Annotated in this window: 90 protein-coding genes, 1 tRNA gene and 3 pseudogenes (2 of these 94 running past the window's edge); 47 read left to right on the top strand and 47 right to left on the bottom strand. The window is 74.0% G+C overall.

All coding sequences use genetic code 11. The features are described from left to right. Together ACFYU9_RS00900 and ACFYU9_RS00895 are read right to left on the bottom strand one after the other, a co-directional pair. On the bottom strand, nt 1–572 hold the start of the coding sequence (locus ACFYU9_RS00900; RefSeq protein WP_389341088.1) for an aminotransferase class V-fold PLP-dependent enzyme. It extends 592 nt beyond the left edge of the window; the window shows 572 of its 1,164 coding nt (coding positions 1–572); it begins with the start codon at nt 570–572; its stop codon lies off the left edge, out of view. Nucleotides 573–599: 27 nt separating this feature from the next. After that, nucleotides 600–2,012: a helix-turn-helix domain-containing protein gene (locus ACFYU9_RS00895; protein ID WP_389341085.1), complete on the bottom strand. Its 1,413-nt coding sequence runs from the start codon at nt 2,010–2,012 to the stop codon at nt 600–602. 118 nt (nt 2,013–2,130) lie between these two features. Here ACFYU9_RS00895 and ACFYU9_RS00890 point away from each other — a divergent pair, with 118 nt between their 5' ends. The 7 genes from ACFYU9_RS00890 to ACFYU9_RS00860 all read left to right on the top strand — a co-directional run bounded on the left by ACFYU9_RS00890 (nt 2,131) and on the right by ACFYU9_RS00860 (nt 10,419). After that, nucleotides 2,131–3,033 (top strand): alpha/beta hydrolase, encoded by a 903-nt coding sequence (locus tag ACFYU9_RS00890; protein WP_389209563.1) that lies wholly within the window; start codon nt 2,131–2,133, stop codon nt 3,031–3,033. Nucleotides 3,034–3,119: 86 nt separating this feature from the next. Further along, the gene (locus tag ACFYU9_RS00885) at nt 3,120–4,325 is read left to right on the top strand and encodes a serine hydrolase domain-containing protein (protein WP_389341082.1); all 1,206 of its coding nucleotides are present in this window, start codon (nt 3,120–3,122) and stop codon (nt 4,323–4,325) included. A 158-nt stretch (nt 4,326–4,483) separates the two neighbouring features. Beyond that, on the top strand, nt 4,484–5,365 hold the full coding sequence (locus ACFYU9_RS00880; protein WP_389209559.1) for an alkaline phosphatase family protein: 882 nt from the start codon (nt 4,484–4,486) through the stop codon (nt 5,363–5,365). Nucleotide 5,366: 1 nt separating this feature from the next. Further along, entirely contained in the window at nt 5,367–6,704 is a 1,338-nt protein-coding gene (locus tag ACFYU9_RS00875) for an MFS transporter (RefSeq protein WP_389341079.1), read from the top strand. Continuing rightward, nucleotides 6,701–7,726: a TolB-like translocation protein gene (locus ACFYU9_RS00870; RefSeq protein WP_389341076.1), complete on the top strand. Its 1,026-nt coding sequence runs from the start codon at nt 6,701–6,703 to the stop codon at nt 7,724–7,726. Before ACFYU9_RS00875 ends, ACFYU9_RS00870 begins: the two co-directional genes overlap by 4 nt. Before the next feature lie 141 nt (nt 7,727–7,867). Then, nucleotides 7,868–8,278 (top strand): hypothetical protein, encoded by a 411-nt coding sequence (locus ACFYU9_RS00865; RefSeq protein WP_389341073.1) that lies wholly within the window; start codon nt 7,868–7,870, stop codon nt 8,276–8,278. Next, a complete protein-coding gene (locus tag ACFYU9_RS00860; RefSeq protein ID WP_389341070.1) occupies nt 8,275–10,419 on the top strand; it encodes a tetratricopeptide repeat protein in 2,145 nt (714 codons plus the stop codon). The genes ACFYU9_RS00865 and ACFYU9_RS00860 overlap by 4 nt, the downstream gene beginning before the upstream one ends. A 6-nt stretch (nt 10,420–10,425) precedes the next feature. Here ACFYU9_RS00860 and ACFYU9_RS00855 read toward each other — a convergent pair whose 3' ends face one another. Continuing rightward, a complete protein-coding gene (locus ACFYU9_RS00855) occupies nt 10,426–11,076 on the bottom strand; it encodes a TOPRIM nucleotidyl transferase/hydrolase domain-containing protein (protein ID WP_389341067.1) in 651 nt (216 codons plus the stop codon). Nucleotides 11,077–11,204: 128 nt separating this feature from the next. Between ACFYU9_RS00855 and ACFYU9_RS00850 the strand changes: the two genes are divergently transcribed. After that, nucleotides 11,205–11,591: a VOC family protein gene (locus ACFYU9_RS00850; RefSeq protein WP_389209547.1), complete on the top strand. Its 387-nt coding sequence runs from the start codon at nt 11,205–11,207 to the stop codon at nt 11,589–11,591. Nucleotides 11,592–11,734: 143 nt separating this feature from the next. On the opposite strand, the gene ACFYU9_RS00845 is transcribed toward ACFYU9_RS00850, so the two are convergent. Both ACFYU9_RS00845 and ctaD read right to left on the bottom strand, forming a co-directional pair. Then, nucleotides 11,735–12,259, bottom strand: coding sequence for a hypothetical protein (locus ACFYU9_RS00845; protein WP_389341064.1), 525 nt, complete (start codon nt 12,257–12,259; stop codon nt 11,735–11,737). Next, nucleotides 12,256–13,854 carry a cytochrome c oxidase subunit I gene (gene ctaD / locus ACFYU9_RS00840; RefSeq protein WP_389342926.1) on the bottom strand — a complete coding sequence of 533 codons (1,599 nt, stop codon included), beginning with the start codon at nt 13,852–13,854 and terminating at the stop codon, nt 12,256–12,258. The genes ACFYU9_RS00845 and ctaD overlap by 4 nt, the downstream gene beginning before the upstream one ends. 471 nt (nt 13,855–14,325) lie before the next feature. Between ctaD and ACFYU9_RS00835 the strand changes: the two genes are divergently transcribed. After that, nucleotides 14,326–15,939, top strand: a complete 1,614-nt coding sequence (locus tag ACFYU9_RS00835; protein ID WP_389342923.1) for a GAF domain-containing protein — start codon at nt 14,326–14,328, stop codon at nt 15,937–15,939. A gap of 50 nt (nt 15,940–15,989) precedes the next feature. Here ACFYU9_RS00835 and ACFYU9_RS00830 read toward each other — a convergent pair whose 3' ends face one another. Then, nucleotides 15,990–16,712: a response regulator gene (locus ACFYU9_RS00830; RefSeq protein WP_389209544.1), complete on the bottom strand. Its 723-nt coding sequence runs from the start codon at nt 16,710–16,712 to the stop codon at nt 15,990–15,992. A 253-nt stretch (nt 16,713–16,965) separates the two neighbouring features. After that, nucleotides 16,966–17,526, bottom strand: coding sequence for a hypothetical protein (locus ACFYU9_RS00825; protein WP_389341061.1), 561 nt, complete (start codon nt 17,524–17,526; stop codon nt 16,966–16,968). Between the two features lie 223 nt (nt 17,527–17,749). On the opposite strand from ACFYU9_RS00825, the gene ACFYU9_RS00820 reads away from it, so the two are divergent. The 15 genes and pseudogenes from ACFYU9_RS00820 to ACFYU9_RS00750 form a co-directional block, all read left to right on the top strand. Beyond that, the gene (locus ACFYU9_RS00820) at nt 17,750–18,184 is read left to right on the top strand and encodes a pyridoxamine 5'-phosphate oxidase family protein (protein WP_389209542.1); all 435 of its coding nucleotides are present in this window, start codon (nt 17,750–17,752) and stop codon (nt 18,182–18,184) included. A gap of 164 nt (nt 18,185–18,348) precedes the next feature. Continuing rightward, entirely contained in the window at nt 18,349–18,690 is a 342-nt protein-coding gene (locus ACFYU9_RS00815) for an ArsR/SmtB family transcription factor (protein WP_389209541.1), read from the top strand. Nucleotides 18,691–18,758: 68 nt separating this feature from the next. Continuing rightward, nucleotides 18,759–20,381 carry a SulP family inorganic anion transporter gene (locus ACFYU9_RS00810; RefSeq protein WP_389342920.1) on the top strand — a complete coding sequence of 541 codons (1,623 nt, stop codon included), beginning with the start codon at nt 18,759–18,761 and terminating at the stop codon, nt 20,379–20,381. Nucleotides 20,382–20,594: 213 nt separating this feature from the next. Then, nucleotides 20,595–21,077: an NADH-quinone oxidoreductase subunit B family protein gene (locus tag ACFYU9_RS00805; RefSeq protein WP_389209540.1), complete on the top strand. Its 483-nt coding sequence runs from the start codon at nt 20,595–20,597 to the stop codon at nt 21,075–21,077. Next, the gene (locus ACFYU9_RS00800) at nt 21,074–23,155 is read left to right on the top strand and encodes a proton-conducting transporter membrane subunit (protein WP_389209539.1); all 2,082 of its coding nucleotides are present in this window, start codon (nt 21,074–21,076) and stop codon (nt 23,153–23,155) included. Before ACFYU9_RS00805 ends, ACFYU9_RS00800 begins: the two co-directional genes overlap by 4 nt. Continuing rightward, nucleotides 23,152–24,117 carry a respiratory chain complex I subunit 1 family protein gene (locus ACFYU9_RS00795; RefSeq protein ID WP_389341058.1) on the top strand — a complete coding sequence of 322 codons (966 nt, stop codon included), beginning with the start codon at nt 23,152–23,154 and terminating at the stop codon, nt 24,115–24,117. Before ACFYU9_RS00800 ends, ACFYU9_RS00795 begins: the two co-directional genes overlap by 4 nt. Then, entirely contained in the window at nt 24,114–24,815 is a 702-nt protein-coding gene (locus ACFYU9_RS00790; RefSeq protein ID WP_389341055.1) for a hypothetical protein, read from the top strand. The genes ACFYU9_RS00795 and ACFYU9_RS00790 overlap by 4 nt, the downstream gene beginning before the upstream one ends. Beyond that, nucleotides 24,815–26,386, top strand: a complete 1,572-nt coding sequence (locus ACFYU9_RS00785) for a proton-conducting transporter membrane subunit (RefSeq protein WP_389341052.1) — start codon at nt 24,815–24,817, stop codon at nt 26,384–26,386. The genes ACFYU9_RS00790 and ACFYU9_RS00785 overlap by 1 nt, the downstream gene beginning before the upstream one ends. Nucleotides 26,387–26,390: 4 nt before the next feature. After that, nucleotides 26,391–28,007, top strand: coding sequence for an NADH-quinone oxidoreductase subunit C (locus ACFYU9_RS00780; protein WP_389341049.1), 1,617 nt, complete (start codon nt 26,391–26,393; stop codon nt 28,005–28,007). 184 nt (nt 28,008–28,191) lie between these two features. After that, nucleotides 28,192–29,127, top strand: a complete 936-nt coding sequence (locus ACFYU9_RS00775) for a DUF4436 family protein (protein WP_389341046.1) — start codon at nt 28,192–28,194, stop codon at nt 29,125–29,127. 263 nt (nt 29,128–29,390) lie between these two features. After that, the gene (locus ACFYU9_RS00770) at nt 29,391–29,939 is read left to right on the top strand and encodes a hypothetical protein (protein WP_389341043.1); all 549 of its coding nucleotides are present in this window, start codon (nt 29,391–29,393) and stop codon (nt 29,937–29,939) included. Nucleotides 29,940–30,011: 72 nt separating this feature from the next. Next, nucleotides 30,012–30,848 carry a DUF4097 domain-containing protein gene (locus ACFYU9_RS00765; RefSeq protein ID WP_389341040.1) on the top strand — a complete coding sequence of 279 codons (837 nt, stop codon included), beginning with the start codon at nt 30,012–30,014 and terminating at the stop codon, nt 30,846–30,848. Between the two features lie 234 nt (nt 30,849–31,082). Next, nucleotides 31,083–32,087: an ATP-binding cassette domain-containing protein gene (locus ACFYU9_RS00760; RefSeq protein WP_389341037.1), complete on the top strand. Its 1,005-nt coding sequence runs from the start codon at nt 31,083–31,085 to the stop codon at nt 32,085–32,087. Next, nucleotides 32,084–32,875 (top strand): ABC transporter permease, encoded by a 792-nt coding sequence (locus tag ACFYU9_RS00755; protein ID WP_389341034.1) that lies wholly within the window; start codon nt 32,084–32,086, stop codon nt 32,873–32,875. The genes ACFYU9_RS00760 and ACFYU9_RS00755 overlap by 4 nt, the downstream gene beginning before the upstream one ends. A gap of 65 nt (nt 32,876–32,940) precedes the next feature. Next, a pseudogene (locus ACFYU9_RS00750) lies at nt 32,941–33,111 on the top strand (methyltransferase domain-containing protein); the annotation flags it as partial. 44 nt (nt 33,112–33,155) lie between these two features. Here ACFYU9_RS00750 and ACFYU9_RS00745 read toward each other — a convergent pair. The 8 genes and pseudogenes from ACFYU9_RS00745 to ACFYU9_RS00710 form a co-directional block, all read right to left on the bottom strand. After that, on the bottom strand, nt 33,156–34,346 hold the full coding sequence (locus tag ACFYU9_RS00745; protein ID WP_389209520.1) for an MFS transporter: 1,191 nt from the start codon (nt 34,344–34,346) through the stop codon (nt 33,156–33,158). A gap of 136 nt (nt 34,347–34,482) precedes the next feature. Next, complete coding sequence (pntB, locus tag ACFYU9_RS00740; protein ID WP_389209518.1) at nt 34,483–35,901, bottom strand: Re/Si-specific NAD(P)(+) transhydrogenase subunit beta; 1,419 nt, start codon at nt 35,899–35,901, stop codon at nt 34,483–34,485. 1 nt (nt 35,902) lies between these two features. Then, on the bottom strand, nt 35,903–37,432 hold the full coding sequence (locus ACFYU9_RS00735) for a Re/Si-specific NAD(P)(+) transhydrogenase subunit alpha (protein WP_389209516.1): 1,530 nt from the start codon (nt 37,430–37,432) through the stop codon (nt 35,903–35,905). A gap of 212 nt (nt 37,433–37,644) precedes the next feature. Further along, nucleotides 37,645–37,987, bottom strand: a pseudogene (locus ACFYU9_RS00730) (acyl-CoA dehydrogenase family protein); the annotation flags it as partial. Nucleotides 37,988–38,026: 39 nt separating this feature from the next. Further along, nucleotides 38,027–38,650: a TetR/AcrR family transcriptional regulator gene (locus ACFYU9_RS00725; protein ID WP_389341031.1), complete on the bottom strand. Its 624-nt coding sequence runs from the start codon at nt 38,648–38,650 to the stop codon at nt 38,027–38,029. Nucleotides 38,651–38,661: 11 nt separating this feature from the next. Further along, complete coding sequence (locus ACFYU9_RS00720; RefSeq protein ID WP_389341028.1) at nt 38,662–39,318, bottom strand: TetR/AcrR family transcriptional regulator; 657 nt, start codon at nt 39,316–39,318, stop codon at nt 38,662–38,664. 263 nt (nt 39,319–39,581) lie between these two features. Further along, a complete protein-coding gene (locus ACFYU9_RS00715; RefSeq protein ID WP_389341025.1) occupies nt 39,582–41,999 on the bottom strand; it encodes a SpoIIE family protein phosphatase in 2,418 nt (805 codons plus the stop codon). A gap of 220 nt (nt 42,000–42,219) precedes the next feature. After that, entirely contained in the window at nt 42,220–43,335 is a 1,116-nt protein-coding gene (locus tag ACFYU9_RS00710) for a GlxA family transcriptional regulator (protein WP_389341022.1), read from the bottom strand. Between the two features lie 114 nt (nt 43,336–43,449). On the opposite strand from ACFYU9_RS00710, the gene ACFYU9_RS00705 reads away from it, so the two are divergent. The 7 genes from ACFYU9_RS00705 to ACFYU9_RS00675 all read left to right on the top strand — a co-directional run bounded on the left by ACFYU9_RS00705 (nt 43,450) and on the right by ACFYU9_RS00675 (nt 53,682). Further along, the gene (locus tag ACFYU9_RS00705; protein ID WP_389341019.1) at nt 43,450–44,394 is read left to right on the top strand and encodes an NADP-dependent oxidoreductase; all 945 of its coding nucleotides are present in this window, start codon (nt 43,450–43,452) and stop codon (nt 44,392–44,394) included. A gap of 68 nt (nt 44,395–44,462) precedes the next feature. Next, complete coding sequence (locus ACFYU9_RS00700) at nt 44,463–45,917, top strand: MFS transporter (RefSeq protein ID WP_389341016.1); 1,455 nt, start codon at nt 44,463–44,465, stop codon at nt 45,915–45,917. 185 nt (nt 45,918–46,102) lie between these two features. Further along, a complete protein-coding gene (locus tag ACFYU9_RS00695) occupies nt 46,103–47,551 on the top strand; it encodes a purine-cytosine permease family protein (protein WP_389341013.1) in 1,449 nt (482 codons plus the stop codon). A 530-nt stretch (nt 47,552–48,081) separates the two neighbouring features. Then, nucleotides 48,082–48,264: an SflA family class IV lanthipeptide gene (locus ACFYU9_RS00690; RefSeq protein ID WP_389209503.1), complete on the top strand. Its 183-nt coding sequence runs from the start codon at nt 48,082–48,084 to the stop codon at nt 48,262–48,264. A gap of 2 nt (nt 48,265–48,266) precedes the next feature. Continuing rightward, nucleotides 48,267–50,987, top strand: a complete 2,721-nt coding sequence (gene lanL, locus ACFYU9_RS00685) for a class IV lanthionine synthetase LanL (RefSeq protein ID WP_389341010.1) — start codon at nt 48,267–48,269, stop codon at nt 50,985–50,987. Nucleotides 50,988–51,205: 218 nt separating this feature from the next. Further along, nucleotides 51,206–51,673, top strand: a complete 468-nt coding sequence (locus tag ACFYU9_RS00680; RefSeq protein WP_389341007.1) for a MarR family transcriptional regulator — start codon at nt 51,206–51,208, stop codon at nt 51,671–51,673. 419 nt (nt 51,674–52,092) lie between these two features. Further along, nucleotides 52,093–53,682 carry a flavin monoamine oxidase family protein gene (locus tag ACFYU9_RS00675; protein WP_389341004.1) on the top strand — a complete coding sequence of 530 codons (1,590 nt, stop codon included), beginning with the start codon at nt 52,093–52,095 and terminating at the stop codon, nt 53,680–53,682. On the opposite strand, the gene ACFYU9_RS00670 is transcribed toward ACFYU9_RS00675, so the two are convergent. Then, nucleotides 53,633–54,211 carry a TetR/AcrR family transcriptional regulator gene (locus ACFYU9_RS00670; RefSeq protein WP_389341001.1) on the bottom strand — a complete coding sequence of 193 codons (579 nt, stop codon included), beginning with the start codon at nt 54,209–54,211 and terminating at the stop codon, nt 53,633–53,635. The genes ACFYU9_RS00675 and ACFYU9_RS00670 overlap by 50 nt on opposite strands. Before the next feature lie 277 nt (nt 54,212–54,488). Between ACFYU9_RS00670 and ACFYU9_RS00665 the strand changes: the two genes are divergently transcribed. The 4 genes and pseudogenes from ACFYU9_RS00665 to ACFYU9_RS00650 all read left to right on the top strand — a co-directional run bounded on the left by ACFYU9_RS00665 (nt 54,489) and on the right by ACFYU9_RS00650 (nt 55,552). Next, on the top strand, nt 54,489–54,698 hold the full coding sequence (locus ACFYU9_RS00665; RefSeq protein WP_389340998.1) for a hypothetical protein: 210 nt from the start codon (nt 54,489–54,491) through the stop codon (nt 54,696–54,698). Between the two features lie 89 nt (nt 54,699–54,787). Further along, nucleotides 54,788–55,132, top strand: a complete 345-nt coding sequence (locus ACFYU9_RS00660) for an alpha/beta hydrolase family protein (protein ID WP_389340995.1) — start codon at nt 54,788–54,790, stop codon at nt 55,130–55,132. A 28-nt stretch (nt 55,133–55,160) separates the two neighbouring features. Then, nucleotides 55,161–55,310 (top strand): annotated as a pseudogene (locus tag ACFYU9_RS00655) (lycopene cyclase family protein); the annotation flags it as partial. Nucleotides 55,311–55,324: 14 nt separating this feature from the next. After that, nucleotides 55,325–55,552, top strand: a complete 228-nt coding sequence (locus ACFYU9_RS00650; protein WP_389340992.1) for a GMC oxidoreductase — start codon at nt 55,325–55,327, stop codon at nt 55,550–55,552. Nucleotides 55,553–55,684: 132 nt separating this feature from the next. Here the strand turns inward: ACFYU9_RS00650 and ACFYU9_RS00645 are convergent. Next, nucleotides 55,685–55,761 (bottom strand) — tRNA-Pro (locus tag ACFYU9_RS00645). Between the two features lie 84 nt (nt 55,762–55,845). Between ACFYU9_RS00645 and ACFYU9_RS00640 the strand changes: the two genes are divergently transcribed. Next, nucleotides 55,846–56,364, top strand: a complete 519-nt coding sequence (locus ACFYU9_RS00640; protein ID WP_389340989.1) for a DUF309 domain-containing protein — start codon at nt 55,846–55,848, stop codon at nt 56,362–56,364. Here ACFYU9_RS00640 and ACFYU9_RS00635 read toward each other — a convergent pair. The 3 genes from ACFYU9_RS00635 to ACFYU9_RS00625 all read right to left on the bottom strand — a co-directional run bounded on the left by ACFYU9_RS00635 (nt 56,354) and on the right by ACFYU9_RS00625 (nt 59,127). Next, nucleotides 56,354–57,616: a cytochrome P450 gene (locus ACFYU9_RS00635; RefSeq protein ID WP_389340986.1), complete on the bottom strand. Its 1,263-nt coding sequence runs from the start codon at nt 57,614–57,616 to the stop codon at nt 56,354–56,356. The genes ACFYU9_RS00640 and ACFYU9_RS00635 overlap by 11 nt on opposite strands. 447 nt (nt 57,617–58,063) lie before the next feature. Further along, nucleotides 58,064–58,444 (bottom strand): DUF488 domain-containing protein, encoded by a 381-nt coding sequence (locus tag ACFYU9_RS00630; RefSeq protein WP_389340983.1) that lies wholly within the window; start codon nt 58,442–58,444, stop codon nt 58,064–58,066. A 29-nt stretch (nt 58,445–58,473) separates the two neighbouring features. Beyond that, entirely contained in the window at nt 58,474–59,127 is a 654-nt protein-coding gene (locus ACFYU9_RS00625; RefSeq protein WP_389340980.1) for a TetR/AcrR family transcriptional regulator C-terminal ligand-binding domain-containing protein, read from the bottom strand. 180 nt (nt 59,128–59,307) lie between these two features. Between ACFYU9_RS00625 and ACFYU9_RS00620 the strand changes: the two genes are divergently transcribed. Both ACFYU9_RS00620 and ACFYU9_RS00615 read left to right on the top strand, forming a co-directional pair. Further along, a complete protein-coding gene (locus ACFYU9_RS00620; protein WP_389209481.1) occupies nt 59,308–60,108 on the top strand; it encodes a phosphatase PAP2 family protein in 801 nt (266 codons plus the stop codon). Continuing rightward, a complete protein-coding gene (locus ACFYU9_RS00615) occupies nt 60,105–61,148 on the top strand; it encodes a DMT family transporter (protein ID WP_389340977.1) in 1,044 nt (347 codons plus the stop codon). The genes ACFYU9_RS00620 and ACFYU9_RS00615 overlap by 4 nt, the downstream gene beginning before the upstream one ends. A 14-nt stretch (nt 61,149–61,162) precedes the next feature. On the opposite strand, the gene ACFYU9_RS00610 is transcribed toward ACFYU9_RS00615, so the two are convergent. Beyond that, nucleotides 61,163–64,729 (bottom strand): protein kinase, encoded by a 3,567-nt coding sequence (locus ACFYU9_RS00610; protein ID WP_389340974.1) that lies wholly within the window; start codon nt 64,727–64,729, stop codon nt 61,163–61,165. A 205-nt stretch (nt 64,730–64,934) separates the two neighbouring features. Between ACFYU9_RS00610 and ACFYU9_RS00605 the strand changes: the two genes are divergently transcribed. From ACFYU9_RS00605 to ACFYU9_RS00595, 3 genes are all read left to right on the top strand, one after another. Further along, nucleotides 64,935–65,783 carry a GNAT family N-acetyltransferase gene (locus ACFYU9_RS00605; RefSeq protein WP_389209476.1) on the top strand — a complete coding sequence of 283 codons (849 nt, stop codon included), beginning with the start codon at nt 64,935–64,937 and terminating at the stop codon, nt 65,781–65,783. A 656-nt stretch (nt 65,784–66,439) separates the two neighbouring features. After that, nucleotides 66,440–68,137, top strand: coding sequence for a S8 family serine peptidase (locus ACFYU9_RS00600; protein WP_389210366.1), 1,698 nt, complete (start codon nt 66,440–66,442; stop codon nt 68,135–68,137). Between the two features lie 287 nt (nt 68,138–68,424). Further along, entirely contained in the window at nt 68,425–71,499 is a 3,075-nt protein-coding gene (locus ACFYU9_RS00595; RefSeq protein WP_389342917.1) for a LuxR C-terminal-related transcriptional regulator, read from the top strand. A 45-nt stretch (nt 71,500–71,544) separates the two neighbouring features. On the opposite strand, the gene ACFYU9_RS00590 is transcribed toward ACFYU9_RS00595, so the two are convergent. Continuing rightward, nucleotides 71,545–72,354, bottom strand: a complete 810-nt coding sequence (locus tag ACFYU9_RS00590; RefSeq protein WP_389209474.1) for a caspase domain-containing protein — start codon at nt 72,352–72,354, stop codon at nt 71,545–71,547. 112 nt (nt 72,355–72,466) lie between these two features. Here ACFYU9_RS00590 and ACFYU9_RS00585 point away from each other — a divergent pair, with 112 nt between their 5' ends. The 3 genes from ACFYU9_RS00585 (at nt 72,467) to ACFYU9_RS00575 (ending at nt 80,031) form a co-directional block, all read left to right on the top strand. After that, nucleotides 72,467–73,357 (top strand): DNA/RNA non-specific endonuclease, encoded by an 891-nt coding sequence (locus ACFYU9_RS00585; RefSeq protein WP_389340971.1) that lies wholly within the window; start codon nt 72,467–72,469, stop codon nt 73,355–73,357. Nucleotides 73,358–73,589: 232 nt separating this feature from the next. Further along, on the top strand, nt 73,590–78,887 hold the full coding sequence (locus ACFYU9_RS00580) for a trypsin-like peptidase domain-containing protein (RefSeq protein WP_389340968.1): 5,298 nt from the start codon (nt 73,590–73,592) through the stop codon (nt 78,885–78,887). A gap of 40 nt (nt 78,888–78,927) precedes the next feature. Next, the gene (locus tag ACFYU9_RS00575; RefSeq protein ID WP_389209469.1) at nt 78,928–80,031 is read left to right on the top strand and encodes a trypsin-like serine peptidase; all 1,104 of its coding nucleotides are present in this window, start codon (nt 78,928–78,930) and stop codon (nt 80,029–80,031) included. 12 nt (nt 80,032–80,043) lie between these two features. On the opposite strand, the gene ACFYU9_RS00570 is transcribed toward ACFYU9_RS00575, so the two are convergent. The 16 genes from ACFYU9_RS00570 to ACFYU9_RS00495 form a co-directional block, all read right to left on the bottom strand. Then, nucleotides 80,044–82,440 carry a hypothetical protein gene (locus tag ACFYU9_RS00570; protein ID WP_389340965.1) on the bottom strand — a complete coding sequence of 799 codons (2,397 nt, stop codon included), beginning with the start codon at nt 82,438–82,440 and terminating at the stop codon, nt 80,044–80,046. After that, nucleotides 82,437–86,003, bottom strand: a complete 3,567-nt coding sequence (locus tag ACFYU9_RS00565) for a hypothetical protein (RefSeq protein ID WP_389340962.1) — start codon at nt 86,001–86,003, stop codon at nt 82,437–82,439. Before ACFYU9_RS00565 ends, ACFYU9_RS00570 begins: the two co-directional genes overlap by 4 nt. A 17-nt stretch (nt 86,004–86,020) precedes the next feature. Next, on the bottom strand, nt 86,021–87,016 hold the full coding sequence (locus tag ACFYU9_RS00560) for a hypothetical protein (RefSeq protein WP_389209463.1): 996 nt from the start codon (nt 87,014–87,016) through the stop codon (nt 86,021–86,023). 15 nt (nt 87,017–87,031) lie between these two features. Beyond that, nucleotides 87,032–87,646 carry a hypothetical protein gene (locus ACFYU9_RS00555; protein ID WP_389209461.1) on the bottom strand — a complete coding sequence of 205 codons (615 nt, stop codon included), beginning with the start codon at nt 87,644–87,646 and terminating at the stop codon, nt 87,032–87,034. Further along, entirely contained in the window at nt 87,643–89,877 is a 2,235-nt protein-coding gene (locus ACFYU9_RS00550; RefSeq protein ID WP_389340959.1) for a hypothetical protein, read from the bottom strand. Before ACFYU9_RS00550 ends, ACFYU9_RS00555 begins: the two co-directional genes overlap by 4 nt. Further along, the gene (locus ACFYU9_RS00545; RefSeq protein ID WP_389340956.1) at nt 89,874–91,193 is read right to left on the bottom strand and encodes a baseplate J/gp47 family protein; all 1,320 of its coding nucleotides are present in this window, start codon (nt 91,191–91,193) and stop codon (nt 89,874–89,876) included. Before ACFYU9_RS00545 ends, ACFYU9_RS00550 begins: the two co-directional genes overlap by 4 nt. A 3-nt stretch (nt 91,194–91,196) precedes the next feature. Next, nucleotides 91,197–91,598, bottom strand: a complete 402-nt coding sequence (locus ACFYU9_RS00540; protein WP_389209455.1) for a hypothetical protein — start codon at nt 91,596–91,598, stop codon at nt 91,197–91,199. Nucleotides 91,599–91,626: 28 nt separating this feature from the next. Further along, a complete protein-coding gene (locus ACFYU9_RS00535) occupies nt 91,627–91,971 on the bottom strand; it encodes a hypothetical protein (RefSeq protein ID WP_389209453.1) in 345 nt (114 codons plus the stop codon). Further along, nucleotides 91,971–93,659 carry a hypothetical protein gene (locus tag ACFYU9_RS00530; protein WP_389340953.1) on the bottom strand — a complete coding sequence of 563 codons (1,689 nt, stop codon included), beginning with the start codon at nt 93,657–93,659 and terminating at the stop codon, nt 91,971–91,973. The genes ACFYU9_RS00535 and ACFYU9_RS00530 overlap by 1 nt, the downstream gene beginning before the upstream one ends. Continuing rightward, nucleotides 93,656–94,006: a hypothetical protein gene (locus tag ACFYU9_RS00525; protein WP_389209449.1), complete on the bottom strand. Its 351-nt coding sequence runs from the start codon at nt 94,004–94,006 to the stop codon at nt 93,656–93,658. Before ACFYU9_RS00525 ends, ACFYU9_RS00530 begins: the two co-directional genes overlap by 4 nt. Nucleotides 94,007–94,218: 212 nt before the next feature. Then, complete coding sequence (locus ACFYU9_RS00520) at nt 94,219–94,719, bottom strand: hypothetical protein (protein WP_389209448.1); 501 nt, start codon at nt 94,717–94,719, stop codon at nt 94,219–94,221. Nucleotides 94,720–94,722: 3 nt separating this feature from the next. Next, entirely contained in the window at nt 94,723–95,046 is a 324-nt protein-coding gene (locus ACFYU9_RS00515) for a hypothetical protein (RefSeq protein WP_389340950.1), read from the bottom strand. Between the two features lie 2 nt (nt 95,047–95,048). Further along, complete coding sequence (locus ACFYU9_RS00510; protein WP_389209444.1) at nt 95,049–95,441, bottom strand: hypothetical protein; 393 nt, start codon at nt 95,439–95,441, stop codon at nt 95,049–95,051. A gap of 13 nt (nt 95,442–95,454) precedes the next feature. Next, nucleotides 95,455–96,600: a hypothetical protein gene (locus tag ACFYU9_RS00505; RefSeq protein ID WP_389340947.1), complete on the bottom strand. Its 1,146-nt coding sequence runs from the start codon at nt 96,598–96,600 to the stop codon at nt 95,455–95,457. Between the two features lie 322 nt (nt 96,601–96,922). After that, on the bottom strand, nt 96,923–97,726 hold the full coding sequence (locus tag ACFYU9_RS00500; RefSeq protein ID WP_389340944.1) for a hypothetical protein: 804 nt from the start codon (nt 97,724–97,726) through the stop codon (nt 96,923–96,925). A gap of 273 nt (nt 97,727–97,999) precedes the next feature. Continuing rightward, nucleotides 98,000–98,683 carry an HAD family hydrolase gene (locus ACFYU9_RS00495; RefSeq protein WP_389210362.1) on the bottom strand — a complete coding sequence of 228 codons (684 nt, stop codon included), beginning with the start codon at nt 98,681–98,683 and terminating at the stop codon, nt 98,000–98,002. 126 nt (nt 98,684–98,809) lie between these two features. Between ACFYU9_RS00495 and ACFYU9_RS00490 the strand changes: the two genes are divergently transcribed. Further along, a complete protein-coding gene (locus ACFYU9_RS00490; protein WP_389209438.1) occupies nt 98,810–99,376 on the top strand; it encodes a carboxymuconolactone decarboxylase family protein in 567 nt (188 codons plus the stop codon). Nucleotides 99,377–99,391: 15 nt separating this feature from the next. Here ACFYU9_RS00490 and ACFYU9_RS00485 read toward each other — a convergent pair whose 3' ends face one another. The 5 genes from ACFYU9_RS00485 to ACFYU9_RS00465 form a co-directional block, all read right to left on the bottom strand. Beyond that, nucleotides 99,392–103,678 (bottom strand): SAV_2336 N-terminal domain-related protein, encoded by a 4,287-nt coding sequence (locus ACFYU9_RS00485; protein ID WP_389340941.1) that lies wholly within the window; start codon nt 103,676–103,678, stop codon nt 99,392–99,394. Continuing rightward, the gene (locus ACFYU9_RS00480; RefSeq protein WP_389209434.1) at nt 103,675–104,745 is read right to left on the bottom strand and encodes an AAA family ATPase; all 1,071 of its coding nucleotides are present in this window, start codon (nt 104,743–104,745) and stop codon (nt 103,675–103,677) included. The genes ACFYU9_RS00485 and ACFYU9_RS00480 overlap by 4 nt, the downstream gene beginning before the upstream one ends. Beyond that, on the bottom strand, nt 104,745–106,820 hold the full coding sequence (locus ACFYU9_RS00475) for a trypsin-like peptidase domain-containing protein (protein ID WP_389209432.1): 2,076 nt from the start codon (nt 106,818–106,820) through the stop codon (nt 104,745–104,747). The genes ACFYU9_RS00480 and ACFYU9_RS00475 overlap by 1 nt, the downstream gene beginning before the upstream one ends. Before the next feature lie 68 nt (nt 106,821–106,888). Further along, complete coding sequence (locus ACFYU9_RS00470) at nt 106,889–107,254, bottom strand: CU044_2847 family protein (RefSeq protein ID WP_389209430.1); 366 nt, start codon at nt 107,252–107,254, stop codon at nt 106,889–106,891. 110 nt (nt 107,255–107,364) lie between these two features. Beyond that, nucleotides 107,365–108,255, bottom strand: a complete 891-nt coding sequence (locus ACFYU9_RS00465; protein WP_389340938.1) for an inositol monophosphatase family protein — start codon at nt 108,253–108,255, stop codon at nt 107,365–107,367. A 133-nt stretch (nt 108,256–108,388) separates the two neighbouring features. Between ACFYU9_RS00465 and ACFYU9_RS00460 the strand changes: the two genes are divergently transcribed. After that, nucleotides 108,389–108,847 (top strand): GreA/GreB family elongation factor, encoded by a 459-nt coding sequence (locus ACFYU9_RS00460; protein ID WP_389340935.1) that lies wholly within the window; start codon nt 108,389–108,391, stop codon nt 108,845–108,847. Nucleotides 108,848–108,874: 27 nt separating this feature from the next. Here the strand turns inward: ACFYU9_RS00460 and ACFYU9_RS00455 are convergent, their stop codons facing one another. The 4 genes from ACFYU9_RS00455 to ACFYU9_RS00440 all read right to left on the bottom strand — a co-directional run bounded on the left by ACFYU9_RS00455 (nt 108,875) and on the right by ACFYU9_RS00440 (nt 113,731). Next, the gene (locus ACFYU9_RS00455) at nt 108,875–109,513 is read right to left on the bottom strand and encodes a DUF1345 domain-containing protein (protein ID WP_389340932.1); all 639 of its coding nucleotides are present in this window, start codon (nt 109,511–109,513) and stop codon (nt 108,875–108,877) included. 8 nt (nt 109,514–109,521) lie between these two features. Beyond that, nucleotides 109,522–110,328 (bottom strand): family 1 encapsulin nanocompartment shell protein, encoded by an 807-nt coding sequence (locus tag ACFYU9_RS00450; protein WP_389209423.1) that lies wholly within the window; start codon nt 110,326–110,328, stop codon nt 109,522–109,524. 5 nt (nt 110,329–110,333) lie between these two features. Beyond that, nucleotides 110,334–111,326: a Dyp-type peroxidase gene (locus tag ACFYU9_RS00445; RefSeq protein ID WP_389340929.1), complete on the bottom strand. Its 993-nt coding sequence runs from the start codon at nt 111,324–111,326 to the stop codon at nt 110,334–110,336. 110 nt (nt 111,327–111,436) lie between these two features. Further along, entirely contained in the window at nt 111,437–113,731 is a 2,295-nt protein-coding gene (locus ACFYU9_RS00440) for an FdhF/YdeP family oxidoreductase (protein WP_389342914.1), read from the bottom strand. A 246-nt stretch (nt 113,732–113,977) separates the two neighbouring features. Between ACFYU9_RS00440 and ACFYU9_RS00435 the strand changes: the two genes are divergently transcribed. Further along, nucleotides 113,978–115,343, top strand: partial view of an ATP-dependent Clp protease ATP-binding subunit gene (locus tag ACFYU9_RS00435; RefSeq protein WP_389209417.1) — the 5' portion only. Its footprint extends 1,148 nt past the window's final position; only the first 1,366 of its 2,514 coding nucleotides appear in the window; it begins with the start codon at nt 113,978–113,980; the stop codon falls past the right edge of the window.

Below are 115,343 nucleotides of genomic sequence, written 5' to 3'. Positions count from 1 at the left end.
ACCGTGGTGATCCCGCGCTCGCGCAACTCGGCGAGCAGCCGGGGCCCGGCGACGACCCGGGCCGTCGGGGAGGTGATGTGGTCGAGCAGCGCGACCCTGGTGCGCGGGGTGATCCCGGCCAGGACCGCCTCGCGCACCGCGTCCTCGTCGGGCAGCGCCGGGTCGAGCGCGACGGTCGCCACGCGAGCCCGGCGCGCGGCGGCGGCCACGACCGTGCCGTATCCGTGGTCGGTCACCAGGATCTCGTCGCCGGGTGCCAGGCCGACCGCGTCGAGCGCGAGGTTCGCGGCCTCGGTGGCGTTGCTGACCAGCGCGATGCCCTCCGGGTCGGCGCCCAGATGCGCGGCGATCCTGCCGCGCGCCGCCGCGAGCCGCTCCGGCATGCCGATGAAGAACGTGTCGGGGTCGGCGTCCGCCTCGGCCAGCAGGGCGCGCCGTACGTCGGAGACCGGGACCGGAACGGCGCCGAAGGAGCCGTGGTTGAGGTGCGCGATCGCCGGGTCGAGCCGGAAGAGCTCCGGGCCGCCGGGGAATCCCTTGGGTGTCGCGGAGCGACGCTCAGACATAGTCATGTCAACCGATGATGCCAGCGCGCCCCGTCACCGGCTTTCCAGCAACCGCCAGGCGCTCAGGGCGATGCGGGCCCTGCCGAGCCCGGCCGGCTCCGTCACGTCGAAGCCCATCGCCCGGGTGAGCTGCTCGACGCGGCGGGCGACGCTGCTGTGGTGGCGGTGCAGCAGCTCGGCGGCCCGGCGCAGCGAGCCGGTGTGGCAGTACGCGTCGAGGGTGTCGAGGTCGTCGCGGTCGCCGGCGGCGATCCGGGCGACCGCCTCCACGTCCGGGTTCTCGCGCACGGCGGCCGCCGGAATCTCGGCGAGCAGCGCGAGCGCGCCCAACTCGGCGTGGTGGATCACCGGTTCGCGCGCCGTGGCGAACCGCAGGGCGGTGCGTGCCTGCCGCCACGACCGCTCCGGGCTGCCCCCGTCCCCGATCCCGGCCCGCACGTCCGCCGGCAGGCGCCCCGCGTCCACGGCGGTGGCCAGCACAACCCCCACGTCTCCGAGCGGCGCCGCCTTGACGTGCCCCTCCGGGCAGAGCCGGGCCCCGACGTCGTCGAGCGTCAGCCGCGACCGCACGGCGACCACGCGCACGGCGGCGCCGGGCGCGAAGCCGAGCAACCGCAACGCCCGCGCCCGGGCCGCCTCGTCGCAGTCGGCACTCACGGCCAGCTCGACCAGCGCGGGATCGGCCATGGTCGTCCGCGCCGGCCCGTACCGCTCGACGGCCGCGGCGACGGCGATGGCAAGCCGGTCGAGGAGGACCTCGTCGAGAGACGGGGCCGGGGTGGTGGCCCGCGGCGCGCGGGACGGGTCGTTCCCGTCGGACGGGACGAGCCGGCCTGCGCTCGCGGACCGGTCCGGGCCGGAAGCGTCTCGCCCGGCGGACCAGCCGCACTCCTCGCCTGGAACGGGCAGGCCGGGCGCGGCAACCGGGATGAGCGCGGCGACCGGGAGGGGAGCGCCCGGCATGCCGTACGCCTCGGCCGCGCTCCCCTGCCCCAGCACGCCGTACGCCTCCGCCGCGCTAGCCTGCCGCGGCCCGTCATACGCCTCCGCCGCACCGCCCTGCCCGGGCACGCCGTACACCCCCGCCGCACCGCCCTGACCCAGCACGCCGTACACCCCCGGCGTGCCCCGCACAGCCGGTGCCGCGCCATCCGCGCGCTCCAGCCACACCGTGCCGATCTCCTCGTCGTCCAGCGTCACCGGCACGGACGTCGACACCACCCCCGTGGGTGTCGGCGCCGGCGTGCCCTCCGGTGACATGCGGATCACGTGGCCCGTGCCGTGCAGCCGGATGCCGGCCACGCATTCGGCGAGGCCCGCCGAGGCGCGGGCGAGGGCCGGGAGGTCGACGCGGCGGCGCATCAGGGTGTCGTAGAACGCGACGATGCGGATCGCGCCGTCGACGTACGGATCGAGTCCCGAGAGCCGTACGGCCAGTGCCTCCATGTGAGCAGCATAGGCAGCGGCCCGCCGGCGCGGCCCGCGACGGACGGCGCGGGACCGGGGGCGTTCGCGCGACGGACGGCGGATGATCCGCCCGGCCGCGCCCGCCAGGATGGGTGGCATGGATCCCGAACTCGAAGCATTCATCCCGCTGTTCCCGCAGGCCGACCTCGCCGATCCGGTCGCCGGACGCGCGGGGCTCGCCGCGCTCGCGGCCGGCGTGCCGGCGCCGGACACCTCCGGCATGGAGATCACGGACGTGACGGTGGCGGCCGATCCGGAGGTGCCGGTGCGGATCTACCGGCCGGCCGGGGCGTGGGGCGGCGGCGCGGTCGTGTGGCTGCGTGGCGGCGGGTACGTCATGGGCGACCTGGACACGGAGCATCCGTGGGCGGCCAGGATCGCGGCGAACTCCGGGGTCACGGTGATCTCGGTGGGCTATCGCAGGGCGCCCGAGCATCCCTTCCCGGCGGCCCTGGACGACGCGTACGCCGTGCTGTGCTGGGCGGCAGGGCACGCCGTGGAGCTGGGCATCGATCCGGCGCGGCTCGCGGTCGGCGGGCACAGCGCGGGCGGCGGGCTGGCGGCGGCGGTGGCGCTGCGGGCACGGGACGAGCGGGGGCCGGCGATCCGCTTCCAGGCGCTCAACCAGCCCCAGCTGGACGACCGCCAGGAGACCTGGTCGCAGCGGAACTTCACCGACACCCCGTGGATCGACCGCGACAAGGCCGCGGCATCGTGGCGGCACTACCTCGGCGGCCGGCCGGCCACGCCGCACGCCGCTCCGGGCCGGGCGACCGATCTCGCCGGGCTGCCGCCCGCGTACATCGCCACCGCGGAGTTCTGCCCCAACCGCGACGAGGACATCGACTACGCCCTGCGGCTGCTGCGGGCCGGGGTGTCGGTCGAGCTGCACCAGTGGCCGGGCACCTTCCACGGTTCGCAGGCGATCCTGTCCGCCGAGGTCTCGCAGCGCCAGAACGCCGAGCTGGGCGCGGTGCTGCGCCGCGCCCTGGGCGCGTGAGCCGGCCCGCCGGGCCCACCCGCGCCGGCCACGGCCGACACCACGACCGGCGCCGCGCCACCACCGTCATCCGTCAGAAGAGGCAGATGACCGGCACCGTCACCACCACCGTCATCCGTCAGAAGGGGCAGATGACCGGCGCCGTCACCACCACCGTCATCCGCCAGAAGGGCAGACCCATGCGACCGAACCTCGACCCCGCCGCGCTCCAGGCGGCCCTCGACGACCTCCACGGCGCCGGCATGCCCGGCGTGTTCGCGGAAGTCGGCGACGGCGACCAGGTGTGGCGGGGCGCCGCAGGCGTCGCCGACCTGGAGACCGGGCGTCCGGTGACACCGGACATGCGGCACCGCGTCGGCAGCATCACCAAGACCTTCACCGCCGCCGCGGTGCTCCAGCAGGTCGAGCGCGGCCGGATCGGGCTCGACGCGCCGGTCGGGGAGCTGTTGCCGGACCTGGTGCCGGGCGAGCGCGGACGGCGGGTCACGGTGCGGATGCTGCTGAACCACACCAGCGGTTTCGCCGAGTACATCCCGTACGCCTTCCCGTCCCTCCAGGGCGCGCCCTGGGACGTGTCGCCGCGGAGCCTGGACGCGTACCGCTTCCGGAGGTGCGACCCGGCCGAACTGATCGCGCTGGGGCTCGCGGCGCCGGCGCCGGCCGAGCCGGGTGGCACTCCGGGCGTCTACTCCAACACCAACTACCTGCTCCTGGGGCAGTTGCTGGAGAAGGTGACGGGTGCGCCGGCGGAGGCGTACATCGAGGATCACGTCATCGCGCCAGCCGGACTCCGGCACACCGCGTTCCCGGACGGCCCGCGTGTCGAGGGGCCGCACTCACGGATGTACGAGGGGCTGTGGGGCACGCTCGAACCGCCGCGCGACTACAGCGAGTACGACATGTCGTGGGACATGGCGGGCGCCGGTCTGGTGTCGACCGTGGCGGATCTGAACCTCTTCTACGGGAAGCTGCTCGCCGGCGAGGTCGTCGGCGCGGCGGCGCTGGCCGAGATGCGGCGGACGGTGCCGGTGATCGCCCTGGACGGGTCGACGATCGAGTACGGCCTGGGCCTGGAGAAGCTGATGATCCCCGGGTGCGGGACCTTCTGGGGGAACCGGGGCACGGTCTGGGGCGCGGGGGCCATGTCGTTCACCCGCGAGGACGGCGGGCGCCGGATGTCCGCCGCGGTCAACCTGATGCGGTGGAGCAAGCCGGACGCCTCGGGGCAGCCGCAGCCGCATCCCGTCGACGGCGCGATCAAGGCGATGTACGCACGGGCGCTCTGCGGCTGAGGCCGGTCGGGGAGAGACTGGCAGGTGAGGAGGTGCGTGCGCGTGGTGGCACGAGACGTTTCCCGGGTCTTCACGCGGAACACCTTCCACGTTGTCATGCTCACTCCTAGCCTGCCGGTTGCACCGCTCCGTAGTCCCCACCCTCAACCGGAGGTACCGTGTCCGGCGCGCCCAGGAATCGCCGCACCGCTCTTCTTTCCGCCCTCGGCCTGGCGGCCACGTCGATCGGCCTGTGGGCCGGCTTCGCCGGCACGTCGCAGGCCCAGGCCGCGGCGACCGTCCCCACGCCCGACCACGTGGTGGTCGTCGTCTTCGAGAACCACGCGTACAACCAGGTGATCGACAGCTCCAGCGCCCCGTACATCAACTCGCTGAAGGCCGGCGGCGCCAACCTCACCGAGTCGTACGCCGAGACCCACCCCAGCCAGCCCAACTACTTCGCGATGTTCTCGGGGTCCACCCAGGGCATCACGGACGACTCCTGCTACACGCCCGGCTTCTCGTCCGCGCCGAACCTGGCCTCCGAGCTGATCGCCGCGGGCAAGACGTGGAAGAGCTACAACGAGACGCTGCCCAGCCAGGGTTCGACCACCTGCAGCAGCGGCAAGTACGCGCGCAAGCACAACCCCTGGTTCGGCTTCAGCAACGTCCCGACCTCGTCGGCGTACACGATGACGCAGTTCCCGACCGACTACACCCAGCTGCCGCAGGTGTCGTTCGTCGTCCCGAACCTGTGCAGCGACATGCACGACTGCTCGGTCGGCACCGGTGACACCTGGCTGAAGAACAACCTGGGCGCCTACGCGACCTGGGCGAAGAGCCACAACAGCCTGCTCGTCGTGACCTTCGACGAGGACAACCGCCTCGCCGGCAACAAGATCGCGACTGTCCTGTACGGCCAGCAGGTGGTCCCGGGCTCGACGTCCGCGACCACGTACAACCACTACAACCTGCTGCGCACGATCGAGGACATGTACGGCACCTCGCACGCCGGCCAGGCCGCCAACGCGGCCCCGATCACCGGCATCTGGACGCCCTGACGTGTACGTAGCGGACAGTCGCAGCACCCCCGCGACGGCCGCGACGGCCGCCGCCCGGGACCTCGGTCCCGGGCGGCGCGCCGCCGTCGCCCCGACCGTGCTCGCGCTCGGCACGGTCAGCCTGGTCACGGACGTGTCCTCGGAGATGGTCACGGCCGTGCTGCCGCTCTACCTGGTCGCCGGGCTCGGCCTGTCGCCGCTCGGCTTCGGCCTGCTCGACGGCGTGTACAACGGTTTCAGCGCGCTGGTCCGGCTCGTCGGCGGCCATCTCGCCGACCGCGGCGGCCGGCACAAGACGGTGGCGGTGCTCGGCTACGGACTCTCGGCGCTGTGCAAGCCCCTGCTCCTGGTGGCGGGTTCGCTGCCGCTGATCGGCGCCGTGCTCGCCGCCGACCGCACCGGCAAGGGCCTGCGGACCGCGCCGCGCGACGCGCTGATCTCGCTCGCGTCGCCCGAGGAGTCGCGCGGCCGGGCCTTCGGCGTGCACCGGGCGATGGACACCGCGGGCGCCCTGATCGGCCCGCTCGTCGCCTTCCTGATCCTCCGTCAGGCGGTGGACGGTTACGACGCCGTGTTCACGGTCAGCTTCTGCGTGGCCATGCTCGGCGTGCTCGTCCTGCTCCTGTTCGTGCCCTCGCACCCCAAGGCCCCGGCGGCCCCGGCGCCCGACGGCGCGCCACGCGCCTCGCTCAAGGCCGCGCTCGCCCTGCTCCGGTTGCCCGACGTGCGCCGACTCGCGCTGTGCGCCCTGCTGTTGGGGCTCGCCACCGTCAGCGACTCCTTCGTCTATCTGCTGCTGCAGCGGCGCCTCGGCGTCACCGACCGCTGGTTCGCGCTCCTTCCGATCGGCACCGCCGCCGCCTTCCTGCTGCTCGCCGTGCCGCTGGGGCGGCTCGCCGACCGGGTCGGCCGCTGGCGGGTGTTCCTGGGCGGCCACGCCGCGCTGCTGCTCGTCTACGGGGCGCTGCTGAGCGGCTGGCAGAGCCCGGCGCTCCCCTATCTGGTCCTGGCGCTGCACGGCGGCTTCTACGCGGCGACCGACGGCGTCCTGATGGCGGCGGCGGCCGGCTGCGTACCGGCCGAACTCCGTTCGTCAGGGCTGGCGTTGATCCAGACGGGCCAGGCGCTGGCCCGGTTCTGCTGCTCGATCGCTTTCGGCGCGGCCTGGACCGCCTGGGGCGACCGCTGGGCGATCGGCACGGCGACGGCCGTGCTCGCGGCGTGCGCGGCGACGTCGTTCGCCCTGCGGCCCGCGTCCCCGGCCCCGGCCCCGGGTCCGACCCCGGGTCCGGCCCCGTCCCCGCCCACCGCCCCGGTTTCGAAGGACACGCCCGCATGACCCTGCGCAACAAGCTGTTCGTCCTGCTCGCGGCGCTCGCCGTGCTCGGCGGAGTGGCCGCCGCCTCACTGCTGCACGCGGCCGACCGGGCCGCCGAGAAGGACCGCCCGCAGGCCGGCGGTCCGGCGGTCGAGTCCGGGCACGTCTCGCTCGCGGCCGGAGCCGACCGCCGGATCGTCTTCCGCAACATGGCCTGGGGCCCGCACCGCGACGAACTGGTGACCGTGCCGGCCGGCGCCCCCGGCGGTCCGCGCACCGCGTCCGGCGTGAAGTGCCTGCGCTTCTTCGCGGCCGGCGGCACCGGGATCTGTCTGCAGGCGGTGCGCGGCGCGGTGGAGGACACCTACCGGGCCGTCGTCCTGGACGCGTCGCTCAAGGAGAGGGCCCACTACCCGCTGCCCGGCATCCCGACGCGCGCCCGGGTATCGCCGTCGGGGCGGCTGGTGGCATGGACGGTGTTCGTCGGCGGCGACTCGTACGCGAGCGCGAACTTCTCCACCCGCACCGCGGTCCTGGACACCGCGACGGGCCGGCTCACCCAGTCCCTGGAGGAGTTCCGGGTGATCAAGGACGGCAAGGACCACCACGCCGCCGACACCAACTTCTGGGGCGTCACCTTCTCGCGCGACGACCGGCACTTCTACGCCACGATGGCCACCGCCGGCCAGACCTATCTGGTCCGCGGCGACCTGACGACCCGTACCGTCACCACGCTCCACCAGAACGTCGAGTGCCCCTCCCTCTCCCCCGACGAGACCCGCGTCGTCTACAAGAAGCGCGTCGCGGGCGCCTCCACCGACGCGCCCTGGCACGAGTACGTCCTGGACCTGGCGACCCTGCGGGAGACCGCCCTCGCCGAGTCCCGCAGCGTCGACGACCAGGCCGTCTGGCTCGACGCCCGCACGGTCTCCTACTCCCTGCCGGGCGACTACGGCGCCGACCTCTACACGGTCCCGGCCGACGGCTCGGGCGCGCCGAGGCGCCTGCTGACGGCGGCGCTGGCACCGGCGTTCCTGCAGTGACGGAAGCGCAGGAGGCTCGGGGCTGACGCACCCTCATGTGCTCTCTGCGATAAGGCAGTCGGGGAAGGCCGCACATCAGTATCGCCGGGGCCGCAGCCTGGCCTAGGGTGGCGCCGCCGACCAATCCCGAGGGGGGACGTGATGGACGCGGAGATCGCGACTCTGGCGAGTACCGCCGGGACGACGCTCGTGACGCTGCTCGCCACCGACGCGTGGCAGAGCATCAGGGACGGCATGACGGGCCTGTGGCAGCGCGTCCGGCCCGACCGCGCTCCGGCCGTCTCGGCAGAGCTGGAATCCAGCCGGGAGGACCTGGTCAGGGCGCGGGCCACCGGGGACCAGGAGACCGAGGCGGAGGTGCGGGCGGAGTGGCAGGGCCGCATCCGGCGACTGCTCGCCGCCCACCCCGAACTGGCCGAGGACCTCCGCACGCTCCTCGCGGACGTGTCCCCCGGCGCTCCCGCCGTCCCCCAGGTCACCCAGCACGCCACCGCCTCCGGCCGGTCCAGGGTCTACCAGGCCGGCCGCGACCTGCACCTGGGCCAGTCGTGAGCGGCCGCAACGACGCCCGGGCCGAGGGCCAGGGGCGCGTCTACCAGGCGTCCGGCGACCAGCACATCGTCGAGCACCACCATCACGGCCCCTCCTGGGGCGGACCGGACTCCGTGCGGCGGCCCGCCGTCGGCCGGGCGCCGGTGGTGCTGCGCGACCGGGTCGACCTGATGGACCGCCTGAAGGCGGCCGTGGACCGGGGCGCCGGCGACGAGGTGCTCGTCCTGCACGGGCTCGGCGGCTGCGGCAAGACCGCCGTCGCCTACACGCTCTTCCAGCACGCGACCGCCGGCGGCGCCCGCCTCGGCTTCTGGGTGAACGCCTCGGACCAGGCGTCGCTGCGCGCCGGCATGCTCGCCGTCGCCGCCGACCGGGGCGCGGGCGAGGGCGAACTCGTCGCCGCGCGCAGCGGGCTCCGGGCGGCGGCCGACCTCGTCTGGGAGCACCTGGACCGGTCCGGTCACCCGTGGCTGCTGGTCCTCGACAACGCCGACGACCCGGCGGTGCTCCGCGACGGCGGCTGGCTGCGCGGCAGCCCGCGCGGCACCGTCCTCGTGACCACCCGTCAGGCGGCCGTCCACTGGTGGCCCGCGGCCCAGCTGCTCCACGTCGGCGTGCTCCCGCGCGCCGACGCCGCCCGGGTCCTGTGCGACATCGCCCCCGGCACGGGCACCGAGGAGGAGGCCGCGGCCATCGCCGACCGGCTCGGGCGGCTGCCCCTCGCCCTGACCCTGGCGGGCGGGTTCCTCTCCCACCAGGTCATCCGGCCGTGGACGATGAACGAGTACGGCCGCCACCTGGAGGGCGACCAGGGAGTCGACCCCATCGAGCTGATCGACCAGGGCGCCGCCGAGCCCGGCGACGACTCGCGGCACCTGGTCAGCGGCACCTGGCAGATCTCCATGAACCGCCTCGTGACCAGTGGACTGCCCGAGGCGGTGACCCTGCTCCGCCTGCTCGCCTGCTGGTCGGGCGACCCGCTCCCGCTCGCCCTGCTGACCGGCGCCGCGCTGGGCCCGATCCTGCCCGCCACCCGCGTCGAGTCGGCCCTGCGCGGCCTGCTCGATCATTCACTGACCGAACTCGTACCCGACGGGGTACGGTGCCTGCGCACCCACGGCGTCCTGCTCGACAGCGTCGCCCGCGGCACTCCGGACGACGAGCACGAGCCGCTCGCCGCCGCGGCCGCCCGCCTCCTCGCCGCCGCCCTGCCGGCGGTACCGGAGCGCGGCACGACCGACACCGGCCTCGGCCTGCTCGTACCCCACGTCCTCGCGCTGCTGCGGCGCGTCCGCGACCGGCCCGCCGTGCGCCGGGAGACGGCGGAGGCGGCGGTGGAGTGCGCGCTGCGGCTGTCGACGGCACTGCACCGGACGGGCGACTACGTTTCGGCGCTCGCCCTGACGGAGCGGGCGCGGGAGCTCGGCGAAGCGCGCCTCGGCGGGGACCACGTACTGATCCTGGGCCTGCGGGAGCGGGCCGGCCGCGCCGTCTACCGGCTGGGGCGCTTCGAGGAGGCGGAAAGGATGCTGGAGCAGGTGCTCGCCGACTCGGAGCGGGCGCTCGGTCCGGCCGCCCTCCAGACGCTGAACTGCTGCGTGGCGCGGTCGCGCCCGTTGTACCAGCGCGAGGAGACGGCCGAGGCGATATCCCTCATGCGGCGAGCCGTGCTTGGCCGGTCCGAGCAGTTGGGGGCGTTTCACCCGTTGACGCTCATGGTCCGGGCCCACCTTCTCGAAGTGCTTCCGGGGCCCGAGCTGGACGCCGAGGCACCGGCCGGTCCGCAGCTCCTCGACGACTGCCTCAGGGAACTGGGCCCGGACCATCAGATCACCATGGCCGTCCAGCTCGACTGCGCCTATGCCCTGTTCTACACCGGGCATCCGGTCGAGGCGCTGCCGCTCGCCCGCGAGGCCCTCGCGGCCCACGAGCGGCACTACGGCCCCGACTATCCGATCGCGCTCTCGGCGCGCCACCTCCTCGCCAACGTCCTCGCCGCGAACGGTGAACGTTCGGAGGCAATTAACCAGTTGGCGCGGGTTGTCGAGGGAAGGGAACGGGTGCTCGGCCCCAGGCATCCGTGGGCGGTGGAGGCCCGCGAAGACCTGGCACGCCACCGGGAAGCGGAAACCCGCCCCTGACCGTCGTCACAGTGCGCCCAGCAGGGCCTCCAGCGGCGCCGGCACCCGGTCCTCGTCGAGCGCCTCGACGAGGACCCTGCCGTAGTGGATCTTGCGGCCCTTCTTCGTGCCGAGGAAACGGCGCAGTTGCCGGTCCGCGGCGCGGCCCTGCTGGGCGGGCTGGCGGAGGAAGGTCTCCAGGGCGCGCCGGTCGCCCTCGGCGCGGACGAGTTCGGTGACGCGGGGCACGCCGAGCGCGCGGATGAGCTCGTCCTCCAGATCGGCCGCGCAGACGAAGAAGGCGTCCGGTTCGGCGCCCGCCCGCTCCAGGCCGCGGGCGTAGTAGCCGTGCTCGCGTTCGTCGCAGAGGCCGGTGAGGCGCAGGCCGAGGCCGGGCGGGCCGAGGAGGCGGGCGAAGCGGCCGACGTTCATGGCGCCGCCCATCGGCAGGACGCAGACTCCTTCGGCCGCCAGGTCGCGGCCGCGGCGGGCGGCGAGGGCGGCGACGGCGGCGAGGTCGCTGAGCCCTTCGAGGAGGACGACGGTGCGGACGGGGAGCCGGGCGGCCAGCTCGCGCGCGGTGTCACCGGGCTCGACGGAGCCGCCGACGGCGTCGGCGGCCGCCCAGGCGAGCGCCGCCTCCCGGAACTCCCTTACGGCATCGGATACATGGAGCATTCCGTCAGCCTATCCGCGCGGGCCTGGGCACCCCGGGTCCGCCGGAGCACTTGCCCTCCGGCCGCGCGCTGACCATGATCATTTCTGTCCGGCCCCAACCGTTCCCACCGAAAGTCGACGGTCCCTCCATGCGCGTCAAAGCCTTCGACCACCTCGTCCTCAACGTGACCGACGTCGAGCGGGCGCTCGACTTCTACACCGGCCTCCTGGGCCTCGCCCCCGAGCGCGTCGAGGAGTGGCGGGCCGGCGAGGTGTCCTTCCCGTCCGTGCGCATCGACGAGAGCACGGTCATCGACCTCTTCGCCCGGTCGCGGGGCGAGTCCAACGTCGACCACATCTGCCTGGTCGTGGACCCGCTGGACTGGCAGGAGGTCATCGACTCCGGGACCTTCGACGTCGTCGACGGTCCGGTGCCGCGCTGGGGTGCGCGCGGTTCGGCCCAGTCGGTGTACGTGAAGGACCCCGACGGCAACACGGTCGAGCTGCGCTGGTACCCGCAGGACGTCGAGAGCTGACGCGGCCCGACCCCCGGCACGGCGACGGCGACGGAGCGCCCCGCCCGGTCCAATCCGCCGGGCGGGGCGCTCCTCTCCATGGCGCCGGGCAATGGCCTCGGGTCAATGCCCTCGGGTCAATGCCCGCGGGTCAATGGCGCCGGTCAGTGGCGCCGGGCGCTCACGGCCGTCGCCGCGAGCAGCGCGCAGGCGGCGAGCGCCGCCGGGACCGTCGCCGCCAGGGCGAACGGGACGCCGTGCCGGCGGGCCCAGGCCAGCGCGATCGCCGCCGCCAGGGCGAGGCCGAGGCCGGCGCCGGCCGTACGGGCGAAGGCCAGCGGGCGCGGCGGGCCGCCCCGCGCCGGGGCGGGCACCTTCAGGGCGGTCCAGCAGGCGGCGTCCTCCCGCTCCTCCCGGCGGCGCAGGACGGCCGCGCGGACGCGGAGCGCGAGGCCCGCGCCGGCGCCGGCCGCCGCCAGGGCGAGGAGCGGCCGGGCGGGCACGCCCAGGAGGAGGAGCAGGGCCGTGGCGGCGGTGGTGGCCCAGCCGGTGAGGCAGGCGGCCGCGGCGAGGCGCCGGGAGACCGGGCGGTCGGCGCCGGCGCGCAGGTCGGCGAGGGCGGGGACGTACCAGACGCAGCCGGACGCGGTCACGGCGGCGATGCCCAGGGCGGGCACGGCCGGGTTCACCGGTGGTTCTCCAGCCGGTCGACCGCCGCGAGCTCCGGGTGGTGCAGGTCGAGCGCCGGGGACTCGTTGCGGATCCTGGGCAGGGCGAGGAAGTTGTGCCGGGGCGGCGGGCAGGACGTCGCCCATTCCAGGGAGCGGCCGTAGCCCCACGGGTCGTCGACGGTGACCTTCTTCCCGTACCGGCCGGTCTTCCAGACGTTGTAGAAGAACGGCAGGAAGGACAGGCCGAGCAGGAACGAGCCGACGGTGGAGATCGTGTTGAGGGCGGTGAAGCCGTCGGCGGCGAGGTAGTCGGCGTACCGGCGCGGCATGCCCTCGGCGCCCAGCCAGTGCTGGACGAGGAAGGTGGCGTGGAAGCCCACGGTCAGCGTCCAGAAGGTGATCTTGCCGAGGCGTTCGTCGAGCATCTTGCCGGTGAACTTGGGCCACCAGAAGTGGAAGCCGGCGAACATCGCGTACACCACCGTGCCGAACAGCGTGTAGTGGAAGTGCGCGACGACGAAGTACGAGTCGGAGACGTGGAAGTCCATCGGCGGCGAGGCGAGGATGACGCCGGTCAGACCGCCGAAGGTGAAGGTGACCAGGAAGCCGGTCGCCCACAGCATGGGCGTCTCGAAGGACAGTGAGCCCTTCCACATGGTGCCGATCCAGTTGAAGAACTTCACGCCGGTCGGGACGGCGATGAGGAAGGTCATGAAGGAGAAGAACGGCAGCAGCACACCGCCGGTGACGTACATGTGGTGCGCCCAGACGGTCACCGAGAGGCCGGCGATGGCGATGGTCGCGGCGACGAGGCCGATGTACCCGAACATCGGCTTGCGCGAGAAGACCGGGATGACCTCGGAGATGATGCCGAAGAACGGCAGCGCCAGGATGTAGACCTCCGGATGTCCGAAGAACCAGAAGAGGTGCTGCCACAGCAGCGCGCCGCCGTTGGCCGCGTCGAAGACGTGCGAGCCGAACTTCCGGTCGCATTCGAGCGCGAAGAGCGCCGCCGCCAGGACCGGGAAGACCAGCAGGACGAGCAGCGAGGTCAGCAGCACGTTCCAGGTGAAGATCGACATCCGGAACATCGTCATGCCGGGGGCGCGCATGCAGATGATGGTGGTGATGAAGTTGACCGCGCCGGCGATCGAGCCGAATCCGGACAGCGCCACGCCCATGATCCACAGGTCGGCGCCGAGCCCCGGCGAGTGGACGGCGTCGGAGAGCGGCGCGTAGAGGAACCAGCCGAAGTCCGCGGCGCCGCCCGGGGTGAGGAAGCCGCCCGCGGCGATCAGCGAGCCGAAGAGGTAGAGCCAGTAGGCCAGCATGTTCAGCCGGGGGAAGGCCACGTCGGGCGCGCCGATCTGGAGCGGCATGATCCAGTTGGCGAAGCCGGTGAACAGCGGCATGGCGAACAGCAGCAGCATGACCGAGCCGTGCATGGTGAACGCCTGGTTGAACTGCTCGTTCGACATGATCTGCATGCCCGGGCGGGCCAGTTCCGCCCGCATCATCAGGGCCATGACACCGCCGATGATGAAGAAGAACAGCGCGGAACAGAGATAGAGCGTGCCGATCTGCTTGTGATCGGTCGTGGTCAGCCAGCTCACCCAGGAGGGCCGGTGGCCCGCGCCCTCGCCGACGGCCGGGCCGTCCGGGGGCGACGGCTCCGCCGGCTGCTCCACCTGACTGCTGCGTGGCTGCGTCTGTATCTGTGCCTGTGCCTCGTCCACCGGACGGCGACCTTCCTTCTGCGGTGCGGGAAACGACCGGAAGCGACCGCACACGGGGGATTCAGACGGCACGCTTCCGGCCGCCCCAGATGATCGCCGCAGCGCCCCCCGCCCCCGATAGGGTCGAACAGACCTCCGCGGAGCTGCGGATACGGGCCGAACGGCCCCTTCCATCCGGTACGGGACGATCGCGTACGCTCCCCCCATATGACCGACACCGCTCCGCCCCAGGGCCAGGACCCGGCCCTGGCACCGGCACCGGCCCGGGCCCCGGCCCCGGCATCGACCCGGGCCCCGCACGCGCCGTCCACGCCGCCGCCCTGGCCGCGGCTCGACGTGCCCGAGCGGATGCACGGCCTGCTCACCGCCGTCATGGACCTCGGCCGCGACCTCGAACTCCCCCAGGTCCTCATGAGCATCGTGGAGGCCGCGGTCAGCCTGACCGACGCCGAGTACGGGGCGCTCGGCGTGATCGGCGACGGCGCGCAGCTCTCGCGCTTCCTCCCGGTCGGCATGGCCGACGCGCTCGCGGCACGCATCGGCCCCGCGCCGTGCGGCCACGGCATCCTCGGCGAACTCATCCGCAACCCGGCCCCGTTGCGCCTCGACGACCTCAGCCGGCATCCGAGCAGCTTCGGCTTCCCGGCCCACCACCCGCCGATGCGGACCTTCCTGGGCGCGCCGATCCGCGTCCGCGACGAGGTGTTCGGCAACATCTACCTGACCGAGAAGCGCGGCGGCCGCGCCTTCGACGCCGACGACGAGGCGGTGCTCACGACGCTGTCGATGGCGGCGGGCGTGGCGATCGACAACGCCCGGCTCTACCGGGACAGCCAGCGCCGCGAGCGCCGTCTCGAAGCGCTCGGCGAGATCACCAGGGCGCTGCTCGCGGGCACCGCGACCGACGACGTGCTGCGGCTGATCGCCCGGCGGGCCATGGAGGTGGCCGACGCCGACCTCGCGACCGTGCTGCTGCCCTCGGGGCCCGCCGGTGACCTGACGGTGCAGGTGGCGCACGGCGACACCGCCGAGCTGGTGCGGGGCGCGGTGCTGCCGGCCGCCGGTTCGCTGGCCGGGCTCGCGGCGCGCGCCCGCGGCCCCGTCGTGACGACCGACGTGCGCACCGACCCGCGGGCCCTGCCGCTCGGCACCGCCGGCGACGCGCACGGGCCCGTGGTGGCCGTGCCGCTGCCCGTCGACGACGCCGTGTGCGGAGCGCTGCGGCTGAGCCGGAAGGCGGGCCGACAGGGCTTCGACGCCGCCGAGACCCAGCTGATCAGCGGCTTCGCCGACCAGGCGGCGATCGCGCTCGAACTGGCCCGGCGGCGCGCCGAGTCGGAGGAGCTGGTCGTGCTGCACGACCGGGACCGCATCGCGCGCGATCTGCACGACGTGGCGATCCAGCGCCTCTTCGCCACCGGCATGACGCTGCAGAGCGCGACCCGGACGATCGAGGACACCGGGGCCGCTGAGCGGGTCACCCGGGCCGTGGACGACCTCGACGCCACCATCCAGATCATCCGCTCCACGATCCTCCAGCTGCGCACCGCCAACGACGACCGCAGCGGCCCCGCGCTGCGCCGCAGGCTCGCCGAGACGACCCAACTGGCCGCGCAGCACCTGGGGTTCACACCCTCGCTGCGCATCACCGGGCCGGTCGACAGCACCGTCCCGGCGGCGCTGGCCGAGCACGTCCTCGCGGTCGCGGCGGAGGCGCTGAGCAACGCGGCGCGGCACGCGCGGGCGAGCCGGGTGGACGTCGTGCTCGCCGTCCCGGACCCGGCCGACCTGCTCGTCCTCACCGTCACGGACGACGGGGCCGGGCTGGGCCTCGCCCGGCCGACGGGCGGGCTGCTCAACATGGGCGCGCGGGCGGAGCAGTGCCGGGGCAGCCTGCGCGTGGACGTGCCGGACGAGGGCGGCACGCGGATCACCTGGAGCGCGCCGATCGCCGTGGACTGACCAATCCGACACGTGAGGTGACGTCTCGTCAGACTCAGGGGCCGGTTGGTTCAGGACTGGTCGGGGGCGCGGTGGGCCTCGCGGAGCCGTTCGGCGATCATCGCGGCCTGTATGCGCCGGCCCACGCCCAGCTTTCCGAGGATGGACGACACCCGGTTCTTCACCGTCTTCTCCGCGAGGAAGAGCCGGTCGGCGATCTGCCGGTTCGTCAGGCCGAGCCCGATGAGGTCGAGGATCTCCAGCTCGCGCGGCGACAGCCGGTCGAGCTCACCGGGCACGGTGGCCGCGGGCTCCGGTGCGGGTTCGCGGATCCGGGCCATCACGCGGGCCGTCATCCTCGGGTCGAGGAGCGACTTGCCCGTGGCGACCGTGCGGACGGCGGCGATCAGGTCCGAGCCGCCGATCTGCTTGAGCACATAGCCGGCCGCGCCGGCCATGATGGCGTCGAAGAGGGCCTCGTCGTCGTCGAAGGACGTCAGCATCAGGCAGGCCAGGTCCGGCAGTTCGGCCCGCAGCTCGCGGCACACCTCGACGCCCTCGTGGTCGCCGCCGGTCGCGCTGCCGAGGCGCACGTCGAGCACGGCCACGTCCGGCCGGGTCGCGGGCACCCTGGCGAGCGCCTCCCGGGCGTTCGCCGCCTCGCCGACGACCTCGATGTCGGGTTCGGCTTCGAGCAGGTCGCGCACGCCCCGGCGGACGACCTCGTGGTCGTCGAGCAGGAAGACCCGTACGGGGGTGCGGGCGGGCTCGGCGGAGGGGTCGGCGGTCAGCACGGACGCCCCGCCCGGGCCGCATCGAGAAGGGGGAGGTCCGGGCGGACGGGCACCGCCGGGAGGGCCGGCCGGGCGGCCGGTCGAGTGGTGGGGCAGGGCTTCACCGAGAACTCCTGGGCAGGACGACGGCCGGGCCGAACGCCCTGCCGTGCGAGAGACGAGCGCCAGTATGGCAACGCCGGGGGTGGGCCGTTCGGCCCCGGTCCCCCAGGGCCGAAGGTCCCTTTACGGACCCGCCGCGATCATGATCCACTCACCCTCGCGTCCCGGTGTGCCCGCCCTGCCGAGGCCCGGCCGTCCCCCGGGCCCGGGGCCGGCACACCCGGGTCGCACCAGCCGCCGCGGTCGCGCCGCCGGACCGGGCCGCCCCCACCGGCCACACCACCTCCACCCGCACCCCGTGCGTGCGCGCGTAGGCGACCAGGTGCGCCGTGGCGTCCCGCCCGTCGGTGGGCGAGCCGTCCCACACGGCGAGCAGCCGGTCGCACTGGCGGACCAGCGCCTCGTCCGCCCGCACCCGCGCGTCGCGGTCCCGCGGGTCGTACGCGAGCAGCCGCACCTCGTCCGCGAGCCGGGTCACGGCGCGGGCGGGCTCCACGGCCGGCGGCGGCAGCGGCGCCGGCACCGCACCCCGCGCGGGCAGCAGGACGACGAGCCGCCGGCCCGCGGCCCGCACGGCGCGGGCGAAGGCGACCGAGGGACCGGACCCGGCGCGGACGAGGCCGGGCGCGGGATCCGCGTACCGCTCCAGGCGCACCCCTAGCTCCCGTTCCACGAGCGCCGACGTCTCCGCGCGCAGGTCCTCGTGCCCCACGACCGCGATCATGTTCCCCTCGCTTCCCGCCCTCCAAGGGCGCCTCCGGGGGCCGACGAGGCCCCCGGCCGCTCAGTCAACAGGCCCGGATCCCCCAGGTGGCAGGGGCCGAACGGCCCTTCCGACCCTGGTCCGGCCGACGTCTACTGAGGCACATACCGAGCCACGTACCGAGGCGAGAAACCGACGGTCCCATCCCACCGCAGCCCCCTGGAAGGCACCCGTGCAGAACGAAACAGCCCCGAGCCGGCACACGGTCGAGCTGGACGCGGACGAGGCCCTGCGGCTGCTCGCCGGGGTGCCGCTCGGCCGGATCGTCTTCAGTCGCCAGGCGCTCCCCGCCGTCCGCCCCGTCAACCACCTCATGGACGGCGGCGACATCGTCATCCGCACCCACGAGGGCGCCGCGCTGACCCTGCAGGCCAAGGAGGCCGGGGCCGGCGGTGTCGTCGTCGCCTACGAGGCCGACGAGATCGACCTGGACGCGCGGCTCGGCTGGAGCGTCGTCGTCACCGGCTACTGCCGTCTGGTCGACGACCCGGAGGAGGCGGCCCGCTACCGGTCCGTGCTGCGCCCCTGGACCGACCAGAAGACGGACCACGTCGTCCGCATCCACCCGGACCTCGTCACAGGCGTGCGGCTGGTGCCCGCCGACTGAACCGCCGCGCCCGCCCACAGACGCGCCCCGCCCCGCCTCCCGTCCGCCCCCTCGCCCTCGTTCTATCGAATTGCAGAATTCGGCAATTCGCTACATCATGGTTGTGCCGTGCCCGCAGGTAAGCGCTGACACGGCACCGAGCCATGACGAGGGGGCGAGAGGCCGTGTCGGTTCCGCTGTACCAGGCCAAGGCCGAGTTCTTCCGGATGCTGGGCCACCCGGTGCGCATCCGCGTGCTGGAGCTGCTCCAGGACGGGCCGATGGCCGTACGGGACCTGCTCGCCCAGATCGAGGTCGAGCCGCCCGCGCTCTCGCAGCAGCTCGCGGTGCTGCGCCGCTCCGGCATCGTGATCTCCACCCGCGAGGGCGCGACCGTGGTCTACCGCCTCGCGGGCGGGGACGTCGCGGACCTGATGCAGGCCGCGCGCCGCATCCTCACCGAGATGCTCACGGGGCAGAACGAGCTCCTCGCCGAGCTCCGGGAGAGCGGGATCCCGTCCCGGTGAGCGGTGCGGTGCACAGCGCCCTCGCCCGGATACGGTCCCTGCTGCCCGGCCGCGCCGATGCCGCAGCCATGGGCCGCAACCCGCGGCGCGACCTGCTCGCGGGCCTGACGGTCGCCATCGTCGCGCTCCCCCTGGCCCTCGGTTTCGGCGTCTCCTCCGGGCTCGGCGCGGCGGCCGGGCTCGCGACGGCCGTCGTCGCGGGCGCGCTCGCCGCGCTCTTCGGCGGCTCGAACCTCCAGGTGTCCGGGCCGACCGGGGCGATGACCGTCGTCCTGGTGCCGATCGTGGCGCGGTACGGACCGAGCGGCGTCCTCACCGTCGGGTTCCTCGCCGGCCTGATCGTGGTCGCGCTGGCCCTCGTCCGGGCCGGCCGCTACATGGCCTACATCCCGGCCTCCGTCGTCGAGGGCTTCACCCTCGGCATCGCCCTGGTGATCGGCCTCCAGCAGATACCCCACGCGCTCGGCGTGCCCAAGCCCGAGGGCGACCGGGTCCTCGCGGTCACCTGGCGGGCCGTCGGGGAGTTCACCGAGGCGCCCGACTGGACCTCCGTCGGACTCGCGCTCGGCGTCGCCGCGATCATGCTGATCGGCGCCCGCCGGCGGCCGACGCTGCCGTTCTCGATCGTCGCCGTGATCGCCGCCACCGTCGTGGCACAGGCGTTCCACCTCGACGCGGCGAAGCCCATCGGCGACCTGCCGGCCGGCCTCCCGGTCCCCTCCCTCGACTTCCTCGACCTCTCCCGGGTCGGCTCGCTGATCGCGCCCGCCGTCGCGGTCGCCGCCCTCGCCGCCCTGGAGTCGCTGCTCTCCGCCCGGGTCGCCGACGGCATGACGGTGGGCCAGAAGCACGACCCGGACCGCGAGCTGTTCGGACAGGGGCTCGCCAACCTGGCCGCGCCGCTGTTCGGCGGCGTCCCGGCGACCGGTGCCATCGCCCGTACCGCCGTCAACGTCCGCACCGGCGCCTCCTCCCGGCTCGCGGCCCTCACCCACGCCGCGATCCTCGCCGTCATCGTCTTCGCCGCCGCCCCGCTCGTGTCGAGGATCCCGCTCGCCGCGCTCGCCGGCGTGCTGCTCGCCACAGCGGTCCGGATGGTCGAGGTCGGCTCGCTGCGGGCGATGGCCAGGGCCACCCGTTCCGACGCCGTCGTGCTCGTCCTCACCGCCGTGGCGACGCTGGCGCTCGACCTCGTGTACGCGGTGATCATCGGCCTGGTCGTGGCGGGCGCGCTCGCGCTGGGCGCCGTGGCGAAGCAGGCCCGGCTCTCCGAGGTGGACTTCCGGCCCGACCTGCCGGGCGAGCACAGCGAGGAGGAGCACGCGCTGCTCGCCGAGCACATCGTCGCCTACCGCATCGACGGCCCGCTGTTCTTCGCCGCCGCCCACCGCTTCCTGCTCGAACTCACCGAGGTCGCCGACGTCCGCGTGGTCATCCTGCGGATGTCCCGGGTGACGACGATCGACGCCACCGGCGCGCTCGTCCTCAAGGACGCCGTCGAGAAGCTGAACCGGCGCGGGATCGTCGTCATGACCTCCGGGATCCGCCCGGAGCAGCGGCGGGCCCTCGACTCCGTCGGCGCCCTGGAGCTGCTGCGGCAGGGCGGTCGCGAGTTCGCCACCACGCCCGAGGCGATCGCCGGCGCCCGCGCCCATCTGCACCGCTCCGGCGTCCTCTCCACGGCGTCGTGATCCGCGAACCGTCGCCGGTGATCCCCGCGGCCCTCGCCGGTGATCCCCGCGAGCCGTCGCCGGTGATCCCCGTGAGCTATTGCCTCGGCCACGACGGCACCAAGACTCGACAAAGCGCGCAAAGGGCACGGAAAGCGCCGTAACTCCGGCCGTGCGCGGCCCCGTTAGCCACCGTGGAAAGGCTCTCGCGAGAACGCGGGAGGGGTGGTGTGCATGAGCTTGTTGCGCAAGATCCGTACGACCGGGCGGGTGGCCGAACCGGCTCCGCCGGCGCCCGGCGGCGGACCGCTCCCCCAGGCCCGGCGGCTCGGCGGCTCGGCGCAGGTGCGGTGCGTGGACGCGGGGTCGTGCAACGGGTGCGAGATCGAGATCGCGGCCGCCTTCAACCCCGTGTACGACGCCGAGCGGTACGGGGCCCGGCTCGTCGCCTCGCCCCGGCACGCCGACGTGGCCCTGGTGACGGGCCCGGTGACGCGGAACATGGCGGTGCCGCTGCGCCGTACCGTGCAGGCGATGCCGGAGCCGCCGATCGTGGTGGCCGTCGGCGACTGCGCGATCGACTGCGGGGAGTTCGCCGGGGGGTACGGGATCGAGGGCGCCGTCGCCGACGTCGTGCCCGTCGACCTCGCCGTACCGGGGTGCCCTCCGGAGCCCGCGGCGATCGTCGCGGCCCTGCGGCGGGTGACCGGGCGGTGAGCCTCGTGGCGGCCGGCCTGGCGACGGCGGCCGGATGCGGCGCGGCGGGGACGGCCGCGGGAGCGGCGCTGCCGCCGCGGGCCCGGCGGGTGGTGGCCGGGCTGTGCACGGCCGGCGTCGGCGCGGCGGGCGGTACGGCGGGGGTCGCCGCCCTGGCGCCCGGCGGGGACGGGGCGGCCTGGGCCGCGGAGCTGCCGGGGCTGCTGCCGCTCGCGGGCACGGCGCTCGCGGTGGACGCGCTGTCGGGGCTGTTCATGGCGGTGGCGGGTGCGGTGGTGGTGGCCGTGGCGGTGTACGGCATCGGCTACGCGGCCCCGCACGCAGCGCACCGCGCCGGCGCGCCCCAGGGTCTCGCCTCGCGGACCTCGCAGGCCGTGCTTCCGTTCTTCGCCCTGACGCTGGTCCTGGTCCCGGCCGCGGCCTCGGTGCCGGCGTTCCTGGCCCTGTGGGAGCTGATGGCGCTCGCCTCGCTCCTGCTGGTGCTCGCCGAGCACCGCGCGCGGGCGGAAGTGCGGCGCGCGGGCGTCTGGTACGCGGTGATGACGCAGCTGGGTCTGGTACTGCTGCTCGCCGGCTTCGCCCTGTTCGCCGGTGCCGCCGGCGGCGAGCGCTTCGCCGTGCTCCGGGCGGGCGCCGCGGGCCTGTCGCCGGCGGTGCGCGGCACGGTGTTCGTCCTGACCGGCCTGGCCTTCGCGTCGAAGGCGGGCACGGTCCCGCTGCACGCGTGGCTGCCGCGGGCCCATCCCGAGGCTCCGGCACCGGTGTCGGCGCTGATGAGCGCGGCCATGGTCAACCTGGGTGCGTACGGGATCGTCCGCACCGGCTTCGATCTGCTCGGCGGCGGGCCGGCCTGGTGGTGGCTGGCGCTGATGGCGCTGGGCGGGCTGACCGCCGCGTACGGGATCCTGCAGGCGGCGATGGCCTCGGACCTCAAGCGGCTGCTGGCCCATTCGACGGCGGAGAACATGGGTCTGGTGCTGGTCGGCACGGGCGCGGCCGGGCTCTTCGCGGCCGAGGGGGACGGCGCGCTGGCCGCGCTCGCGCTGTCGGCGGGGCTGCTCCATGTGGTCAACCACTCCGCGTTCAAGGCCCTGTTGTTCGGCGCGGCCGGTTCGGTGGTGCGGGCGACCGGTGTCCGGGACCTCGACCGGCTCGGCGGGCTGCGGGCCCGGATGCCGGTGACGGCCGGGCTGTTCGCGGTGGGCGCGCTGGGCGCGGTGGCGCTGCCGCCGGGGAACGGCTTCGTGAGCGAGTGGCTGCTGCTGCAGTCGCTCATCCACGGCCTGGAGCTGCCGGGCCTGGCCGTCGCGATCGCGCTGCCGCTCTCGGTCGGGCTGGTCGCGCTGTCGGCGGGGATCGCCGCGGCCGTGTTCGTGAAGGCGCTCGGGGTCGGCTTCTTCGCCCGGCCGCGCGGCCACGAGGCGCACCGCGCCGGCGAGTCGCCGCCGCTGATGCTGGCCGGGCTCGGGCTGCTCGCGGCCGCGTGCGCGGGGCTCGCGCTCGCGCCGGGGCTGCTCGGCCCGGCCCTGGAGCGGGCGGTGGCCGCCGCCGGACTGCCCGGGACCGCCGCACGGCCCGGGCCGGTGAGCGGCGGCGGGACCGGGATGCGGCTGCACGACATCGCGACCTCGCTGTCACCTTTGTGGGTGGTGGCCGCGCTCACCGGGGCGGTGGCGCTGACCGGCGCGCTGAGCCGGGTGTACGGCGCCGACGCCCGGCACCGGCGGGCGGGCGCCCGGTTGTGGGACTGCGGCGGCGGCCCGCCCACCGCGCGCATGGCGTACACGGCGACCTCCTTCGCCGAGCCCCTGCGGCGGGTCTTCGACGACGTGCTCGCCCCGGAGCAGGACGTGGCCGTGACCCACGCCCTCGCGTCGGCGTATCTGGTGGAGCGGGTGCGTTTTCGCCACCGGGTGCCCGACCGGATCGAGCACCGGCTGTACGAGCCCGTGCTCGGCGCGCTCGCCCGGGCCGGCCGCGGGGCGCGCCGGCTCGCCAGCGGCAGCGTGCACCTCTACCTCGGCTACGGCTTCCTCGGTCTGCTGTCCCTCTTCGTGGTGCTGGTGGTGGGCTGGTGAGCGCGCTCGGGTTCGTGGCGGTGACCGCCCAGGTGGGCACGGTGGTCGCGGGTGCCCCGCTGCTCACCGGGCTGATGCGGCAGGTGCGGGCGCGCCTTGAGGGGCGGGCGGGCGCCGGGGTGCTGCAGCCGTGGCGGGACGTGCGGAAGCTGCTGCGCCGTGAGCCGATCGGCCCGGCCGGGACGGGTCCGGCGTTCCGCACCGCGCCGGTGCTGCTCGTGGCGACGGCCCTGGTGGTGGCCGCCCTGGTGCCGCTGCTCTCCACGGACACGCCGGTGGCGGGGCGCGCCGACCTGATCCTGGTCGTGGCGCTGCTCGCGCTCGGCACGGTCGCGCTGGCCCTGGCGGGTCTGGACAGCGGCACGGCGTTCGGCGGCATGGGCGCCTCGCGGGGGATGACGATCGCCGCCCTGGTCGAACCGACGCTGCTCATGGCGGTGTTCGCGCTGTCGGCGCCGGCCGGGACCACCAATCTGCCGGCCATCGTCGACGGGGCCGTGCGCGAGCCGGACCGGCTGCTCTCGCCCGCCGGGCTGCTCGCGGCGGCGGCGCTGGCGGTCGCGGTGCTCGCCGAGACCGGCCGGATCCCGGTGGACAACCCCGCCACCCATCTCGAACTGACCATGGTGCACGAGGCGATGGTCCTGGAGTACGCGGGCCGGGACCTGGCGCTGGTCGAGCTCGGGGCGCAGCTGCGGCTGACCGTGCTGCTCGGGCTGCTCGCCTCGCTGTTCGCGCCGTGGGGCATCGCCACGACCGCCTCGGCGGGCGCGCTGGCCGTGGCACTGCCGGTGTTCGTGGCCAAGGTGGCGGTGCTCGGCGTGCTGCTGGCGGCGGCCGAGGTGTGCTGGGCCAAGCTGCGGCTGTTCCGGGTGCCGGAACTCCTCGCCGGTTCCTTCCTGTTGGCACTGCTCGCGGTGGCCGCCTCGTCGTTCCTGGGCGGAGAGGGAGCCGGCACATGACGGACTTCGCCACCACCCCGTACACGCAGCTTCTCGATCTGGCCTGCGGGGCGTTCCTGCTGGCCGCCGTCCTGGTCCTGTGGCGTCATGAACTCGCCGCCGTCGTCCGTGCGTTCGCGCTCCAGGGTGGCGCCCTGGCCGCGATCGCGGCGCTGCTCGGCGCGCACGAGGGGCGCGTGGAGCTGGTCGTGGTGGCCGTCGGCGTCGGGGTGCTGCGGGCGGGTGTGCTGCCGCATCTGGTGCGGCGGGCGCTGACCGCGCTGACGGCGGACCGGAGCCCGTACGGCACCGGCGGCACCGAGGCCCGGGAGACCCGGCCGCTGGTGAACGCGGCCGGGTCGCTGCTCGCGGCGGCCGCGCTCACGCTGCTGGCCCGCGCGGTGGCCCGGCCGCTGGTCGCGCTCGACCCGACGCCCGCGACCCGCGCGCTTCCGGTGGGCCTCGCGGTCGTGCTGATCGGCTTCTTCGTCCTGGTCACCAGGCGCCGGGCGCTCTCCCAGGTGGTGGGGTTCCTGCTGCTCGACAACGGGATCACCGCGACGGCGTTCCTGGCCGCCTCCGGGGTGCCGCTCGTGGTCGAACTCGGCGTCTCCTTCGACGTGTTGTTCGCGGTCCTGGTGCTCCATCTGCTGACCGCGCGGATGCGGGCCGCCTTCGGCACCACCGACCTCGACGATCTGCGGGAGCTGCACGACTGATGGACGCCGCCACGACCGCCCTCGTCCTGACCGCGCCCGTCGCCGCGCCGTGCGCCGCGGCGGGCGCGTACGCGGTCCGCGGACTGCGCGGCCGGACACCGGCGAGGACACCGGTGCGCGTGCCCGTCCCGGTCGGGGCGGGCCCGGCCGCGCCCGGCCTCGCCGGGGACCCACCCGCCGTGCCGCTGCCGCCCGGCTGGGCCGTCGCCCCGCCCCTGGTCGTGCTCGGCTGCGGCGCGCTGCTGGCCGCGGCGCTGCCGCGCGGCGCGGCGCTCACCGCGTTCGGCGGGCTGCTGCGGGCCGACGCGCTGACGGTGTGGCTGCTGCTGGTCGTCGGCGCGGTCGCGCTGATCGCGTGCGGGTCGCTGCCGGCGTACGAGGCCGGGGAGCGGGAGGGGGCGCGGAACCGGGCGGTGCTGCACGCGCTGGTGCAGGCGTTCCTCGGCGCGATGTGCCTGGGCGTGCTGACGGCGAACCTCGGCGTGCTGTGCGTGGCGGTCGAGGCGACCACGATCGTGACCACGTTCCTCGTCGGCCACCGCCGCACCCGGCGGTCCGTCGAGGCCGCGTGGAAGTACGTGGTGATCTGCTCGGCCGGGATCGCCCTGGCCTTCCTCGGCACGGTCCTGCTCTACTACGCGGCCCGGCAGGCCGGCGTCGACGAGGCGCACGCGCTCGACTGGCCGACGCTCGTCGCGGAGGCGGGCCGGCTCGACCCGTCCGTGACGCGGCCGGCGATCTCGCTGGTGGTGCTCGGCTTCGGCGCCAAGGCCGGCCTGGCACCGCTGCACGCCTGGCTCCCGGACGCCTACGGCCAGGCGCCCGCGCCGGTCTCCGCGCTGATGTCGGGCGCGCTGGCGTCCGTCGCCTTCGCGGCGGTGCTGCGGTACGAGCGGATCGCGTCCGCCGCGCTCGGCCCGGGCCTGACGCGCGGCCTGCTGACCGGGATGGCCCTGACCACGCTCGCCCTGGCGGCGGCCCTGCTGCTCGCCCAGCGCGACTACCTGCGGATGCTGGCGTACTCCAGCATGGAGCACATGAGCCTGATCGCCCTCGGCGCGGCGATCGGCACCCCGCTCGCCCGGGCGGCGCTGCTGCTGCACATCGCCGGGCACGGGCTCGCGAAGGCGGTCGCGTTCTGCGCGTCCGGGCACGTGCTGCGGCTGACCGGGACGCCGCTGATCGGGCGGGTACGGGGGCTGCTGGCGCGGCTTCCCTGGCTCGGCGGCGTCTTCGGGCTCGCGGTCGCCGCACTGCTCGGCTTTCCGCCGTTCAGCCTGTTCGCCTCCGAACTCGGCATCGTGCGGGCCGGGTTCGGCGCGGGGATGGGATGGGTCGTGGGCGTGGCGCTGCCGCTCGCGCTCGTCGTCTTCGGCGCGCTCGCGCTCCGCACGGCGCGGATGGTGCTGGGCTCCCCGGCGACATCGTCCGCTGCCGCCGACTCGGGGCCGTGGCCCGGTGCCGTCTGGCCGCCGGCCCTCGGCCTGGCGGCGTGCGCGGCGCTCGGCCTGACGGCCGGCCCGCTGACCGGCCTGCTCCACGACGCCGCCGCCGTGATCGGAGGGCACTGACCCCATGCGTACCGAACCCGTGGACGCCTACGCCGGGACCGCCGGCGCCGTCCGCTCGGCCGAGGAGACCGGCACCCGTGAACTGGAGGCGCGCGCGGGCGAGTTGCTCGCCTCGGGCCATCGGCTCGCGCTCGTCGCCGCGCACCACGACGCCCCGGACCGGGTGCGGGTGGTGCTGCTCTTCGTCGCGGGCCCGCCGGACGTGCGGACCGAGCTCCATGTGCGGCTCGACCCGGACAAGCCCGCGATCCCGTCGCTCGCCGGGCTCTCGTTCCCGGCGGGCCGGTTCGAGCGGGAGATGCGCGATCTCCACGGTGTCGTACCGCTCGGCCATCCGCTGCCGCGCCGGCTGGTGCGGCACTTCCACTGGCCGAAGGGCTGGTACCCGATGCTCCCGGACGCCGGACCGCCCCCGCCGTTCGGCGAACAGGAGGGCCCGTACCCCTTCCTGGAGGTCGAGGGCGACGGGGTGTACGAGATCCCGGTCGGCCCGGTGCACGCGGGTCTCATCGAGCCCGGGCACTTCCGCTTCTCGGTCGTCGGCGAGACCATCCTGCGGCTGAAGGCGCGGCTGTGGTTCGTGCACCGCGGGGTCGAGAAGCTGTTCCAGGGTCGCACCGTCGAGGGCGGGCTGCCGCTGGCCGAGCGGATCAGCGGGGACACGGCCGTCGGTCACGCGCTCGCGTACTGCCTCGCCGTCGAGGAGGCCACCGGCACCGCCGTCCCGGCCGCCGCGGCCCGGGCCCGGGCGCTGCTCCTCGAACTGGAGCGGCTGCACAACCACGTCGCCGACCTGGGCATGCTGTGCAACGACGTCGGCCACGGGATCCTGAACGCGCACGCCCAGCGCGTGCGCGAGCAACTCCTGCGCCTGAACGCGGAGATCACCGGTCACCGGCTGCTGCGCGGCGGCGTGCTGCCGGGCGGCGCGGTGCTGCGGGCACTGCCCGATCCGGGGCGGCTCGCCGCGTTCGGCCGGGACGTCCGCGAGATCGCCGGCCTGGCCCTCGGCCACTCCACCGTGCTCGACCGCTTCACCGGGACGGCCGTGCTCGGCGCGGACGCCGCCCGGCAGCTCGGCTGTCTCGGCTATGTGGCGCGCGCGAGCGGGCTCACGGGCACCGACGCGCGGGTGGCTCACCCCTTCGTGCCGTACGACACCGAGGTCGCCGTGCCGGTGCGGGAGACCGGCGACGTGCTCGCCCGCTTCCTGGTGCGCGCGGAGGAGATCGACGTGTCACTGGCCCTGATCGAGCACCTGGCGGAAGGACTGACCGCGGGCGAGTTCCTCGCGCCGGTGAGGATGGGGGACGGGTCGGGGGCCGACGCGGGGGCCGGGTCGGGCGGTGGATCGGGGGCCGGCTCGGGCGTTGGATCGGACGCCCGGTCGGGCATGGGGGCGGGCGTGCGCTCGGGCGTCGGGCTCGTCGAGGGCTGGCGCGGCACGATCGCCACCCGGGTGGAGATCGCGGAGGACGGTCGGCTCGCCCGGGTGAAGCCGGTGGATCCGTCGTTCTTCAACTGGCCTGCGCTGCCCGTGGCCCTGGCCGACACGATCGTCCCGGACTTCCCGCTGACCAACAAGAGCTTCAACCTGTCGTACGCGGGCAACGACCTCTGACGTCAGCCGGCCGGCGGGGCGGAGAGTGGCGGCCTCGTAACCCTGCTCGGCGAGCAGGGCCTCCCACGGCGTCCAGGATGGCCGTCTTCCGGGAACGGGCCAAGGATGCGCCAACCGGGTGGGAGGCGATGCCCGGCGCACGTCGGTCCCGCCGCGGCGGTCGTCGGCTGGCGACCCTGGTCCGATGGCGGAGGATCGGGCGGAGCCCGGCGGGGTGCCGGGGCGAGGGCGGGGCAAGACGGTGCGCCAGGTGGCGATCGCGGTGTTCGCCCTGCTGCTCGTCACACTGAGCATCGCGCTGTACCTCGACGAGCGGAGCAGCGGTCAGGCCAGTACGCAGGTGGGGACGCCGGGCGGCCTGGGGTGGGTCGAGTTCGTCGTGACGGCGCAGAAGGTCGACCCGGGCGGCCAGGACGTCACGCTCTCGGTCATTCCGGTCCCGCACGGCACGCTCGCGCAGGAACCGGGGTCTCCGGTCTTCGAGCGCACGGTGGAAGTGACCACGACCTCGCTGTCGAAGCCGTCGTTCCGCGTCGCGGCCGGCGCGCCGACGGGGCAGCAGAAGCTGTCGGTCGGACTGTACGGCGACACGGTGACGGACTATCCGTTCGACCGCTACTCCATGGTGGTCGGCCTCGCGGCGACGGTGGACGGCCGGCCGCTCCCGGTGATGATGACCTTCCGGGACGTCGACCCCTTCTTCGTGGTGAAGCCCCGGAACGACCCACGGACGGTGCCGGACCACGTGACGCTCGACGCCGACGTGGCACGCTCGCGCAGCACGTTCATCCTGGCCTGGTTCATGATGGCGGCGATGTGGGCGCTGGCCCTGGCGGTGCTCGGCGGGGCCCGGGTCCTCCTCCTCAAGCGCCCCGGCATCGTCTGGCCGGCGCTCGGCTGGATGGCGGCCACCCTCTTCGCCCTGGTGAGCATGCGCAACGCCGCGCCGGGCAACCCGCCGATCGGGTCGATCATGGACTACCTGGCGTTCTTCTGGGCGGAGGCCCTCATCGCGGTCAGCCTGACGATCACGGTGGCGACCGGCATCCGCACGGAACTGAAGCCCACCGCGACGACGCCGACCCCTGAGACTCCGGCTCCCGGGACACCGGACTCCTGAGGCACCGGGCAGCCGAGGCACCGGGCGGCCGAGGCACCGGGCGGCCGAGGCGCCGGGCGGCCGAGGCGCCGAATTTCTGAGGCGCAGGGGGGCCAAATGGCACCACTAGGCACCACTAGGCACCACGAGGCGCCAGCCGATGGCATCAGATGGCACCTCGCGGCACCGCATGGCGCCCCCCTGGCACCCTCCTGGCGCCACTCGGCGCCATTTGGTGCCACAAGGACTTGCCATGGCGCCACTTTGGCGCCATGATGGTTCCCATGGACCTGACCCCCTACGTCGATCACCTCCGCCGCGAGCTCGCGGTCGCCGCCGAGGCGGGCGGTGAGGACGCCCGCGCGCTGGCCGATCGGCTCACCACTCCCTTGGAGTCGGCCGTGCGGCTGACCCTGCTGAACGCGCTGTCCGCCGCATCTGACGAGATCACCCGTGAGCTCGCGCCCGGCTCGGTGGACGTGCGGCTGCGGGGGCTCGACCCCGAGTTCGTGGTGACGACGCCCCCGGCACCCGAGCCGGCCGTCCCGGGCCCGGCGGACATGGCACCGATGGCGCCACCGGTGGCGCCATCGTCTCCTCCGGCCGCGGCGGACGGCGACGAGGGCGGCACGGCCCGCATCAACTTCAGACTTCCGGCCCACCTCAAGGCCCGCGTCGAGCACGCGGCGGGCCAGGAGGGCCTGTCCGTCAACGCCTGGCTCGTACGGGCGGTGGCCACCGCCCTGGAACCGGGCGCGACCGCACCGCCGGCCGGACCCGGGCGCGCCGCGCGCCCGGGCAAGGGCCAGAGCTACCAGGGCTGGGTCCGCTAGCGGCACGCGCCGACCCGACCCCTCTCCACCTCCTGCGCATTCACCCTTCACAGCCACGAGGACGGCACAGCCATGCCTTCTTACGCAACGCCCGAACCCATCACCGCGATCATCGAGTTCGACCTCGGCCATGTGCGGATCGTCGCGAGCGAGCGCACGGACACGGTCGTCGAGGTCCTGCCGAGCAACGGCGCCGACGACAACGACATCAAGACGGTGCAGCAGACGAAGGTCACCTACGCCAACGGCACGCTGACGCTCAAGGGCCCCAAGAAGCGCTCGGTCTTCGGCAAGGTCGGCTCCATGGACGTGACGATCGAGCTGCCCGCGGGCTCCCACCTCCAGGCCAACGCCCCCATGGGCGACTACGTGAGCACCGGACCGCTCGGGGAGTGCCGGGTCAAGACCTCGGTCGGCGACATCCGGCTCGACGCGACCGGCACCGCGAACCTGCGCACCGGCCTCGGTGACATCCGCGTCGGACAGATGACGGGCGACGCCGAGATCCACGGTTCCGGACGGATCGACATCGGCGGGATCAAGGGCTCGGCGACCCTCAAGAACGGCATGGGCGAGACCGCGATCGGCACGATCACCGGCGACCTGAAGGTCAACACCTCCATGGGCCCCGTCACGGTCGGCGTCGCGGAGGCGTCGGTGGACATCCGGAGCTCCCACGGCTCCATCCAGGTGAAGGACGTGGCCCGCGGCCGGATCGAGCTCCAGACCTCGGTCGGCGGCGTCGAGATCGGCATCCGCGAGTCCACCGCGGCCTGGCTGGACGTCAGCTCCCGGGTCGGCACCGTGCGCAACTTCCTCAGCACGGCCGAGGGACCCGGCGCCGGCGACGACACCGTGGAGATCCACGCCCGCACGCAGGCCGGCGACATCGTGATCCGCCGCGCCTGACCGCCCCACCCCACCGCACTGCCTGCCCCACCGCCTGCCTCACCGCCCCACCACCTGCACCACCGGCACTCCCTGCACCACCACACTGCCTGACTGACTACCGCGCCCGACCGCCGCGCCGGCCCCGCGCGCCCGGCGGAACGCGCGAGAACCGGGCGCCGCCACGGCGCCGCGCCCGGCCTCGAAAAAGCTTGTGCCATGTCACATCTCACCGGAGCCTCAACAGGAGCCCCCATGGCCACCACCTCCACCACCGTTACCGGCGGGCCCGCCGGCACCACCGCCGCCCCGCCGGCGATCTCCGCCCTCGGGCTGCGCAAGTCCTACGGCGACAAGGTCGTCCTCGACGGAGTCGACCTCGCCATCCCGGAGGGCTCGGTCTTCGCCCTGCTCGGCCCCAACGGCGCCGGCAAGACCACCACCGTCGAGATCCTCTCCACCCTGATCGCCCCCGACGGCGGACAGGCCCGCGTCGCCGGCCACGACCTGGCCGAACGGCCCGGCGACGTGCGCTCCGCGATCGGCGTCACCGGTCAGTTCGCCGCTGTCGACAGCCTCCTCACCGCAGAGGAGAACCTGCTCCTCATGGCCAACCTGCGGCATCTGCCCCGCGCCGAGGGCCGGCGCCGGGCCGCCGCTCTGCTCGAACGGTTCGAGCTGACCGAGGCCGCGAAGAAGCCGGTGTCGACGCTCTCCGGTGGTATGCGGCGCAAGCTCGACCTGGCCATGACGCTCGTCGGCGACCCGCGGATCATCTTCCTCGACGAGCCGACGACGGGGCTCGACCCGCGCAGCCGCCGCACCCTGTGGGAGATCATCCGCGACCTGGTCGACCGCGACGGGGTCACGATCTTCCTCACCACGCAGTACCTGGAGGAGGCGGACCAGCTCGCCGACCGCATCGCCGTCCTCGACCGGGGCCGGATCGTCGCCGAGGGCACCGCGGACGAGCTCAAGCGGCTGATCCCCGGCGGCCACATCCGGCTGAGCTTCGCCGACGAGACCCGGCTCGACGCCGCCGCACGCCACTTCGGCACCGCCGCGCGCGACGCCGAGGAACTCACCCTGCGCATCCCGAGCGACGGCGGCATACCGACGCTGCGGGCCGTGCTCGACGTCCTGGACTCGGCCGGCCTCCACCCCGAGTCGCTGACCCTGCACACCCCCGACCTCGACGACGTCTTCCTCACCCTGACCGGCACCGGCACCCCGAACACCTCCGTGGAGATGACCCGATGAGCACCCTCGCCTTTGCCGTCAGCGACTCGATGACCATGCTGCGGCGCAACCTCAAGCACGCCCTGCGCTATCCGTCGATGACCATCTCCGTCGTCCTCATGCCGGTGATGATGCTGCTGCTGTTCAACTACGCCTTCGGCGGCGCGCTCGGCGCGGGCATCGCCGGCGCGCCGACCGGCGGCGGGAAGTACATCGACTACGTCGCCCCCGGCATCATCCTGATGACCGCGACCGCGGGGGCGGTGGCCACGGCGGTCGGCGTCTGCGTCGACATGACCGAGGGCATCGTCAACCGCTTCCGTACGATGTCGATCTCCCGTGCCGCGTTCCTCACCGGCCATGTCGTCGGCAGCGTCATCCAGACCCTGGTCGCCCTCGCCCTGGTCATCGGCGTCGCCCTCGCCATCGGCTTCCGCCCCAACGCCACCGCCGTCGAGTGGCTCGCCGCGGCCGGCCTCCTCACGCTGCTCACCCTGGCGCTGACCTGGCTGTCGGCCGGCATCGGCATGGTGGCCCGGACCCCGGAGTCGGCGAGCAACACCCCGCTCCCGCTGACCTTCCTGCCCTTCCTCGGCAGCGCCATCGTGCCGACCGACTCCATGCCGACCGGCCTGCGCTGGTTCGCCGAGTACCAGCCCTTCACGCCCGCGATCGAGACGCTGCGCGGGCTGCTGATGGGCACCGCGATCGGCAACAGCGGCTACATAGCCCTGGCCTGGTGCGTCGGCCTGACCCTCGTCGGCTACGTCTGGGCCCGTCGCTCCTTCGGCCGGAGCGCCAAGCGCTAGCCGGGACCGGTCGAGGGGACCGAGGGGCCGTTTCCGGAACCGCCGGAACGGCCCTCCGGCCGTGCGCCCCGGCCTTCGCTCCCGGCCGGTTCCGGCTCGTCCACGCGCGCTTCGTGCTGATGCACCTGCCGGAGCACGAACGGCTTGTCAGGGCAGTGGCCGGACTCGTCGAGCCCGGCGGGGTGCTGGTGCTCGGCGACGCGATCGGCCTGACCAGCGAGGTGGCGCCCACCACCCGTACACCGTCTGGAGCCGGCGGCCGCAGCGGCTCCCAAGACGCTCACCGAGCCCCGGCCCGCGTCCGGCGCAGCAGATACGCGGCGGCGAACGCGACGAGCACCAGCATGCAGGCGATGAAGACGAGCCCCGCCCCTTCCAGGCCCATCGGCCGTGCCACCAGGCCGACGCCGATCACCGGGATCGAGATGCCGGTGTACGCGACCACGAACAGGGCGGAGATGACCGCCGCCCGCTGGTCGGCGGGCGAGGCGGCCGCGACCGCGGACAGCGAGGCGCGGAAGGAGAGACCCTGTCCGAAGCCGCCGACGACGGCGGCCAGGACGACGAAGGCGAGCAGGTCCGTGTAGAGCGCGGCACCGAGCAGGAGCAGGCCGGTGAAGAGGATGCCGCAGCCCAGCGGCAGCGAGCGCACGGGCCCGACCCGGCCGGCGGCGGCCTGTCCGCCGGTGGAGGCGAAGAAGGCGAGGGCGACGACGAGGCCGCTGACGGCGTGGTTGTCGACGTGCAGATAGCGGGCCAGGAAGGCGGGACTGACCGAGGTGAACACGCCGAACAGGGCGAACCCGGCGAAGGAGGCGACGGCCGCCGGGACGAACACCGGCCGCACCCGGGCCGGCAGGGCGGGCCGCTGGGGCCGTACGGCGCTCAGCGGACGCCGATTCGTCACCGTCTCGGGCAGCCACCACAGGACGACGGCCGAGACCGCGACCAGGCCGAGGTGCACCGCGAACGGCAGCAGCAGCGGCTCGGGGGCGTACTCGGCGAGCAGGCCCGCGAGGAGCGGACCGCAGCCCAGGCCTCCCATGTTGGCCGCCGTCGCCACGAACGTGGCCCGGCCGGCGCCGCCGGGCGGGGCGAGCTCGATGACGTAGGCGGTGGCGGCCCCGGTGAACAGACCGGCCGAGAGCCCGGAGAGCAGCCGGCCGGCGTACAGCCAGCCCAGGGAGTCGGCGAGCAGGAAGCAGACCGCGCTCGCCGCCGCGAACGCCAGGCCCCAGGCCAGGGTGGGCCGTCTGCCGATGGTGTCGGAGGCGTTGCCCGCGAGGAGCAGCACGCCGATGACCGCGAAGGCGTACACGGCGTACACCACCGTGACGGTGAGTTCGTCGAATCCGAACTTCTCCTGGTAGAGGGGGTAGAGCGGGGTCGGCAGCGTGGTGCCGATCATGCACACCACGAACACCGCTCCGCCGAGCAGACACCGCAGCCACCCTCGTCGCTCACCCGCCATGCCGGCGACCGTAACCCGACGCACGGTCACGACCGCGGCAGCGCGGCGCACACGGCGGCGACCTCACCCCGGACGCACGAAGGTCCCGGCCGTGTCCGGGCCGGGACCTTCGGGTGCGCCGGGCGGCGCCGGCGGTTCAGAGCGCGCCGACGATGTCCTCGACCCGGGCCTTGGCGTCGCCGAAGAGCATGGCGGTGTTCTCCCGGAAGAACAGCGGGTTCTGCACGCCCGCGTATCCGGAGGCCATCGAGCGCTTGAACACGATGACCTTGCCGGCCTCCCAGACGGTGAGCACCGGCATGCCGGCGATCGGGCTGCTGGGGTCCTCGGCTCCGGCCGGGTTGACGGTGTCGTTGGCGCCGATCACGAGGACGACGTCGGTCGCGGCGAAGTCGTCGTTGATCTCGTCCATTTCGAGCACGATGTCGTACGGCACCTTGGCCTCGGCGAGCAGCACGTTCATGTGGCCGGGCAGCCGGCCGGCGACCGGGTGGATGCCGAAGCGCACGTCGACGCCCTTGGCGCGCAGCTTCGAGGTGAGCTCCGCGACCGGGTACTGCGCCTGCGCGACGGCCATGCCGTATCCGGGGGTGATGACCACGGACCGGGCCGACCCGAGCAGTTCGGCGACGCTCTCGGCGGTGATCTCCGTGTGCTCGCCGTAGTCGACGTCCGAGCCGGACGGCGCCTCGATGCCGAAGCCGCCGGCGATCACGGAGAGGAACGAGCGGTTCATGGCCTTGCACATGATGTAGGAGAGGTAGGCGCCCGAGGAGCCGACCAGCGCGCCCGTGATGATGAGCAGGTCGTTGCCGAGCAGGAAGCCGGAGGCGGCCGCGGCCCAGCCGGAGTAGCTGTTGAGCATCGAGACCACGACGGGCATGTCGCCGCCGCCGATCGAGGCCACCAGGTGCCAGCCCAGCGCGAGGGCGACGAGGGTCACCGCGATCAGCGGCCACAGGGCCGGCGAGACGACGAACCACACGGTGAGGGCGACGAAGAGGCCGAGCGCGCCGAGGTTCAGGGCGTTCTTGCCGGGCAGCATCAGCGGCTTCGAGTCGATCTTCGCCGAGAGCTTCAGGTTCGCCACGATCGAGCCGGTGAAGGTCACCGCGCCGATGAACACGCCGATGAACACCTCGGCGTGGTGGATGCCCAGCGTGCCGAGCGCGTCCAGGGCCTTGGCCTCGGGGCCGAACGGCTGGTTCTCGACGTTCAGGAAGCCGTTCCAGCTGACGAGCACGGCCGCCAGACCGACGAAGGAGTGCAGCAGCGCGATGAGTTCGGGCATGCCGGTCATCTCGACGCCGCGGGCCCGCTGCAGGCCGATCAGCGCGCCGATCAGCATCGCCAGGAGCATCAGGCCGAGGCCGGCGGCGCTGATGTGGTCCGCGGCCGCGAGCACGACCGTGGCGATCAGCGCGACGCCCATGCCGAGCATGCCGAACGCGTTGCCGAGCCGCGCCGACTCGTGCTTGGAGAGTCCTGCCAGCGCCAGGATGAACAGCAGCGCGGCAACGAGGTAGGCCGCCTGCGCGGCGAGGGTCGCGGTCATGTCAGCTCCTGTTGAACATGGCGAGCATGCGACGCGTCACCGCGAAGCCGCCGAAGACGTTGATACTGGCCAGCAGGATCGCGACGGACGACAGCACCGTGACCGCGGTGCTCGAATGGCCGATCTGCAGCAGGGCGCCGACCACGATGATCCCGGAGATCGCGTTGGTCACGGACATGAGCGGCGTGTGCAGCGCGTGGTGCACATGGCCGATGACGTAGTAGCCGATCACGATCGCGAGCACGAAGACCGTCACATGGGGCAGCAGCGCCGCCGGCGCGAACCCGGCGGTGAGGAACAGCGCCAGCGCGCCGAGCGCCACCGCGCCGAACCGCCGTGCCGGCGTCATCGGCGCCTTCTCCGGCTTCGCCGTCTGCGTCGCGGCGGCCGTGGGCGCGGGGGCCGGTGCCGCCGAGACCTGGACCGGCGGCGGCGGCCACGCCGACTCGCCCTCGCGTACGACGGTGATGGAGCGCTGCACCGGGTCGTCCCAGTCGAGCAGCAGCCGTCCGTCCTTGTCCGGCGTCATCAGCTTGAGCAGGTTCACCAGGTTGGTGCCGTACAGCTGTGAGGCCTGGGCCGGCAGCCGGCCCGCCAGATCGGTGTAGCCGATGATGGTCACGCCGTTGTCGGTGACGACCTTCTCGCCCGCCACCGTGCCCACGACGTTGCCGCCGTTGGCGGCGGCCATGTCGACGATCACCGAGCCCGGCTTCATGCCGGCGACCATCTCGGCGGTGATCAGCGTCGGCGCGGGCCGCCCGGGGATCAGCGCGGTGGTGATGACGATGTCGACGTCCCGGCACTGCGCGGCGTAGAGCTCGGCCTCGCGCGCCTTGTAGTCGTCGCCCATCTCCTTCGCGTAGCCGGTCTTCGAGACCTCGACCTCCGGGGACTCGATCGACAGGTACTCGCCGCCCAGCGACCGGACCTGGTCGGCCACCTCGGGCCGCGGGTCGGTCGCCCGGACGATCGCGCCGAGCGACCCGGCCGCGCCGATCGCCGCCAGACCGGCGACGCCCGCGCCCGCGACGAGCACCTTCGCGGGCGGGACCTTGCCGGCGGCCGTCACCTGGCCGGTGAAGAACCGCCCGAAGGTGTGCGCCGCCTCGACGACGGCCCGGTAGCCGGCGATGTTCGCCATCGAGGACAGCACGTCCATGGACTGCGCCCGGCTGATGCGCGGCACCGCGTCCATCGACAGCGCGGTGAACGGCCGGCGGCCCAGGTCCTCGACCATCGCCGGGTCGAACGCCGGCGCGAACAGCGCGATCACCGTCGCCTTCGGCCGCACCCGGTCCAGCTGCGCGGGGCTCGGGGCGTTGACGCCCAGCACCACGTCGGCGGCCGCCGCGTCGCCGATGGTCGCACCGGCGGCCTCGTAGGCGCTGTCGGTGAAGCCCGCCGCGACACCCGCGCCGGAGTCGACGACCACGTCGTACCCCAGTTTGCGGATCGGTTCGATCGTGGCCGGCGTGGCCGAGACGCGGTTCTCACCCGCCCGCGTTTCCTTGAGGACTCCGACAATCACGAGTGTTCTCCGTTCGCTGCGTGGGTCGTCAACGGCGTGTTTCTCAACTCGATCAGTGGTGCGCCCGTAACGATCCGGAGCACGCCGCTCAGCTTGACCGCCGGGAGCTCTCCCTGAACAGCACCCACAGGTGAGGCGTATGCAACACCAGCCGAACTGAAGCTACCCCGCGGCTCCCTGGCGAGCGGGAACTCGCTGCGAAGCACTTATCCGTCCTGCGCCAGCCCGCCCGCGCCGTGGACCTGGATCGCCTTGTCGAGGATCCACTGCACCGTTGCCGGGGTGGCGATCTTGATGGCCTGGATCTCGGCGTGCGCGCCCTTGTTGCCGACGGTGTCCATCAGCCTCGCGGTCTTGAGCACGAGGAGCCGCAACTGCTCGGTGCGCACCCGGGATTCGGCGATCCAGTCGCGGATGACGCCCTGATCGGCGATCGGCCTGCCGAAGGCGACGCGCTCCTCGGCGGGCGCACATGAGCTCGACGGCCCGCTCGGCGATGCCGATCGCCCGCATGCAGTGGTGGATGCGGCCGGGGCCGAGGCGCGCCTGGGCGAGTCATGTCGGCAGCGGGGGCCGGCGACCCCACGGTCGTGATCAGCGGGCGAGGATCCCCGCGAGGAAGAGGTCGGCGAACGTGCGGGCGACCTCGGCGGGCGAGGCGGTGCCCTCGGGGCGCCACCACATCGGGAGGTGGTGCACCGAGCCGAAGCAGTAGTCGACGGCCAGCTCCGCGCTGACGTCGTCGCGGAACACCCCCTCGCGCTGCCCGTCGAGGATCAGCGCCCGGAAGGTCTCGTGGTACCGCCGGCGTTCCCGGCGCACCTGGCGCTGGTTCTCCTCCGCGAGCTGGTGCAGCGAACGGAAGAAGATCGTGGTGCTCTCGATGTTCTCGATCGTCGTCACCACGACGCCGGTCACCGCCGCGTGGACGCGCTCCGCCACCGGCAGGTCCAGCGCCACCACGGCGTCCAGGTGCTCGGTCTGCATGCGCAGCACCCGGAGGTAGATCTCGTGGAGCAGGTGGTCCTTGGAGGGGAAGTAGTGGTACATGGCGCCCTTGGTGACGCCGGCGGCGCGCACCACGTCCTGCACCGACGTCCCGTCGAAGCCCTTCTCCGCGAAGAGCCGCAGGGCGGCCTCCAGCAGCCGCTCCGGGGCCGTGCGGCCGTTGACGGTCGCCGGCGGTCTCCCCCTGCGGCGTCCCTGCTCCGTGGACACGCCCCGCTCTCCTAGCGGCGTCGCTTCGGGGTCTTCGGAGCCTGCGGGGCGTACGTGCCGAGGTACGCGCTCATGAGACGGCGCGCCTCGTCGATCGTCGCCTCGTCGCCGGTCCGCGACCCCTTGAACGCGACGCCGAAGACCCGGTCGGCGGCCTCGTAGGCCACCTCGACGGCGAGCAGGGGGGTGTCGGCGGCGATCAGCCCGCGGTCGAGCAGGTGGCGCCAGAGCCGCTCGGCCTGGGCCCTGCCCCACGCCTCCTCCAGCTCCATGAGCAGCGGGCTGCGGCCCGGGGCGTACCAGAGCTCCACCACGCTCGGGTGCTCGCGGACATAGGCGAGCTGAGGATCGATCAGCGCGTCGATCGCCTCGCTCAGCGTGCCGAGCGCGGGGTCGCCGGCGGCGTCCGTGACGAGCTGGTCGATCTCCTGGCTGTGGCGCTCCATGAGCGCGGCGTCGACCTGGTTCCGGTCGGCGAAGTAGTGGTAGACGGACGCGGTGGGGATGCCGGCCCGCTTGCCGATGGCGCCGAGCGTGGAAGCCTCGTACCCCTCCTCGGCGAGGATCTGGTCGGCGGCGTTCAGGATCGCCTGCACGCGCAGCATGCCGCGGCGCTGCACGGGTGCCGGGCGTGAAGCCAGCTGTGATGTCAGCGGATTCTCGACCATCGGTCGAGAATATCAGCCGGGCGACGCCGGACCCTTGAAAGATGACGGTGACGGGGCGGCCGCGGCGTCATCCCCGCGGCGCGGCCGCCACCTGCCCGGACCCGCAGCGTCCCCGTCCCCGGGCCTGGGGGTCCGGCTCACGGCAACCCGCCCTCCGCGGCGCCGGGTTCGCCGCTCGGGCGGTCCGCCGCCCGCGGGCTCGCGCGCCGGTCACCGGGCACAGGAGCGTGAGGACCCACGCCGGTAGAAGGCCGGGACCGAGGTCAGTCGCCGAACGCGTCGAGGCCCATGGCGTTCCCGGCGTCCGGCCCGATCGGGAGCTCGGCCCAGATCGTCTTTCCGTCTCGGGTGTAGCGCGTGCCCCACCGGTCGGCGAGCTGGGCGACCAGGAACAGTCCGCGGCCGCCCTCCTCGTCGGGCCGGGCCCGGCGCAGGTGCGGTGAGGTCTCGCGGCCGTCCGACACCTCGCAGATCAGCGCGCGGTCCTTGTCCCGCAGGAGCCGCAGGTGCACGGGCGGGGCGCCGTACCGGATGGCGTTGGTGACGAGTTCGCTGACGATCAGCTCGACGGCGAAGTCGAGGGCGCCGAGGCCCCAGCGCTCCAACTGGGCGTGCGAGGAGGCGCGGGCTCCGGCCACCTTCGCCGGGTCCGGGTCGATGTCCCAGCCGGCCATGTCGTCCTCGGCCAGGGCGTGGACGCGGGCGAGCAGGAGCGCGGCGTCGTCGCGCGCGCCGTCCGGGAGCCCGGACGCGGCGAGCCGGTCGCGGATCGCGGCCGGCCGGAGTCCGGCGTGCTCGGTGAGGGTGCGGCACAGCTCGGCGACGCCGGCGTCGGGATCCTGCCGGGCGCCGGTGACCAGTCCGTCCGTGAACAGGGCCAGCAGGCTGTTCTCGGCGATCTCGAACTCAGCGGACTCGAACGGCAGGCCGCCCACGCCCAGGGGCAGCCCGACCGGCATGTCCAGGGGCGCGGCCGGCTCTCCGGGGGCGACCAGGACCGGGGGCAGATGACCGGCGCTGGCCGCGGCGAACCGTCCGTGGACGGCGTCGTACACGAGGTAAAGGCAGCGCGCCGCCACCGCCGGGTCCGTGTCCTTCGCCTCCTTCGGGTCGATGTCGATGCGCGCCTGCCCGACCAGGTCGTCGAGCCGGCTGAGGAGTTCGTCGGGTGCGAGGTCGAGCGCGGCCAGGGCCCGTACGGTCGTCCGCAGCCGCCCCATGGTCACCGCGGCGTGCAGTCCGTGCCCCACGACGTCGCCCACGACGAGCCCGACGCGGGCGCCGGACAGCGGGATCACGTCGTACCAGTCTCCGCCGACGCCGGTGGGCCCCTTGCTGGGGATGTAGTGGTGCGCGGTGTCCACCGCGGTGTGCTCCGGCAGCTCCTGCGGGAGCAGATTGCGCTGGAAGAGCAGGGCGGTGGCGCGCTCCCGGGCGTAGCGGCGTCCGTTGTCGACGCACACCGCCGTATGGGCGATCAGCTCGGTGGCGAGCGCGCGGTCGGCGTCGGGGAAGGGGCCCTTCGGCGCGGTACGCGCCAGGGTGACCGTCCCCAGCGTCTCGGCCCCGGCCGTCAGGGGAAGGACGAGCTGTCCGCCGTCGGCGGGGGGCTCCTCGGGCGGGCCGCCGTCGTGACCCGCTGCGCCGCCGCGGGCAACCCGCCGCGGCGGCTTCGGGTCGGCGCGGTGCACCGCCCGGGGATCGGGTTGCGGGGATTCCTCTCCGGTGACGACGGGCTCCGCCAGGTCGACCCAGGCCGCGTCCGCGAGCTCGGGGACGACCACGGCGACGAGTTCCTCGCACGTCCGGATCACGTCCAGGGTCGTCCCGATGCTGCTGGAACGGCTCAGCAGTTCCAGGCGGCGCTGGGCCTCGTAGCGCTCGGTGATCTCGAACGCCGACTCGCAGACGCCGAGGCGGCGGCCGGCGGAGTCCTGCAGCCGGAAGTAGGAACAGGACCAGACGCGCGGGCGGGTGGGTTCGGTCGGCACCGGGGTCCGGTAGTGGAGGTCGATGACGGGTTCGCCGGTGCGCTGGACCTGCTCGATCACCGATTCGAGCGAGCGGCCGCGCAGCCCTGGGGAGACGATCTCGGCGTCGGGCAGGATGTCGCTCGCGCGCAGCCCGAACCATGCGTCGCGCCCGACGCCGAACGCCTCCGTCGTGGCGGGGTTGACCCATCTCACGCTGTTGTCCTGGTCGAACACGGTCAGCGAGATCGGCGACTGGCCGGCAAGGCCCGCCAGCATGGCCTGGTCGGTCGCCCACCTTTCCATCCGCTCGGCCTCGACGGACACGATGATCCAGGCCGCGTTGGCCGCCGGGCCTCCGCCGGCGCCGCCGGCCCCGCCGGGCGCCAGCCGCAGGACGTACAGCGCCACGCGCACGACGCCCCCGCTGCCGCCGCGCAGGGCCCACTCCTCACCCCAGGACTCGACGGGGCCGCCGGTGCCGTCCGGGTCGTTCGGGTTGTCCGGGTCGAAGAGCGGGCGTCCGTCGACGGGGACCATGATCGCGCGGGCCGGCTTTCCGAGGACGTCGTCGGCCGGATACCCGTAGAGGTTCTGGGCCGCGGTGTCCCATCCGATGATGTCGCCCCGCTGGTCGAGCACGGCGCTGGCCATGGTCCCAGGGCTGAACGGAGTTCCGGGCCGGTGCTCGCCCACCCCGGGCATCGTCATGGCGGCCTCCCGGCATACGGCGGCCCCCTTCGTCAGGCTACCCGGCCGGGCGCCGGCCGCGCGCCGGGTGAACGGCGGCGACTCCTTGACGGAACCGAGGGGACCCATGGATTCCCCTCCGAACCATACACGCAATCAATTCGAGTTCAGCTTTTGTCCGAGACCCCTCTGTCCCGGCGCGAGGGCCGGGCGACTGGCGACGAGGAACCGAGAGCCGCGGTCAGCCAGGCGCGTCGTCCGGACGGCGGCCGGCCGGGCCGCGGTCCCGGCCCTGGAAGGTGCGGCGGTACGCGGCGGGTGAGACGCCGATCGCCGCGGCGAGGTGCCGGCGCAGCGAGGAGGCGCTGCCGAAGCCGGCCTGCTCGGCGACCCGGTCCACCGGCAGATCGCTGGACTCCAGGAGTCCGCGGGCGAGTTCGAGCCGCTGGGCGGTGAGCCACTGGCCGGGGGTCTGGCCGGTCTCGGCGAGGAAGCGGCGACTGAAGGTGCGCACGCTCATGCCCGCCCGGCCGGCCAACTGGGCGAGCTGGACGGGCTGGTGGAGCTGGTGGAGGGCCCACTCGCGGGCCCCGGCGGTGTCGTTGCCGAACGCGTCGGGGACGGGGCGGGCGATGTACTGGGCCTGTCCGCCGTCACGCCACGGCGGAACGACGCACAGGCGGGCCACCCGGTTGGCGATCTCGCTGCCGTGGTCCTGGCGGATCAGGTGCAGGCAGAGGTCCATGCCGGCGGCGGCGCCCGCCGAGGTGAGGACGTCGCCGTCGTCCACGTACAGCACGTCGGGGTCGAGCGGGGTCCGCGGGAACAGCTCGCGGAAGCGCTGGGCGTGCATCCAGTGCGTGGTGGCGGGCCGGCCGTCGAGCAGCCCGGCGGCGGCGAGGACGAAGGAGGCCGTGCAGATCGACACCAGGCGGGTACCGGGCCGGAGATGGGCCAGCGCGGCGGCGAACGGCTCGGGAAGCGGGTCGCCGGCGCTCATCGGGTCGCTGACGGGCGCCACGATCAGGGTGTCGGCGGTCGCGATGACGCTCGCGTCGTGCTCGACGGCTATCGCGTAGTCCTCGCTCGTGCGCACCGGCCTGCCGTCCGGAGTGCAGGTGATCACCTCGTAGAGCGGGGCGCGGCCCGGGCCGAAGGCGAGGCCGAACGCCTTGCCGGGGATGCCGAGTTCGTAGGGGACGACGCCGGGGAGGGCGAGGACGACGACGCGGTGCGCGGGCTGCCGCCCGGCGTTCGGCACGGGGCTCCGCGCGGCGCTCGGCGTGGCGTTCGGCACGGCGTTCTGCGTGGCGTTCCGCTCGGCGTTCTGCACGGCGTTCAGCGTGGCGTTCTGCATGGCCGGATCCTCTCACTTGTTGGCGATCTGGCCACTCGTTTCGAGTACTCCGCGGCAGCAGCCTGTTGATCGACCGCGTTGATCGACCGCGAACAAGCCGAGGAGTGGTTCCGCATGGCGGAGAAGATGCTGGCCGTGGCCTACGACGAGCCGGGAGGCCCCGAGGTCCTGAAGCTCGTGGAACGGGACCGGCCGGTGCCCGGTCCGACGGAGATCCTGGTCCGGGTGCACGCGGCCGGCGTCAACCCGGTGGACTGGAAGACCCGGGCGGCCGGCACCCTCTACGTCCCTGGCGACGGCGTCGTGGGATGGGACGTCTCGGGTGTGGTGGAGGCCGTCAGCCGCGGCGTGACGCTCTTCCGGCCGGGCGACGAGGTGTACGGCATGCCGGGCTTTCCGCGGATGGTCGGCGGCTACGCGCAGTACGTGGCCGCTCCCGCGCGCCACTTCGCCCCCAAGCCCGCCGGACTCGACCACGTCCAGGCGGCGGCCCTGCCGCTGGCCGCGCTGACGGCCTGGCAGGCCCTGGTGGACAGGGCGGGCCTGCGCGCGGGGCAGCGGGTCCTGGTGCACGCGGCGGCGGGTGGCGTCGGGCACCTGGCGGTGCAGATCGCGAAGACGTACGGCGCGTACGTCATCGGCACGGCCCGTGCGGGCAAGCACGGGTTCGTGCGCGGGCTCGGCGCCGACGAGGTGATCGACTACACGGCGGTGGACTTCGCCTCGGTGGTCTCCGGCGTGGACGTCGTGATCGGCCCGATCGCCGGGGACTACCAGGAGCGTTCCCTGTCGGTGCTGCGGGACGGCGGCACGCTGATCACCCTCTCGGCCCTGGAGACAGAGGCCCTGGCCACGGCCGCGGCCGCCCGCTCGATCCGCTCGGGCTTCATGCTCGTCGAGCCGGACCGGCGGGCGCTGCTGGCCGTCACGGAGCTGGTCGAGACCGGCAGGCTGAAGGTCCACGTCGAGGCCACCTTCCCGCTGGCGGAGGCCGCCAGGGCCCACGAGCTCGGCGAAACCGGCCGCACCACGGGCAAGTTGGTGCTGACCGTCGACTGACGAGCCGTCACCGAGCCGTGTCCCCCGTCGTATTACCCATCCCCGTGCGAACAGAGAGGTCTCCTGCCATGGCAGGCACTCGACAGTCGACCAGCCCGCCGGCGGCAGCCGCGCGGGCCGGCGCCCTTCCGTGGACGACGATCGCGGTCATCCTGTCCGCCCTCTTCATGGCGGTCCTCGACTCGTTCATCGTGGTGGTCGCGGACCCCGCGATCGAGGCGGATCTGCACGCGTCCGCCGGTGATGTCCAGTGGATCCTGGCGGGCTACCAGCTGAGTTACGCGGTCTTCATCATCACCGCCACCCGCCTGGCCGACCTGTACGGCCGCAAGCGGATCTTCCTTCTGGGCGTGGCCCTGTTCACACTGGCGTCCGCCGCCTGCGCGCTCGCGCCGACCGCGGGCGGCCTCATCGCCGCGCGTGTCGCCCAGGGCCTGGGCGCCGCCCTGATGGTCCCCCAGGTGTTCGCGTACGTGACGGTGCTGGTGCCGGCGGCGCGGCGGCACAGTGTGTACGGCGCGCTCGGGATCGCCATGGGCATGGCGACCATCGGCGGGCAGCTCGTCGGCGGACTGCTGATCGGTGCCGATCTGTTCGACTCCGGCTGGCGCCTGGTGTTCTGGGTGAACGTGCCGATCGGCACCGCCCTGTTCGCGCTCGCCCTGCGCCACGTGCCGGCGACGCCCTCGGCCGCCGCCCGCGGGCTGGACCTGCCCGGAGTCCTGGTGCTCAGCTCGGCCCTCTTCCTCCTGGTGCTCCCGCTGATCCAGGGGCGGGAGGCCGGCTGGCCGCGGTGGGTCTGGGCCTGCTTCGCGGGCAGCGCGGTCGCGTTCGGCGCGTTCGTCGCGGTCGAGCGGCGGCTGGAACGGCGGGGCGGGGATCCGCTCGTACCGCTGACGCTGTTCCGGCAGCGTTCGTTCTCGCTCGGGATCGTCCTCGTCCTCGCCCTGTACGCGCTCATCTACTCGTACTACCTGGCCCTGTCGGTCACGATGCAGCAGGGCCTCGGGATGTCGGCGCTGGGCGCGGGCCTGGTGCACGCGCCGGCGGCCGGCGCGTTCTTCGTCTTCAGCCTGGTCGCGAGCCGGACCGTCCCGAGGTACGGACGCCGTGTCCTGGAAATCGGGGCGGTGCTCCTGACGAGCGGTTACCTGGCGACCGGACTCCTGCTGGTGTCCGGTCCGCGGATCACTCCACTGCTGGTGATCCCCACGCTCGTCCTGCAGAGCGTCGGTGGCGGACTGGTCATCACTCCGGCGCTCAACACGGTGCTGAGCCACGTCGGGCCGGAGTCGGCCGGCGTCGCGTCAGGAGTGCTGTCCACGGCCCAGCAGTGCGGCGGAGCGCTGGGCGTCGCGGCGATCGGAGCGGTGTTCTTCGGCTCGCTGCGTCACGGGGCGGCCGACGGGGTCGCCGCCGCCGGCCACGCCTTCGCCGTCGCGTCCTTCGGAGTGTTCGTCATCGCCGTCCTCGCGGGCGTCGTCGTCTTCCTGCTGCCGAAGGCGCCGGCGACCCGGGGCTGAGTGCGGGGGCCACCGGCCGGGACGGGGCGCGCCGGCACGGCGGCGGCGGGCCCCGTACCTGAAATTGTTCATTCATCCCCTTGATCTCTGTTGAACTCCATGCGAGATTCGGCGCACCGCGGTGCGGGTCGACGGCCGCGGTTGGTCCGGATCCACAGGAATCGCCGCCGGGAGAGGTCGCCAGGATGCCCGTCTCACACACCTCCGGAGAACGACTCGCGCTGGAGAGGCGCACCATCGAGGTCATCCCCGACGCCGAGCGGCACGGCACGCCGCGCGGCCAGTTCACGCTGTGGTTCGGCGCCAACATGCAGATCACCGCGATCGTCGACGGCGCGCTGTCCGTCGTCTTCGGCGCCGACGCGCTGTGGGCGATACCCGCGCTGCTGATCGGCAACGTGCTCGGCGGCATCGTGATGGCGCTGCACTCCGCGCAGGGTCCGCGGCTCGGCGTACCGCAGATGATCTCCAGCCGGGCGCAGTTCGGCGTCCACGGCGCGGTCCTGCCGCTGCTCCTCGTGATCCTCATGTACCTCGGCTTCGCCGCGACCGGGAGCGTGCTGGCCGGCCAGGCGCTGTCCGAGCTGCTGCACGTCGACGACACGCGGATCGGCATCCTCGTCTTCGGTGTCCTGACCGCCGTCGTCGCCGTCACCGGCTACCGGCTCATCCACGCCGCCGGCCGCGTGGCCACCGTCGCCGGCGTGCTCGGCCTGGGCTACCTGCTGGTGCGGCTGTTCGCCCGGTACGACGTCGGGGCGCACGTCGGGATCAAGGGCTTCGAGGCGGCGACGTTCCTGCTCGCCGTGGGGCTCGGCGCCGGCTGGCAGCTGACCTTCGGCCCGTACGTCGCCGACTACTCGCGCTACCTGCCGCGCGACACCAGCACGCGTGCGACGTTCTGGTCCACGTTCGCCGGCTCCGTCATCGGATCCCAGTGGGCCATGACGCTCGGAGCGCTCACCGCGGCCGTCGCGGGCAAGGCGTTCCTCACCGACCAGGTGGCCTTCCTCGGCGCGCTGGCCGGGCCCGCGGCCCTCGCGTTCCTCGTCTACCTGGTGATCGTGGTCGGCAAGCTGACCGTCAACTGCCTCAACGCGTACGGCGGCTTCATGTCGATCCTGACCACCGTCACCGCCTTCGACGGCCGCTCACGGATCTCCGCCGCCGCCCGCGCCGCCTACATCGTCGGCTTCACGGCGGTGTCGATCGGCATCGCGCTCGTCGCGAGCGACGACTTCCTGACCAACTTCAAGAACTTCGTGCTCCTGATCCTGATGGTGTTCACCCCGTGGAGCGCGATCAACCTGGTCGACTACTACCTGGTCTCCCGCGAACGCGTCGACATCCCCGCCCTGTACGACCCGCGAGGCCGCTACGGGCGCTGGAACGTCACCGCGCTGACCTGCTACGCCGTGGGCGTCGCGGTGCAGATCCCGTTCCTCGCCACCAAGCTGTACACCGGCGCGATCACCCGGAAGCTCGACGGCGCCGACATCTCGTGGATCGTCGGACTCGCGGTCACCGCGGCCCTTTACTGGCTGTGGGTGCGGCGCACCGCCGATCCGCCCGCCGAGACCGTGCGTCCGGCCGCCCCCGACGGCAGCGACCGGCCGGCGGCGCCCGTCGGCTGACCCGCACCCGTCCCACCGGCACGACATCCCCCACCGGGCGAAGGCGCCGGGCGCGAGCGGCACGACCGCTCGGCCCGGCGCTTCGCCGTTCCCGCGCCACGACGGGGTCGTGACGGTCCTCGGAACGGTGGCCGCCGACGAACCCGGCCTGCCGTTCGGCGGCGTCAAGCGGTCCGGCTCCGGACGGGAACCCGGCCGTTACGGGGTCGACGAGCTCGTGAACCGGAAGCTGATCCGCATCGCCGGCCGAACACCGCTCCGACCGGAGTCCCCCGGCCCTGGCGAGCGCGCAGCGGAACCGGAAACGGAGGCGCCGGTGGCCGCCGCACGCGCCGGCCGCCGGCCCCGTCCTCCTCCGACCCCGCTGGTCAGCGGGCGGAAACCGGTCCGCGAGTGGTGTCATCCGTCCCCTTGTCAGCGGGTTCACCCCTCCCTACCTTGGTGCAGCGAGTCCCTGGCCGAAGGGGGTCCACCGGCCCGCCTCGGCCACTTCCTGCACCTCAGCGCACGACACACCATGGAGGCGTCACATGCCCGTAGCCGTGCCGGATCTTCTGGAGACCGACGTCATCCGCGACGCGGGTCCGCTGGAGATCGACGACGAGGCGATCGCGTTCGAGGACGACGACCGCAGCGACCGCGAGTACACCGCGTGTCTGGCCGACCCCTGGGTGACGGCCACCACCCGCTTCGCGTGTGATCTGAACTCGTAGCGGTGGCCGTGTCCATCACCGGCCGCGGCGGCTGGTCCGACGGCACGTGGTCGTACCTGACCGACACGCGGATGCCGGCGATGGAACACGGATGGAAACTGCACGTCTCGGCGCGTCCCGACGAGCTGGATGCCGTGGTCCAGCTCGTCCTGCCGGTGCTGTCCCGGCACGTCTGCCACGCGAAGTTCGCCCGTGACCCGGAGACGCTGCGCCGCCTCAACTCCGGGGTGGAGAGCGCCGGAGCGGTCGGCAAGGCGATCACCGTCTACCCGGTGGCCGGCTCCGTGGTCGCCCTCGCCCGGGAACTCGCCGCCGTGCTGCGCGACCGGGAGGGCCCGCGGATCGTCAGCGACCGCCGGGTCGACCCGAGGGCCCCGGTCTACTACCGCTACGGCCCCTTCACCGGCGACTACCGGACCGGCCGCAGCGGACGCCTCGAATCCGTCATGACCGGGCCGGACGGCCGGATCTTCGACGGCCTGGCCGTCGGCCGCTACCGCTGCCCGCCCTGGGCAAAGGACCCCTTCACGACCGGCCCCGGACAGGGCGCCGAAGCGGCCGCGAACGGCTCCGGGCAACGCGCCGAACCCTCCACGACCGGCGTCGGTCAACGCGCCGAACCGTCCGCGACCGGCATCGGTCAACGCGCCGAACCGTCCGCGACCGGCATCGGTCAACGCGCCGAACCCTCCACGACCGGCATCGGTCAACGCGCCGAACCGTCCGCGACCGGCATCGGCGGCGGACGCTACGACGTCACCGCCGGCATCGCGCGATCGCCCCGGGGCAACGTCTACCGCGCGCTCGACCGCACGCTCGGACGGCCGGTGGTCGTCAAGCAGGCGAGGGCGTACGTGGGCGAGGACGCGTCCGGTACGGACGCCCGCCACCGGCTGCGCAACGAGCGCGCGGTCCTCACCGCGCTCGACGGCGTCACGGGCGTGCCGCGCGCACTGGACTACTTCGCCCACCGGACCGACGAGTTCCTCGTGATGAGCAGCTGCGGCGACCGCGATCTGCGGCGGGAGGTCCTGCGCAACGGCCCCTACCGGGACGACGACCGGGACGACGGCGCCCGCCCGGCGCGCGCCCTGTCCGTCCTCGCCTCCCGGCTCCTGCGCGTCCTGGACGCGGTCCACGGCCGGAACGTCGTCGTCCGCGACCTCAAGCCCGACAACGTCGTGCTCGACGACTCGGGCCCCGGTCACTGCCACGTCATCGACTTCGGGATCAGCGAGGTCAACGGCGCCGGTCCGGGCGGGGCGACCCCCGGATACAACGAGCCGGTGCTGCGCGCGACCGGAGCTGCGGACCCCGCCGACGACTACTACGCCCTCGGCACGACCCTCTTCTTCGCCGCCACCGGCATGGACCCGGTGATCGTCGACATTGACCACGAGGTGAACCGGGACCGGACGCTGGCCTGCCTGGCGTGGGCGCTGCCCGGGCACGCCCACCGTGCGACACGGGCGGCGATCACCGGGCTCCTGAGCTTCGACCCGGCCGTCCGCCGCGCCGCCGCCGGCCGCCTGCGCACCGGCACGGCCGGGACCGCGCGCCGGCCCGCGCGCCCCCGGATCGACGGCGTCCTGCTGGACGGGATCATCGAGCACACCACCGCCTACTGCGTCGGCGAGGCGCGCGCGATCGTGGACCCGGAACGGGCCGCGCAGCTGAACGTCCCCACCTCGCTGGACATCTACGGCGGAAGCTCGGGACTCGGCCTGGAACTCCTCCACCACGCGGACCGGCCCGGCGCGCGTGCGGCCGTCACGGAGTTGGCCCGGTGGACGGCGAACCAGTCGAGAAACCTGCCACCCGCTTTCTACACGGGGCGCACCGGCGTCGAACTCTTCCTCGCACAGGCGGGGTGGGAGGCGTCGAGGCACGCGGACGGCCGGCCCGGACACCCCGCGCTGCCGGAGCGCGCACCGGACGGCGGACCTCCGGAGGCGGACCTGATCGCGGGCGCCGCCGGAATCGGCCTCGGCCGGCTGCTGCTCGCCCGGCACGCCCTCCGGTCCGGTGACCGGGACGCCGCCGACCGGCACCTCGCCGTCGCCGCCGACTGCGACCGCATGCTGGCAGCGGACACCGCCCGGCTCACCCCGGCCGGCGCGGACACGCACGGCAGCGCCGCGCTCCGCGAGGGCATCGCGCACGGCGAGGCGGGCGTCGCCTGCTTCCTGCTCGAATACGGCGGCACGACCGGCGACCCGGACGCGCTCCGCCGCGCCGAACAGGCCGCCGCGCGCCTGGCCGCCGTCACCCCGGACATCATCGCGGCGGCCGCCGCGCCGGGGGCGACCCGCCGCTACGGCTCGTGGTGCCGGGGCCTGGCCGGCATCGGGACCGTACTGCTCCGGGCCGCCGAGCGCCTCGACGAGCCCCGCTACCTCGACCTCGCCCAGCGGACCGCGCGCGCCTGCGCCGGACTGGCACCGCGGATGCCGCTGGTCACGCAGTGCTGCGGACTGGCCGGAGTGGGCGACCTGATGGTGGACGTCGCGGAGGCGTCCGCGGCCGAGGAGTTCCGGGACGCGGCCGAGACCGTCGCCCTGCTCATCCTGAGCCGCAGCGGCGGCACCTGGTCCCGGCCCGTGTTCCCCGACACCGGTCTCGCCCGCCCGAGCGCCACCTGGGCCGGCGGCTCGGCGGGCGTGCTCGCCTTCTTCCGGCGGCTGCGCGACGGGGGCGGCGCGCGGCTCGGCGTCGTGGACTGACCAGCCGCGGACGGATCCCCGAAACGGCCAAGGGGCCATTCCCCTGCCCCTTGGCCGCCCTGCAGCCCCGCAGCCCCGCAGCCCCGCAGCCCCGCAGCCCCGCAGCCCCGCCGGAAGATCGTCCCCTTGACCTCAACCTAAGTCGAGGTCATACGTTCCCTCCCTGGCCCGCGCGATGGGGTGCGGGCTCCGCGCAAAGAGACACGGAGGGAACACTCATGACGGCCCAGCAGATATCCGACGCGGAACTCGCAGGACAGCCCGCCGCGTACTGGACCGGCGTCGCCTACGAGGCGCTCATCGCGTACACCCGGGCCCGGCAGGCCGAAAAGGGCTACACCCAGCCCCAGTTCTGGCTGCTGCGCAATCTCTCGGCGAACGACATCTCGCCCGACGGCGAGGGGATGACCCTGCCCGAACTCAGGGAGGCCATGACCTCCTACATTCGCCCCGAGGACGACCTGGCGGCGGAGGCCGAGGTGCTCCTCGACCGCGGCTGGCTGAGCCGGGACACCGAGGGCCGGCTGTGGCTCACCCCGGAAGGGGAACAGGCCCGCGTCGACCTGGCCCGCAACGCCCCCACGATCCGCGCCGCCCTCCACGAGGGCATCGACGACGCGGACTACGTCACCACGGTGAAGGTGCTCCGGCGGCTGATCCGCAACGCCGGAGGAACGGTCGCCTGAACGTCCGGAGACGGGCGGCGCCGACGGCGAGGGCGGGGCGCCCGGCGAACCCGGCTCTCGCCGAGCCGACCGCGGAAGCCCCGTTCACACGCGGGAGACCTTGACGACATCTCACCGATAGATAAACTCGAATTCCTTCGAGTTCGAATCCCGCGCCCCCTCCCCTTCACCCCTGCGCTCACGAGGCGCCTCCCGCGGCGCGGGTACGGAGACGGCGACCCCTGCGGTCGGGGGAGCACCTCGCCGACTTCAAGATCCCCCAGTACGCGACCGCCCTCGCCGAGGCGCTGCCGCGCAATGCGGGCGGCAAGCTCCTGAAGAACCGCCTGCGCGAGCAGGTCCGTTGGGGGGCTCCGCCGCGCTAGCGCCCCCACCGTCCCGTTCCTCCCCAAGACCCGCCGGCAAGGAGAAGAGAACCCGTGACAGAGACGACGAGACAGAACAAGGGCGGTATCTCACGGCGCGCCGTGCTGGCGGGCGGCGGGGGTGTGGCCGCGGGCGCGGGATTCGCCCTCGGCAGCGTCCCGACCGCCTCCGCGGCGGCCCCGGAGCGGGTCCGGGAGGCCCGCGCGGACGTCGTGGTCGTCGGGGCCGGTGTCTCCGGCCTCACCGCGGCCCGCCGCCTGGTCCAGGCAGGCCGCTCCGTGCTCGTTCTGGAGGCGGACGACCGGGTCGGCGGCCGGACGCTGAACCTCGACGTGGGCAAGGGTGTCATCACCGAGGGCGGCGGGCAGTGGATCGGCCCGGGCCAGGATCGCGTCTTCGCGCTCCTCGACGAGCTCGGGCTGACGTCCTTCAAGACCTACGTCGACGGCGCGTCGCTGCTCCATCGCAAGGGAGTGCGGCAGGAGTTCACCGGGTCGATGCCCGCACTGCCGGCGAAGGCGCTCGAGGACTTCGGCCGGTTGGTGGCGACGCTGGAGGAGATGGCCGCGACCGTCCCCGTGGACGCGCCGTGGAACGCCAGGAACGCCGTCGCGTGGGACAGCACGACGTTCGGGCACTGGCTCGACACGAACGCCGGCACGGAGGAGTCCGCGTGGCTGTTCATGCTCGCGTTCACGATCATCCACGGTGAGGACCCGCACAACACCTCCCTCCTCACGGCCCTCTTCCACATCGCGGGTGCCGACGGGGTCGAGCACATGATCGCCACGACCGGGGGCGCCCAGGAATCGCGCGTGGTCGGCGGCACGCAGCGGATCTCCCTGGAGATGGCGGAGCGGCTCGGGCACCGGCTGGTGCTCGGCTCGCCGGTCAGTGAGATCCGCCGGCGGGACGGGGACGTCCTCGTCCGGTCGGCGAAGGCCGACGTGCGCTGCCGCGAGGTGATCGTCGCGATGTCGCCGGCGGACGCCGAACGCATCCGCTTCACCCCGCACCTCCCGACCCGCCGCACGTCATTGCAGCGCAAGTGGCACAACGGCACGGAGAGCAAGCTGTTCGCGGTATACGACAAGCCGTTCTGGCGGGCCGAGGGGCTGAGCGGGTCGGCGATGACCGATCTGCCGTTCGCCCGTTTCGTCATCGACAACTCACCGCCGGACGGCAGCGTCGGCATCCTCCTGACGTTCATGGGCACCGCCGGTTCCGGCCCCGGCCAGACCTGGACCGACCGGGTCCTCGACGACCCGAGGGAGCGCCGGGCCGCGTTCCTCGCCGACCTGGTGACACTGTTCGGCCCCCGGGCGGCGCATCCGCTCCGCGTCCTGGAGCAGGACTGGGCCCACCAGCCCTGGATCGACGGCTGTGTGAGCACGACCCCGCCGGGTCTGCTGACCGAGTACACCGACGCCGTGCGCACGCCGGTGGGCCGGATCCACTGGGCGGGCACCGAGACGGCGACCGCCTACCAGGGGTACATCGAGGGAGCGATCCGGGCCGGCGAGCGCGCCGCCAAGGAGGTCGGCGCGGCGCTCGCGGGTAGCTCGTCGAGTCGGTCCGCCGAGCGGCGGAACGTCAGTCCCGCACCGCCGCCGGCACGGAGTACGTCTCCAGGTAGGCGGTGATGAAGCGGCGCGCCTCCTCGATCGTGACGTCGTCACCGGTCGGCACGGTCCGGAACGCCACGTCGAAGAGCCGGCTGCCGGCCTCGAAGGCGAGCTGCAGCACGAGCGGGGGCGTGTCGGCGAGAAGGAGCTCCCGCTCCACGAGGAAGACGCGCAGCCGCTCTCCCTGCGCCCGGTCGAATTCCTGGACCAGTTCGTCGATCAGCTCGCTGCGTCCGGAGAACCACACCTCGGCGCAGTCCCGGTGACGGCGGAAGTAGTCCAGGAGCGCGTCGACGACGGCGTCGACCGCGGCGCGCAGCGTGGGCGACCCGGGCTCGTCGAGCAGGGCGGCGAGGATCACGTCGAGCTCGCCGATGTGCCGCTGCAGGAGCGCGGCCTCGACCTGATGGCGATCGGAGAAGTAGTGGTACACGGAGGTGATCGGGATGCCGACCCGCTCGCTGACCGCCTTGAGGGTCGCCCCCTCGTAGCCCTGCTCGACGAGCAGCGCCTCGGCGGCGGCGAGGATCGCCCGCCTGCGCTCCACTCCACGGCGCTGTGCCGGTCGGCTCGATGCCTGAGTTGCCGGATTTTGCTCGAACACGATTCCAAATCGTAGCAGTTGTCAAGCCACACCCCCCTCGTCGCACCGCGCCGCCCAGGCCGGTCCGGTGCGACGGGGGATCGAGTTCGACGGTTCAGGAGAGACCAGTGACGAAGACAACCGGCGACCGACGAAGCCGCACGGGACCGGTCGAGGACAGCGGGCTGAGGTTCACCACCGCCGCCACCGTGCTGCCGGCCGCCCGCCCGGAGGGATCACGATGAGGACGGAACTCACCTTCACCAGCCACGGCGTGCGCTGCGCCGCCCGGCACCTGCGGGCCACGAGCGACGCCCTGGCCCATCCCGCCGGCCGCCCCTGCGTGGTCATGGCCCACGGCTTCGGCGGCACCCGCGACAGCGGACTGCCCGGCTACGCCGAGGGCTTCGCCGAGGCCGGCATCGACGCGTTCGTCTTCGGCCGCGCCTGACCGGACACGGACTGAAGGACGCCGCCCGCGCCGTCACCGGGCGGGCCCCGCACCACCTGCCGGTCGTGGCCCACCCCAGGACGGTGGCGATGATGACGACTCCGCTCGCCGACCGGGTCGCCGCGACGATGGCCGGCCCGACCTGGCGCAACGAGGTCTGCGCACGGGCAGCCCTCGCGGTCGGGCTCAACCGGCCCACCACGTACGCCGGTCGCGTGGGCTGCCCGGTCCTGCTGCAGATCGGCACCGACGACCACGTGGCCCCGCCGGACGCAGCCCGGAAGGCCGGTCCGTGGGCGGAGGTCCGCGAGTACCCCGTCGACCACTTCGACGTCTACGACGGCGAGGGGCAGCAGCGGGCACTCGCCGACCAGCTCGACTTCCTGGCACGCCGCCTCGCCCCGTCGCGTTCACCGCGGCCCAACGCTTCGTAACCACGCACTCTTCGTTCGAAGGGACGGAATGAGCATGTACGACTACGTCATCGTCGGCGCCGGATCCGCGGGCTGTGTCCTGGCGGCGCGGCTGTCGGAGGACCCCGCGGTCAAGGTGGCCCTGATCGAGGCGGGCGGCGCCGACACCGCGCAGGAGATCCACATCCCGGCCGCGTTCCGGGGCCGTTCGACGTGCCGGCCTCCGACTCCGAGGCCGACATCCTCGACTGGGCGCGGCGGATCGGGCAGACGCTGTACCACCCCACCTCGACCTGCGCCATCGGCGCGGTGGTCGACCCCGAGCTGCGCGTGTACGACGTGGCCGGCCTGCGGGTCGTCGAGACGCGGCCACCGCCGCGCACCCACCCGGGGTCGGCACTCCGCCGGCCCCTTGCCGGAGATCGAGTATCGCCGGGCTGACGAGCGTCAGGACGAATCACCCGACCGCACGCGGGACGGTCGTGCGACCACACGGCGACCATCACGGCCCCGGACGCACGAAAGGCCGCCCTCTCATGGATGAGAGAACGGCCTCCGACCTGCGTTTCCGCATGGTCGGGACGACAGGATTTGAACCTGCGACCCCTTGACCCCCAGTCAAGTGCGCTACCAAGCTGCGCCACGTCCCGGTGCCCGTCCGCCCCGGCTTCGAGTTCCGCGGCGGCGTGCAGAGAGAACATTACCTCACGTCATGGGGTGGATCAGCACACGGGGTGTCACCGCGGGGTGCGGAGCAGAATGGACCGGTGGACAGGGATCGGGATCGGGCGGGGCGGGCGCGCAGCGCGCGGCCGCGGGACGGGCTGGGGCGGCCGCTGGCGTACGGGGCCGAGGGGGTGGCGCGGCAGCCTGAGGGAGTGGTGCGGGCGCCCGGGGACACGGTGCGGGAGGCACAGCGGCTGCTTGATGCGGGCATGCCGTTCCATGCCCATGAGGTGTTCGAGGACGCGTGGAAGTCGGGGCCGGCCGGGGAGCGGGATCTGTGGCAGGGCCTGGCCCAGCTGGCCGTGGGGCTGACGCACGCGGCGCGCGGGAACGCGACGGGCGGGGCGCGGCTGCTGCGGCGCGGGGCCGGTCGGGTCGAGGAGTACGTGGGGCGGGGGCCGGGGGCGAAGACGTACGGGGTCGACGTCGCGGGGCTCGCGGCGTGGGCACGGGAGCTGGCGGGCCGGGTGGAGGCCGGCGGGGAGGTGCCGGACGCCGCGGCGGCGGCGCCGCGGCTCAGCAGGTGAGAAGCAGTTCGCCCGGCGAGCGGTGGATGAGGGTGGGCAGCATCGGTACGGGACGGTCGTCGGCCGGCCGCAGTCCGGGCAGCCGACGGGTCAGCGCGTGCAGCGTGGCCCGGAGCTGGACGCGGGCGAGCTGGGAGCCCGGGCAGCCGTGCGGGCCGTGGCCGAAGGCCAGGTGGCGCGTGTGTGCCGGGGTCCGGGTGATGTCGAAGACGTCGGGGTCGACGTGGCGGGCCGGGTCGCGGTTGGCGGAGCCGTACGCGACGAAGACGGTCGCTCCGGCGGGCAGTTCGGTGCCGGCGAGGGTGACCGGCCGGGTGGTGGTGCGGCGGAAGCCCTGGACGGCGGTGTCGTAGCGGGCGGCCTCCTCGACGGCGGCCGGGACGAGGTCGGGCCGGCTGCGCAGCAGGTCCCACTGGTCACGGTGGCGCAGCAGGTGGAGCACGGTCGTGCCGATGAGCGCGGTGGTGGTGAGGTGCCCGGCGATGAGCAGGTTCTGGAGGTTGGCGACGAGCTCGCAGCGCTGGTCGTCGGTGAGCTCGCGCGGCCCCGGGCCGAGTCCGGCGTCCGGGGCGAGCGCGGTGACGAGCGTGGTGATCAGGTCGTCGCGGGGCTCGGCGCGGCGGTCGCGGGCGTAGCGGTCGAGCAGCTCCTGCAGAGCGAGGACGTCCCTCGCGGCGGCGATCTGGTCGGCCTCGGGGAGCGGGCGGAAGAGCAGGCGTTCGGCGCTGTACGAGCCGTGGACGGCGGCCGGCACGTCGGCCGGGTCCAGGCCGAGGAGGCGGCCGACGACGGCGCCCGGGAGGCGGCGGGCGTAGTGGGCCATGAGGTCGGCGCGCCCGTGGGCGGCGACGGTGGCGGCGAACTCCTCGGCGAGGGTCTCGGCCTGCCGGGTGATGTACGGGGTGAGCGCGGCGACCCGGGCGGCGGACAGGCCGCTGTTGAGCGGCGCCCGGTGGCGGCGGTGGGCGGGGCCGTCGGTGGAGACGACGGTGGGCCGGGGCGCGAAGCCGCTGCCGAGGACCGCGAGGGCGGCGGGCGCGGGCTGGACGTCGGGGCGCAGGGACTGGGCGGACGAGAAGTCCTGCGGCCGCAGCAGCACCTCGCGGACGTCGGCGTCGCGGGAGACCAGCCAGGCGTCGAGGAGGGGCTCGTAGGTGAGCCCGTCGGCGCGGCGGGCCCGGTCGTAAAGCGGGTACGGGTCGCGCTGGAGCTCGTCGAGCCGGTCGTGACGTGTCCGCTGAGCCGGGTCCACGCGGTGCCTCCTCACGGTCGGGGTGCGGGGTGCGGTGCAGGGGCGGGGTGCGGGGAGCGGGGTGCGGTGCAGGTGCGGTGCGGGGTGCGGTGTGCTGCGGCCATGGTGAAGGGGGCGCGTGCCGGTGACCAGGGGGCGTGCCCGCGGGTGGCGCGAAATGGCGTACGGAGGGCCGCGTCGCGGACGCGGTCGGGGCGCACGGCCAGGGCCGGGGCGGGGCCGGTTCGCTCGATCATGTCGTGGTCGGATCGCGCGGCCAGGGCGCGGTCAGGGCGCTCGGCCACGGTCGTTGTCGGGGCCGGCGGTCACGGCGCGGTCGGGACGCCCCGCAAGGGCACGGTCAGGGCGGGTCGGATCGCGCCGCCAGGGCGCGGCCAGGGCGCGGACGGATCGCGCCGCCACGTCGTAGTCAGGGCACTCGGCCACGTCGTCGTCGCTGCGCGCGGTTCACGGCGCCGTCAGGGCCCGGAGCAGGACCTCCGTGTGGCTGCGGGACGGGTCCTTGGTGGCGGTGAGGAGGGTGACGGGGCCCTCGGCGGCCCGTGCGCGCAGCGCCGCGAGGGCCTCGGCGGCGGCCGGTTCGGCGAGCTCCTCCTCGTAGCGGCGGCGGAACTCCTCGTACTCCCCCGTCGTGCCGTGGTACCAGCGGCGCAGCTCGGTCGAGGGCGTGAGGCTCTTGGGCCACTCGTCGATGTGCGCGTCGGCCTTGGCGAGGCCGCGCGGCCAGAGGCGGTCGACGAGGACCCGCAGGCCGTCGGCGGGCTCGGGCGGCTCGTAGACGCGCCGGACGCGGACGCGGGGGCCGACGGGCGGCGGGGTGTGGGGCATGGCTTCAGGGTGCCGGAGGGGCGGGCCCCTCACACCTCGGAGCCGCCGGACCGCTCGGCCTCCTCGGTGGCCCCGCCGTGCGAGGGCCGCACCTTCAGCGCCGGCAGGATGACCGCGTCCACGAAGGTCCGCATCGTCTCCGCGTCCGCGAAGCGGTCCTCGAAGAGGCGCTCGATGCGGAGCATGCCCAGGAAGCAGGGGGCGACGAAGCCGATCGCCGGGTTGTCGGCGGCGAGCTCGCCGCGCTCGACGGCGCGCGCCAGCATCGCGTCGAGGGCGGCGACCTCCGGTTCGATGACGGTCTCGCGCAGCGCGGCGCGCAGGTCGGGGTGGGCGATGTACGCCTGGCTGACGGCCTCCATCAGCTCGGCGTCGCGGTCGCGGCTGGTGGCGGCGATCCGGGCCGCCTCGCGCAGGTCGCCGACGAGGGAGCCGGTGTCGATGCCGGTGAAGACGGCGCAGCGCCGCTTGTCGAGGGCCGCGGTGACGAGCCGGGGCTTGGTGCCCCACTGGCGGTAGAGGGTGGCCTTGCCGCACTTGGTGCGGGCGGCGACGCCCTCCATGGTGACGGAGTCGTAGCCGCCCTCGCGCAGCAGGCAGATGACCGCCTCGTACAGCTCGGCCTCCCGCTCGGGGGTGAGCTTGCTGCGCCGGGCGGCAGCGGTCGCGGCCTGCGTGGACATCGAATTCCTCCCGGACATCCCCTACCCCGCCGGTCCCCCACCGGACACCTTTCCCTGCACATACGAGAGTAGGGGGTGCACAATCGAGACGCAAACGTATCGAGACGCTTGCGTCTCGATGAAATCGGATCTAGAGTTCCTGCGTTTGTTGTCCGATTTGAGGGAAAAAGGGGCCGTGCCATGGCTGCCGGAACGGGCGAGACGGGCGAGACAGGCGGAACAGGCGGCATACGCAGACCGCCGCTCGTGCGCGAGCTGCTGCTCGTCACCGCGCTCTTCCTCGTCTACAAGTTCGGCCGGCTCTTCGCGAACGGTCACGAGACGCGCGCCTTCCACAACGCCGACCGCGTGTGGGACGCCGAGCGCGCACTGCACCTGCCCGGCGAGGGCGCGATCCAGCAGCTCCTCCTGCACGGCGAGGGTCTGGTCCGGGTGGCGAACACCTACTACGCGGCCGTGCACTTCCCCGCCACGATCGCCTTCCTCGCCTGGCTCTACTGGCGCCGCCCCGGCCACTACGTCTGGTCGCGCCGGGTGCTCGCCCTCGTCACGGCCGCCGCGCTCGCGCTGCACCTGCTGATGCCGCTCGCGCCGCCGCGGATGCTCGCCGCGAGCGGCCTGATCGACACCGCGCGGGTGTACGGGCCGAGCGTGTACGGCGCCACGCCGGAGACCGACTCGATGGCGAACCAGTTCGCCGCGATGCCCTCGCTCCACTTCGGCTGGGCGCTGATGGTCGCGATCGGTCTGATCGCCGCCACCCGCTCGCGCTGGCGCGTGCTCTGGCTCCTCCACCCGCTGGTCACCCTCCTCGTGATCGTCGGCACCGCGAACCACTACTGGTTCGACGCGCTCGCCGCCACCGTCCTGCTGGGGCTCGCGCTGCTCGCCGTACCGGCCCCGTGGCGCGGACCCGGCCCACGCCCACTGCCGCCGCTCACCCCCGTCACCGCCGCCGCGACCGCCGGAGCCCTGCGATGAACGGCGCCACCGGAACCGTCCTCGCGGTCCTCCTCTCGCTGGTCTCCGCCGCCGGGTACGCCCTCGCCGCCGTCGCCCAGTCACGGCTCGCGTCCGCCTCCGCCGGCGGGCAGGGCGCGCTGCGGCGGCTGCTCGGCCGCCCGCAGTGGTGGTCGGCGGTCGGCCTGAACGCCGCCGGCGCCCTCGCCCACGTCGCCGCCCTGCACTACGGACCGCTCACCCTCGTCCAGCCGCTCGGCGCGCTCACCCTCGTCGCCGCGCTGCCCATCGGCGCGTACGGCGCGCGGCGCCGGGTCACCCGGGCCGAGTGGCGCGGCGCCCTGTGGACCCTGGCGGGCCTGGTCGGCCTCGTCGCCGTGACCGGCCCCGTCGAGCCCGACGAGGCCCTGAACCTGCGCGAGACCCTGATCGTCACGGCCGTGACGCTGCTGCTCATCGCGCTGCTCGCGTCCCGCTCCCGGGCCCGCATGGGCACCGGCGCGCGCGGCCAGGGGCTCGGGCACGCGACCGCGTCCGGCGTCGCCTCCGCCGTCGGCTCCGCGCTCACCCAGACCCTCACCACGGCCCTCGCCCGCGACCTGCCCGGCGGCCCGAGCGGCTGGTGGCAGACGGCGCTGCTCGCCGTCCTGATCGCCACGTTCGCGGCCGGCGGCCTCCTCCTCTCCCAGGCCGCCTACCGCGGCGGCCTCGCCGCCCCCCTCGCCGTCGTCAACCTCTCCAACCCGGCGGCCGCCGCCGTCATCGGCGTCGCCCTCCTCGGCGAGACCTTCCGCGCCGGCGCCTGGGGCTGGCTGATCGCCGGTGCCGGTGCGCTGGTGGCGGCGCGCGGGGTGGTGCTGCTGACGTCGGGGGCGCAGGGCGAGCCGGGGGCCGGGGCGGTGGCCGCGGAAGGTTACGCCGCGGTGCCCCCGGCCCGGCCCGGCGGCGCACCCGGCGAAGCCCCGCCGCTCGCCGTACGCGCGCTCCGCGACGTACCGGAACCGCCGGCCGCGCCGGAGCCCCTGGTCGTGACGGATCCGCTGCCCGAGCCGGCGCGTTAGGCGACCGGCGGCGGTCAGCAGGTCTTGCGGTAGGGCACGTCCGGGATGTGGGCCCGCCACTCCTCCTCGGTGAGACCGCCGGAGCGGGCGCAGAGCTCGCGGATGAGCCGCTCGGGGTCGAGGGTGTACGTGACGGAACGGCCCTCCCTGTCCACGGCGATCAGTGCCGAGCCGTCGGAGGCGAAGGCGAGCGCCGTGATGTCGTCGTGGGATCCGGTCATCGGGACGCCGAGCTGGATGCGGCTGCCGGCGTCCCAGAGCTTGATCTGGTAGAGGACTCCGGCCTGGTGGACGGTGGCGAAGGTGCGGCCGTCCGGTGAGACGGCGGTGGCGTTCTCGTAGGCCAGCAGAGGGCCCCACACGCTTCCGGTCCGCAGGTCGTCGCCCACGGGCACGAGGCGCCGGGCGTCCAGGGTCCGGATCACGGGCCGGAAGCCGCGGGGGTGGCTGTAGAGCTTCGTTCCGTCGTCGCTCATCGAGTCCACCTCCAGGCCGGAGGAGCCCTTCGCGAGGACGGCGCCGGACGGGAAGGCGATCCTGCCGAAGTTCGGGGCGGCGATCAGGCTCTTGCCGTCGGGCGCGAAGAGGACCGCGGCGCCGTCGGCCGCGGGACCGAGGTCCTTGTGCGTCTCGAAGGTCCGGCGCCGGGTGGCCAGGTCCCAGAAGGCCAGCGTGTTGTTGCCGTCCGCCGTCACGGCCTGCACGGCGAGCGACCCGTCGTCCGGCGAGAAGGCGAAGTCCACGAGCGTTCCGCTGACGTCGCTCTCCTTGAGCACCGTCAGGGTGCCGCGCCCCGTGGCCTTCCCGGCCGTCCGACCGCCGAGGTCCCAGATCTCGATCCGGGTGCCCATGCGAACGGCGAGCAGCCGACCGTCGTGGCTCAGCCGGAGATCGTCCACGTACTCCTCCGTCACGACCGTGAACCTCGTCGTCCGTGTCAGCGGGGACCAGATGTCGATGTCGTGGCCGTCGACGAGGGCGAAGGTGCGCCGGTCCGCGCTCACGACGGCGTTGGAGTAGAGGACGGTGCTGGACTGGAACCGGTGGGCCTCCTTGGCGGGATGGGTGAAGAACCCGATGTCGAGGGAGCGGACGACGCCGTCCGTTCCCGCGCAACGGAGTTTCGACCGGCTCACGCCGAAGCGCGGGGGCGTGTGGAAATAGCACTCGCTCTGGGTGGTGGAGAAGCGCATGACGGGGTCGTCGATCCCGGTCCTGGTCGCATCCCAGACCACGGTGCCCTGCACCAGGTAATGGCCGTCGTTGCTGAAGATCAGCGGATAGTCCGAGTCCACCTCGGCGCCCTTGAGTTCGATGCCGGTCCACCCCTCGGCCCGGTCGAACACGCTTACGGTGCCCTGCTTGGTCAGGACCGCCGCGTGGATGCCGTCCGGGCTGAAGACGACGGGGCCCTTGGTGTCGGCGACCTTGAGTCCCGCGTAGGGCAGGGGGACGGGCAGCTTCTTCCCTGTGCGGGTGTCGTACCAGGTGAAGCGGTGCACCGGATCGGCGCCGGGAAGCGAGACCACGGACTCGTCGGGCGAGAAGGAGCTGTTCAGCATCAGGAAGGAGATGCCGCGGCCACGGGGGGTCACGGTGATGACCTTCCGGGCGGTGCGGGTGTCCCAGATGACGAGGGAGGACGGATCGATCGACTCGACCATCAGATACGTGCCGTGCGGGCTGATCCCCGTCCCCGCGTTCCTGCTCGGGTAGGCGTGCGCGTCACGGGGACGGGCCGTGGGCACGTCGATCAGGCGCGTGAAGCCGTCCAGGGTCCGCACGGCGGCTGTCCTGCCGTCGTCGGAGAGGTCCACCAGGTCGACCCGCGCCGGCGCCGTGTACGAACCGATCCTCTTGCGCGCGTCCACGTTCCAGAATTCCAGCCGCGTGCCGTTCGCCGCCGCCAGCGTGTGGCCGGTGGCGTCCAGGGCCGCATACGTCGGGGCGAAGTCGAGCAGTCTGACCGCGTCGTCCTCCCACTGGTTGCGCAGGGCGAGCAGCGCCGAGTGCGACTCGGTCGTCCCGCCGAGCCGCGCCGACGCGATCGCCAGTCGCCGGCCCAGCTGCGGATCGTCGCGGCGGACGGCGAGGGCGGCGCCCGCGACCTGGGCCGAGGCGGCGCGGTCGCGCTGGGCGACCGTGGTCTGCCACTGGTCCACGGCGACGACCACGCCCCCCGTGGCGACGACGGTCAGCAGGGCGAGTACGGCGCTGAGCCAGACGCGCAGCCTCCCCCGTCGGCGGGCGAGTTCGGCCGCGGCTTCCAGGAAGCCGCGTTCGACGCGGTTGAGGGTGAGGTGGCGACGGCCGGTGGCGGCCCAGTCGCGGGCGCGTTCCAGTGCCGTGCCCTGGAACTGGTCGCCGCTCTTGCGGCCGTTGCCGTCCCAGTCGCGGGACGCCTCGGAGAGTCTCTGGTGCAGGCCGAGACCGGCGCGTTCGGCCTCGACCCAGTCGCGCAGCCGGGGCCAGGCGCGGATGAGCGCGGCGCTGTAGAGGGTGACGGCCTGGTCCTCCCAGACCAGGATCCCGGCGTCGGTGAAGGCGCGCAGGACCCGGTCGAGGACGGGTTCGGGCGTCAGGCCGTCGGTGAACTCGGTGCGCAAGGCGGTACGGAGGGTGTCCTCGGCGCGTTCGCCGGGCGCGACCAGGCGGAGCAGCACCTGGGAGACGGCCTCCTGGGCGGCGGTGTCCAGGCCGGTGAACGCCGCCTCCGCGAGGTCCGCGCGGGACGGCTCGGCGTCCCCGGGCCGGGTGCCGAGGGGCACGCCCTCGACGACGTCGGCGAGGTCGGAGCGGCCGACGAGGGAGAGGAGCAGCTGCTCCGAAGTCGGCCGGTCGGCGGGGTCCTTGGCGAGGGCGGCGGTCACCAGGGAGCGGAGCGGCTCGTCGAGGTCCGAGGTGTCGGGGTCGTGGGAGGCGATCTGGTAGGTGAGCGCGGCCGCGCTGTCGGCGCCGAAGGCGTGGCGGCCGGTCGCGGCGAACAGGACGACGGCGCCCCAGCCCCACACGTCGACCTTGCCGTCGCCGTGCTCGCCGCGGTAGCGCTCGGGCGGCATGTAGCGCATCGTGCCCATGGGTATGCCGGCGCTGGCGGTGCCCTCGACGATGCGGGCGATGCCGAAGTCGATGACGCGGGGGCCGTCGGAGCCGAGGAGGATGTTCTCGGGCTTGAGGTCCCGGTGGACCACGCCTGCGCGGTGGATGGCCACGAGAGCGGTGGCCACGCCGATCGCGAGGCGGCGCAGCTCCTCCGGCCCGTACGGGGCTCCGTCGTCGACGGCGCGGCGCAGATCGGGTCCGGCCACGAACTCGCTGACGATGAACGGGACGGGGCCGTCGAGGTCGTCGTACAGCACCTTGGTGGTGCAGAAGGGTGCGACGAGCCGCCAGGCGCGTATCTCCTGGCGGAGCATCGCCCGGTCGGCGAAGCTGGCCTCGTGCAGGGTCTTGACGGCCACGCGGGCCCCGTCGGCGTCGTACCCCTCGTACACGACGCCCTGGCCGCCCGCGCCGAGCCGTCCGTCGAGGTAGTAGCCGCCCAACTGGCGCGGGTCGCTGGGAAGAAGGGGCGATGCCAAGACCGTGTCTCCCGAGGTGTCGGACGGATGCGCGGGTGGCTCGACTGTGCCACGACGGGAAGACGCGGGGTGCATGTGTTCGGTTCGATGGCGGGGGGCGGTTCCGTGGCGCGGCCGGAAAGCGACGGTGGCGTGCCGGAGGGCCGGCGGTCGGCACTATGCTCGGCCGCCCACCCGCCCGTCCCGCACCGCCGAAGGGACTCCCATGGCCGAGTCGTTGACGATCTCCTCCGCCTCCCTGGAGGACTGGGCGCTGGTGCGCGCCTGGGCGGCGGCTGAGGGCTGGAACCCGGGTCTGGCGGACGCGGAGTCGTTCTTCGCGCAGGATCCGGACGGCTTCTTCCTGGGGCGGATCGACGGGGAGCCGGTGTCGGCGATCTCGGTCGTCAACTACAGCGACGACTACTCCTTCCTGGGGTTCTACCTCGTACGGCCGGATCAGCGCGGTCTCGGTCACGGCCTGGCGACCTGGCAGGCGGCGCTCACGCACGCGGGCGCGCGGACGGTGGGGCTCGACGGGGTGCCGGATCAGCAGGACAACTACCGGCGCTCGGGCTTCGTGACGGCGTACCGGACGGCGCGGTACGTGGGCGAGGTGCCGGAGCGGGCGGTGACGGGTGTGGTGGCCGCGGACCGGGTGGATCCGGTCGCGCTCGCCGCGTACGACAGCGCCTGCCACCCGGCGGACCGGCCGCGCTTCCTGACGCCGTGGCTCGGCACGCCGGGCCACCGCGCCCTGGTCCGGCTCACCGACGGCCGCCTCACCGGCTACGGCGTCGTACGCCCCGCCGAGTCCGAGGCCCGCGTCGGCCCCCTCTTCGCCGACACGCCCGCCGACGCGGCGGCCCTCCTCGACGCCCTGGCGGCGGAGGCCCGCGCGTTCGGCTCATCGCGCATCGCCGTCGACATGCCGGAGGCGAACCCGGCGGCGGCGCGGCTGGCGGAGGAGCGGGGTCTGGAGCCGACGTTCGAGACCGCGCGGATGTACACGGGGCCGATCCGGACGGTGGCGCGGGAGCGGGTGTTCGGGGTGACGACGCTGGAGCTGGGGTAGGGCTCGCGGGCGCGCGACGGCGGGGGGCGGAGGCCCTGGAGGGGGCCGCGTTCGGGACGTAAGGCGTGATGTACGGCGCGGAGACGGGGACGTTCGGTAGGCGACGCACGTACTTCGCGCCGTCACTGTGAAGTCCCGAACGCGGCCATCGGAACGGCCACCGCGGCGGGGTCCGGCGGGCGCGGGCACAGGGGAGGCGGCGCCGTCCCACCCGCGCCCCCCACACCCCTCCCCTGCCTCCCCCTCCCCCCGACAAGGGTTTTCCCCGTATCGAGTTCACCTCGGCGTTCCCTACTGTCTGCCGCACCGGCAGATCCCACCCCACCTCCGCCCTGTCAGGTGCATGAGGAGCAATGGATAATGTCCGCCGGCGGCGGCCTTGACCCGGGCCGTCAGCGCCGGTGGCGGCGCACGGGACCCCCACGCCCAGGGGACCACGGACGGCGACCCCACTTCGCCCCGAGGTTCCCGCGCCGCCGCCACTGCTCCACCCACGTCGTATTCGAAAGGGCCCCACCTTGAACGGTTCCAGGCGGAGAGTCATATCCGTGGTGGTCGCGAGCGCCGCGATCCTCGGCGCTGCTGCCACCACCTCCGGGGCGTTCGCCGCCGTCCCCGGCGCCCCGTCCCCGAAGCCGGCCCCGGCTTCGCAGGCCATGACCGCGCTGCCCAGCGCTCCGGTCGAGAAGGTCATCGTCACCTACAAGTCCTCGTCCGCGGAGGCCGGTTCCAACGCCGCCGCGAAGGGCGACGCGGCCGAGAAGGCCGCCAAGACCGGCGAGAAGCTGGCGTTCGAGCGCCGCCTGGCCGGCGGCGCCGCGCTCGTGAACCTGGGCGGTTCCGCCACCAAGCAGGACGTGGCCGAGGTCATGGCCGCCTTCAAGGCCGACCCGCAGGTCGCCTCCGTCGAGCCGGACATCCGGGCGTACGCGATGGCGGTCACGCCGAACGACACCGACTACGCCAAGCAGTGGGACCTCTTCGAGCCCACCGGCGGCATGAACGTGCCCACCGCCTGGGACAAGACGACCGGTGCGGGCGTCACCGTCGCCGTCATCGACACCGGCTACTCCGCCCACTCGGACCTGGCGTCCAACGTCGTCGCCGGCTACGACTTCATCACCGACTCCACCGCGGCCCGCGACGGCAACGGCCGTGACGCGGACGCCAAGGACGAGGGCGACTGGAACGCCACCGACGGCGAGTGCGGCACCGGCTCCAAGGCGTCGAACTCCTCGTGGCACGGCACGCACGTGGCGGGCACCATCGCCGCGGTCACCAACAACACCAACGGCATCGCGGGCATCGCGTACAACGCGAAGATCGAGCCGGTGCGCGTGCTCGGCAAGTGCGGCGGCTCGTCCTCCGACATCGCGGACGCGATCACCTGGGCCTCCGGCGGTTCCGTGCCGGGCGTCCCGGCCAACCCGAACCCGGCCAAGGTCATCAACATGAGCCTGGGCGGCGCCAGCGCCACCTGCCCGAGCGTCTACCAGACCGCGATCAACGGCGCCGTCTCGCGCGGCACCACCGTCGTCGTCGCCGCCGGCAACAGCAACGCGGACACCGCCGGCTTCACGCCCGCGAACTGCACCGGTGTCATCACCGTGGCGGCCACCAACCGCGCCGGCAGCCGCTCCTTCTACTCCAACTACGGCACCCGCGTGGACGTCGCGGCCCCCGGCGGCGAGACCCGCAACGCCACCGACACGCCCGGCACCATCACCACGCCCGAGAACGGCATCTACTCCACGCTGAACTCCGGCGCCACGGTCCAGTCGGCCGAGACCTACAAGCCCTACCAGGGCACCTCGATGGCGGCCCCGCACATCGCCGGCCTCGCCGCGCTCCTGGAGGCGGCCAAGCCGAGCCTGACCCCGGCCGACATCAAGGCCGCGATCAAGGCCAACGCCCGTCCGCTGCCCGGCACCTGCACCGGCGGCTGCGGCACCGGCATCGCCGATGCCGCCGCGACGGTGAACGCGGTCACCGCCACCACCCCGCCGGCCGGCAACGTCTTCACGAACGCGACGGACGTCCAGATCCCGGACAACTCCACCGTGAACTCGCCGATCACCGTCTCCGGCATCGCCGGCAACGCGCCCGCCACCCTCAAGGTCGCGGTCGACATCAAGCACACCTGGCGCGGCGACCTGGTCGTCGACCTGGTCGCTCCCGACGGCACCGTGCGCAACCTGAAGACCTCGTCGTCCTCCGACAGCGCCGACAACGTCATCGCGACCTACACGGTCAACGCGTCGACGTCGGTCGCCAACGGCACCTGGAAGCTCCAGGTCCGCGATGTGGCCTCGGGTGACACCGGCTACATCGACTCGTGGAGCCTGACCTTCTGATCCACCGCGACTCGCTCGCGAGTCGCACCAGAACCACCCCCCACACCCAGCAAAACCGCTGGTCAGCGAAGCGCCCGTGGTCTACACCACGGGCGCTTCCGGCAGTTGGACGCCTGTCCTTCACGCTCGGTTCACCGGGGTGTGCTGTCCGTATGCCGGACAAGGGGCCTGGACGTGGGCGCAGCGCTCCGTATCCTCTGCGCAACGGGGCTCATGGGCCGGGCCCCGGGGCAGGCGGGGCAAAGGGTGGTGGACACGTGACGACAGCGCCGCTCCGGCCTGCGCCGGTGGGCCGGGAGGAACTCCTCGGCCGCCTCGAACGCGTACTGCGGACCGGCGGCCGGGCGCTGCTCACCGGCCCCGCCGGGGTCGGCAAGACCGAGGTCGCGCTCGCCGCGGCCGGCCGCGCCGAGGGGCGCGGCGAGACCGTGCTCTGGCTGGCCACGCTCCCGGCCGACCACGACATACCCGGGGCGGCCGCGGCGGCCCTGGTCGCCTCCGTCGCCGCCAACCTGCCCTGGCCCGACCCGGCCGCCGCGGAGGACGGCCCGGCGACCCCGACCCGCCCCGGCGCCCCGGCCGAGCACGGTCACGGGAACGAGGGCTCGGCCCCCGCCACCGCCAACGGCACCGCGAACGGGGCCGGAGGCGCAGCCGGGAGCGGGAGTGGACACGAGCGGGTCGCGGGCGCGCTCGCCACCGTCGGCCCGGTGCGTCCCACCGCACTCCCCGCGCAGCGCACCGACGCCGCCGTCTCCGTCGCCGTCGCCGGCTCCCCCGACACCGCGCCCGCCCGCCTCGGCGTCACCGCCTCCGGAGTCCTCGACGGGCTGCCGGGGCCGCAGCGGGCGGCCGTGGCGATGCTGTGCCGGGAGGCGCCGCCGGAGGACGGCGGCTGGGACCCGATCGCACTGCGGCTCGGCATCGCCGGGATCCTGCGGGCGCTGACGGCCCGCGGCCCCGCGCTGCTCGTCGTCGACGGGGTGCAGCACATCGACGCGGACAGCGCCGATCTGCTGCGGTTCGCCCTGCATCTGGCGCCGCCCGCGCTGCGGGTCGTCGCCGTCGAGACCCCGCAGGCGTACGGAAAGTCGAACGGCTACGGCGGCGCGGACGCGCACGACTGCCGCCTGTGGGTGCCGTCCGAGGCGGACGTGCTGCTCGTGCCGCCGCTGCACGCCGACGAGATCGCCGAACTGCTCATCCACCACCGGCTGCCGTCCCGGATGGCCGGCCGCATCCACAAGGCGAGCGGCGGCAACCCGCGGCTCGCGCTCGCCGTCGGCCGCTCGCTGGCCGACGCCCGCACCCCGGTGCACCACGCCGAGGCGCTGACGCTGTCGGGACGGGCCCGGGACCTGGCCCGCCAGCTGCTCGGCGCCGCGCCGTCCGGCGTGCGGCAGACCCTGCTGCTCGCGGCGCTCGCCCTGCGGCCGACGGCGGCCCTGGTGCGCCGCGCCGGGCGGCCGAACGCGGAGGCGGACCTGGCGGCGGCCGAGCGGGCCGGGCTGGTGTCGCTCGCCGAGGACGGCACGGTCGCGTTCACCGCGGGGCTGCTGCCGTCCACGCTGGTGCACGACGCCTGCTGGGCCGAGCGCAGCGCGGGGCACGCGGCGTTGGCGGAGGTCGTGGACGATCCGGTGGAGGCGGTCCGGCACCGGGCGCTGGCCACCGACGCGCCGCGGGAGGAGTTGGCGGCCGAGGTCGCCGAGGCGGCGGACCTGGCCCGGCGGCGCGGCAACAGCGCGCTCGCGGCCGAACTCGCGCTGCTCGCCGCCGAGTCGACGCCCGGCGCGCACGGCCGGCAGCGGATCGCCCGGCTGGTGGACGCCGCCGAGGAGGCCGCCCGGGCGGCCCGGGCCGACCTGGCGATGCGGGCGGCGACGGACCTGCTGGCCCGGGACGCGGCGCCCGCCGACCGGGTGCGGGCCCGGCTCGCGGTCCTGGACACGGCGGGGCAGGGCCTGACCGGGCTCGACGAGATGTACGTGCACGCGATGGAGGACTCCGAGGGCGACACGGCGCTGCGGGCCGGCGTGCAGCTGCGGCTGGCCGTCAAGTACGTGCTCGCGGACGGCGATCCGGCGCGCTCGCGGGCCGCCGCGCTGGAGTCGGCGCAGCTGGCCGCGTCGATGGGCGATCCCCGCACGGCCGCCCAGGCGCTGACCGTGCAGGCGCGGATGGAGCGGGCGCTGGGCTCGCCGGACGCGGAGGCGGTGCTCGCGCAGGCGCGGGCCCTGGAGATGACCGAGCGGCCGGCCGGAGTCCGCAACACCGCGCAGATCCTGACGATCCGGCACGCCCTGTTCGACGGGCGGCTGGTGGACGCGCGGGCTCAGCTGAACGCGCTGCTGCCGCTGGTGCAGCGGCGCGGTTCGGTGGAGGACGCGATCGAACTGCTCAGCACCCTCGCGGAGATCGAGTCGCGGATGGGTCCGTGCGGTTCGTCCCTGGCGCACGCCGGTCAGGCGCTCGCGCTGACCCTGGAGGCGGGGCTCTCGCCGGGGCCCGCCTGGTACTCGCTGGCGCTCGCCGAGACGGCCGGCGGCAGCTTCGCGAGGGCGGCCAGCTATGCGCGGCGCAGTGTGCAGGCGTCGGAGGAGGAGGGCGACCGGGTCTTCCTGTCGCGCAGCCTGTACGCGCTGGGGCGGGTGCAGCTGATCAACGGGGACGTCGCCGCGGCGCTGGAGACGCTGCGCCGGGTGGAGGCGAACGAGCGGGCGCAGTCGACGGTGGATCCGTCGATGCTGCGCTGGCACGAGGAGCTGGCCGAGGCGCTGCTCGCGCACGACGAGGTGGACGAGGCCCTGGCGGTGCTCGCGGAGGTGCGGCCGGTCGGCGAGCGGCTCGGCCGGACCCGGGTGCTGCTCGGCATCGACCGGGCGTACGCGCTGTGTCTGGCGGCGGAGGGCCGTACGGACGAGGCGGCGGAGCTGCTCGCGGGCACGGCGAGCCGGTTCGCGGACGCGGAGCTGCCGCTCGAACAGGGCCGGGCGCTGATCGCGCTGGCCCGGGTGGAGCGGCGGCGGCGCCGGCGTTCGGCGGCGCAGGGCGCGCTGCAGTCGGCGGCGGCGCTGTTCGAGCGCGCCGGGGCGGCGCCGTGGCTCGCGCTGACGAGCGAGGCGCCGGCAGGCCCGGCGGTCGAGGGCGGCCCGGCGCGCGAGGAGACGCCGCCCGGCCTCGCCTCGCTGACGGAGGCCGAGCTGCGGCTCGCGCGTCTGGTCGGGCAGGGGGCCAGCAACCAGGAGGCGGCGGCCAAGCTGTATCTGAGCGTGAAGACGGTGGAGGCCCGCCTCACCCGGATCTACCAGAAGCTGGACGTGCGCTCGCGCGCCCAGCTCGCCACCGCGCTGCGGCCGTGACCGCTACGGCCGTGACCGCCGCGGCCGTGACCGCCTCCGCGACGGTCAGATGGTGAACGGGCGCTGGCCCAGGAACGCCTTGGTGGGTGCTCCCGTCGTGTAGAGGTTCGGGCTCTGGGTGGGCGGCAGCCGGCGCTGGATCGCCTGGTGGAAGGTGCCGTAGTCGCCGCGGAAGGTGCCGTCCTGCCAGACGGCGAGCAGCGCCTCGGTGAAGGCCCCGTTGACCCTGCCGTCGGCGGCGACCTGGTTGTCCTGGCAGGCCGAGATGAGGATCACCGGCGGGCCCTGTCCGTCGCCCCTGACGGCGGCGGCCTTGGCGAGCGTGCGCTGGAGGTCGTCGTAGAAGTCCCGGTCCCGCTCGTACAGCTCGGCCTGTTTCGGCTCGGGCAGATAGCGGCCGTGGTCGTCGCCGCCACCGGGCAGCTCGATGCTGCTGCCGCTGTGGCAGCAGTCGAGGAAGGTGACGATCCGTACGCCGTCGTCGAAGCGCAGGAACTCCTGGTGGAGCTCGTCGTCGATGAACTGGCGGTCGAAGAAGACCAGGGTCTCGTCGAGCCGGTCGGGTTCGTCGTCGGAGCCGGTGACGTCGGGGACCTGCCCTCCGTGGCCCGAGTAGGTGAAGAGCAGGATGTCGCCGGAGGCGAGCCGTTCGGCCGCCGAGCGCAGGGCGGTGGTGATGCGGTCGACGGTGCCCTCGCGGGTGAGCAGGACGGTGTCCGCGAAGCCGCCGGCGCGGGCGATCGCGGCCATGTCGCGGGCGTCGTTCTCGCAGGCCACCAGGGTGCCGTCCCAGCCGTCGTAGCGGTCCGGGTCGACGCTGTTCAGCCCGATGTGCAGGGAGATTCCGGTGGGCATGGTGCCTCCTTGGCCGGAGCGGAGGGGCACCGGGGGCCTCGTCTGTTCGAGTGGCCTGCGGGTCCGGTGCCGTGGGCAGCCCTCCCCCGCGCGGTACTTACATCGTATGAATATGCCCGACTTCCGGCACGGTCAGCACGCACCCAACGACCCCCACGACCCTCACGGCCCGTTCGACGACCGCGCCGGCTACGACGAGACGTTCCTGGGCCCGGCGGTGCCGCTGGCGCTGCCGGCGCGCGCCGCGGTGCAGACGGTGACCCTGCCGTACACGCACTTCACCGTCGTCTTCCGGCCCGACCGGCGGCTCGCCGCGTCGACCGCCGTGTGCATCGAGGGCGCCCAGCTCCTGGAGGACGTGCCGCGCGACGACGCGTGGGCGTACGACCCGCGGCTGCCGCGCGAGCAGCAGTCGGGCGAGGACATCTACCGCGACAACCATTTCGACCGCGGTCATCTGGTGCGCCGGCTCGATCCGGTGTGGGGTGCGGCGGGCGTGGCCGACGCGGCCAATGCGGACACCTTCCACTTCACCAACGCGGCGCCGCAGATGGACGTGTTCAACCAGGGCAAGGAGCTGTGGCAGGGCCTGGAGAACTACCTCCTGGAGAACGCGGCCCAGTTCGACCGCAAGCTGGTCGTGCTGACCGGGCCGGTCCTGCACGACTCCGACCCGCCCTACCGGGGCATCCAGGTGCCGCTGCGCTTCTGGAAGGTGGTCGCCTTCATGCAGGACGGGGCGCTCGCGGCGACGGCGTACGTGCTCGACCAGAGTCCGGACCTCAGCCGGGACGCCGACCGGGCGTTCGCCGGGGCGAAGGCGGGCGACCCGCCGCCGCTCGGACCGTTCCGCACGTACCAGGTGCCGGTCTCGGACGTCGCCGAGATCACGGAGCTGGAGTTCGGGCCGCTGCCGGACGTGGACCTGATGCCTCCGGCGCGCTCGCCGGAGGACCGCTGGCGGCGCCTGGAGTCGTACGAGGACATCCAGATGATGGACTGAGCGCGATGACGGAGGGAGCGAGCGTGACGGCCGGCTGAGCGTGACGACGGGCTGAGCAGGACGGCGGGCCGGGCGTGACGGGCTGAGGATGATCCCGGGCCGGGCGATCCTGGTCGTCCGGACGCGCCGGCGCACTCGGCGCGAGCGATTGCGGGGGCCTCCCGGCGGCGGGACGATGGCAGCAGCAAGCAGGCGTCCCTCCTCCACCGCGGGGACGCCGGGCAGGTGCGTCATGCCTCTCACCGAGACGGAGTGGGGCCTCGTCACCAGCTGGGTGCGGGACCACCTTCTCGACGATCCGGATCCACGGACGCGGCTGCAGCGCACCGCGCTGACCACCGACTTCGTGGCCGATCTGCCGCTCACCCCGGACCGGGACGCCAACGCCCGCCTGATCGTGGGCGCGGCCCGGCGGGATCTGGAGCACCAACGGCGGCTGCTCGACGCCCTGGCGCGGCTCGACGCCCTCGACCACCTCGACGAGGCGGACGCGGTGGGGCGGGGCACCGAGGTGCGGGCGCTGCTCGGGCGGGTGCGCGAGGACGAGGAGGTGCGGCGCTCGGAGCGGGACCCCTTCGAGTCGGTGGTGCTGCGGCACGGCACGGAGGTGTTCCTCGACCGGGCGGAGCTGCGCGAGACGCTGCGCCGGTTCGTGGCGGACCCGGAGCTGACGGTCCTGGTGGTGGACGGCGAGCCGGACAGCGGGCGCTCGTACACCTACCGGCTGATCCGGCATCTGGGCCCGCACTGCGGTTTCCGCCCGGTACGGGTGACGCTGTCGCGGACGTCGACGGCGGCGCGTCTCGTCGGGCGCCTCGCGGAGTTCGTGTCGGCGCCGGACGACGCCGGCCGGATGCCGTTGAACCCGACACGGTTGAACGATCCACTGCCGTCGATCGACGACGCCGTGCACCGGATCGTCAGCCGGGCCACCGCCGCCGAGGACAGCTTCTGGCTGGTGCTCGACGAGTGCGACGCGCTCGACCCGAACTCGGACGTCTGGGACTGCATCGGCAAGCTGGCGCTCGCGATCTACGAGCACACGCCGGTCCGGCAGGAGACCGTGCCCCGGCTCGTGCTGCTCGGCTACTCGACGACGCTGCACCAACTCCCGTACGACATAAGGAACAACGAGTGCCGGGACACGGCACGGGCGGTCGGTCCGGACGAACTGCGGGACTTCTTCGCGCGGTTCTTCCGCGAGGCGCCCGGGACGGACGGCGGCGCGGACGGGAAGTCCGCGCGGCTCGTGGAGTCGACGGTCGACGAGGTGCTGCGGGCCGTGGAGGCGGCCGATCCCGCGGACAGCTACATGCGGCGGGTGTGCAACGCGGTCGAGGAGACGGTACGGCTCCGGCTCGGCCGGTCCGCCGCGGCCGGCGTACGAGCGGCGCACGAGGACTTCACCGGCGCGCTGCACACCACGCTCGGCACCCCCGCCCCGGCGGCCGTGTCCGAGCCGCACGGGCTGCGCCGCGCCTATCGCGAAGTCGCCTGCCTGCTCGGCGAGTTCGACCCGGCACTGCTGCGGCTGCCGGGCGAGCGGCTGCCGACCGGGCGGGCCGTCCTGGAGCTCGTCGACGACTGTACGGCGCTCGCCGCCCCGCAGCGCTCGGTGCGCTGGGTGCTCGCCCCCGAGGTGCGCGAGACGGCCCTGGCGGCTCTCGCGGGCCCCGAGGCGGCCCGGGCCGCGCTCCTCGCCAACGCCGACGCCCTGCCCGGCGGTCCCGGCGTCGAGCGGTCCGCGCTCGCCCTGCTGTCCGGCGTTCCGCCCGATCTGGCGGAGGCCGGCGTGGAGGAGCTGTCGGACATCCTCCAGGCCGTCCTCTGGCTGTCCCGGGTACCCGGCACGGCCGGCCTGCTGCCCGCCACCGAGCACGTCCAACAGCGCCTGGAGCGGGCCCGTTTGCTGCAGCCGCTGCGCCGCCTGGCGCGGGACGCGTTCCTCGGCCGGGGCCGCGAGCTCGACGCGCTGCGCGCGTACATCGCGCTGCCGACCGAGCCCGCCGAGCCGCCCGTGCTGCTGCACGGCATCGGCGGCATCGGCAAGAGCACCCTGCTCGCCCGCTTCCTCCTGGACGGGCTGCGCGAGGCGGCACCGGCCGGTTTCCCCTTCGCGTACATCGACTTCGAGCGTCCGACGCTGTCCATCCACGAACCGGCCACGGTGATCGCCGAGTCGGCCCGGCAGCTGGGGATCCAGTACCCGGCCCACCGCGAGGCGTTCGACGCGCTCGCCGACCGCTGCGGCGAGACCGCCTCCGCGCAGCGCGGCGAGCGCGAGGAGCTCGACGACCTGTCCCGGCTCTCCTCGACCCGGGCCACCTACGGCCGCGACTACTCGGCCGGCTTCCACGCCCGTGCCAGCGCCCGCGAGCAGGACCTCGCCCGCGAGCTGGCGACCCTCGTGGCGGGCGCGGTCACCACCGCGCCGGGCACGATGGATCCGCCGTTCGTGATCGCCGTCGACTCCTTCGAGGAGGCGCAGTACCGGGGCTCGCCGCTGATCTCCCGGATGTGGGCGGTGTGGACGGCGCTGCGCGCCGCCTATCCGCGGCTGCGGTTCGTGGTCGCCGGGCGCGCGCCGATCGACCACCCGGCCAAGGTGGTCGACCCGCGCACCATGGAGCTGAAGGAGCTCGACGAGGAGTCCTCCGTGGCCCTCCTGCGCGACCGCGGCATCGACGACGAGTCGGTGGCGCGCAGTCTGTACGCGCAGGTCGGCGGGCATCCGCTGAGCCTGAAGCTCGCCGCGCGCACCGCGCTGTCGCTCGGCGAGGACGCCCAATCGCTCGGCGAGCTGCTGGCGGGCCTGCGCTCGCAGCGGCGGCTGCACAACAGCGTCGACCAGATGCTCATCCAGGGCACGCTGTACGACCGGATCCTCAAGCACATCGCCGACCCGGAGGTGCGCGCGCTGGTGCTGGCCGGGCTCGCGCTGCGGGTGATCACCCCGGACCTGGTGCGCGAGGTGCTCGCCGGGCCGGCCGGCATCGAGGTGGCGTCGGCGTCGGCTGCGAACCGGCTCTTCGGCCTGCTGACCTCCCGGCTCGACCTGATGGAGTCGGCGGGGCCGCTCGCGATCCGGCACCGGCCGGACCTGCGCTCGATCATGCTGCGGCTCTCGGACGGGGCGCGGACCGATCTGATGCGGGCCGTGGACGCCCGGGCGGTCGACTACTACGCGGCCCGCGACACGGTGCCGGACCGGGCCGAGGAGATCTACCACCGGCTCCGTCTCGGCGAGAACCCCCGCACGGTGGACCGGCGTTGGCGCTCCGGCGTGGGTCAGCACCTCGCGGGGGCGGAGCGCGACATGCCGCCGCGCTCGGCCGCGTACCTGCTCGGCCGGATCGGCGGGCACGTACCGGACTCGATCATGGCCGAGGCCGACCAGGAGGACTGGGAGCGGATCGCCGCCCGCGAGGTCGAGGACCTGCTGACCCAGGGCTATCTGGACGCGGCCGGGCAGCGGCTCGCCGAGCGTCAGCCGTGGACGCCGTGCAGCAGGCTGCACGGGCTGCTCGTGGAGTACCTGACCCGCTCCGGGCGGCCCGAGGACGCCCGGGAGACCTGCGAGCGGGCCGTCGACCGGGCGGAGGCGGCGGGCTGCGCGGAGACCCGGCTCGAACTGCTCCAGCTGTCCGCGCGGCTCGCGCAGGACGCGGGCGACTTCGGCGACGCCGACCGGGACCTGCGGGAGGCGGAGGGCGTGGCCGCCGGGCTGCGGCTGCCGTACGAGTCGATCGGCGTCCTGGTGGCCCGCTCCCGGCTCGCGGAGGCCGCGAACGCGGACTCGGCGGAGGCCGACGCCCGGCTCGCCCAGCGGCTGCGCGGGCTCGACGACGAGACCCTGGCCGCGCAGCCGGCCCTGGCCCGGGCCGCGGCCGCGTCGGCCTGCCGGGCCGACCCGCCGGCCCTGGCGCGCACCCTGCGCCTGGTGGGGCTGCCGGACGAGGACGACGCGGTGGTCGCGGCGCTGGCCCGCTGGATCGGGACCGCGATGGACGACGATCCGCGGCTGTGCGAGCCGCTGGCCCGGATCCTCGGGGCGGCGGCCGCGGGCGCCCAGGGGCCGGCGGCCGGTGCACCGGCGGCCGGTGAGCCCCCGCCGTACGGGCATCCGGTCTCCGCCGACCAGGTCGAGGGGGCGCTGCGGGAGGCGCAGCGGCACGGCACCCTGGACGGTCTGGCGTGGCGGGCGCTGATGCTGAGCGACCGGAGCGGCGACCTGCTGCGCGGGGTGGCGGCGGCGGTGGAGGCGGGTCCGGCGATGCCCGGCGGGGGCGGCGGCGCCCGCTTCGGCTACGGGCCGGTGTCGGCCGCGGCGGGCCTGGTGGGGGTCACCCCGGCGCCGACGCAGGTGGACGCGAAGTGGCGGGAGGAACCGTATCTGGGCCCGGAGGAGCTGCTCGGGGTGGCGAACGCGGCCGTGGAGGCGGGTGTGGCCGACCGGAAGCTGCGCGCCTCGCTGTTCAGCGGGGTCAGGGAGTACTTCTGGGCCATGCTGCCGCCGCAGCCGACGCCCTTCCTCCAGGTCCAGAAGGACCTGGAGACGATGAACATCGCCGAACGGCTGCTGGAGGGCGAGGTGCCGCTGGAGCTGTGGCTGCGCAACGCCATCGCGATGGCCGCCGACCCCGGTCAGGTCGCCGTCTTCCAGCGGGCCCTGGACCGGGTGGTGCGGGCCGCGACGGGCGAGCCGGAGCTGCCGCCGGACCTCCTGACGGGCGAGTTCAAGGAGGAGATCGTCGTCCGTGACGACATGGTCCCCTTCGAGTTCCTGCAAGGGGGCTTCCTGGCCGGCGCGGCCGTCGCCCGGGTCAGCGTGCCGCCGTACCGGGACCGGCAGCCGCTCTATCCGCCGTATCCGCACCTGGGCACCGGCTGGCTGATCGCACCCGGGCTGCTGGTCACCAATCATCATGTGGTCAACGCACGCAGTGCGGTGAGCGGCGGCCGGGAGCTGGTCGCGGAGGAGGACCTCCAGATGCAGGTGCGCAACTCCCGTTCGCGCTTCGACTACGGGGCCGACGAGGTCGAGCCCGAGGAGGCCACGGCCCTGGAACTCGTGGCCTGGGACCCGGAACTCGACTACGCGGTGCTGCGCTTGCAGACCGCTCAGCCGCAGCGGGCGGTGCTGCGCGTGACCACCGCGCTCTTCCAGTGCCGCGGCAACGACCCGCAGGCGGTCAACATCATCCAGCACCCGGAGGGCAAGCCGAAGCGGGTGGCCCTGCGCAACAACCTGGTGTACGAGGCGAACGACCGGGACGTCGCGTACTTCACCGACACACAGGGCGGCTCCTCGGGCTCGCCGGTGTTCACGGACAGCTGGACGGTCGTGGCCCTGCACCGCGGCGCACGGCGCAAGACCGGGATCGAGTACCAGGGCAGGACGACCGCGGTCGTCAACGTCGGCACCCAGATGTCCGCGATCCTCGCCCATCTGCGGGAGAACCGGCCCGAGTTGTACGAGGAGATCATGGCGGCGCAGGCGGCGCTGCCCCCGGAGGACGCGGAGGAGTGAGACGTGGCTCCGGGCCGTCGGCAAGCGGAGGTGACGGGAGATGGGTTACGGATCACGGAGCGGCTCGCACAGCGGGTCGCCGGTCGCGACCGGCCCCGAGCAGGTGTTCGGCGATCTGACGGAGGTGGCCGCGCGGGTGCGGGACCGTCTCGAACAGGAGCTGGAGATCCAGGAGTCCGCGCAGGAGCTGCCGCCCGGCGCCGTGCCGGCCGGCGAGATCTCCCGTTTCGCCCAGGAGGAGCGCTCCCGGGTCCTGGAGGCGGGCGTGGCGGGCCTGGAGAAGCTGGCGGGCGGCCGGGCGGACGAGGTCGACGAGGACGAGTACTTCGGCGTGGAGGCGATCGTCCTCCTGGAGGGCCGGCCCGCGATCCTCGTGCAGGGGCAGGACTTCGCCTCGCAGCCCGGTGACTGGTCGGTGCTCGACGCGTCGCGGCCGGCGATCCGCGAGTCGATCGCCCGGGTGGGGCGGGTGGACGTGACCGGGCACCCGAGCCTGGCGTGGATCGGCACGGCCTTCGTGGTGGGTCCGGAGGCGGTGATGACCAACCGGCACGTGGCCGCCGAGTTCAGCCGCGCCGAGGGCGCCGGCTGGACCTTCCAGGAGGGCATGACGGCCCGCGTCGACCCCGGCGAGGAGCTGCCCGTGCCCCCGGCGCCCGGCCCGGTGCCGGCCGCCGGCCCGCTGCCGTACGAGATCACCGAGGTCATCGGCATCCACCCGGACGTCGACATGGCGCTGCTGCGGATCGCCCCGCCGGACGGCGAGCCGCTGCCCACGCCGCTGGCCGTCGCGGCGGACGCGCCGGCGAGCGTGCCGGGCCGGCCGGTGTACGTGATCGGCTATCCGGCCTGGGACGGGCGGCGCAACGAGCCGGAGTCGATGCGCCGCATCTTCATGGACGTCTACAACGTGAAGCGGCTGCAGCCCGGCATGACGACCGAGTTCGCGCCCGGCGGCCTGGTCGTGAAGCACGACTGCTCGACGCTCGGCGGCAACAGCGGCTCCCCGCTGTTCGACCTCACCGACCACCGGGTGCTGGGGCTGCACTTCGGCGGGAAGTACCGGATCGGGAACGTGGCGGTGCCGCTGTGGGAGCTGGTGGACGATCCGCTGCTCGCGAAGGCGCAGGTCAACTGGGTGTGAACGGCGGCGTGTTCACGGTGTGGTGCCCTTCTTCGCGTCGTGCAGGGCCTTGAGCCGCCGGGCGAGTTCGGTCCGCTTGCGGTAGGCCCGCGTCGCCCTCTTGTACAGCTCCTGGATCTCGGCCGTGGTCCTGCCCATGTGGCGCCAGTACGTCTCGCCGACCCGGGCGATGTCGCCCGACTCGCCCAGCAGGTACGTGTAGAGCAGGTCCTTGGCCAGGTGCTTGCCCACCTCGACGCTGGTCAGGTCGAACACCACCAGCTCGCCAGGGGCGCGGACCACGAGGTCGGGTTTGAGGTTGCCGATGAGCCGGGTCTCCCCGGTCTCGGTGTTCATGAACAGCGGGCGCAGTTCGCGCTCGTACGCCATCAGGCCGGGGGTGCGCGCCACGTACTCCTCGATCGGCATGTCGAGGATCTCGGCGGGCAGCTTGGCGAAGGCGCGGAGGCTGGTCTCGCTGACGAGGGTCAGACCGCTGTGCGGGAACTGCTCCTGGACCAGGCGGCTGAAGATGGCGTGCAGCCTGGTGCCGCGCACGCTGTTCGACATATCGGCGCTGCCGGGGAGCTCGCCGAGTTCGGCGAGGGCCGCGGCGACGAGGCCCTCCAGGGCGTCGATGGTCAGCACGGCCTCGGCCGCCTCGGCCGCTCCGGTGGCGGCGCCGGGCTTCACCGCCGGCTCCTTGAGGAGTCCTTCGGTCTCCTTCAGCCAGGCGTCGACCTCGGCGTCGGTGAAGAATCGGGGGACATCGGACTGCTTGATCGCCTGGAGGATCTCGCCGTGCGAGATCGCGCTGGTGCCCGTCACCTTCGCGCCCGAGACGAGGACGTCGTCGCCGCTCATCATGAGCACGACCCCGGTGTCGGTGACGAGGGCGTGCTGCTCGGTGAGCAGGAAGCGGATGACGTCGCGCAGCCCCAGCCCGATCCGGTCGAGGACGGCCACCCCGATCCGGTTGAAGGCGGCGACCACCCGCACGGCGCTCGTGGCCAGCCTGGGCAGCGCGCGGACGGCCTCGGGCAGGGTCAGGGCGGCCACCACCAGCTGGCCGAGGAAGCGGCCCGCGTCGAAGAACTCCAGCCGCTCCAGGTGTTCCCAGAAGGTGTCGCGCAGGGCCCGTAGCGCCTCCTGTCCGGCGATCAGCGGGTGCTGGACGGTGGTGACGGCCGCCTTCCAGATCTCTTGGCGCACGTCGGAGGAGCCGAACAGCAGGCCGATGGTCTCGAAGACGTCGGTGACGCTCTGGCCCGCTCCCCACAGCACGCCGCTGAACACGGCCGCGGCGTCGGGCCCGTTGGGCTCCCAGTTGCCGAAGACGTACGACCAGGGCACGTTCCGTTCCCTGAAGTAGTCGCGGACCGCGCGGACGCGCACCAGCGTCATGGTCTCGCGGAGCCGGCCGAGCCTGTCCAACTCCGCGAAGCAGAGCATGACTTCGTCGTCGTCCAGGTCGCGGAGGTATCCCTTGAGAGTGGCCGCCGCGACCGAGCCCGGGGCCCCGGTGAGGTGGTGCAGGACGCCGGCGATCGCGGCGGCCACGGCGCGCGGGTCGCGGGGCCGGCGGCCGACGATCCTGACCTCGCGGATCGTGGTGAGGTCGCCGGTGTACGCGAGGATGCCGGCCGGCACGGGGGCGGTGTCCCGGGTGATGACGCGCAGCCCGGTGTCGTGACGGCGCCCGTCGTCGGTGACGCGGTGCACGAGGTAGCCCCCGCTGCCGGTCGACTCCGTCGCGGCGACCAGGCCGACCCGTTCGCGCGTGATGGATTCGAGGTAGAAGGCCCCCGCGCCGAGCCGGGCGGCGACGGTCCGCTCCCGGTCGGCGCCCTCGCCGAGGGCGGGCACGAGCCGGACGCTGCGCCCACCGGTCACGAGGCTGTCGGCGTCGATCCGGCCGAGCAGCGCCTGCCGGTGGTCATGGCCCATGCGGGTCCGCAGGGCCGCGAGCCGTTCGGGCGTCCAGGGTCGCTCGGGCGCCGCCGGCGCCTCGGCGGCGCTGCGGAGCGCGGGTGTGGCGCCGACGGCGCCGCCGAGGCCGGCCCCACCGGTCCCGAAGCCCTTCCAGGTGCCGAGGCCGCCCGCGGGCCCGGCCGTGCCCCACCGGGGAGCGCGACGCAGCCGCACGGTGACCGGGCGGCCGGCGGCGTCGTAGCTGGGGACCCGGTATCCGTCCGCGCCCCCGTCCCGCTCCCCGTCCCCTGACGTCTCCTCCTCCACGGCACGGGAACCGCCGTGCGCCGCCGGTGCGGACGGGTCTTCCGCGAGGTGTCCGCCGGCCGCCCGGACCGCGTCCGCGAGGGCCTGCCGGACGGCGGCCTCCAGAAGGCCCGCGGCCCGCGTCGCGAGTCCCTCGGGCCGGGCGATGGACGCGGGCAGGTGGAAGTGGCGCTCGGGACGCGAGGTGTTCACCGCACCCTCCTTCCGGCGACGATCCGGTAGACGGCGCTGGTGTCGTCCGCGGTGACCTCGAAGACGAGGTCGGGGTGGCGGGCGCTGAGCCGGGACAGGACTCCGGCGCGCGGGCCGCCGCCCAGGGCGGCCGCGCAGATCGAGCAGACCTCCTGGTCGACCCGGATGGACACGGTGTGGCCGCGGGCGGCCTCCCGTTCGGCCGCGCTGAGGGCGTTCAGCCGGGCGTCGAGCTGCTGGCCGAGGTCCTGCTCGGCGTGCCCGTGGGCCTGCGGCACGACCACGTTGTCGGGCGGCCGGATCTCGTGCGCCGGATCGTAGGTGCCGAGGGCGCGCGGCGAGCCGCCGGAGAAGCGCTCGCCGGCCAGGGCCGGGATGTCGGTGCGGGCGACGGCGACCGTGCCCTCGTACCCGGCGGCGGCCTTCGCGGTCGGCGGCACCTCCTGGTCCCCGGCCCGGGTGGAGCGCTCCTCGAAGCCCGCGGGTTCGCGGGTGGACGGTTCGCGCAGCCCTTCCTGTTCGAGGCGGCGCCGCTCTTGCTCGACGGCGGCGCGCGCCTCGCGCAGGTCGGCGCGGAGCTGTTCCTGGAGGGCGGGGTCGCTGGGCCGGTCGGGCTGGAAGGGGCGCCGCGGCCCGCCCCAGCGTTCGTCCAGGTACTCCCGGGCGACCGGGTCGCGGGTCTCGCGGGCGCGCAGCTGGTCGTCGCTCGCGTTCTCGTACCAGGCCCGGTCGAGACCGGCCTCCGGGTCTTTGAGGGCGGCCTCCTCCAGTTGCGCGCGGCTGGGCCAGCGGGCGGCGGGGCCGGGGCGCGCGGTCACGGCGGCGCCCCCGGTCACCGGTTCGGCTCCGGGGTGCGGACCGGTGCCCGCCCCGGGCGCGGGGCCGAGCTCCTGCGCGGCCTCGTCGAGCCGCCCGGTCAGCGCGGTGGTCCAGGCGCGTGCCTCCTGCTCGGCCAAGGTGTGGCCGAGGGTCTGCTCCATGCGCTCGCGGGTCAGTGTCATCGCCTCCGCCCAGCGCCCCGCCGACACGCCTTCCTCGCGCAGGAGCTGGGTGAGGAGCGCGGCGCGCACGAGGGTGGGTGCGGCGCGCTTGAGGAGGGCGCGCAGGAAGGGGACGACGGTGAACTCGGCGACGATGCCGGCCACGGCCCCGTACTCCATGCGGCGCACATAGGTGTCGATGCCGCTCCACCGCCCGTCCTGGAGGGCCACGTCGACGACGTCGTGCGCGAGGGTCTCCAGGCCGGCGGTGGCGGCGCCGCCGACGGCTCCGGTGACGAGCTTCGTGGTGATCCAGGCGGTGACCCGGGCGCGCAGGGTGGCGGTGCCGATGCGGCCGCCGGCCCAGCCGCCGATGCCGGCGCCGACGCGGAAGCCGACGGCGCCGAGGTAGCCGTCGACGGCGGCCATGGCGAAGCCGCCGAGGCTCGCCTCCTCCTTGCCGAGGATCACCTTGATCAGATAGGCGGCCTCGGACAGGCCGATGCCGATGCCCACCGCCGTTCCCCCGCCGCCGAGCTGGATCAGCAGGGCGACGATGCCGGCCTCCCAGGCGAGGGCGAGGCCGCCGATGGCGAGGACCGCGATGCCCACGATCCGGTACGCGTCACCGGCCCGGCCGAGCCGCCACTGCACCAGCCGGGCCTCGAACTCCCCGACGCCTTCGACGATCGGCCCGGCGGCGCGGCCCCAGGACTCGCCCCGGCCGGCGGTGCGCGAGACGAATTCGAACTTCACGTCGTAGGAGGGCAGTCCGCTGTGTTCGGCGGGCAGCACTTCGAGCAGCCGGATGCCGAACTCGACGTCGACCTTCTCGAAGTCGTCCGCCGTGATGTGCGCGGCGCGCGCGGCGCGCCGGATGGCCTCCGCGCCGAACTCGCCTTCCGTGTAGGTGCCGGTCTCCCGTCCCGCCAGCAGGTCGGCGGCCAACTGCTGCCGCTGGGCGATGAGTTCGTCCCGCAGCGCCTCGGCGCGGCCCGGCTTGGCGCGCATGACCTCGGTGCGCTTGGTGTAGAGGAAGTCGGTGTCGCCGAGCAGTCCGCCCGCGACGACGGTGGAGTCCGGGTCGCGGTACAGCTGGATCGCGCCGACTCCGGCGCCGCCGACGGTGTAGGCGTTGACGGTGGTGGCGCGGCGCTCCTCGGTGAGGGCGGAGCGCAGCGCACGTACCCGCTCGTGGCGGGCGTACGGGGTCGCCTCGCACTGCGTGAGCAGGTTCAGGCGCAGGGCGAACCGGCCGGTCGCATCGGCGGCGTCGAAGAACTCGCCCAGCTTTCCCTGCCGTTCGAGCTCGGCGAGGACATGGCCGAAGAGGCTGCCGAAGCGGCCGCGGGCGTGCGGGGCGGCCTCGTCGAGGACGTGGTCGAGGAGGTCGCCGAAGCCGGGGTCGGCCAGCTTGGCGACGAGCGCGGCGGCGAGCTGCCGGGCGACGGGGCGGAAGATGGCGGCGCCGAGCCGTTCGGGGGCCAGGTCGAGGTCGGCGCGGCAGTAGAGCACCCGGACGCCGGCTTCGCCGGGCGGCCAGTCGGTCTGCCGCCGGACGGTCTCGGGCACGTCGTGAAGGGTGCCGCCGTCGGCGACGAAGAGCCGGGCGGCGGGTTCGTGGCGCGGGCTGCCGCTGCCGGCGTGCCGGTCGAAGAGGAGGAACAGGGCCTCGCGCCGGGTGTCCTCGTCGGCGCCGCCGAGGGTGGAGGCGGGGCGGAGCACGGCCGGCTGGGTCCACACGGTCACGGGGTCGTCGGCGAACTCCTCGGCGTAGCGGCTCCAGGGCACGCCGACGGCCCGGGCGAAGACCTCGGGGTCGACGCAGAAGCCGGCCTCGCGCACGGTCATGGTGAGGGAGAGCCCGGGCCCGGCCACGGCGACGTCGGAGAGCTCGACGCGCGGCAGCTGCATGAAGGCGAACAGGGCGTGGCCGGGCGGCACGCCGCGGACTCGGGCGGCGAGGGTGCCGTCCTCGTCGGCCTCGACGAGCCGGTGCAGCGCCTGTTCGGAGCCGGTGAGCGCCCAGGCGGGTTCGGTGCGCCGGCCCTGTTCGATCCGGGCGCCGGCGGTGGCCCGGGCGAGGAGTTCCTGCCCGAGCTCCTCGGGGACGTACGCCTTGTCGACGCGGACGAGCCACACGTCCACGGGCCGGGTCGTGCCGGTGAGCGCGGTGTAGAGCACGGCCTGCGGGAAGGGCGTGCGCAGCACCTCCTCGACGAAGCCCAGGAAGCGTTCGACGGGGAGCAGGGCGCGGCCGGTGCGCACCACCGTCCAGGGCGCGTCGCCGCGGCCGCGAACCGGGACCCGGGCGGGCCGGCCGCCGCCGTCGTACGAGGGCAGGCCGTATCCGGGGTACGCGTCCCGGGCCGGGTCGTACGACTCGCGCGCGTCCGTTCCCGCGTCCGCGTCCTGGCCGGGCAACGGGCGGTTCCTGCGGGCGATTTCGCGCTCGGCGGCCGCGATCCGGCCGGTGACCAGTGCGGTGAGGCAGCGGGTCAGCGCGGCCAGTTCGGCGGGGCCCGGGTCGCCGGTGAGGCGGATCCTCACCGGCACCCGGACATGGATCTCCACGTCGGTCACGTACGGCTCGTCAGGTGCTACTCGGTGACCAGGACCAGCACGCGCAGGCCGGAGCCGATCAGGACGTCGTCCGCGTCGTACATGCCGAGGTCGAAGGTGTGCAGGCTGCCGATCTCGGCGTTCGCGGGCAGCCGCACCATGATCTCGGAGTCGATCTGGTCGGGGCGGCCCTCGTCGAAGCGGAACCGGGTGCCGAGTTCGCGCGGCATGCCCTCGGCGCTCAGCTCGAAGCTGGGCGGGTCGGTGCTGGGCCTGATCTCGACGGGGCCCCCGGAGGTGATGAGGTTGAGTCCGCTGCCGCCGTCCATGCCGGCCTCGAACGCCTCGATGCCCTCCTGGCTCGCGAGGACGAACTCCGAGGTGGGGTCGATCCGGTCGATCCTGGGGTTCGCGGGGCTGGCGTTGACCATGACCTCCGGGTTCCCGCCGCGCGGCGGGAAGGTGGTGTAGGGGACCTTCTGCGGTGCGGGCGCGTCGTCCTGCGAGACCTTCACGAGCGTGATGTTGCGCTGGCCCAGGTGCTGGTCGACGGTGGGGTCGACGGGCGTCGTCTCACCGACGGGGGCGCCCTCGGGGTTGGCGACGACCTCGTCGCTCTGGTAGCAGTTCGCGATGATGCACCCGTGGCCGCCCTGGGTCTTGGCGAGTTCGGGGTCGCTGGGCTTCCACACCGGGCTGGCGTCGGCGGTGAAGACGACGGACTCGCCCGCCTTGATGTCCAGCTGGCCGCTCGAGAAGCGCTTGAGGGCGCTCGACGGGGACATGTCGCCGATGCCGGGGACGAAGAACCACGCGTCGACGGTGACGGCCTTCATGAGCGTGTCGCCCTTGTTGCTGACCCGGACCTTGACATGGGTCTCCTGGTCGATCTGGGCCTTGTCGACGCCCGGGTCGACCCAGATGCTGTTGTTGGCGTACCAGACCGGACTGCCGTTCCACGGGCGCTGGGTGCCGTCGTCCGAGCCCGGCCCGTTGAGGGAGTAGTCGATGGGGATGAAGAGGTTCCCGGGCATGGGGAGGGCTCCGTTTCAGTTGGCGAGGTAGGTGAGCTGGACGCTGGTGATGACGACGATGTCGCCGTCGGCGGCGTGGCTGAGCGACGCGGTGACGAAGTAGCGGAAGGCCGTCATGTCGACCTTCGCCTTGCCGGCGGTGATGTCGACGGGGTCGCCGAAGGTGCCGGTGGGGGCGAGCTGGGCGAGGGGTTCGCGGGTGTTGAGGTCGGTGAGCGGGGAGCGGAAGAGGTTGATGGCGAGGGTGCCGGCGCCGGAGTTCTGGCCGGTCACCCGGAAGGCGGTCAGCGTGGCGCCGTCCGGGGGTGCGACGGGCAGGGCGCCGCTGACGTCGCTGTCCGTGGTGCTGATGCGGACGGCGGCGCCGGCGCCGTTCAGGCCCCAGGGCTGCTTGGCGGCGATCGGCAGGAACGCCGGCGGGAGGGCGAGCACCCGGGGCACCGCGGGGCGCTGGCCGGCCGCCTTCAGCCCCGTGTCGATCGCCGCCACGACGCTCGACAGCGCCTCCAGGTCGTGCTGGAGCGCGTCGAAGCGGACGTTGAAGCCGTTCTGTCCGCCGGCCGCCACCCGGTCCCGGTTGTCCACCCAGGCGACGTGTTTGAAGGTGGGGCTGAAACTGATGTCGGTCACGGAGTGCCTCCGGTCAGAGTGCGGGTGACCACCTCGACGCCCAGCGGGCGCAGGTCGGCCAGCAGGTTCACGATCAGGTCTCGGGTGGCGGGCGGCAGGGTGTGCCCGGCGAGTTCGGGGCGGAGCCGTACGGCCAGCTGGTACGGGCCGGGCCCGTCGCCGACGCGGTAGGCGGCCTGCACCCAGGCGGGGCCGGGGCGCAGGCCGCGTACGGACATCGCGCCCGGCGCGGTCGTCACGAGCTGCGCGGCGCCGTCACCGGTGGACCAGGCGAGCACTCCGGCGCCGCCGATGTCGGCGGGCGCGGGCGTCACGGTCACGGGCACGGTGGTGCCGGTCTCCAGGCAGTCGATGAAGAGCCCGGGCGCGGTGACCCGGACCGGGTCCTGGTCCTCCTGGGCGACCGTCACGACGCCGCCGGCGACGCGCACGTAGGTGAAGCCGGCGCGGTGGGCGAGCGCGCCGAGCGTGCCCGGCGGCAGCGCCGGATGACCGAGGCGCAGTTCCCGGGCCTCCTGGGCGAGCGGGCTCGCCGTCGCGCCGAGGTCCCGCCGTACGGCGAGCTTGCCGGTGGCCGTCGTGGGCAGGAGGGCGATCAGCGCGTCGAGGTGCTCGGCGACCTCGCGGCGCATCCGGTGGTTCTCGGCCTCGGTCCCGTACTCGGCGTGGGCGGGGTCGTCGTGGCGCACGAGGAAGGCGGGGTCGAGGGCCTGGCCGGGCGGCACGGGCGGCGGCGGGTCGGGGTCGGGGGTTCCGTCGGCGCCGATCGCGGTGCCGTCGGCGACGGTGACGGGATAGACGGTCAGTTCGCGGGTGGCGGACAGGGTGAGGGAGCCGAGGCGGAGTTCGGCGGTGACGATCACCTTGCCCGGGGCCGTGCCGGTGAAGGTCGCGGAGGCGCCCTCGGCCGGCGGGGCGAACACGCCGCGGCCCGCGCCGCACTGCACCACGTACCAGCGGACGAGGGAGCCGGGCGGCAGCAGGACGGGCCGTGCGGCGAGCGTGAGGGTGCCGCCGACCGGGACGGTGCCGGCCGCGGGGCCCGTTCCGGTGTCCATGCCGAGGAGTTCGCCGGGGGCGCACTCGGCGTAGACGAGTCCGTCGCGGCGGTGGGTGACCAGGTCGAATCCGGCCCAGTGGGCGAGGGCGGCGATCCGTTCGACGGGGACGGTGGCGTGGCTGAGCAGCACGGCGCGGCCGGTTGCGCGCGCGTCGGGGGCCGCCGGGTCGTATCCGGCGTGGACGCGGGACGCGGAGGCGAAGAGGTTGAGCCGGCCGATGGCCGTGGCGACGACGGGCTGGACGCGGATGGGGACGGGTGTGCCGGGGAGGGGGTCGAGTTGGGCGGCGAAGGGCGACAGGAGGACGAGGAAGGCCGGGTCGAAGGGCTCCTCGACGGGGGGCCGGGGCAGGTTCGTGCCGATGGTGCCGAGCACGTCGATGCTCTGCCCGGGCAGCAGGGCGGAGGGCACCACCCGCAGCGGCAGCACGCCGCGGCGCAGTTCGGCGCCGGTGTCGTCGAGGACGAGCGGGTCGGCGACGCCGTCGATCGGGCCGACGGCGTCGTTGAGGGCGGCGGTGAGTCCGGCGGGCGTGGGCAGGGTCCAGCGGCGGGCGACGGCGAGACGGCGCTGATAGGCGTCGTCGGTCTCCCGCGGGGCGCGGACGACGCCGAGTCCGGCGCCGATGCGGTCGAGGTGGCCGCCGTAGGCGTGCTCGACGGTGCGTACGTCGAGGGTGCGGGCGATCTGGTCGCGCAGGTGGTCGCGTTCCCAGCCGACGGCCCACAGCAGCCGGGCCATGGTGCCGAGCAGGGCGGTGACCCGCCAGTGGTCCTCCTGCGCGCCGGTGAGCCCGGTGGAACGGATCCCGGTGAGCAGGCCGGCGGGGGTGGGCAGCGGGACGGAGGTGCCGGCGGCGAGGCCGTCGGGCAGCTCGACGTCGAACGTGCCGCCGCCGGTGACGGTGAAGGTGACGGTGGTGGCGTCGACGCGGTGCCGGGCCTGGAGGATGTAGAGCGGTTCGGGGACGCTGCCGAACTGGGCGCGGTGCAGGTCGAAGCCGTACGGGTCGATGCCCGTGCCGCGCACGGTGAGGTGGAGCTGGTCGGAGCCGCGGGCGAAGGGCACGGTGAGCCGCGCCGCCATGTCGGCGACGGCGAGGCGGGGGCGCTCGGGCGCGGCGGCCGGATCCGTGACGGGGCCGGCGGCCGCGTCGGTGGCGGTGCTCACCTGGTCACCACCTCGATGCTGCTGAGGCCGGGGTCGGTGGCGAAGACCGCCATCTCGGTGGGGCCCATGGCGAGGGACTCGCCCACGGCGGCCTCGACGGTGCCGAGCTGATAGGGCACGGAGCCGAAGCCGAAGCGGCCGAAGGCGGGCGGGCAGCGCCGCAGATGGAGCCGGCGGACGTCGTCGACGCCCGGCTGCTCGGCGACGGCGCACATCACCCGGGCGTAGAGGACGTCGTCGCCGAGGCGGAGCCGGCCGATGTCGGCGGTCAGCCGCTGCCGGACGCGGGCGATGACGGCGGGGCCGTCGAAGCCGGCGGCGAGGACGATCTCGGCGCGGACGGCGATGTCGATGTGGTCGGCCTCGACGACGTTGACGTGGACGCCGATGGGCCGCACCCGGTCGACCTCCTGGGCGACGAGGTCGCGGACGCCGGTCACGGTGGCGCCGCCGGGACCCGGCCGGGTGTCCCAGGGGCGCAGCCCGCGGTGGGCGACGGCGATCTCGGCGAAGTAGGGTTCGCCGATCCGGCGTTCGTCGCTGAAGGTGCGGCCGCCGAAGTCGAAGCCGCCGAAGTACGCCTGGGTGACGTCGATGCCGCCGAGCGGATCGGAGACCCGGGCGTCGATGACGTCGGGCACCCGCAGCGCGGCCTGCTTGACGGCGTCGACGGTCCACAGGGCGCGCGGCAGGGCGATGATCCGGGCCCGGTAGGCGTCGTCGTCCTCGGCGACGAGTTCCGTGAACGGGCCGGCGTTGCCGACCGTGAGCGTGGCGGGGGGCCAGTCGGCGAGGTACCGGGCGCGGTCCTCGGGGTGGATGTCGTTGACGGCGCCCGCGGGGACCGCGGCGTCGCCCGGGTCGAGGGCGAGGACCCGTACGGTACGGGCCGGGGCGCCGGCGGTGAGTTCGACGGGGGCGGTGGTGGCGAAGGCGCGGACGTCGGGCGCGCCGGCGGTGAGCAGGACCGTGCCCTCGGGCACCACGTAGGTGCGGCCGGGCGCGCCGCCGCCGAGGGTGAGGGTCACGTCGCCGGCGCGCCGGCCGTCCTGCCGGGGCAGCCCGGCGTCGTCGCCGAGCAGGTCGAGGGAGGCGCCGGTGGCGGTGGCGGTGAACTGCGCGTAGTACAGGCCCTCCATGCGCTTCCACAGCTCGGCGTCCTCCTGGCAGACGACCTCCAGGAGTTTGCCGAGGGGGCTGGTGGGCGAGAGGTCGACGCCGTCCCCGAGGGCGGCCCGGGTGCGGGCCTTGCTCTCGGCGAGGATCACGTCGAAGCCCTTGAGGACGAAGCCTTCGTCGGTGACGCCGAACGCCATGGTTCACACCTCCACTTCGGCGGTGAGCGCGGTGGTGCGGCCGTCGACGGCCTCGACGAGGACGCGCACGGACAGCACCCGGGTACGGGCGCCGCCGGGCCCGTCCTCGGCGAAGGTGACGTCGACGACCTCCTGGACGCGCGGGTCGGCGGCGAGGGAGCGGACGATCTCCAGGCGCAGCAGGTCCTTGAGCGCGGCGGTCCCGCCGGGGTGCCCGAAGGCCGCGCCGACGCTCAGCCCGTACCGGTGGTCGCAGCGGTCGGTGCCGTACGGGGTGAGCAGCCGCAGGGTCAGGGCCTGGACGAGGTTGGCGAGTCCGTGCACCTCGGCGAGGCCGGTGCCGCGGACGACGAGGTCGCCGTCGTCGAGGAGCAGGCTGTACCCGAGGGGTTCCGGGGCGTTCATGGCGTCGGTGCGCTCCTTCGGTCGGCGCTCAGTCGGTGCTCAGCAGGGTCTGGCCGGCGGAGGCGACCTGCCAGGCGACGGGGAGGACGGGGTTGGCCTGGGTGGTGCCCTCGGCGGTCTCCAGGGCCACGGGGCTGCCGTGGACGGAGAGCAGCCGGCTGGCGCCGGTGCTAACCGCCGTGATCTTCACGCAGGGCAGCTGGCCCTTGGTGGCGTCGGTGTTCTTGCAGTCGGGGACGGTGGCCTTGAGCAGGTCGCTGACGAGCAGGACGGGGTTTCCGCCGACGGTGAGGGCGCTCTGGGAGGGGGTGACGAGGAAGGTGCCCTGGTGCTTGCAGCGGATGACGGAGGCGGTGGTGAGGACGTAGGGCATCACTTCACCTGCACGGACGGGCCGTCGAGGGCGAGGCTCACGGCCCCGTTGGTGAGCGTGATCTTGCCGCCCTTGGTGCTCACGGTGACCGCTCCGGCGGTGTCGATGGCGATGGTGGTGCCGGTGTGGTGCTCGATGGTGAGCGAGTCGTCGTCGGGCGGGGTGGGCCGGGTGCCGACCTGCGGGAGGGCCGGCGTGCCGACGGTGACCCGGAGGCCGCGGGCCTGGACGATCCGGCCGCCCTTGGCGTCGGTCAGGTCGTTGACGCCGGGGCCCTGGGGCTGGCCGTCGGAGCCGAGTCCGGTGGGCAGGGCGAGCCAGTGGTCGCCGGGTTCCGGCGCGGGAGCGCGGGCGCCGGGGGTGCGCGGCCAGAGGTAGCCGATGACGGCGGCGTCGTTGACGAGGCCGCGGTTGTGCGCGAGCAGGGCGCGCATGCCGGGGTAGACGGGGGTCATCAGGCCGCAGGGGCCGAAGGCGAAGGGCGCGGCGACGGGTTTGCCGAGGAGCACGACGTCGTCCTCGACGCTCCCCTGCACGCTCGGCATGCCCAGGTCGGGCGGCGGGTCCTGCCCGTACGCGAGGGAGACCTCGTGTCCGGCGGACGTGTAGGCGGTGACCTGGCCGACGTCGACGGCCGGGCGGGCGAGGCGCTGCCGGTCGGCACCGGCCTCCAGCCGGTCGACGACGGAACGGGCGCCGTCGAGGGCCTCGACGTACTCGCCCGCGCCCGCGGCGACGAGCAGGACCTCGCACACGTACCCCGTGCGGACGCCGAAGCGGTGCACGACCCGGGTGATGCGCAGCGGGCCGTCGGGGACGTGGTCGACGTTCTTGAAGGTGACGACCTGACCGGCCCTGAGGTCCGGATGGCCGAGGACCACGACGTTCATGCTGGTGCGGGACGGCGGGCGTTCCTCGCCGGGGGCGACGACGATGCTCTCCTCGCCCTGCGTGTCGCCGTACGAGACGAGGTTGACGGCCGGGTCGAAGACGACGGGCGCGGGGTCGTCGCGGCCGACGGCGGGGCCGATCCACACCCGCTTGTCGCGGATGACGACGGGGGCGCGGACCGGGGCGGCGAGGTCGCGCAGCGCGGCGAGCGCCGTGGGGTTGAGGACGGTGTAGTCCTGGAGGTCGGCGGTCAGCACGGAGTGCTCGGCGAGGGTGAGCCCGGCGGCCGTGACGACCTTGTCGGCGAACTCGGTGGCCTGGCAGGAGCTGGCGCGGTGGACGCCGGCCTGGGTCATGCGCAGGGCGTAGCCGCCGGCGTCCTGGCCGGTGAGCCGGATCCGGTTGAGGCCGTCCTCGCCGACCCAGGAGGCGAGCCGGACGATCCGGCCCTCCATGACGGCGTTGCGGCCGAGGCTCGGATCGTCGAAGTAGCCGAGCTTGACGGTGGCCTTGAGGGCCCGCTGGGCGAGCTTGCCTCGCAGCATCTCGACGGCGTCGCCCGGCGGGTTGACGAGGACGATCTCGAAGGTGCTCGCGAGGGCGCCCTCCTGCATGGTGACCGTGATGTCGGCGTCGAGGACGAGCGAGCCGCCGAAGACGTCGTTGGAGACGCCGAGCGGCAGTCCGGCGATGCCGAGGAGGGCGCCGGCGGTGGCGGCGACGGCGCCGAGCGGTCCGCCGCCGGCCGGCTTCGCGTCCTCGTCGATCGTGACGCTGTAGCGGATGGCGAAGCTCACCGGGCGGACACCCCCGCGAGGACCCGGGAGCCGTAGCTGCCGGTGCCGTTGAGGTTGCGGACGTCGACGACGGCCTCCTTGAAGACGATGCTGAGGTCGCCGGCCGGGCAGGGCAGGTCGCGCACGGCCTTGCGGCGCAGCAGCGGGACGAGGCCGGCGGGGTCCTCCCGGTGGACGGTGACGACGAGGAACGGCCCGGTGCCGAGCAGGTCGAGGAGGCCGCCGCGGGCGACGGTGTCCTCGGTGGCGTTGACGTACAGCCCGATCTGGTAGACGCGGTCGCCGAAGCGCAGCCGGAAGGACTGCGGGAAGCCCTCGTCGGCGTCGACGGGCAGGCTCGCTGGCACGGGGGCTCCTCTCGGAGGGGCGGGGGTGGATCCGGGATCCGGGATCCGGGATCCGGGATCCGGGATGTTGGATCCCGGATCCCGGACGTTGGATATCGGATCCGGTGTCCCGGATGTTGGATCCGGGATGTTGGATCCGGGATGTTGGATCCGGGATGTTGGATCCATGAGCTCAGAGGCTTAGGGGCTTAGGGGCTTAGGGGCTTAGGGGCTCAGGCGAGGGGTGGGCCGGGGGCACGGGGTACGGCGCCGGGCGCGGGTACGGAGGAGACGGGGGCGCTGCCGGCGGCGAGGGCCAGGTCGGCGGCCTCGCCGAGGAGTGCCGTGAGGCTGGCCCGCGGCACGTGCTGGAGCGTCAGGGACACGTCGAACGCGTCGCGTTTCTGCACGCTCTGCGCGAAGCGCAGGTCGGTGATCTGCATGTCCAGGCTGAGCGTGAGCCCGCACACGACCGGGATGCCGCCGGCCGCGAGGGCCGGCCCGGCCGCGGAGAGCAGGGCCCGCGAGGTGAGCGCCAGGATCTCCAGGCCCTTCTTGACGACGAGCCGGTCGGGGCCGAGCAGCACGGCCTCGATGGCGATGGTCTTGGTGGACGGCTGGGTGGCCTGGGCGAACCGGCTGCCCAGGATCCGTTCGACCCGGTAGCCCTCGGTGAGCGTGAGGCTCTGGACGTACAGCAGCGGGATCGTGCCGACGAGCACCTTGTCCGCCACGGTTCACCCCCGGCTGCCGAGTTCGCTGTCGAGCGCGTCGAAGACGTGGTCGGCGATCCGCCGGAGCTGGTGGTCCCGGAGCGCGCCGACGACCTCCACCTCCACGGGGAAGTGGTAGTGGACGACGGTGCCGCCACCCGCGCGGTGGGTGACGACGGCCTCGCTGCCGGGGGCGGGCAGGATGTACTCGCCCTCGTGTACGAGCGCGATGCCGGTCCGCTCGACCCGGGCCGCGCCGTCTCCGGTGCCGGGTCCGGATCCGGTCCCGGCTCCGGATCCCGTGCCCGCGTCGCCCGGGTCGGCGGCGGGCTCGTCCGGGGCGCCCATCGTCACTCCTCCACGCCGACGTTGAGCGCCATGCAGGTGAAGGTGGCCTGCGGGACGCCGTCGACGGTGACGTTGCTCGGCTGGGCGGCGCTGATCACGCAGCGGCCGAACTTGAGCGAGGAGAACGCCCAGTCGGTGCCCTTCTTCTCCGCCACGGCGATGGCGAACTCGCCGCCCTTGACCGCGAGTTCGGTCAGCTCGGCAACGGCGGAGGCGATCGCCGGGATGGTGAGGGTGAAGGTGAAGGTGAAGGGTTGGCGGACATAGCCGACGCCGTCCGCCTCCAGGCTGTGGATGACCGTGTGCGGGACGTTGAACGACGGGGAGAAGTTGGTGATCGGAGTGATGGTCCGGCCACCGAGCTGCACTTCCAGCCGGGTGTTCCAGTCGGACATGGGACGGCTCCTTCTACTGGAAGTTCAGGGTGATGTTGATGCGGTGGATCGCCCCGGCGTAGACGACCCGCACCATGGCCTCGGCGGCCCGCTCGGTCCGCGCCTTGCGGATCAGCTCCTCCTCGGTGGGAGTGGGCTGCGGCTTGTCGAGCAAGGCGAGGATGGGGACGACGATCTCGTAGCTGTCGATGACCTCGGCCCGCCGCAGCGGTTCGAGGACGGTCTCCATCTCGGCGACGAGACCGCGCAGCCCGGCGCGGCTGATCCGGAGGTTGCCGATGGAGGCGATGAGCTGGGCCTTGAGCCGGAAGGTGATGTCGTCGACCGTCCGGACCATGTCGATGTACTTCTTGGCGCCGGGCCCGGAGTCGCCGGTGTACCCCTCGCCGAGGTAGACGCCCGCGCCGGGGATCAGCGGCGGGTCGACCAGCCAGTTGACGCCCTGACCCTGGGGGCCGCCGCCGTAGGTGCTCTCGCTGCCGTTGATCTTGATCAGGTCCTCGGCGCCGAAGGATTCGGTGGCCACCTTGACCTTCTTCAGGAGCAGCGACACATGGGGCTCGTAGCCGGCGATCGTGCCGGCGACGGCGGCGGCGACGTCCTCGTCGCTCTTGTGCGCCACGTACACCATCCGCTCGGTGACGAGTTTGCCGGTCACCACGGCCGGATCGGCGTCGCCCTTGTGGAGCATGGCGACGCCCATGCGCTCCAGTCCGTCGCCCATGGGCGCGGAGACGTGTTCGGCGAGCTTGACGATCGCCTGGGTGGGCACGGGCGGGGATCCGGCGGCCGCGGTGTTGGCGAGCGCCGTGCCGGCGATCGCCACCAACTGGACGTCCATCGTCGCCACTTTGGCGAAGGCGGCGTCGAGGGAGGTGGTGGTGGCGTCGGTGAGGCGCACGGCCCACACCTGGCTGGGCCCCGGCTCCTGGATGAGCGCGGTCGCCACGGCGTCGCCCAGCGGCCCGGCGGCGACCGAACGGGCCACGCCGGGGTCGACGATGAGCCGGGGCACATTGGGCTGGACGAAGTCGGCGGGCGGGCTGGCCGGCGGGTTCGCGACGCCGAGGATGGCGATGTTGCCGTAGGCACGGGTGGCGGGGGCGAAGGGAACGCCCTCGGTCTTGACGCGGATGTAGCGGACGGGATCGGTGGGCATGGGACGTGCTTCCTTCCGGCGGCGGGAGGTGGGGGACGCGGCACCCGGGGACGGGGAGGGGCGATTCCGGGCGCGCGCGTTGACCGGGGAGCTCGGGACTTCAGACGAGGGGGGACTTCGGACGGCCGGACTTCGGGCGGCGGAGGCTACGGACGACGGGAATTCGGACGGCGGGGACTTCGGGCGGCGGAGGCCTCAGACGGCCGGGTTCTCAGACGGCCGAGGTCTCGGACAGCGGGGGCCTCGGACGGCGGAGGTCTTGGACGGCGGAGGTCTTGGACGGCGGACTCTCGGACGTGCGAGGTCTCGGACAGCGGGGGCTTCAGGTGAGGAACAGCGCCGCGATGCCCGCGTCCGCGAGCAGGGTGTCGATCTGCGCCTGACCGAGCCCCTGCTCCGGGGGCGGCGGGCCGGGTGGCGGTACGGGGAAGGCGACGGCCAGTGCGTACGGCGCGACGCGCACTCCGAACGGTCCGGGGGCGAGCGGGCTGTCGCGCGCCGCGGCGGCGACGCGGCGGGCCGCCCGTACCGCGCCGGCGACGTCGTCCATGGCGCCGATGACGACGGCGGCCTCCAGCGCGACGGTGCGGCGGTTGGCCGGGTCGGCCGGGTCGAAGACGGGCGGCCGGCGCAGCCTGACCTCCGTGCGCAGGTACTCGCCCGATGCGCGCAGGTCCTCGACGGTGCTGAGGCCGTGGCTCGTCATGAAGGCGTCGAGGTCCAGGTAGCGGAACTGCGCGCGGAACTCGTCGAGTGTCGTGTAGTCGTCGACGGCCTTGACGACCAGCGAGTCGAGGCCGCCGGCGTCGGTCTCGGCGACCACGTCGACCTCGACCTCGGCGAGGACGTCGATCCACACGGGCTCGGCCGTCTCACCCGTCCAGCCGAAGTCCGCGCGGGTGATCGAGGGGACGACCTGGCTCCAGTAGCCCTGTCGGCAGTCGGGCGGGAAGAGCGGGGACTGGGGGGTGACGGAGCGGACCCTGACCTCCGCGACGGAGTCGATGCGCTCGTATTCGAGGTCGTGGGTCTGCTCGACGAGGAGGCGGGCGCGGGGCGTGAGCAGTTGCGCGAGGCCGGCCCTGTCGGTGAGCCGGGCCAGGGCCCGGTCCTGGATGACACTCATGCTCGCGTCCTTTCGCGCCGCGGCGCACCGGAACGCACGCAGGTGCGGCGGCTCCCGGTGCGGCCACGAGACAGCGACGCACGCCGGACGCGACCCGGACAAGAGCGTCTACTCCGAGCGGAGCGAAAATCCGCACCCTTCGGACGACTGTGCCTCCGCTCGCGTTTCAGGCACCGGCCGCTACCCCCGCGGGTGAGCGCGGGGGCGGTGCGGCGGGGGCGTGAAGCGGGCGCACTTGCCTCAACAGGGCTGCCGGCCGGGACGGTTGGGGGCTCAGACGTCGCCGAGGTGACCGAAGACGGAGCGCAGGCCGTGCGGGCGGCGGTCGACGGGCAGGTGGTCGACGAAATGGACCCGGGCGCCGAGCGCGCCGGCGCCGCCGTCCGCGGTGCGGTCGTCCCCGACCATCAGGGTCTCGGCCGGGGCGAGTCCGAGGCGTTCGCAGGCGTAGCGGAAGATCGCCGGGTCCGGCTTCTGCACGCCGACCTCGTACGACAGGGCGTAGACGTCGACGAATTCGTCGAGCCCGTGGGCGCGGAACACCGGGCGCAGGTCCCAGCCGATGTTGCTGACCACGGCGACGGCGACGCCGGCCCGGCTCAGCTCGGCGAGGGTGCGGGCGGTGTCGGGGTAGGGGTGCCACGCCTCGGGGGTCATGTGCCGGTCGTAGAGCGCCTGGGCGAGCCCGGGGTCGGTGACGCCCGCCGCGCGGATCAGCGCCGTGTACGCGGCACGGTGCCGTTCCGTGTCGAGGTCGCGCTCCGCCCACAGTTTGCGCAGTCCGCGCGGCACCTGCTGGGGCGAGGGGCCGCCGGGCAGGGCGCCGTGGAAGGTGAGCCGTTCCACGGCGTGGGCGAAGTCGTCACCGGAGAGCCGCAGACCGGCCTCGGTGAGGCCCGCGTCCAGCCAGTGGGCGACGGGCTCGACTAGGAGCAGCGTGCCGGAGAAGTCGAACATGACGCCTTTGATCACCCTCCGATCGTAGAACGCGAAACGGACGAGGCCGGTGCGGGAACTCGGAAAAGCGTGGCGGCGTTATACCCCCCACGGGTATAACGACCGGAAGATCGGGTCCAAGGAGGCATGGTGCGGGAGACGACGACACGGGGCGGCACGGCGGCACGGCGGCTGGCCGCGCTCCAGCCGGAGCAGGCCACCGGCAAGGCGCGCGAACTGCTGGCCGACATCGTCGAGCGGCACGGTTCGGCGGGCGAGATGGTGTCGACGATGGCCCACTCCCCCGCCGTCCTCGAGGGCTATCTCAGCCTGTCGCGCGCGATGAAGCGGGTGAAGATCCCCCGGGCGCTCAGCGAGAAGATCTCGCTCGCCGTCCAGGAGTGGATCGGCTGCGGCACGTGCCGCCAGGCCCACATCGCGGCCGCGCGCGCCGCCGGTCTCACCGAAGCCGACATCGAGCTCGCCCGCCAGGGCACCTCGACGGACGCCCGCGAGGCCGCGCTGATCGCGGTCGCCCTGAAGGTCCTGGCCGAGCCGAGCGGCCTGGGCGACGCGGACGTGGCGGAGCTGCGGGAGCACGGCTGGAGCGACCGGATCATCGCGGAGGTGGTGGGGGTGGTGACGCTGAACATGCTGACGGGCGCGTTCAACCTGCTGGCGGGGATCCAGCCGGAGGGGGAAGAGGAGGAGTGAGCGGCCGGGCGTGTTCTACTCCAGGAGTTCGATGACGTAGAGGTCGCCGCCCACCACCACGGTGAGGATCCGGTCGGTCAGGGACATCGCCTCCACGGGGCCGGGGAGCCGGAAGGTGTGCGGCGGCGCGGTGGCCAGGGTGAGGCCCCACACCCGGATCATGTCGTCGGCCATCGCGCCGACGACGACCAGCCTGCCGCCGAGGGAGGCGGCGGCCACGTGGACCACGGGCAGCGGGGGTCCCAGCGAGAGCCTCGGCTCGTCGTGGTCGGGAACCCAGACGTGGATCCCGTGCTCGGTGCCGGTGACGGTCATGCCGTCCGGGGTGCAGGCGAGGGCGAGCACCTTGGAGGAGTGGTGCCGGCGCAGCATGACGCCGTCTCCTTCGAGGGGGCGGACCTCCAGGTCCGGCCCGACGGCGGTGACGGTGTGGACGCGGCCGTTGATGCGCGTGGTGGCCAGGGCGACGGGACGCGAGGCCGGGCGGAAGGGGTGCCCGAGACGGTTCCGCCCGTCGAGCAGGTCCCAGAGCACCAGGGGCCGGCCTTCTGCCGCCACCACCAGATGAGGGGCGCCGTCGACGTCCGCCCCGGCGACGAGACTCCACGGCGGTGAGGGGGACGACGCGACCCGGGGAATCCCGTCGCCCAGCGTCAGCACTCTCACCTGCCCGTCGTGCCGGGCGACGACGACGCACTGGTCCCGTTCCGCCGCCACGCAGGTCACCCGGTCCACCGGACCCTCACTGCGAAACCGCCGCACCATGCGTCCCGTGGCCGCCTCCCTGACCTCGTACGTCCCGTCCCGGTCCCCGAGCACGACCCGCCACCCGTCCGCGGTCGCACCGGCGCCCACCGCCGTCACCCCCCGGTCGGCCACCGCCCACAGCGGCCGCCAGCCCCGGCCGCGGGCCAGTTCCTCCGCCAGGCCGTTCTCGCCGTGCCGCAGCACGGCGAACGCGAGCAGGTCCCGGCGCGTGCTGCCGAAGGCCTGCTCCAGGAGCGGTGCGACGTCCAGATAGGCGAGGGCGACCGTGCCGTCGACCCCGCCCTCCCTGAGGGCCGGTGCGAGTTGCGAAGGGTCCGCGCCGAGCAGGACGTCGGCGTCCAGGAACTCGTCCGCCACCCCGCCCCGCGTCGCGTGCGTGAAGGCGTGGGCGCGGACGTACCAGGGGGCCGCGGCCCAGTCACGGCCCTCACCTCCCGTCCTCGGGGGCACCAGTTCCCACAGAGCCCGGGCGATCCGCCCCTGGTCCTCCTCCTGGTCCCGCGAGGCGCGGAGCGCGGTGACGAACGCCGGGTGCGGAAGGCGGTAATGCTCGTCGTCGGGCCCCCTCGACACGGTGATCCACCCGTCCAGGCGATCGACGAGCCGGCGGACGTCCCCCTCCGTGTACCGCTCCCCCACCAGGCCCTTCGTCATCGCCGCCCAGACCGTCCCGGGCGCGCCCTCGCCCTCCACGTACGCGAGGGTGGTCAGCAGGTTCACCGCCCGCCATTCCTCCTCGGCGGCGCCGAGGCGGCGGACGAAGGTGTCGAGGGCCCAGGTGAGGTCGCTCTCGGTGGGCGCGACGGACTGCGGCACCAGGGACACGTACCGGGCGCGTAGCCGCTGCGCCAGCAAGCGGGCCATCACATGGGACCGGCCGGAGTGCGCGGCGAGCGTGGCCCCGATCTCCTCGGCGAGGTCCGGATCGGTCGCGAGGCCGGCGGCGAGGCAGCGGGCGTAGACGTCCATCGGCAGGCGGTGCGCTGGGCTGTCCAGGTCCACCACGGTGACCGGACCGTCGCCGAAGGCGTCGCGGTAGTCGGTGATCGGGTCGATCGCCGCGACGATCATGACGTGGAACCGCGACTCCATCGACCGGAGCAGGTCGAGGTCCGCCGCGTCGTCGACGACGAGGACAGTGTCGTGGGCGAGTGCCCGGCCCTCCGCCTGTTCCAGGGTGAGATAGCGCAGGTCGGTCGGCGGCAGTGTGCTCGCGGGCAGGATGTCGCGGTCGGGGCAGTCGGGATCGGTGAGGGTCAGGAGCGAGTCGAGAACGGTGCTCTTGCCGGAGCCGGGCGAGCCGACGAGGAGGCAGACGCCGTGCGTCCGCTCGTGCAGCCACGAGGACACGGCGGCGAGCGCGGGCGTGTTGGTGATCGGCGGCGCGCCTTCGGCGAGGCGCGGGGCGTAGAACGGATTGGGAAAGAACGGCGGCGTCGCGGCGAGTCCCGCGTTCCTGCCGACGATCACCATCTCCGGTGGGTCCAGCCGGCCGCACGCCTCCCGCAGGTGTGCCAGGAACGTGTCGATGCCGACGTACCGCCGGCCCGGCCCGGCCTCCAGCGCTTCCAGGACTCCTGCGACCGCACGGGCGAACAAGGCGAACAGACGGGGATGGGACTGGGCGGGGGTGGTCACCGCCCACACGTTCGTCCTGGGGCCGGCCAGGTCCAGCAGGGGCTGCAAAGGGAGTTCGCCCACGGGCCACGGGTGCGGGGCGTCGACGAGCAGCAGGACGTGCGCCGGGCCACCCTCCAGCAGCGTCGTGAGGACTCCCACCAGTTCCGTCACGTCGTGGTCGTCCGCGTGGTAGACGACGACACAGTCCTCCGGCCCCGCCTCCTCGGCCGTGCCGAGCTCGTAGCCGAACGCCGCGAACGCCTCCTCGGTCATCGGGAAGGCGTCCCCCGCCCGCCCTCCCCCGCCACAGGTGATCAGGAGGCGCCGCCCCTCCCTGACCGGTGCGGCCGGCACCGCCGCCCCCCGCCCCTGCCTCCTGCGCACCAGACGGTGCACCTCCGCCCAGTGCCGTGCGCCCACCGGCAGGGCGAGGGGGCCGTCCGGGTCGGCGATGGCGGCGGTGAAGCGGGCACCGAGGGCCGGGGCGTGGTGGTCGACGTAGGTGGAGACGGCCGCGAGGACGTCGTCGGCCTCGTCGCGGCGGAGGGTGGCGAGGAGCCGTTCACGGACGCCGGGGGCGAAGTCGTAGGCGCGGTCGAGGGGGCCGTCGGCGGGGCGGCCGGGGCCGACGCGGTGGAGGAGGCCGCTATAGACGATCTCGGCGAGGTCGGAGGGCGGGCTGTGGGGCAGCAGGGCGGACTGGACGGTGCGCATGACGGCGAGGTTGAGCGGGGCGGCGGCCAGATAGGCGGCGAGGCGGAAGACATCGGGGTGGGCGCGGGCCAGGAACTCCTCGAATCCGGCGCGCCGTTCGGGGCTCGGCCCGGCCTCGGTGGGCAGGGGTCCGGCCGCCGGCAGCAGGACGGCTGCGCCGTCGAAGGCATCGGGCCGGGCGACCGCGCGGGCCCAGGGGGCGAGCCATTCGGGGGTGATGCCCAGGATCGGTACGGCCACGAAGGCACCGGTGGGCGGCGTGGCGTCGACGGCGTAACTCTCGAACGTCATACGGGTGTTGGGCGCACCGGACTCGGCGGTGCGGAAGCGGCCGGGGCGGGGCGGGAGGGCGGTCTGATCCCAAACGCGCTCCGGGAGGGTCTGGAGGATCGCGGTCGGGCCGCGCGTGGCCCAGTCGCGCAGCGGGCCGAGGAGCGTCGCCGTGCGCCAGCCCGGGGCGACGCCGTCAGTGAGGACGAGGGTGAGGGTGCGGCCGGTCGGGTCCACGGCGGAGGCGGGCGGGCGGCGGAGGCGGCCGAGGCCGGCGGTGCCGTCGGGGCGGGGCAGCAGGTGGTGGAGGCGTACGGAGCGGAAGGCACCGAGCCGGCCGAGGAGGGCGCGCAGTTCGCGGGCGAGGGGCTCCCAGAAGACGGCGCCGGCGTCGTACGCGTCGACGACGAGGGAGACGTCGAGCCTGCGTTCGTCGGCCGGGACCAGGACGGGCAGCCAGTGGTGGTGGTCGGCGATCCGGCTCGCGGTCGCGTCCTCGTCGAGCTCCGTGCGCACGGTGGAGGGCACCGTGCGCTTCAACGGACGCAGCGCACGGGCGAGTTCACGCCGTCGGGGCAGCGTGGCGGGACCGGCGACCCGGACCGGTGCGGCGCGTTCGGTGGGGGCGTCGGCCTGCCCGGCGGGCCGCACCGGGTCGGGGGCATCCTGGGCGCCCGCGTCCGGCAGGAACACGCGGGTGGGCTCGGGGGCCGGGCCGGGCGGCACGGGCCCGGGGCGCGCGCGGTCGTCCCCGGCGGCGCGCGCGGCGAGCGCACCGGGGTCGGCCGCCGTCTCCTCGGCGGGCTCTCCCGCCGTCCCGTCCGGCGACAGCGCGCCGGCCAGCCAGAGGAGTTCCGCGACCTCCCGGGCGCTCGGGGGCGGGTCCCCATCGCCCAGGGAGCGCAGCAGCCCCGCCAGCCGTTCGATCACGCCGGGCCCCGCTCCGCCGGTACCGTCACGTCGAGGTGCTGGAAGACCAGCTCGGCCAGCCGGTCCAGGTCGGGGGCGCCGTCCCGGGTGGTGCGGCTCACCAGGTAGACGGCGTTCAGGAGTTGGTCGGTGGCGAGTTCGCCGTTGGCCGCGTGCCGCAGGAAGCGCTCGACGACCGCGTCGGCGTCGCCCTCCGCCGTCGGCAGATGGGCGCGGACGATGGCGCGCAGCCGGGCGTCGTCGTCGACGGCGGGCAGGTGCAGCCGGACGCAGCGGCGCAGGAAAGCGGGCGGGAACTCGCGTTCACCGTTGCTGGTGAGGATCACGAACGGGAAGGTGTGGCAGCGGACGGTGCCGCCGGTCACGGTCACCGCTTCGCCGTCGTCGGCGGGCCTGACCCGCACCTCCGGCCGGAGGTCGGCGACCCGCGACAGCTCGGGGATCTCGAAGGAACCCTCCTCGAAGACGTCGAGGAGGTCGTTGGGCAGGTCGATGTCGCTCTTGTCGATCTCGTCGATGAGCAGGACCCGGGGCAGGGCGTACGGTGCGAGGGCGGTGCCGAGCGGTCCGAGCCGTACGTACCGCCCGAGGTCCGCCGTCCCCGCGGCCCCGGCCCTCCCCGCGGCCGGGTCCCGGCCCGCCGCCCCGGCCCGCTCACCGCGCTCGCGCGCCACGCCGGCCTCCTCCAGGCGGCCGAGGGAGTCGTAGCGGTAGAGGCCGTCGCGCAGCCCGGTCTTGCTGTTGACCGGCCAGCGCAGCACCTGACCGAGCCTCAGTTCCCGTGCCACGGCGTGCGCGAGGGTGGATTTGCCGACGCCGGGGTCGCCGGTGACGAGCAGCGGGCGGCGCAGGTAGAGGGCGGTGTTGACGGCGTCGACGGTGCGTTCGTCGGCGCGGTAGGCGTCGCCGGCCGGGAGCCGGCGGCCGTTGCCGTCGTCACGGGTGCGGTCGAAGGGGGTGAGCCGCGCGTCCTCGCGGGCGAAGTCCCGCCAGGGCGGGGGCGCGGGCAGCCGGTCGATGCCGTCGTGGGGTTCGGTGACGCCCCGGTAGATCCGCCACTGAGTCATCAGGGACTCCCTTCCTCGGCCGGTGCCAGGGGCACGCGGGGTATCTGCCGCCGGGGGTCGTCCCACAGGAGCACGATGTCCTCGCCGACATGGCCGCCGCGGTGCTGCGGCAGCTGCGCCTGGAGTCGCAACCTGCGCACGCTCTCCGGGAGTTCGTCACGGGTGCTGGCGCCGAGGCCGGCCCGGGCGGCGGCCAGGAAGGCGCTGCCCGGGCAGGCGCCGGACCCGGGCACCCGGCAGGGTGGCGCCGTGCCCCGGTCGCAGGCGGGGCTCTCCCGGTGCCACACCATCATCGGCACCCCGGAGGCGACCGCCACCCGGTACGCGTCGGCCACCGGCCCGCCCCGCGGCGAACCGGCCAGGGCGAGCGCCGCGAGCGTCGGGTCGAGCTCGAAGGTGGCGCCGAGCGCGGTGCGGTGCTGGTCGTCGCGGCCGCACACGCAGACGAGCGCCTCGCCGACCGGCCGGCCGTCGAGCTCCTTCCAGCGCCGCTCCAGGGCGCCGTGCAGCGACGGCACCTCGTGCCGCTCCAACGGCCGCACCACCACGCCCTTCTTGTGCCCGAGGCACGCCCAGTCGAAGGGCGGCGGCAGCGGCAGCCGTGTGAAGCCCTCGTCGAGGGCCTCCTTCGGCAGGATCAGCTCGATCAGGCCCGGCTCGCCCCAGCCGCCCATGGCTTCGACCTGCTCGGGCAGGAGCGCGGCCAGGTGCTCGACGGCCCGGGGCAGCGGCAGCGCCTCGGACTCGGGGCCGGCCGGGACGATGTCGCGGGCGGAGAGGTAGCGCCACACCATGACGTGGTAGAGCGTGCGGTCCCGCAGGGAGTGCCGGATCCGGCCGATGACCGAGGGCCGTTCGCCACCGTCCGCACCGCTCGTCTCCGCACCGCCGATGCCCGCACCGCCGACTCCCGGACCGCGGGCACCCGGACCGCGGGAACCGGCACCGCCTGCCTCCGCACCGCCCGCGTGCGCACCGCCGGCATCCGGACCACCGGCTTCCGCACCGTCGTCGCCCGGCCCGGGCGCGGCGACCGGCGCCCGCTCCGCGCCGAGGCGGAGCTGGGCCTGCGGGCCGAGGCGGAGCGCGCCCGCGGCGATGAGCACCAGGTCGCGCAGCGACTGCGCCGCCGCGGCCTCCCGTACCGCTCCCGGACCCGCCTCGCGCAGCGCGTCGCGCATGGCGTCCCGTACCGCCTCCCGCGCCCGGTCGGCGGCGAAGGCCAGCTCGTACGGCAGCGCGCCCGGCTCGGGCGGCAGCAGTTCGGCCAGTTCGGTGAAGACGTCGCGGTGGTCGAGCAGCGGCGGCAGTTCGCGCGGGCGGCTGCCGGCGGGCGCGGCGGCGGTGAACGCGGCCCGGTGGGCGGCCGGTTCGGTGCGGATCGGGAGCGCGGCCAGGGCGCCGAGGATCCGGCGCGTCTCGGCGGGGCCCATGGCGGTCCAGCTACCGTCGCCGGAGTCGGCGAGCCGGTCGGCGAGGCGGCTCCAGCGCTCGTCGGCGGCGTGGAAGAGGTCGTGGGCGCGGACGAGTTCGCGGTACGCGTCGGGGTCGAGCAGCCGGAGCGCGCCGACCGGGGTGCCCAGGCCGCCCATGTCGGAGTCCTTGCGGCGGGTGGCCTTCACGATCGCGCAGACGCCGCCGGAGTGGTGGCCGAGGACCGGGCCGCCGGACAGGCCGTGGTTGATCTCGCCGTCCCTGAGCTCGATCATCGGGCCGCCCTGGAGCCGCTGGCAGCCGCCCGCCCGCAGCGGTGTGGTGCGCTCGGCGGCCACGCCCGTCTCGTACACGTCGGAGTGTCCGGCGGCGGTCAGCCCGGTCCCGGAGCCGACCGGCATGGGGTCGAGCCGGACGCACGGATGGCCGGCGGGCGGGCGGCGGAGCCGGACGATCGCGAGATCGGGGTAGGGCCACAGGCCTCGGCCGCGGGGCGGTGCGGGCGAGGCGGCGCGGATCTCGCCCTCGTACGTCGTGCCGTCCCAGGTCACCGGCACCAGCGCGCCGGGCTCGGCGCCGGCGACATGGGCGCAGGTCACGACGGTGCCGGGTGCGACGAAGAAGCCGGTGCCCTGGGTCACTCCGGTGACCAGGACACGGCAGTCCTCCAGACGGGCCTGGAGGCGGGTCAGGGCGGTGGGTCCTGCGCTCAGGACGCCGCGCCCCGGGCCTCGGGCACGGTCGCGCCCGGTCCGGCGGCGGCCGGCCCCGGGCCGTTCCAGGTCAGGGTCACCTTGAAGGCGGCGGTGCCGCTGCCGCCGACGACGGCGGCCATGACGCCCTCCTTGCCGACGGCGAGCTCGATGCCGAACTCGACGCTGACCTCGTCGGGCCGGGCCGACGCCACCGCGTCGCGCACGTTGGTGGCCACGACGCGCAGCGACTCCTGGAAGCCGTGCACCTTCTCCACGAGCCGGTCGCCGAGGCCCGAGTCGCTGGGGCCCCCGTCCTCCGCGACGGTGGCCCAGATGGTCTGGCCGTCCGGCATCTCCAGCTGAACGAGCTGCGAAGACATGGTCGTTCCCCCCTCGGCCGCCTGCCCGGCGCCTCCCCGGTGCGGCGGCTCTCATCGTAGGGAGCCGCCGCGCCGGACGGGGGCCGATCACGCCAAACCGCGCGGTTCGCTCACTTGCGGATCAGGGCCATCAGCTCCGCGTGGGTGGCGGCGTCGGCGGCCACCACGAGCCCGTGGCCAGCCGGGCCGGGCGGGCGGCCGTCGATGCCGGTGACGACGCAGCCGGCGGCCCGGCACAGGGCGATGCCGGCGGCGAAGTGGACGCTGCCGGACAGGTCGCCGCCGTCGGTCACGTACGCGGCGCGTCGGCCGGCCGCGACCCAGGCGACGGCGAGCGTCGAGGAGACGACACGGGGCCGGAAGCCGGCCACGAAGCCGGGGTGGGCGAGCAGGTCCACGGCCCGGAAGCCGGGCGCGTGCGGGAACGGCGGGTCCAGATTGACGTCCACCAGGCGCACCGCGCCGGACGGCACCAGCGGGGTGTCGGCCCCGTCGCGCCGGGCCCACGCGCGCTCGCCGTCGGTCCACAGGACCTCGCCGCCGAACGGGTCGGCGACCGCGGCGACTGCCGTGCGCGCCGTCCCGCCGGGCGTCCCGTCGGGTGTCCCTGCGTGCGTCCCGCCGGGCGTCCCTTCGTGCGTCCCGTCGGGTATCCCTTCGGGCGTCCCGTCCCGCAGGGCCACGTTGACGGCCACGACCTGGGTGCCGGCGGCGTAGTTCAGGGTGCCGCACAGCGGGTCGACCAGCCACTGCCGGCCGGCCCCGGCGGCGCCCTGTTCGCCGCCCTCCTCGCCGAGCAGGGCGTCCTTCGGCCGGGCGGCGCGGATGACGTCGAGGATCGCCCGCTCGGCCGCCAGGTCGGCGGCGGTGGCGAAGTCGCCGCCGCCCTTGTCGATGCGGTCGAGGCGGCCGCCGTACAGGTCGCGGACGACGGCGGCACCGGCCAGGGCGGCGGTGACGGCGACCTCGGCGTCGTCGGTTCGGCTGAATGTGGTGATCATGCGAGCACGCTAGGGCCTGTCCGGGTGCTCCGTACGGGTCAGTGGCCGTCCGGCCGATGATTTGCCGGGTCCGTCCGGCGATGACCTAATGGAATGACCGGATCCCCGACCTGACAGCGACACGGGAGCAGGAATGACCGACGGTCCCGAGCCCATCAGTGCCGATGCCCTCAGCGCGCTGCGGCGCGAACTGGCCGACCTGCGCGAGGAACGCGGCTCGGTGGCCGCGACCCTGAAGGACGTGGACGCGGTCGGCGACCGGGCCGACGAGGCGGACGAGCTGCAGCGGGCCACCGAGGTCACCCGGCTCGACCAGCGGATCGCCGCGATCGAGGGCCGCATCCGCGCGGCGTCCGTCGCGGGCGCCCCGGCCAGCGGCGTGGTCGGCGTCGGCACCACCGTCACCGTGCGCTTCGACGACGGCGACGAGTCGACCTTCCACATCGGCGAGCTCGCCGACGCCGACGATCCGGACCTGGTGACCTCCGACAGCCCGCTGGGTCTCGCGCTGCTCGGCTGCCGCGCCGGGGACACGGTCGCCTACCGGACGCCCGCCGGAGAGGCGACGGCCGTCGTGCTCTCGCTGCGCTGACCGGTCCGGCCGGCGTACGGCGGGCGGTCAGCCCGTGACGATGCCCGACACCAGGTTGATCGTCGTCGCGAGGATGCTGGCGCCGAACACGTACGACAGCAGGCAGTGGCGCAGCGCCACGGCGCGGATCTCCGTGCTGGAGACGCTGGTGTCGGAGACCTGGTAGGTCATGCCGAGGTTGTAGCTGAAGTAGAGGAAGTCGCTGTAGCGGGGCGGGACGTCGGAGTTGAAGTCGATCCCGCCCTCGGGGGCGCGGTAGTACATGTCGGCGTAGCGGGTGGCGTACATCAGGTGCAGCGACGCCCAGCCGGTGAAGACGCCGGCGAGCGCGGCCGCCGCGGCGGCCCGGCCGCCGGCGTCGTGGCCGCGGGCGAGCAGGAGCATCACGATGCCGACGAGGCCGCACAGGGCGGCGGTGACGACGACGATCTCCTCCAGGAGCGGCCGGAAGTCCTCGCGTCCCACGTTGCGGCGGGTGGTGGCGGCGTCCATCGGCCACAGGACGAGCCAGCCGGCGGTGACGAAGGCGGTGCCGGCGGTGGCGATGCCCGCGAGGATGCCCAGCGGGAAGCGCGTGAGCGCACCCACCAGGAGGCCGGTGGCCGCGCCGACGCCGGTCGCGGCCACCAGGCGGGTGACCGCGGAGACCGGCACCCAGGACGCCATGGCCACGGTCAGTGCCGGAGCACGACGACGGCCTCGTCCGTGTAGGTCAGGAACGTGAGCGTCTCCTGGAAGTAGAGCTCGACGCCGTGCGCGTCGTGGGCGCTGTAGCCGATGGCGAGGTCCTGGCCGAGCCGGAGTTCGAAGTCGCCGCCGCGGGTGGAGAGGACGAAGGCGCCGGTGAGGGCCGGGGCCCAGATCGGCGGGCCGTCGAGCATCCGGGCCAGGTGGGCGGCGATCGGGTAGCCGTGGTCGGAGGTCTCGCTGACGGCGCGGTAGTCGTCGGCGCCGAGGAGCAGGGCGTACGGTCCGTCGACTCCGGCGAGGCGCAGTTCGGTGAGGGCGCGGCTGACGGCGTCGGGGTAGTCGCGGGGTTCGGCGGGCAGCGGGAGGACGGGGTTGGAGGTGCGGTCGCGCAGTCCGTCGATGCCGGCCGGCGGGTAGCCGTCGAAGACGGCCCGGTCCTCGGCGAAGGCCATCGCGCGGGCCGCGTCCTTCACCGGCTGCCAGTCGGAGTCGGCGGAGCCGCGCTCGACGTCGTCGACGGCCTCGCGGGTGACGGTGAACGGCACCCGGAGTTCGACGAGCGGCTTCGCCTCGCGGAGCCGGGCCGTGACGCCGGGGGCGGGTGGCGCGATCGCGGTGAGGTGGCCGGTGCCGACGGCGGCGAGGCCGGGGCCGTCGGGGTCGGGCACGTCGACGACGCGCCGGCCGGCGACGTGGCGCCGGAAGGTGCGCCGGGCCTCCTCCTCGATCTGCGCCCAGGCGGCGGGGGTGACGGGGGCGAGTTCCCGGTGCAGGTTGTCGGTGTCGTCCATGGCGCTCACGCTCCTTTCAGGCTGCCGATGCCGAGGGTCTGGTGCACGACGGCTTCGACCGGGTCGGGCGGGCCGGGCGGGTCGTCGAGGAAATCGGCGCTCGGCACGAAGAAGAGGCAGCCGGTCACGGCCGTGGAGAAGTCGAGGATCCGGTCGGTCAGCCCCGGCGGGTCGCCGAGGAACATCCGTTCCAGCATCCGCTCGGTGACCTCGGGCGTACGGGCGTAGCCGATGAAGTACGTGCCGAACTCGCCGCGTCCGACGCTGCCGAACACCATGTTGTCGCGCAGGATCTGCCGTTCGGTGCCGTCGGCGTCGGTGATCGTGTTGCGGGCGACGTGCGAGTCGTCGGGCTTGACGTCGTCGGGCAGTTCCATGTTGGCGAGCTTGGTGCGGCCGATGACCCGCTCCTGCTCCTCGGCGCCCAGTGCCTCCCAGGCGGCGAGGTCGTGCACGTACTTCTGGACGACGACATAGCTGCCGCCGGCGAACTCCGGGTCCTCGTCGCCGACATGGACGGCCTCGGCCGCGGCGGTGCCCCGCGGGTTCTCGCTGCCGTCGACGAAGCCGAGCAGGTCGCGGTCGTCGAAGTAGCGGAAGCCGTGCACCTCGTCGACGACGGTCACGGCCGCGCCGAGCCGCTCCACGACCAGCCGGGTCAGCTCGAAGCAGAGGTCCATGCGCCCGGCGCGTACGTGCAGGAGCAGGTCGCCGGGTGTGCCGGGGGCGCTGTGGCGCGGGCCGCGCAGCGGCCGGAAGGGGTGCAGGTCGCGTGGGAGCGGGACGCCGCCGAAGAGCCTCGGCCAGGCGGTGGCGCCGATGCCGGCGACGCACTTCAGCCCGTCCTCGGGGGCCCGGAAGCCGACGGACCGGACGAGCCCGGCGAGGTCGCCGAGGACGTCGCGGACCGTGGCCTCGCCGCCGGGGTTCACCGTGGCCACCAGGAAGACGGCGGCCTTCGCGGGCGGTGCGAGGACGGGCTGGGGAGTGGCGGCCACGGCGCTCCTTGGGGCGTCTGAAGTCTGGGTCGAGGTCGGGATCCGGGGCGGGGGTCGGGGTCTGGCTCGGGGTCGGGGTCAGGGTCGGGGTCGGCCGGCCGGCCGGCCGGTCAGGAAGACGGCGTGATGGTGACCTTCACGTGCTTCATGATCGGCTGGTCGCTCTGGGTGCTGTGGTCGCCGAGCGCGCACAGCACGTTCATCTCCGGCATGTAGCCGGCCGCGCAGCCGCGCGGGATGTCGTACGGGATCGCCAGATAGCCGTGGAGCCGGCGCCGGCTGCCGTCCCTCGCGGTGCTGATGATGTCGACGGGGTCGAACTTCCCGATGCCGCGCTCGCGCATGTCGTCCTGGTTCATGAAGACGAGGGTGCGCAGGTTGGTGACGCCCCGGTAGCGGTCGTCGTCCGAGTAGACGGTGGTGTTCCACTGGTCGTGGGAGCGCATGGTGCCCAGGGCCAGGGTGCCCGGTTCGGGGACGACGTCGGGCAGCGGGGCGGTGGAGAACTCGGCGCGGCCGGACGGGGTGAGGAAGACGAGTTCGCGCGCGGGCTGCCGGATGCGGAAGCCGAGGGGCAGCCGGACGCGGCGGTTGAAGTCCTCGAATCCGTCGAGGACTTGGGCCATGGTGTCGCGGATCCGGTCGTAGTCCTCGATGTACCACTCCCAGGGGGTGGCGCTGTCGGGGAGGGCCGCGCGGGCCAGGCCGGCGATGATGGCCGGTTCGGAGAGCAGGTGCGGCGAGGCGGGGCGCTTCATGCCGACGGACAGGTGCACCATGCTCATCGAGTCCTCGACGGAGCTGCTCTGCAGGCCGGTGCGCTGCTGGTCCTTCTCGGTGCGGCCGAGGCAGGGCAGGATCAGGGCCTGCCGGCCGTGCACGAGGTGGCTGCGGTTGAGCTTGGTGCTCACCTGGACGGTCAGCTCGCACGAGCGCAGGGCCTCGTAGGTGTAGGGCGTGTCGGGCGCGGCGAGTGCGAAGTTGCCGCCCATGCCGATGAACACCTTGATGTCGCCGCGGTGCATGGCCCGGATGGAGCCGACGGTGTCGAGGCCGTGCTCGCGCGGCGGGTCGATGCCGCAGACCTCGGCGAGCCGGTCGAGGAAGGCGGGTTCGGGGCGGTGGTCGATGCCGCAGGTGCGGTTGCCCTGGACGTTGCTGTGGCCGCGGACCGGCGACGGACCGGCGCCCTCGCGGCCCAGGTTGCCGCGCAGCAGCAGGAGGTTGACGATCTCGCGTACGGTGTCGACGCCGTGTTCGTGCTGGGTGACGCCGAGGCACCAGCTGACGATGGAGCGGTCGGCCTCGCGGTAGACGCGGGCGGCCGCCAGGATGTCGGCCCGGTCGATGCCGGACTGGCGCTCGATCTCCTCCCACGGCGTGCCGGCGCACAGTGCGCGGTACGCCTCGAAGCCGTGGGTGTGACGGTCGACGAACTCCCGGTCGAGGGCCTTGGGGTCGGACGCGGACTGCTCCAGGACCGCCTTGGCCATGCCCCGCAGCAGCGCCATGTCACCGCCGATGCGCGGCTGGAGGTTGAGGCTGCTGGTGCGGGTGGCGTGGAAGGTGGCCATGTCGCGGAAGTCGTGCGGGATGATCGCGCGGGTGGCGGCGGCCTCGACCAGCGGGTTGATGTGCACGATCCGCGCGCCGCGCTTGTGGGCCTCGGTGAGCGAGGTGAGCATCCGGGGCGCGTTGGAGGCCACGTTGACGCCGAGGATGAACAGCGCGTCGGTGGCCTCCCAGTCCTTGAGGTCGACGGTGCCCTTCCCGGTGCCGAGGGAGGCCGTCAGGGCGCGGCCGCTGGCCTCGTGGCACATGTTGGAGCAGTCGGGCAGGTTGTTGGTGCCGAGCTCGCGGGCCATCAGCTGGTAGAGGAAGGTGGCCTCGTTGCCGAGCCGCCCGGAGGTGTAGTACGCGGCCTGGTGCGGCGATTCGAGGGCCCGCAGCGTGCGGCCGACCAGGCCGAAGGCGTCCTTCCAGCTGATGGGGACGTAGCGGTCGGTGCCGGGGTCGTACACCATCGGTTCGGTGAGCCGGCCCTGGTCCTCCAGGGCGTGGTCGGTCCAGCCGGACAGCTCGGTGACCGTGTGGGCGGCGAAGAAGTCGCGGCCGACCCGCTTGTTGGTCATCTCCCAGGTGACGTGCTTGACGCCGTTCTCGCAGATGTCGAGGTGCAGGCCCTTGGTGTCGTCGGGCCAGGCGCAGCCGGGGCAGTCGAAGCCGCCGTCCTCGTGGTTCATCTTCAGGATGGCGCGCGGCCCGTCGAGGAGGGCGCGCTCGCGGACGAGGAAGCGGGTCACGCTCTTGGCGGCGCCCCAGCCGGCGGCCGGATGGCGGTACGGGCGGAACGTGAAGTCCGCTTTCCCGTCCGGATGCGCGCCGGGATGCGCGCCGGGATGCACACCCGCTCTCCCGTCCGGATCCGGGGCACGGGTACCGGCCGGGTCGTGGTGGGTCCTCTCCGGGTCTCCGTCCTGGGAAGCTCCCACGTCACTCACCTTTCGGCCGCTTACGTCCGGTTCGTCCGGCATCCCGGGTCAGCCTAGGGCGGCCGCCCGGGCCCCGCCATCGCAGCGCGCGACCCCGCTTGCGGGGCATGGACGGCCGGGTTTGAGTGGGATCGCCCCCACCCCAAACAGGAGCCTCAGATGTCCATGGCGTTCGGTTCCCCCTTCGGTTCCTCCGATCCCTTCAGCGACCTGCTGAACCATTTCTTCGGCATGTCGCCGCAGTCCTCGCCGCCGGCCGTGCAGCGCGTTCCCATCGGACGCCTGCTCACCGAGTCGTCGCACGAGCTGCTGGGGCTCGCCGCCCGCAAGGCGGTCGAGGACGGCACCACGGACCTCGACACCGAACACCTGCTGTGGGCGGCCACCCAGGTCGAGCCCGCGCGCCGGATCCTGGACCGGGCCGGGGTGAGCCCGGACAAGCTCGCCCAGCAGATCGCCGGGGTGCTGCCGCGCGAGTCCGGCGAGCCCTCGTCCCAGCCGGGCCTGACACCGGCGGCGAAGCGCACGCTGGCCGCCGCGCACGCGTACGCCCAGGCCGCCGGCGTCTCGTACATCGGCCCCGAGCACATCCTCGGCGCGCTGCTCGCCGACCCCGACTCCGGCGCGACCCGCTTCCTGCGCGCGGAGGACCTGGACGTGCAGAAGCTGCGCGGGCTCGCCGAGCACGCGTCGCGGCCGGAGGGCACGGCCCCGGCGGCGCCCCGGCAGCCGGCCACCAGCCTGGACGAGTTCGGCCGCGACCTCACCGAGGAGGCGCGGGCCGGCAAGCTGGACCCGGTGGTCGGCCGGGCCGACGAGATCGAGCAGACGGTGGAGATCCTCTCCCGGCGCTCCAAGAACAACCCGGTGCTGATCGGCGAGCCGGGCGTCGGCAAGACGGCGATCGTGGAGGGCCTGGCCCAGCGGATCGTGGCCGGCGAGGTGCCCGACACGCTGAAGGACAAGCGGGTGGTCTCGCTCGACCTGTCCGGGATGGTGGCGGGCGCGCAGTACCGCGGCCAGTTCGAGGAGCGCCTCAAGAAGGTGATCGAGGACGTCAAGGAGGCCCAGGGCGAGATCATCCTGTTCATCGACGAGCTGCACACGGTCGTCGGCGCGGGCGCGACCGGCGAGGGCTCGATGGACGCGGGCAACATGCTCAAGCCCGCGCTGGCCCGGGGCGAACTGCACGTCGTGGGCGCGACGACCATCGACGAGTACCGCAAGCACGTCGAGAAGGACGCCGCCCTCGAACGCCGCTTCCAGCCCGTGCTCATCCCCGAGCCGACGGTCGAGGAGACCGTCCAGATCCTCGAAGGGCTCCGGGACGCGTACGAGGCCCACCACCAGGTCCGCTTCGCCGACGGCGCGCTCACGGCGGCCGCCGAGCTGTCCGACCGCTACATCAGCGACCGCTTCCTGCCCGACAAGGCCATCGACCTGATGGACCAGGCGGGCGCCCGGGTCCGGCTGCGCAGCGCGGGCCGTTCGACGGAGGTGGTCAGCCGCGAGGACAGGCTCGCCA

The organism is Streptomyces sp. NPDC004327, from assembly GCF_042873935.1.
GTDB lineage: Bacteria > Actinomycetota > Actinomycetes > Streptomycetales > Streptomycetaceae > Streptomyces.
Note: the sequence above shows the minus strand (reverse complement) of the source record. Positions and strands in the feature narration are given on the sequence as shown.

What these genes read in the sequence shown, in the direction of transcription:
- ACFYU9_RS00490 (WP_389209438.1), top strand. Translation starts at nt 98,810, where the DNA reads ATGGTGCGGGAGACGACGACACGGGGCGGCACGGCGGCACGGCGGCTG.
- ACFYU9_RS00465 (WP_389340938.1), bottom strand. Translation starts at nt 108,255, where the DNA reads ATGATCACCACATTCAGCCGAACCGACGACGCCGAGGTCGCCGTCACC.
- ACFYU9_RS00770 (WP_389341043.1), top strand. Translation starts at nt 29,391, where the DNA reads ATGGACCTGACCCCCTACGTCGATCACCTCCGCCGCGAGCTCGCGGTC.
- ACFYU9_RS00895 (WP_389341085.1), bottom strand. Translation starts at nt 2,012, where the DNA reads ATGGAGGCACTGGCCGTACGGCTCTCGGGACTCGATCCGTACGTCGAC.
- ACFYU9_RS00560 (WP_389209463.1), bottom strand. Translation starts at nt 87,016, where the DNA reads ATGCCCGGGAACCTCTTCATCCCCATCGACTACTCCCTCAACGGGCCG.
- ACFYU9_RS00620 (WP_389209481.1), top strand. Translation starts at nt 59,308, where the DNA reads ATGGCTGCCGGAACGGGCGAGACGGGCGAGACAGGCGGAACAGGCGGC.
- ACFYU9_RS00810 (WP_389342920.1), top strand. Translation starts at nt 18,759, where the DNA reads ATGGGCCGCAACCCGCGGCGCGACCTGCTCGCGGGCCTGACGGTCGCC.
- ACFYU9_RS00805 (WP_389209540.1), top strand. Translation starts at nt 20,595, where the DNA reads ATGAGCTTGTTGCGCAAGATCCGTACGACCGGGCGGGTGGCCGAACCG.
- ACFYU9_RS00660 (WP_389340995.1), top strand. Translation starts at nt 54,788, where the DNA reads ATGATGACGACTCCGCTCGCCGACCGGGTCGCCGCGACGATGGCCGGC.
- ACFYU9_RS00515 (WP_389340950.1), bottom strand. Translation starts at nt 95,046, where the DNA reads ATGGGCGCCCCGGACGAGCCCGCCGCCGACCCGGGCGACGCGGGCACG.
- ACFYU9_RS00855 (WP_389341067.1), bottom strand. Translation starts at nt 11,076, where the DNA reads ATGCTCCATGTATCCGATGCCGTAAGGGAGTTCCGGGAGGCGGCGCTC.
- ACFYU9_RS00585 (WP_389340971.1), top strand. Translation starts at nt 72,467, where the DNA reads ATGCCCGACTTCCGGCACGGTCAGCACGCACCCAACGACCCCCACGAC.
- ACFYU9_RS00500 (WP_389340944.1), bottom strand. Translation starts at nt 97,726, where the DNA reads ATGAGTGTCATCCAGGACCGGGCCCTGGCCCGGCTCACCGACAGGGCC.
- ACFYU9_RS00835 (WP_389342923.1), top strand. Translation starts at nt 14,326, where the DNA reads ATGCACGGCCTGCTCACCGCCGTCATGGACCTCGGCCGCGACCTCGAA.
- ACFYU9_RS00755 (WP_389341034.1), top strand. Translation starts at nt 32,084, where the DNA reads ATGAGCACCCTCGCCTTTGCCGTCAGCGACTCGATGACCATGCTGCGG.
- ACFYU9_RS00625 (WP_389340980.1), bottom strand. Translation starts at nt 59,127, where the DNA reads ATGTCCACGCAGGCCGCGACCGCTGCCGCCCGGCGCAGCAAGCTCACC.
- ACFYU9_RS00720 (WP_389341028.1), bottom strand. Translation starts at nt 39,318, where the DNA reads ATGGTCGAGAATCCGCTGACATCACAGCTGGCTTCACGCCCGGCACCC.
- ACFYU9_RS00695 (WP_389341013.1), top strand. Translation starts at nt 46,103, where the DNA reads ATGCCCGTCTCACACACCTCCGGAGAACGACTCGCGCTGGAGAGGCGC.
- ACFYU9_RS00505 (WP_389340947.1), bottom strand. Translation starts at nt 96,600, where the DNA reads ATGCCCACCGATCCCGTCCGCTACATCCGCGTCAAGACCGAGGGCGTT.
- ACFYU9_RS00470 (WP_389209430.1), bottom strand. Translation starts at nt 107,254, where the DNA reads ATGTCTTCGCAGCTCGTTCAGCTGGAGATGCCGGACGGCCAGACCATC.
- ACFYU9_RS00450 (WP_389209423.1), bottom strand. Translation starts at nt 110,328, where the DNA reads ATGGACGACACCGACAACCTGCACCGGGAACTCGCCCCCGTCACCCCC.
- ACFYU9_RS00540 (WP_389209455.1), bottom strand. Translation starts at nt 91,598, where the DNA reads ATGAACGCCCCGGAACCCCTCGGGTACAGCCTGCTCCTCGACGACGGC.
- ACFYU9_RS00510 (WP_389209444.1), bottom strand. Translation starts at nt 95,441, where the DNA reads ATGTCCGACTGGAACACCCGGCTGGAAGTGCAGCTCGGTGGCCGGACC.
- pntB (WP_389209518.1), bottom strand. Translation starts at nt 35,901, where the DNA reads ATGACCGCGACCCTCGCCGCGCAGGCGGCCTACCTCGTTGCCGCGCTG.
- ACFYU9_RS00630 (WP_389340983.1), bottom strand. Translation starts at nt 58,444, where the DNA reads ATGCCCCACACCCCGCCGCCCGTCGGCCCCCGCGTCCGCGTCCGGCGC.
- ACFYU9_RS00745 (WP_389209520.1), bottom strand. Translation starts at nt 34,346, where the DNA reads ATGGCGGGTGAGCGACGAGGGTGGCTGCGGTGTCTGCTCGGCGGAGCG.
- ACFYU9_RS00850 (WP_389209547.1), top strand. Translation starts at nt 11,205, where the DNA reads ATGCGCGTCAAAGCCTTCGACCACCTCGTCCTCAACGTGACCGACGTC.
- ACFYU9_RS00665 (WP_389340998.1), top strand. Translation starts at nt 54,489, where the DNA reads ATGAGGACGGAACTCACCTTCACCAGCCACGGCGTGCGCTGCGCCGCC.
- ACFYU9_RS00590 (WP_389209474.1), bottom strand. Translation starts at nt 72,354, where the DNA reads ATGCCCACCGGAATCTCCCTGCACATCGGGCTGAACAGCGTCGACCCG.
- ACFYU9_RS00545 (WP_389340956.1), bottom strand. Translation starts at nt 91,193, where the DNA reads ATGGCGTTCGGCGTCACCGACGAAGGCTTCGTCCTCAAGGGCTTCGAC.
- ACFYU9_RS00495 (WP_389210362.1), bottom strand. Translation starts at nt 98,683, where the DNA reads ATGTTCGACTTCTCCGGCACGCTGCTCCTAGTCGAGCCCGTCGCCCAC.
- ACFYU9_RS00605 (WP_389209476.1), top strand. Translation starts at nt 64,935, where the DNA reads ATGGCCGAGTCGTTGACGATCTCCTCCGCCTCCCTGGAGGACTGGGCG.
- ACFYU9_RS00765 (WP_389341040.1), top strand. Translation starts at nt 30,012, where the DNA reads ATGCCTTCTTACGCAACGCCCGAACCCATCACCGCGATCATCGAGTTC.
- ACFYU9_RS00705 (WP_389341019.1), top strand. Translation starts at nt 43,450, where the DNA reads ATGGCGGAGAAGATGCTGGCCGTGGCCTACGACGAGCCGGGAGGCCCC.
- ACFYU9_RS00870 (WP_389341076.1), top strand. Translation starts at nt 6,701, where the DNA reads ATGACCCTGCGCAACAAGCTGTTCGTCCTGCTCGCGGCGCTCGCCGTG.
- ACFYU9_RS00600 (WP_389210366.1), top strand. Translation starts at nt 66,440, where the DNA reads ATGACCGCGCTGCCCAGCGCTCCGGTCGAGAAGGTCATCGTCACCTAC.
- ACFYU9_RS00455 (WP_389340932.1), bottom strand. Translation starts at nt 109,513, where the DNA reads ATGGCGTCCTGGGTGCCGGTCTCCGCGGTCACCCGCCTGGTGGCCGCG.
- ACFYU9_RS00885 (WP_389341082.1), top strand. Translation starts at nt 3,120, where the DNA reads ATGACCGGCACCGTCACCACCACCGTCATCCGTCAGAAGGGGCAGATG.
- ACFYU9_RS00710 (WP_389341022.1), bottom strand. Translation starts at nt 43,335, where the DNA reads ATGCAGAACGCCACGCTGAACGCCGTGCAGAACGCCGAGCGGAACGCC.
- ACFYU9_RS00865 (WP_389341073.1), top strand. Translation starts at nt 7,868, where the DNA reads ATGGACGCGGAGATCGCGACTCTGGCGAGTACCGCCGGGACGACGCTC.
- ACFYU9_RS00480 (WP_389209434.1), bottom strand. Translation starts at nt 104,745, where the DNA reads ATGACTCAGTGGCGGATCTACCGGGGCGTCACCGAACCCCACGACGGC.
- ACFYU9_RS00780 (WP_389341049.1), top strand. Translation starts at nt 26,391, where the DNA reads ATGCGTACCGAACCCGTGGACGCCTACGCCGGGACCGCCGGCGCCGTC.
- ACFYU9_RS00690 (WP_389209503.1), top strand. Translation starts at nt 48,082, where the DNA reads ATGCCCGTAGCCGTGCCGGATCTTCTGGAGACCGACGTCATCCGCGAC.
- ACFYU9_RS00615 (WP_389340977.1), top strand. Translation starts at nt 60,105, where the DNA reads ATGAACGGCGCCACCGGAACCGTCCTCGCGGTCCTCCTCTCGCTGGTC.
- ACFYU9_RS00790 (WP_389341055.1), top strand. Translation starts at nt 24,114, where the DNA reads ATGACGGACTTCGCCACCACCCCGTACACGCAGCTTCTCGATCTGGCC.
- ACFYU9_RS00890 (WP_389209563.1), top strand. Translation starts at nt 2,131, where the DNA reads ATGGATCCCGAACTCGAAGCATTCATCCCGCTGTTCCCGCAGGCCGAC.
- ACFYU9_RS00785 (WP_389341052.1), top strand. Translation starts at nt 24,815, where the DNA reads ATGGACGCCGCCACGACCGCCCTCGTCCTGACCGCGCCCGTCGCCGCG.
- ACFYU9_RS00580 (WP_389340968.1), top strand. Translation starts at nt 73,590, where the DNA reads ATGCCTCTCACCGAGACGGAGTGGGGCCTCGTCACCAGCTGGGTGCGG.
- ACFYU9_RS00775 (WP_389341046.1), top strand. Translation starts at nt 28,192, where the DNA reads ATGGCGGAGGATCGGGCGGAGCCCGGCGGGGTGCCGGGGCGAGGGCGG.
- ACFYU9_RS00715 (WP_389341025.1), bottom strand. Translation starts at nt 41,999, where the DNA reads ATGACGATGCCCGGGGTGGGCGAGCACCGGCCCGGAACTCCGTTCAGC.
- ACFYU9_RS00760 (WP_389341037.1), top strand. Translation starts at nt 31,083, where the DNA reads ATGGCCACCACCTCCACCACCGTTACCGGCGGGCCCGCCGGCACCACC.
- ACFYU9_RS00700 (WP_389341016.1), top strand. Translation starts at nt 44,463, where the DNA reads ATGGCAGGCACTCGACAGTCGACCAGCCCGCCGGCGGCAGCCGCGCGG.
- ACFYU9_RS00460 (WP_389340935.1), top strand. Translation starts at nt 108,389, where the DNA reads ATGACCGACGGTCCCGAGCCCATCAGTGCCGATGCCCTCAGCGCGCTG.
- ACFYU9_RS00680 (WP_389341007.1), top strand. Translation starts at nt 51,206, where the DNA reads ATGACGGCCCAGCAGATATCCGACGCGGAACTCGCAGGACAGCCCGCC.
- ACFYU9_RS00535 (WP_389209453.1), bottom strand. Translation starts at nt 91,971, where the DNA reads ATGCCCTACGTCCTCACCACCGCCTCCGTCATCCGCTGCAAGCACCAG.
- ACFYU9_RS00575 (WP_389209469.1), top strand. Translation starts at nt 78,928, where the DNA reads ATGGGTTACGGATCACGGAGCGGCTCGCACAGCGGGTCGCCGGTCGCG.